Source organism: Providencia sp. wls1914 (assembly GCF_009706645.1).
Lineage (GTDB): Bacteria > Pseudomonadota > Gammaproteobacteria > Enterobacterales > Enterobacteriaceae > Providencia > Providencia zhijiangensis.
Genome location: NZ_WLUN01000005.1, coordinates 1 through 115,343 on the forward strand (window position 1 = coordinate 1; position 115,343 = coordinate 115,343).

Here is a 115,343-nt window from a genome sequence, read left to right on the forward strand (position 1 = left end):
CCGTTGGTTTTGATCTCCAGCGTACTTGGGTTGATGTCGTTGTCTAAGTCGGTGTCGTTCGCCAACACATCGATGGTTACTGCCACCGATTCTTTGGTAGTCGCTTTATCATCGATAGCCACTGGCGCCGCGTCAATGTCGATGGTCACAGTGGCGACATTGGAGACGTTGCCCTTGCTGTCTTTGACTTGGTACGTGATGGTATCCGTGCCCACTTCACCTTTGTTTGGCGTGTACACCAACTTACCGTTAACAAATTCTGCCGTCCCTTTGCTGCCGTTGGTTTTGATCACCAGCGTGCTTGGGTTGATGTCGTTGTCTAAGTCGGTGTCGTTCGCCAACACATCGATGGTTACTGCCACCGATTCTTTGGTGGTCGCTTTATCATCGATAGCCACTGGCGGTGCATCAATGGTGACCGTGACGGTCGCTTCTTCCGACACATTGCCGTTCTTATCTTTAATGGTGTAGGTGATGGTATCGGTGCCGTGCTCACCCTGATTCGGGGTGTAGATCAACTTGCCATCTTCACCGATAGTGACCGTGCCTTTAGTGCCCGGCTTGGTGATCACCACGCTGTTTTTATCTAAATCGCCATCTTTGTCGGTGTCGTTGGCCGTGACGTCGATTTCCACCGGTTTGTTATGACGTGTCTCGGCTACGTCATTCCCCGCCACTGGCGGTGCATCGATGGTGACGGTCACCGTCGCTTCATTCGACACGTTGCCGTTCTTGTCTTTAATGGTGTAGGTGATGGTATCGGTGCCATGCTCACCCTGATTCGGGGTGTAGATCAGCTTACCATCTTCGCCGATGGTCACGGTGCCTTTTGTACCTGACTGAGTGATCACTACGCTGTTTTTATCTAAATCACCGTCGAGATCGGTATCGTTCGCGGTGATATCGATTTCAACTGGCGTATTATGGCGAGTATCGGCTTTATCTTCGTTCGCGACTGGCGGCTCTGTGATATCAATGGTCACGGTCGCTTTGTTGGACACGTTGCCATTTTTATCTTTAACCAGATACGTAATGGTGTCTTGGCCTGTTGCATCAGGATTTGCAGTGTACACCAGCTTACCATCGACAACTTTTACGGTGCCTTTGGTTGGTTCACTCACAACTTCTAATGTCGTTGGGTCAATATCACCGTCAAGATCGGTATCATTGCCTAAAACATCTAATTCAACTGGCGTGGCTTTGTTGGCTTTTGCTGAGTCATCATTTGCCACTGGCGGCGCATCGATGTTGATGGTGATCGTCGCATCTTCAGAGACGTTACCGTTTTTATCTGTCACGGTATAAGTAATGGTGTCAGTACCCACTTCGCCTTTATTCGGCTGGTACACTAGTTTGCCATTAACAAACTTCGCGAAACCTTTGCCACCATTGGTTTTAATCGCTAAGGAGCCGTGGTCAACATCGCCGTCTTTATCGGAGTAGTTATTTTCCATATCGATGGTGACAGGCTTAGATTCTTTGGTTGCCGCAGAGTCGTCTTTCGCTTCTGGTGCTGCATCAATTTTTACAGTGATGGTAGCAACATTCGACTCGTGGCCTGCGCGGTCTTTTACCACATAAGTGATGGTATCAACACCGTATTCACCTTTGTTTGGTGTATAGATAATCTTTCCATCTTTACCGATTGTCACCGTTCCTTTAGAACCTTCTTTGACGATGCGGATAGAGTTCGGATTTAAATCGCCATCAACGTCACTGTCGTTCGCGGTAACATGGATAGTGACAGGGGTATTATGTTTTGCATGTGCAGAATCATCACCCGCGATAGGTGCATGATCGACAACTTTAGAATGACCGCCGCCACCGCCGCCGCCACTGATTGCCACAGCAGGAATACCAATAAGAGGGACCAGTGCAGCTAACCACCATGGGTTAAATGCCCACAATGGTGGTAATGCATCGCCACCAATGGCTTGACCAGCCGCTTGGCCGTCTGCTAATTGGCTGATGGCGTCAGCTTTTACCGCACTTTCAGGAACGTATGGGAAATATTGGCCATTTTCATATTGACCAATAATGAGGTTTGCATCGCCTTCTTGATAACCAATGGCACCATTCTCAGCAAAGTAATTTTCAATAATTAAATCAGGGCTTTCTACATCACCGCCTTCAAATGCGATGACAAGGTTTTTATCAACGCGCTTAACCGCGATGTTTTCTGGTGCGAATTGTGTACTTTCGTCAATTAATAAATAGTTTACATCTTTTTGTGCATTAATATGCAGTGGTTGTTTTAATTTACCTGCTCCGTTTTCCCCACCGGTAACAGAATATTGCTCAATCGTCTCTTTGCTATTATTAACTTTAATTGATATTTTTTTAATAGACATAGTTATCCATTGCCTCGTATCGGACAATTATTTATTGAATTAAATTTAGTTTAAAAACGTGTTAATTATTGGCAGCTTTGAGCTACATCCACACGCGGTAAAGTATGAACCTGGGTGCTAACTTTTCCTTTAAATTCATTAACTTCTTTTTCTGTCATTGGTTTTAATGATACTGTTCCATTGGTTTCAGTGACCAAGAACGCATAGGATTTGCCAGGCTCTAGTGGCTTATTATCGATTTCGTTTAATTTAGTGTTATAGCGCTCGCTAACATCTGTTTTATATGCAGTAAAATTGTTATTTCCAGAGCATAATTTAATTTGTTTAGTCGCATTAGGCTCTAATGAAGTGAGGTACTGTTTATTCACAAATATATTAATTGTTTTCCCTTCAACTTGATTATCTATTCTATAGAAAGAAACTAATGCTTTATTACTTTCGACTTCTTTGTTTTCTTTAAGAATATTCTTATTCTTCCATGTTTCACTATTATACCCGTGCAGTCCTTCATTACGCACACAACCCGTCAATGCTGCAATACATAATAGCATTACAACGCCAGTGATCTTTTTCATATTAATCCTTTCAACGCTATGGTGTTTAATTTATGCAAAGCAAAATCCCTCTATGTAATATTAGAGAGAATAAATATCGCAGTGATTTGAATAAATACTAAAGCTGGAAATCATTTAGTTCCCAGCTTAAAAATAAAATACTTATAGTTATTTTCGCTTCAATTTAACCCATTAAGTGAGTGCGTGAAGCATTTTGTTACATGATGAAAACTTCAGCATTATATCGTTCAAAGTTGATATGCGTCAATTTTACCCCCCTTGATTTTACCAATCCGAAGAAATGCTATCAATTTTAGTCGCTATTCTATCAATTGATTCATAATCAATTGTTTTAATTGATATAATTAACATGTTAAAAGATTATTTATTTTTCTAACTCATATAGTGTGTGAGCATAAAAACCATAAAATTGATAAAAATAAAATTTTTATTCTATATATATATAAATAGCAAGTATTTACACCTAAGTAAAAACCTCTCTAAAAGAGGGGTTTATAGGTCGTGTTAATGCCTATTAACATTCTAGTAAAAATACCTTAATACGAGTAAAAAACTTATTATCACGAAATACTCTCACTGCGTGTATAATATAGGTTTATAACATTCGAATTAAATACCCTTATCATTTAATCCCCTTCAAAATAGCCAGAGCGCATAGTTAGTAATATATATCATCTATTAATTTTCATAATTTTACTTAAATCCTACGTTTAAATAAAAATTAAGAGTATTCCCTTATAATTCCTATTTCATCTAGGAATTATTCTTAGTTCATAAAATGAAATATTAATTTAAATACATTGATAGATCCTATTTCAATAATCGGAAATAACAATATTTCGGTAATAAGATTAATTCTCGTTTCTATCATTATCTGAAAATAAATATGATCCCAGAGTACAGAAAACAGAATTGGCTGTAATAAGCCTTCTAGCTTTCCCCTGAAGAGTGAGGGTGAGAATGAGTGCGAGTTGAGGCATGTAGATCCAAAGGCAGGAAACACCATGTAACGGGTGATTTTAAAGCAAAAAAAAAGCCCCGAGTCGTAAGACTCAGGGCTTAATAAATTGGCGGAACGGACGGGACTCGAACCCGCGACCCCCTGCGTGACAGGCAGGTATTCTAACCAACTGAACTACCGCTCCGAAGTTCCCTACTGGGAACGCCAAGCATATTACGAATACTTGATATGACAGTCAACTCTTTTTCTTGAAAAATCGTACGGTTGAGCAGTTTTTAGCCTTATCAGATCACAAAACTGTCGACCTTAATGAAGAGTTTCGTCATCTTGCTCAGTTTGCCGCCATAAACAGGGTTTTCCCCCTTTTTTATCCACGATATCTAAGCGGGCTTCATGCTCTGCAATTTCTTCATCAGAAGCATAAATAATTTTTAATCCACTGACTGGACGCTCAATACGTTGAATTTCATTGGCTTGCTCTGTATTGCTGGATTCAGACTCCATTGAAAATGCAAGAGAGGTCTGCCCCCCTGTCATCGCTAAGTAGACGTCAGAGAGGATCTCAGCATCGAGTAAAGCGCCGTGCAATGTTCGCTTGGAGTTATCGATAAGATATCTATCACATAAGGCGTCTAAGTTATTACGTTTACCGGGGAAAATCTTGCGAGCTAATACTAAGCTATCGGTAATGGTGCAGAATTCGGAGGTTGGAGGAATGCCTCTGTTGAGCTTACGAAACTCGTAGTCCATAAAACCGATATCGAAGGGCGCATTGTGAATGACGAGTTCTGCACCGCGAATAAATTCGATAAATTCATCGGCTATATCGGCAAATACCGGTTTGTCTTGCAAAAATTCATCACTGATTCCGTGGACTTCAAAAGCTTCTGGGTCAACGAGACGGTCTGGTTTGATGTACACATGGAAATTGCGTCCTGTTAAGCGGCGATTAATCACCTCTACAGCACCAATTTCAATGATATTGTGCCCTTCATAATGAACACCAAGCTTGTTCATACCTGTGGTTTCAGTATCGAGGACAATTTGTCGGGTTATCGCCGTGCTCATAATGTTTTTTTGTGTCAAACTAGAAGTTGATGAATAAGGAAGAGTGTAACAGAAATGACAAAGCAGGTAGAAATTTTCACTGATGGGTCTTGTTTAGGTAACCCAGGACCCGGCGGATACGGTATCGTACTTCGTTATCAGCAACATGAGAAAACACTCAGTGATGGTTTTTTCCTCACCACCAATAATCGCATGGAATTACTCGCGGCAATCGTTGCTTTAGAGTCACTTACTCGACCTTGCGATATTATCCTGACCACCGATAGCCAATATGTACGTCAAGGGATCACTCAATGGATCCATAACTGGAAGCGTCGCCAATGGAAAAAAGCGGATAAATCGCCAGTGGTCAATGTGGATCTTTGGAAGCGTCTCGACCAAGCAATTACGCGCCATACTATCGATTGGCGCTGGGTAAAAGGTCATGCGGGTCATGCGGAGAATGAAAAGTGTGATGAATTAGCTCGCGCCGCGGCCAATGCGCCAACAAAAGAAGATACAGGCTACCAGCCTACTCAAGAATAGCCAGGTTCAGACTTAACGAAGTTGCTTCGATTTACTGATTTCTTTCGTTGCACCCAACGCTGTTGAAATTTTCACCTTAGGCTGCTTAAATTTCAGGGGCGTTGGCGTTAATGGATATGTCCGTTTTCTTGCAACAATCACGCTGATCACGCCAATTCCACCACAACGTTTATTGACCCGTTTTTCCGATGAAACCCAAGGAAGCACTTGGCAGTTTCGGTGATATAGCACCTCATAATTGAGCAACCCTAGCCAATCAAATACCCGGAGAGAAGGGAAAAAACGGCTACAGTAAGGCTGCTGCTTACGCAAAATAGGCACTAATTTAGCCATTCCTGCTAGGCTAAATGGGTTAAACCCCGATAAAATCAGCCAACCATCATCGATCAATACCCGATCAACTTCCCGCAAGATCCAATGCGGATCATGACTATAGGCAAGTAAATGGGGCATTAAACAGGCATCAATAGTCTTATCCGCAAAAGGCAGAGCTTCGGGATTTGCTGCGACATCAAATACGTGAGGATCTTCACCTAGCGTGAATTGATGAGGGATCATGCACTCTTTAGTGTGGATTTCTGTACTCAAATGACCTAATTTAAGCAGGTGAAAACCAAACATTTTTTGCCACCAAGGCGCTAACTGGGCTTCCAAGGCTTGGCGATAGTGTTCACCAAAAGGAATATCAGACCAACTGGCGGGCATTTGAATCTTTTCTTCAATACGCGCAGGTTTCATAACATTCCCCTTAAAAATCGGATCGAGGTTGATTATGGAGTTAATTCGAGTACCAGCGTTAAATGATAATTACATTTGGCTACTAGCAAACAACCAGCAGTGTATCATCGTTGACCCTGCTGAGTCAGAGCCGGTTCTCTCAATATTAACGGCTAACCAATTGACCCCTGTTGCAATTTTACTCACCCATCATCATAACGACCATACACAGGGTGTGAAAGAAATTATTGCCCAATATCCAAAAATCCCTGTATTTGGCCCCCAAGAAACCTTAGTTAAAGGGGCTACAGAGTTGGTGTGCGATGGAGATTCCGTCACCATTGGTGACTTCAATTTTCAAGTCATCGGTCTCCCAGGTCACACGCTTGGACATATTGGTTTTTACCAAGCTCCTTACCTATTTTGTGGCGATACATTATTTTCAGCCGGTTGTGGGCGGATCTTTGAGGGTACTCCCGCTCAAATGTATCAATCGATTCAAAAAATTGCAGCACTTCCTGATGATACTCTCATCTGCTGTGCGCATGAATATACACAGTCTAATTTACAATTCGCTCATCATATTTGGCCTGAAAATGAGACAATTACGAATTATTCCGAAAAAGTAAGAACTTTGCGCAATAATCAGCAAGCAACAGTACCTAGCACATTGAAAACTGAGAAAAATATCAACATTTTTTTACAGTGCGAAAACCCTGAATTGCAACAAAAACTGAACATTAATATGACAAATCCATCATTACGAGCAGTTTTTACATTATTACGCCAATTAAAAGATGAATATTGATGTATAATTATTGTCAATAACATCTAAAGCCAGTATTATCTGGTCAACTTTTAAACATTAAAAACAAAGAAAAACAGAGCTAATGAAGATAATCGCGACCCTCATCGCCATTGTTTTGCTTGCGGGCTGTCAAGGCACTTCCAAAGTCACCGTTAAGCAACCAAAATCTTCAGCCAACCACTCAATTGACACTGTTGCATCCCATAACCAAGCAGCAAGTAGACAGGTTTCCAAAGTCGATCATGACCTTTGGGGTTATATTAGTGGTGAACTGAAGATGGATATCCCCGAAAACGCAACAATTCGGGAAATGGCAAATAGTTACTCCAATAAACAAAGTTTTATCTATGATGTGGCAGTAAGAGCAGAGCCTTACATGTACTTAATTGTAGATGAAATCAATGATCGCAACTTACCAATGGAATTAGCCTTAATTCCTGTCATTGAAAGTTCATATAACCCTAAAGCCACTTCCCCTGCACAAGCAGCGGGTCTTTGGCAAATCGTTCCCATCACGGCACGTTCATATGGGTTAAAACAGACGCAGTGGGTTGATGAGCGACGCGATGTTGTGACATCCACAAAAGCAGCGTTAGATCTCCTTGAAAATCTGAACATTATGTTTGGTCACGATTGGGAGCTCACACTTGCTGCTTATAACTGCGGTGAAGGTTGCGTACAAAACGCGATTAAAAAGAATGAAGCTGCTGGCTTACCAACAGATTTTTGGTCTCTTCAATTACCTAAAGAAACCAAACAATATGTTCCGAAGATCCTTGCGCTTAGCCAAGTGCTAAGACAACCAGAACGCTATCAAGTCAGATTACCAAAAAGCAATAAGAATAGAGGGTTAACGCAAGTTGATGTGGGACAACAAATCACATTGACTCAAGCTGCTGAATTAACAGGTTTAACGGAAGAATCCATTAAAACCTATAATTCGGGTTATACCCGAGGCGTTACGTCACCAAATGGCCCGCATTATATTATGTTGCCAACCGCAAAAGCTGAGCAGCTAAAAGTTTCACTGACGGATCAAGACGTATTAAATGATATTCGCAACGCGGTAGCACAAAATCGTTATGCGCAAACCGCAGCCAGTAACATCCAGACAGCAAAAGCGAGCTCAAAGCAAGCTAAAACCTTTAGTTATAAAGTTCGCAAAGGCGAATCTATCGCAAGTATTGCTAAGAAATTCAATACAACTGCAAAGAACATCCAACAGTTAAATGGGTTAAAAACAGCTAAAGCTAACATCGTTCCAGGACAAACATTAAAAATTTCAGGTACGACACCGACCAGCAATAACCGTAAAGGTGGAACCTACAAAGTTAGAAAAGGCGATACTTATTACAGCATTGCTAAACGTCATGGAATTAAACTTAACGACCTGATGAATTGGAACTCAGGTGTTAAAATGGCAGATTTAAAGCCAGGTGTTACATTGAATTTATATCTTTAAATTAAATATTTCAAAAATCCCCATAAAGGTTAAACCTTAGGGGATTTTATATTAAATAAATTTCAATGATTAGAAATAAACTATTTAATTAGGCTTAATCTCGATATCAATCTCGATCACAATTTTAGTTGTAACATATCGTCTAAATACACTTAATTGTCTAAACCGCACAATATCATTTACATTCTTCATTAGAGTGTGATAGAAAAATAATTAGCCCGATTTTTCCTAGTCCTCTTACGGCTCCCTCCATAAAAAAGTCATTATTGGGTGGTGACTTATGAAATAAAAGTGCTATTATTATTGATGTGGCGAAAGCAATCTGAGCAATCAGTTTATATTTGAATATTACTTTTATATTAGTGACAATCTAAAAACTCTCTCAATTAGTGATAATCTTATATTTATCAATATACTAACTATGTTTGCTTATATTGAAAACAGATGCTTATATTTAGTTGATATGACATTATTTTTGATACAAAAATACGCAAAGTAAAAGTCAGATTCGCCCATGGAGGTGATTATGGATGAATACTCACCCAAGAAACATGATATAGCCGAATTAAAATATCTGTGTAACAGTTTGAATAGAGACGCAATATCAAGTTTACAAAAAACAAACACCCATTGGGTAAATGATCTTAGTTCGCCACAAAGCATCAGTCTCAATGAGCTCGTTGAGCATATTGCAGCTTTTGTCTGGCGATTCAAAATCAAGTATCCAAAAGAAAATCTCGTTATTTCTCTTGTTGAAGAGTATCTTGACGAGACATATAATTTATTTGGCAGCCCAGTAATTACTTTCAGCGAAATCATTGACTGGGAAAGTATGAATCAAAATCTTGTCGCCGTGCTCGATGATGATCTAAAATGCCTGACAAGTAAGACATAGAATCACCATTTACCTTTAATTTCACTATCCCATAGTATATTTTAGGTTATCGACACATAAAGAAAGGGCGTTATGACCAAATCCGATTATCTGATGCGTTTAAGAAAATGCACCACTATTGAAACACTTGAGCGCGTCATTGAGAAAAATAAGTATGAGTTATCTGATGATGAATTAGAGTTATTTTACTCTGCAGCAGATCATCGTCTTGCCGAACTCACTATGAATAAACTTTACGATAAAATCCCAGCATCTGTTTGGAAGTTTGTTAGATAAATACTTATTTACGCGCATAGATAGTGAATGGTTATAGCCGGTAATACTTTATCGGCTCAATGAAAATTCCTTATTTATCTTAGTTAGTATTCACCGAATACTGACAGCCTCTTTATATCCTTTTATTTTTGCCTTTCCCTAATCCCAATTAATTTAACATTTCATGCGATAATAGCTATTTCGATATCAATTTAACCATTGTAAATATCAATTAAGAATAGTAATCAATTTCTTATTATTAAAATATATTAAACCAAGCGTGATAATAACAAGAAAGCATAGCCAAAAGACAATAGCTGTTGTTACTGAAAATGTGATTGATAAAAACGAGAATATGAAGACTAAGAGAGGATTTAATATTGGGTGGGAGCCCTGCCAGCGACATCCCGGCACACACGACCCCTGCTATGGCTGCTTCCTTCCGGACCTGACCTAGTTAACAAGTTAGCGTTGCGGGAGAACCAACAGAGCCCCCATTGATTGCTTCTTTCAAAGCACGGGCATTATGCTTGATAGATAGTTAAATAGCAAGAAAGTGGCGGTCAAGTGCTGTTTTATTACACAAAAATCTGAATGGCTATTTAATACAGTTTGGTATGAACAATAAATATTGGCAGGAATTAACACTTACTAATAAGAATCAACCACTAGTTAGCAGGAACCAGTAGTAAATCAATATTTTCAACCATGCCATTGTTGATCACTTCGGTCGACGATTCTGTAATATAGACTAATTTTCCATCAACGTGTAACGTCGCACTAACCGTGATTTTAGCTTGGTTTCTTATTTCATTTTTGTGGTATGTCAGCTGATACGGAAGCGTCACTTGATTGTTCAAGTTAGTATAGTGCTTTTGAGATAATATCAGCGCTGGTAACTCAACAAATGAGTTATCTACCATGGTAACCGTAATATCCACGTTTTCAGATAATCCTTTATTTTTAGCAATAAGGATATTTCCACTGATCGTACCAATGTCTACCTGCTGATTTTCGCGATTACTTTTCCCTTTCACCCTTTTTTCAGGGGGATTGGCGTTGTTCCCTTCGCAGCCTACTAAGAAAATAAGTATCAACGAACTAATCATGTAGCGATAGAATGTCATTATAATTACCTGTAATATTTTGATTTAATTAGACATTTCAATATGATTATTCTTGATATATTAGAGTTTATCTAAACTTAGAAAATTATATCTAATACAAATTAAATAATGAAATTATATTTCAAATTGTAACCAAAAACGATTGTCAATTAATCCGTACACAAACTGCCTACCTATTTCTGTAGATTAATGGGAAAATAGCTGCATCTGATATTTTTTAACCATCTTCAAGGTAACTATGAGCACAGAATTACAAAACTTAATTAGCCTAATTAAACTCGAAAAAATTGAAGAAGGTATTTTTCGGGGGCAAAGCGAAGATCTTGGTTTGCCGCAAGTTTTTGGTGGACAAGTTGTTGGACAAGCCATGTATGCAGCGAAACAAACCACACCCGAAGGTCGCATCATAACCTCATTTCATAGCTATTTTCTGCGCCCAGGAGATAGCCAAAAACCGATTGTCTACGATGTAGAAATTTTGCGTGATGGTGGCAGCTTTAGTACACGTCGTATTAGCGCCATTCAAAATGGTAAACCGATCTTCTTTATGACCGCCTCATTTCAAGAACAAGAAGACGGGTTTAACCATCAAAATTTAATGCCCGATGTCCCCGCGCCAGAGCAATTGATTTCACAGGATGAAATCATTCAACGCTTCGCAGACCAGCTTCCCGATGCTGTCAAAAAATATGCACTGCGCCCTAATCCTTTCGAGTTTCGCCCGATTCAATTCTATAGCCCGTTTGATAGCGCACCTCAAGAACCATTTCGCTATATTTGGTTTAAAGCGAAAGGAGAGCTTCCCAATACACCAGAGTTACATGACTACTTGCTAGGCTACGCATCGGATTACAATTTCCTTCCCGCTGCATTACAGCCTCATGGCCGCGGCTTTATGGAACGCGATTTACAAGTGGCTACGATTGACCACTCAATGTGGTTCCATCGCCCTTATCGTATTGATGAATGGTTACTGTATGCTATTGAGAGCCCTTCTGCTTCTGGTGGGCGTGGCTTTGTTAAAGGGCAAATTTATAATCAACAAGGGGATTTAGTGGCAACTACGGTACAAGAAGGGGTCATTCGTAAGAGAAAACCTCGATAATTTCCCGATTTATATCAGCCCGAAAAAAGTAAGTCATTACTTACTTTAAAACAAGAAAAGCCTCAACTAGATAGGAACTCCTAATTGTGAGGCTTTTCTTATTTGGTAACCTTATCAATTCCATACAAACCAGTCAGTGAGTACTAACTAAACTAATAATGCTTCCGCAGCCGCTTCATCACGAGAGTTCAGCGACTCGCCCACTTGTTGTAATTGATACATTTGGTAATAGCGGCCTTCCTGCAGGAGAAGCTCAGCATGATTTCCTTGCTCAACGATCATTCCTCGATGAAGAACAACAACTTGGTCAGCATCCACAATCGTCGATAAGCGATGAGCTATCACCACCAGCGTAGTGTTTCGACGAATAACACGTAACGCCTTTTGAATTGCCTGCTCAGTACCAGAGTCTATATTCGCGGTCGCTTCATCCAATATCAGAATTTTCGGTGTTACGACGAGTACTCGTGCCATCGCTAATAACTGTCGTTGCCCAACGGATAAAGTGTTTCCTTGCTCACCTAACAACGAATCTAATCCATCAGGCAATTCACGGACATGCTGAGCTAATTGTACAGTTTCAAGGACTTCCCACACTTTTTCTTGGGAAACATCGCGCCCTAGAGCCACGTTATCAAAAAATGAAGCCGCGAGTACTACTGGGTCCTGCTGCACCATAGCAATACCATTTCGTAATACTTGATGGGAAAGTGAATTTAAATCTCGTCCATCCAGTAAAATCTCCCCTTCCTGCCATGGGTAATACCCCATGATTAAGTTTGCAATGGTACTTTTTCCACTTCCCGTGTGCCCAACGAGTGCCACAAAATGGTGTTCTGGGACGGATAAATTAATATCATCAAGGACTTTTTTATCATCCCGATAAGCAAAAGAGAGGTGTCTTATCTCAATTGCCCCGCCCTGTAATGACGCAATATTTTCGCCATAACCTTGCTGTGGGCTATCCATCAATTCAAAAACACGTTCACCGGATACAACCGCTTGTTGCAACATGGATTGCTGAGATGTCAGCTCAATTAATGGTTCGTTTAAACGACCTAAATAATTAATGAAAACATACAAAACCCCGACACCCACAGTGCTAGTACCGTCAAATCCAAATAGTAACAATAGCCCACATAGCACACAGGCAGAGAACAAACTCAGCAGTGGTCTGAGTAATAGTCCATCTAATTTCAATGCTTTCATTCGGGAATGATAGTGATCTTCACTTGCTTCCAGCATTTTTTTGCCAAATCTGGCTTGCTGTAAAAATTGCTGGATAACCGTCATACCATTAATGACTTCATTGAAACCATTATTAATATCTGCAAGGTATGCCCTAACACGGCGCACAATTGGCGTACTAAGTCGCTGATAAACCAACATTACAACCAGAACCGCAGGGAAAATGAGTACCGCAATGGATGCCATTCGCCACTCTAAAGAAAACATGGCGACTAACATGGCACAAATTAATGCCAAACTGCGAAAGATCGTTGGTACAACCATAACAAACAGATCTTTGATCACCTCAGTATCGTTGGTAACACGAGAAATAATCTGCCCCACGGGTTGCTTATCAAAAGCACTTAATGGCTGGCGCAGAGCCGCATTCATCACATCGGTCCGTAGATTTTGCACCACGCCAACTGAAGCTTGATTAAACAGAATTTTTTGATGGTAATGAAGAAGTGCAGCAATGATTTGCAACGCAATAAATCCAATCACCATATACAGCGTTAGCGGCATAATGATCTGTTTTTTCGCCACCATATTGTCAATAAAGTAGCTAATCAGTAAGGGCCCACTAACTTCTGCGGCAGCAGCCAACCATAGCATGGCAATCGCTACCCCCATGGTACCGCGGTAAGGTTTACCGTAAGATAATAAGCGTTTTAATGCTGGCCAAAGCGGCTTTCTCTGGCTCATAGATCACCGTCCAAAGCAGCTTCGATTTGCTGATAATGATACATATCGCTGTACCAACCAGATTTCTGGGAAAGTACTTTATGAGTACCTTTGGCAACTATGCCACCATGGCATAGTACAAGAATATTATCAGCATCCACCAAAGCCGATAGTCGATGTGCGCTAATGATCAACGTTCTCCCCTGCCTCCAACGACTCAAATTCTGCAAAATGGTGTGCTCTGTCTGCCCGTCAACCGCAGATAGCGCATCATCTAAAATAAGAATTTCTGCATTTTGTAAAATTGCACGGGCTATGGAAATCCGCTGTTTTTGCCCCCCTGAAAGCATAACGCCACGCTCTCCCACCTGGGTTTGATACCCTTCTGGTAGACGTAAAATATCTTCATGCACACAAGCCACTCGAGCCGCTTCTTCTATTTGCTCCATTGTTGCATTAGGCTGCCCAAGAGCGATGTTGTTTGCGACCGAATCAGAAAATAGGAATGGAGATTGATTCACTATTGATAACCTTGCCCGCCACTCATCGAGCCGAATATCTGTCAGTAATTTATTCTGATAAATAATCTCACCGTCATTCACATCAAAATGACGTTGTAATACAGTAAGTAATGTCGATTTTCCCGACCCCGTTGGCCCACATAATCCAAGGAATCCCCCTGGTTGTACGTTGAACTGGATATCATGCAAAGCATGGCGCTGGGTTTCAGGATACGAAAATGTTCTGATATTGACGTTTAACTCGCCTTTTTCTGCAAGCAAGCTTTGACTACCATCTTTAATCACTAATGGCTCGTCTAATAAGCTTAAAATCCGGCTATACGCTGCACTTCCTCGTTCAACAATGTTAAACATCCATGCAAGAGCAAGCATCGGCCAGATCATCAGCCCTAAATACATCACAAAGCTGGTAAGCTCACCGAGGGTTAATGTGTCATTCAACACCATCCAGCTTCCACCCGCGATGGCTAATAAGTTTGCCATTCCAATCGCCATAAAAATGGTTGGGTCGAAACGAGCATCAATCTTCGCGACATGCATATTTCTTCGCCCAGCTTCAGTGGCAACTTGCTCAAATTGATTGGATTGATGGGTTTCAAGACCAAATGCTTTGATCATTCGGATGCTGGTTAAGCTCTCTTGCGCATGGTTATTTAACGATGAAAAAGCACCTTGAGCATGTTTAAAACGATGATGAAGCTGGTCCCCATAACGCTTAATGACCAGCGCCATAATGGGCATCGGGATCAATGCAAGGAGTGTGAGCTGCCAACTTATTTCTATGCTCATCATGATAAGGACCGCACATCCCATCACCAAGGAGTCAACAAGAGTTAAGACGCCTTCACCTGCAGCAAATACCACACGATCCACATCATTTGTGGTTCGTGCGATGAGATCTCCCGTGCGATATTTCAAATAAAATGGCTGATTTTGTAAGCTAAGCTGCTGATAAATTTGCTGTCTTAATCGGACAGCCAATTTGTAGGAAGCGCCAAATAGCCATAAACGCCAAACGTAACGCAACCCATAAACGGTTAAAGCAATTCCGAGCATGGATAATACGTATGTCAAAAGCTGTTGATTCGTCATCGACCCTTTGCTAATACCATCCACTATCACACCAACAAAGCGCGGTGGGATCATTTGTAGAATAGCAATGACCACAAGAAAACAAATCGCGCCAACATAGCGACGCCATTCGCTTATAAAATACCAACGTAATTGTGAAAATAATCGCACGTATTACTGCCTTGAATGATGTTAGTGACTGCTTGCTTTATTATTAGGAACTTTATGCTCTTCCGCTAATGTGTGACTTGCTGATTAGTCAGGGATTGGCAACACGGTTGTGTATTTTATTTTTTCCATTGCAAAACTGGAAGTTACATCAATTAATCCATGAACGCCATTGACCAGTTTCTTATAAAATAGATCATAGGATTTCATATCATGAACTTCGACTTGCATCAGATAGTCATACTCACCGGCCATGCGATAAAACACTAAAACTTCTGGTAATTTTTCTACAAATGAAACAAATTGCGCATACCATTCGCTATTATGTTGTTGGGTTTTAATCATGACAATCACCGTCAGCCCCAACCCCAGCTTTTCACCGTCTAATAGCGTGACACGTCCTCGAATATATCCTTCGTCTTCTAACCGCTTAAGTCGCTTCCAGCACGGTGTCGAGGTTAAGTTGACGGCTTCGGCTAATGAGTTTAATGATAGGCTGCTGTCATTTTGTAATAAGCAAAGTAGTTTTTTATCTATTTTATCCAGCATGTTTAGCCCCTGAGCGAATCTTATTATCAGCAAAATTTTATCATGATGAAATAATAAAGCTGTTACGAATTGCTAGTATTGTAGAATAACTTTGCATAAATAACCGAAACATAGCATAAATTGCTTAAGTTAGAGGTTGAAGGTACAAAAACAGACTGTTCATTCTCCTCTTGGCTCGTTAACATAGGGCTAAATTAATATCCTCATTATTTAATCTTAGGAGAGACTCATGAAACGTGCTGTTGTTGTCTTCAGCGGAGGGCAAGACTCAACAACCTGCCTAATTCAAGCACTCAAATATTATGATGAGGTTCATTGTGTCACCTTTGATTATGGTCAACGCCACCGCTTAGAAATCGATATTGCACAAAAGCTCAGCCTACAATTAGGCGCAAAAGCGCATAAAGTTCTCGATGTCACTCTGCTTAATGAGCTAGCGGTTAGTAGCTTAACCCGTGATAATATTCCGGTTCCTGACTATGAAGAGAGTGAAGCCAGCGGGTTACCAAGCACATTTGTACCCGGACGTAACATTCTATTCCTAACACTCGCCGCTATCTATGCCTACCAGGTTAAAGCGGAAGCAGTGATCACTGGTGTCTGTGAAACTGACTTTTCAGGTTATCCCGACTGCCGTGACGAGTTTGTCAAAGCGCTCAATCATGCCGTTAGTCTAGGCCTAGCAAAAGACATTCGTTTCGAAACACCACTTATGTGGTTAGACAAAGCGCAAACTTGGGCTCTTGCTGACTATTATGGTCATCTGGAGACTATCCGCACTCAAACTCTCACTTGCTACAATGGCATTCCTGGTGATGGCTGTTCCGAATGTGCAGCCTGCCATTTACGCAGCAAAGGCTTGAATTATTATCTTAATAATAAACAAGCCGTTATGGATTCATTACTCAAGCAACTCAACGCAACGAAGTAATTCTAAAGGCCAACCATGGTTCGTGTTTCCTGGTTGGCTATACTGCTAATTTGCCTATACTTCGATAAAAGCATCTGTTTTATTTTTCAGTGACTCAATTTTTTCTCGGAGTTCATCCTCGATCACCATGGCTTTATTAACTTTACCATCAATGAAGACAAACGTGACGTACGCATCGGATACCACTTCATCAACCCCATTACGATGGCGAATAATTTGTTGGTAGCAAACAGCACTCTTCACTCCGATTTTATCCATTCGTGAAATGACGGTTAGCTCATCGCCCAACCCAACGGCTTGGAAATAGTTAACATTAATATTCACGGCCGCCATAACTATTCTATGCTGGATAGCCCATTCAATAAGATTAGCTTTGCCCATCCAATCCCATCTATCCGCTTCATAGAACTCTAAGTACCGAGCATTATTGACATGCTGAAAGACATCAATGTGATAACCGAGCACTTTTATGTGTATTGCCATAACTACTCCGACCAGTTGAATTATTTGATAACATAAAAGTAACAAATATTTGAAAGGGCTGCTGAAAAAATATCACTAATCAGACTTAGCTCTCATATTCGCGCTTTAAATTAAATTTAATAGTATAAAGATTACCCATAATTTATTTTTAATCTCATAACACGACTTTCTATTTCCTAAAAAATAGCCCACGTTAAAAGTGGGCTATTTTGCTTATAGAACAAGTTTATTACGATTTTTCTCTAAAAATGCAGGTCCAATTCCCTGCACTTCAAGGATATTTTCAACCGTATTAAAAGCGCCGTATTTTTCTCGGTATTCCACTATAGCCTGAGCTTTCTGCTTACCAATTCCATTGAGTTTCCTCGCTAATTCTTCTGCAGTGGCTTGATTAATGTTCACTTGGTCTGGGGATGCTAAACTCGCCACGTTTTTTACTTCATCACTATTTTGAGGCTGTACTATCGCTGCTACCGGTTTTTCAGTTTCTGCTTTCTTGATTGCTGCAAATACAGATAAAGGGCATAACATTGCCACCATTAACACTGTCCCTAATCCTTGTTTAATGCTTTTATTCCATTTCATCATTGTTCTCCTATGTGTGTTGAGACATCACAATGCCAGAGAACTTTTCCAAAAACTTTTCTTCGGTTTATACAATGCGAAAGGCCACCCAATGGGTGGCCTTCTATTACAGAGATTACAATTTTAGTTGCGAAGCGCTTCGCAATTATTCCATGCAAATAACTTATTCTAAGCTTTGCACTTCAATTTTTGCATTCGCGCGTAAATTCAGCATCAAGGCTTCATTCACCGCTGAACTCATTGCGCCACGATATTCGTTCGATAACTGGCTCAGTTCATCAGCGGTTGGCTGACCTAAAGTCACTTTATCTAATTGAACAATTAGCAGATTATCTTTTTGATCATAAGCGATTGCATAAGTTGGCTTACCGTCAGTTGGCGGTGTCATTTTCATCGCAACGTCAGTCACATCCGTTGCAGGTGCAAGGAATGAAACTGTTTGAACAGCGCCAAATTGGGTGTCTGCAGCTTTCAATGCTTCATCACCTTTACCCGCTTGTAACTCTGCCAGTAATTTCTCACCATTCGCTTTTAATTGAGCAGATGCTTTCTGACGCTTAACTAATGCTTCGATATCCGCTTTTACTGTTTCGAATGGCTCTGTTGATTCCGCTTTATAGTCAGTCACACGCAGGACAAACGCACGGTCCCCTTCAACGTTGATCACGTCAGAGTTGATACCTGTTGTGCCTTTTTTATCGACTAAACGGTCGCTGAAAACTTCATTAATGACTTTCGGGAAATTCAGTTGTGCCGGTGGGTTTTGACGATCAAACCAGCCAGTAGTCGCCACTTTCAAGCCAGAAATGCTTTCAACTGATGCTAATGATTCATTGTCATTAGTCGCAGCTTCACTCACTTTCTGTTGTAAATCGTAAAATTGTTTGACGCTTTTATCTTGGACTAAGCTAGTTTCAATACTTGATTTAACGTCATCAAAAGGCTTAATCGCTTCTGGCTTAACATCATCCAAACGGAATAAGACATAATTATCTTGGACTTTTATCGGTGCAGAAACTTGACCTTTCTCGGTTAAATTCGCACTGATGATTTCGCTTGGTGTCGATGTTGCTTCCATCCAGCCAATCACACCTTTGTTACCTGCACTGAATTTATCTGTGGATTTTTCGGTAGCTAACGTTGCGAAATCAGCACCGCCTTTCAGCTCGGCTTGTAAAGCTTGCGCATCTTTTTCTGATGCGACTTGAATCATGCTATATAGCTTTTGTTCCGCTTTAGTGAAGTTCTTCAGATTTTCATCATAGTAAGCTTTCACTTCTTCAGCCGTCACAGATGCTTTTGGCATAGATGCCGCATCCATTTCTACATAGCTTACTTGAACTTGTTCAGGAGAAATGAAACTGTTTTGATTTGCCGCGTAATATGCTTTTAATTCATCTTCAGAAACAGTTTGTTTAGCTTCTAGCGCAGCTAACGACAAGCTTGCTGTACGAACTTCACGCTCTTGCATAAACAATTCTGCATACGCCTTTACTTCTGAAGGCAGAGCAAATTCTGTTCCGGTGAACGATTTACCTAATTGTGCGCGAACTAAATCTTGGCGAATTTGTGCCGCAAAATCATCTGCATTAATATTGTAACGTTTTAAAATTTCGCGGTATTTCTCACTATCAAAATTCCCGTTCGTTTGGAAAACTTGCATAGCAAAAATAGCTTGCTCAATTTGTTGGTCGCTAGCAGAGAGTTGTAATTCATTAGCGTATTGGTTAATCAATTGATTATTGATTAAGTTATTCAAAGCTTGGGTACGCAGCTCTTTCATGTAGTTGTCATTACTTGCAACTTCAGAGAATTTATCTCCTAAGTATTCTTGTAATGACTGGCGCTCTTGCTGGAAAGCTTGCTGTAATTGTTCCTTGCTTATTGGCTGTCCATTGACTTCAGCAGCATTATTACTTGAGCCACCAATCACATAGCCAGCAACACCTGTCAGCACGAATGACAAGATAATAATAGCTAACAACACTTTAATAAAAGGACTGTTCGCCTTCGTGCGTAGATCTTCCATCATAAAAAGGCTTAACTCCGCTTTGCTTTGTTGAATTTCTTAATATTACGCTAATTTTAACTCAGATAGAAAAAAAAGCGCTCCATTTCCATGGCGCGCTTATATATTAGCTGATTAAAGACATTACGTCAGTTTGAGTTTTCGCAAAAATGCGTGAAAGACGAAACTAAACTCAATTAACCGTTAACAGCGTCTTTAAGACCTTTGCCTGCACGGAATGCAGGAACTTTTGCCGCAGCGATTTTAATTTCTTTACCTGTCTGCGGGTTACGACCTGTACGTGCTGCGCGTTGACGTACATTAAAAGTACCAAAACCAACTAAAGTAACATCATCACCTTTGCTCAGAGATTTCGTTACAGAAGCAACGAAAGCGTCGACTACGCGACCTGCTGCGGCTTTAGAAATATTCGCTTCTGCAGCGATTTTTTCAATCAGTTGAGACTTATTCACTATTATCATCCCCATATTAGTTTTGACTTTATCGGTTAATTAACCAACTACAGTATAGTTAACATTACTAAGTATAGTTAATTAATGATGCAGCCGTTATATCAATCCTGAATATTAATGGCAAGAAAACAGATAGCACGCTAACCATTATCAGAATCTTCGCTAAAGTAGCGACGAAAAAAAAGACTGACAAGCCCTAAATTAGCTGTCAGCCTTAATTTTATACAAACTTCTTGATTCAGCTCACTCTTTTAGCTTTCTTTTGGACCACTTCAGCCCCAAAAGGAGGATTGACTAATGCTAATGAGAGGACTTCTTCAATTGTCTTAACAGGATGGATTTGCAAATCAGCAATCACATTCTGAGGGATTTCTTCTAAATCACGTTTGTTATCATCAGGGATAAGAACTGTTTTAATACCACCACGATGTGCTGCCAGTAACTTTTCTTTCAACCCGCCAATTGGTAATACTAACCCGCGTAACGTAATTTCACCGGTCATCGCCACATCCGCTTTTACAGGGTTACCTGTTAAGCAAGAAACCAGTGCCGTTGACATTGCGATACCCGCACTTGGGCCATCTTTCGGTGTTGCACCTTCTGGTACGTGAACGTGAATATCACGTTTTTCATAGAAGTCACCATTGATACCCAGTTTTTCTGCACGAGCGCGTACCACTGTCAGTGCAGTTTGGATTGACTCTTGCATCACTTCACCCAGAGAACCGGTGTAAGTTAATTTACCTTTACCCGGTACACAGGCAGTTTCGATGGTCAGTAGATCACCGCCCACTTCTGTCCATGCTAAGCCAGTCACTTGCCCTACACGGTTTTCGGTATCAGCATGACCGTAGTCAAAGCGACGAACACCTAAGTAATCTTTCAGATTATCTGCCGTGATCTCAATATGCTTCAGTTTTTTATCCATCAGCAGCGCTTTCACTGCTTTACGGCACAGTTTAGAAATTTCACGTTCTAATCCACGCACACCAGCTTCACGAGTGTAGTAACGAATGATGCTCATAATTGCGCCATCATCGATAGATAATTCACCTTTTTTCAAGGCATTACGCTCGATTTGCTTAGATAGTAAATGTCTCTTAGCAATATTCAGTTTTTCGTCTTCGGTATAACCAGACAGACGGATCACTTCCATACGGTCTAATAATGGTGCAGGGATATTCATCGAGTTCGATGTCGCCACGAACATCACGTCAGACAGGTCATAATCAACTTCCAGATAATGGTCGTTGAATGCAACGTTTTGCTCTGGATCTAACACTTCTAACAGTGCTGATGCAGGATCCCCACGCATGTCTGAAGACATTTTGTCGATTTCATCCAGTAAAAATAGTGGGTTTTTAACCCCAACTTTCGCCATTTTCTGGATAAGTTTACCCGGCATTGAACCAATATAAGTGCGGCGGTGACCACGGATTTCTGCTTCGTCACGAACCCCACCCAGAGCCATACGGGTATATTCACGCCCTGTAGCTTTCGCGATAGATTGTCCCAGAGACGTTTTACCAACCCCTGGAGGCCCGACTAAGCATAAGATTGGCCCTTTGATTTTACTAACACGGCTTTGAACCGCGAGGTATTCAAGGATACGATCTTTAACGCGCTCTAAGCCATAGTGGTCTGTGTCGAGCACTTCTTGCGCTTTCACTAAATCTTTTTTGACTTTGCTGCGCTTATGCCACGGAACCTGAACCATCCAGTCAATGTAGCTACGAACCACAGTCGCTTCAGCTGACATTGGAGACATCATTTTCAGCTTCTGCAATTCAGCTTCGGCTTTTTCTTGTGCCTCTTTTGGCATTTTCGCTTCTTCGATTTTACGTTTCAGCGATTCGTTTTCATCTGGAGCATCATCCATTTCGCCAAGTTCTTTTTGAATCGCTTTCATTTGCTCATTCAAATAGTACTCGCGCTGGCTTTTTTCCATCTGTTTTTTCACGCGGTTACGAATGCGTTTTTCAACTTGCAGTAACTCAGTTTCTGATTCCATCATTGCCATCAGGAACTCAACACGCTCAGCAATGTTTGCCATTTCTAAAACGCGCTGTTTGTCTGCCAGCTTTAACGGCATATGTGAAGCAATCGTATCAGCCAGTTTATCTAGCTGGTCTTGCTCAATCGCATGCAGTGAAGTCAGAACTTCAGGTGGAATTTTTTTGTTCAGTTTGATGTAGCTTTCGAACTGGCTGACGATAGTGCGATATAAAACTTCTTGCTCTTTTTCATCAACCAATTCTGCAGTGCTAGGTACTTTTGATGCGTCATCGTAGATAGCCGCTTTCGCACCATCATTCGCTAGGTATTCAGCTTGTGCTAAGAAATACTCGCCGTTATCAGTCAGGCTAGTAATACGAGCACGACGTAGTCCTTCAACTAACACTTTAACGGTACCATCAGGTAGTTTCAGCATCTGAATCACAGACGCAATTGTCCCAACAGTAAATAGATCATTCACCCCAGGTTCATCGGTTGAGGCTTCTTTTTGCGCAACCAGCATCACTTGCTTATCATGATCCATTGCTGCTTCCAGACTGTGAATGGATTTTTCACGTCCAACAAACAGTGGGATCACCATATGTGGGTACACCACTACATCACGCAGAGGCAATACTGGTATTTCAATGCGTTCGGAACGCTCTGGATTCATAAAGCTCTCTCTTCGTTTAGCACACGCCAGTTAAGGGTTTCTGCTTATAACAGAAAAAATTCTTGTAAAACACTGCGATATAAACAGCGTTCTTTCAAAATAAGGAAACCACAACTAAGAATATAAACTATATGGGGACAAGATTTTAGCATTCAATGGTTAGTTAAGCATAAAAAACAAAATGAGGGTTACCCCTCATTTTATTTGATTACTTATTGAACACAGACAAGAAATTAATTATCGCCAGAGGCTTGAGCATCTGGTTTGCTGTAGATTAACAGCGGTTCTGACTGTTCATTAATCACATTTTCATCTACAACCACTTTTTCAACATCACTCATTGAAGGTAGATCGTACATGGTATTAAGTAGAGCAGCTTCGACGATCGAACGTAAGCCACGAGCACCGGTTTTACGCGCCATCGCTTTTTTCGCTATCGCCGTTAATGCTTCTTCACGAAACTCTAATTCAGTGCCTTCAAGGTTAAACAGAGCTTGATACTGTTTAGTCAATGCGTTTTTCGGCTCTTTTAAGATTTGAATCAGTGCTTCTTCACTCAGTTCAGTCAATGTGGCAACCACAGGTAGACGACCGATAAACTCTGGGATCAAGCCAAATTTGATGAGATCTTCAGGCTCCGCTTGAGTGAGTAATTCACCTTCAGTTGCCTTCTCAGATTCGCCTTTCACTTGCGCCGCAAAACCAATACCTGAACGTGTATTCAGACGCTGGCCAATAACTTTATCCAACCCTGCAAATGCACCACCACAGATAAACAGAATTTTCGAGGTATCAACCTGTAAAAACTCTTGCTGTGGATGCTTACGACCACCTTGTGGCGGAACCGCAGCTACGGTGCCTTCAATCAGTTTCAGTAATGCTTGCTGCACCCCTTCACCTGATACGTCACGCGTGATGGATGGGTTATCGGATTTACGAGAAATTTTATCAATTTCATCGATATAGACGATACCGCGCTGAGCTTTCTCAACATCATAATCGCATTTTTGTAGCAGCTTCTGGATGATATTTTCAACGTCTTCACCCACGTAACCCGCTTCAGTTAATGTGGTCGCATCCGCCATAGTGAATGGCACATCTAAATAGCGAGCTAACGTTTCTGCTAGTAACGTTTTACCACTACCCGTCGGGCCAATGAGCAGAATGTTACTTTTACCTAATTCAACACCATCGCTGGTTTTATCGCCATTACGTAGACGTTTGTAGTGGTTATAAACAGCAACCGCTAACACTTTTTTCGCTTTTTCTTGACCAATAACGTAGTCGTCAAGATGTTGTCTGATTTCGTGGGGAGTTGGCAATTCACTACGCTCGCGATGCGGAGCCAGTTCTTTGATCTCTTCACGGATGATGTCGAGGCATAAATCCACGCATTCATCACAAATATAGACTGACGGACCGGCAATCAGCTTACGCACTTCATGCTGACTTTTTCCGCAGAAAGAACAGTACAGCAATTTACCTGCCCCCTCTTTGCGTTTATCTGTCATCAGTAGACCTCACTTATATTTATAATGCCTTGTTTTATCAGGCTTACGCAGTAAAACAAGGCAAGAAATTTTCAAAACCTTTAAGATATAAATTAATTATATCAAAATATTCGCAAATTAACGGCTGGTATAAATATGATCAACTAGACCATATTCTTTAGCTTCATTTGCTGATAAGAAACGGTCACGCTCTGTGTCGCGACTAATTTCTTCGATGGATTTCCCAGTATGTTGGGCCATCAATTCATTCATACGCGATTTCACTTTCAAGATTTCTTGAGCGTGAATTTCAATGTCTGTCGCTTGTCCTTGATAGCCACCTAATGGTTGGTGGATCATGACGCGAGAGTTTGGTAAGCAGAAACGTTTACCTTTTGTACCTGCGGTTAATAAAAACGCACCCATTGAGCACGCTTGTCCCATACAGATAGTGCTCACATCAGGTTTGATAAACTGCATGGTGTCGTAGATTGACATCCCAGCAGTGATCACACCGCCCGGTGAGTTGATATAAAGTTGAATATCTTTTTCTGGGTTTTCTGCTTCAAGAAATAGCATTTGAGCGACAATTAAGTTCGCCATATGATCTTCAACCTGACCGGTTAGGAAGATAATACGTTCTTTTAAGAGACGTGAATAAATATCATATGAGCGCTCACCTCGAGAGGTTTGCTCGATAACCATTGGCACAAGTGCCATTTGGGATGCTAACTGCTCCTGACCGCCAAAATGTGACATCGAAATCTCCTATTAAAAACTTTCTGGTGCTTGCGCCTAATTTGCTGTCTGTCCGCCATTTTGGGCAGGGATCGTGCTACAAACAATATTTCTCAAAAACAATATTTCTAAAAAACACTCTTTCGAAGTTAGTTGTGTCTGCCTGCTTATGCTCTTCGCTTACTTCATTATTTTAGTCACTTTTTAAAATATTGGTTAAAAAGTCGCTAAAGAATTAAGCCAGAATACAGTTGAAAACACTGCGGTAGGCAAGATGCTCTGTTAAAGAGTTTAACACAAGTCTATCTAGTTACACGGTTTTATACTGTCGAAAAATGTGTTCCACACAAAAATCCCAACATCATCTAGCGAACGATATCTTGATGACTCTTATTATAATTAGGGTTTAAATGTAATTTTCAAGATGATTTGCACAAAGTCTAAATATTACGACGCTAATTGACAAAAAACCCGCAGTGAAACACCACGGGTTTTGCTTTGTACTGCTAAAAAGAAAAATTAACCAGCTTGAACTTGGTTCATCAGCTCAGTGAAATTAGTTTCTTTTTCAGTTACTTTCGCCGCTGCCAGAATAGTTTCTACAGCTTGCTCTTCTAATGCTAAGTTACGAACACTGTTCATCAGCTCTTCATTTTTGCTGTAGTATTCGATAACTTCTGATGGATCTTCGTAAGCAGAAGCCATGTCTTCGATCAGCGCTTTAACGCGATCTTCGTCAGCTTTCAGCTCGTTAGTACGGATAACTTCGCCTAACAGCAGACCAACAATTACGCGACGTTTAGCTTGTTCTTCGAACAGTTCACGTGGTAATTCCATCGCTTGTTTTTCGTTGCCACCAAAACGCTGCGCAGCTTGACGACGCAGAACATCGATTTCACCATCAACAACTGCTGCTGGGACTTCGATTTCGTTAGCGTTAACCAGACCGTCCAGAACTTGCGCTTTAACACGGTTACGAACTGCATTTTTCAGCTCACGTTCCATGTTTTTACGAACTTCTGCACGCAGACCGTCTACTGAACCGTCAGCGATACCGAAACGCTTAACGAATTCTTCAGTAAATTCTGGCAGTTCACGTTGTTCAACTTTCTTCAGAACGATAGCAAACTTAGCCGCTTTACCTTTCAGGTTTTCTGCATGGTAATCTTCTGGGAAGTTAACTTCGATATCGAATTCTTCACCCGCTTTATGACCAACAACGCCTTCTTCGAAGCCTGGGATCATACGACCTTCGCCCATAACCAGTGCGAAGTCTTCAGCTTTACCACCTTCGAATTCTTCACCGTCGATAGAACCTGTGAAGTTAATAGTGATACGTGAATCAGCAGCCGCTGCATCTTCAACTTCTTTCCACTGTGCTTGTTGCTTGCGCAGAGTTTCCAGCATGTCGTTGAGGTCTTCGTCTTTCACGGTTACTGCTGGTTTTTCAACTTCGATAGTTTCAAAACCTTTTAATTCGATTTCTGGGTACACTTCGAACTCAACCGCGTAAACGAAGTCTTTACCGTCTTCGAACATTTCTGGCTTGTAGCTTGGCGCGCCAGCTGGGTTGATTTTTTGTTCAATGATTGCATTGATAAAGTTACGTTGCATAACATCGCCCAGAACGTCTTGCATTACAGACGCACCGTAACGTTGTTTAACGATATGCATTGGTACTTTCCCTTTACGGAAGCCATCAACACGGACTTTCTTAGCAACGTTAACCAGCTCGCTATTCAGCGCTTTTTCAATATCAGTGGCAGGAACGGTGATTGTTACACGACGCCCAAGGCCTTGAGTCGTTTCAACAGAAACTTGCATCTTCTTACCTCAAAATAAATCTTAGTGATCGGTCTACTCCAGAGTTATGCCATTAAATCATAATGGCAATCTCCCTTCCAGAACCGGGGGCGTTACTTTCATAACGGTCATCCCTGATATCAGAAGCGTCCCGAAACCTTACTGAAAATTAGACGCAGCATTATACCGATGCATGCGCCCTGAGTCGAGAAAAGCCGATAAAAGAAGCGATCATTCCTCTTTATTTGTGACTTTTCTGACTAAAAATTCATTTTTCTCTCTCAAATTGAGGAAAAAACGCTCACTTACAGCAACTCGATAAACACACTATTGATATTCATGTGTCATCAAGACATTTGATTAGCGATTCACACCACCAACACCACGACAAGCAGGCGATTTTAGCGCTGTACTCGCTAATTCATCCCACTCTTTCGGAGTATAAGTGTGTAAAGCTAAAGCATGGATCCCACCTGCAAGCTCGTCAGCCAAAATAGCATAAATTTCACGGTGACGACCAATCATACGTTTGTTTTCAAATTTATCACTGACTAAAACCACTTTGAAATGGCTCTCTGAACCAGGTAACACATTATGTTGATGACTTTCATTAATCACCTCCATATGTTCAGGTTCAAATGCAAACTGTAGCTTTTCACTCACGCGAGACTGCATAGTTTGTGGCATATTGGCCTCCATAGAGACTCCTAAATTAATTAAAAAATGCGGCGGCACATTTGAAAAAAAATCACCCAATCACGCTGCTGGCAACTATCTTCTTATTATAGAAATAGCGGATAATAGCATCTACATTATTGAAACTATGGTCTGGGAATACAAAATGTTCATCAACTGCACATTTATGCGAATTTTTTCTCAAACTGTTGTCTAATAGTGTGAGTTGTTGCACCCCGAACCATAACGGAACATTTTCAATTAGGAAAGATGAACTGGGAAGAATTATGTTAAGAAAACTGTGTTTTCCACTTTTTGCGTTATTTCTATTAGCGGGCTGTACTGCACCGTCTAATACGCTGTCCCTCGAACCTAAGATTGCATTACCTGCCAAGAACCCGACACTCAATGCGACTTCAATTAGCGTGAGTAGCGTTGATAACCGTACAAATCGCTCATTGGCTGAAATTAATCGAAATGGCACTTTAGAGGTACTTAATCCCTCTCGCGATCCGCGTTACCTAATGCAAGAAGCGGTAGAAAAGCAGATGGCCGCTCGTGGTTTCATGGTGACTTCTCCCGCCAATATCAACTTAGTGGTTCAATTAAACAAATTGAACACGCAAGTGAGCGAAGGAAGTTTACGTCATAATATTACGGTTAATTCCAGCGTTGTCGTTAATGCTACCGCGCCAAATGGTTCAACCAAAAGCCGGACTTATAGCCGTAATTACAATACCCAAGGAGCATTAGGCGCAACTAATGAGAAAATTGCTGCGGCGATTAACCTTGCTTTAAGTGATTTAATTTCAGATATGGCGAAAGACCAAGAACTGGCCGATTTTATCAGACAAAATTCACGATATTAATCGCGTATCAAGAATGATTTCATACTAATATCATTCTGGTTCATCAGAGATTAGCCAAAAGCTGTCTGCTTTCTCCTACGAACCCAAGTTATTTCTTTAATACTAATAGCTTGGGTTGTTTTATCTTTCTACTGCGCCATTCTTCGCGCAACGTAATACACCAGCATCAGGCGATGAGGGAATAATGCCACGTTTTACACTGCCCAGATTTACACTGCCCAATAATGTTACCTTAATTTTACTGGGATTCGTCTCAGGGTTGCCCTTGGCATTAACCGCTGGAACATTACAAGCTTGGTTAACCGTTGAAAAAATTGACATTAAAACCATCGGTTTCTTTTCTCTCGTCGGTCAGGCCTACGTTTTAAAATTTCTATGGTCCCCCATGATGGATCGCTATACGCCTCCATTTTTAGGGCGTCGCAGAGGATGGTTGTTAACAACACAAATTTTGCTTGTTATTAGCATTGCAGGCATGAGTTTTATGAACCCGTCGGAACATCTTTGGTGGTTAGCTGCACTAGCAGTCACTGTAGCCTTCTGTTCCGCATCCCAAGATATTGTCTTTGATGCCTATAAAACAGATTTATTAAGCGCAGAAGAGCGAGGTATTGGTGCAGCAACATCTGTCATGGGCTATCGCATCAGTATGCTGGTTTCTGGGGGATTAGCTCTTTGGCTTGCTGATAAATTCTTAACGTGGCAACAGCTTTACTTAGTCATGGCTGCTCTGATGTTTATAGGGATATTCGCAACACTTTTTGCGAAAGAGCCTCAAGAAAATACCGCCCCACCAACTTCGTTAAAAGATGCTATTTATGAACCGCTTGCCGAGTTTTTTAGCCGAAATAACGCATGGCTGATTTTGTTGCTTCTCATCTTTTATAAGATGGGAGATGCTTTCGTTATGGCGCTAAATACTAACTTTTTACTCAATGCTCTTGGCTTTAGTTTAAGCGAGGTGGGTACAGTAAATAAAACCGTTGGTATGGCGGCGACAATCATCGGAGCCCTATTTGGGGGGTATCTGATGAAAAATATGAGCCTATTTAAAGCATTATTCGTCTTCGGTGTTCTCCAAGGTGGTTCGAATATTGGCTACTGGTTCCTTGCAGTAACACCGCCAAATATTATCAGCATGGGATCCATTATCTTCCTCGAAAATATCTTTTCAGGAATGGGAACTGCGGCATTTGTCGCCTTGTTAATGACCTTATGTAATAAGTCTTTATCGGCCACCCAATTTGCCTTGCTTTCAGCATTATCCGCTGTAGGCCGTGTCTATATCGGTCCCGTCGCAAGTATTTTTGTCAGTACCTATGGCTGGCCAATGTTCTACTTAATTTCCATTGGTGTTGCAGTACCGGGGGTTTTATTGTTACTCGCTTGCCGAACTTCGTTGTTATACACCCAAGATACGGGAGAGTTTCAACGCAGAGAGTTTTTCCCTCGAGAATATAAAATCGCGGTTTATGCGCTAATGGCAGCAGCATCTATCCTGGCAGTTTGGTTAATTAGTTTACTAATCACATCATTTGCAGGGGTGAAAGTTTACTTGTTTACTTCCCATATATCCCTGTGGTTAGCGCTCCCGACTTATCAGAATCTCATATTTAACATAGGCATAGCCATTGGCGCTATCAGCCTTATTGTTGGTGGAACCCTCGACTTCCTCGCTGTCCGCAAAGCCATAAAACATAAGCCCATCTGATACTTCAGGTTGATTTCCATTCTATCAAATTCACAACCTCCCCAAGTTAAACTAATTAATTTGGGGAATCTCTCCTTTTTTATCAAATTAGATCTCTCTAGCAAATATCGCTTAAAGATTGATAAAAACGTGATTTTGATCACCCATTCTCTGAAATGGATTTTTTAATTACAAATTGAAAGCTTAATATCTCACATGTTTGAGGATGGTTAGTTGACAAGCTAAAAATTTGCGTAACAACTAATTTTTATTAATACATAAACGAAAATAATGTCTTATGAAAAAAACACTACTCTGTGCTGCTGCTCTAGCATCATTGACAGGAACCGCGAATGCTGAAAATTTTCTTGGGTATCAGAATGGTTTCGCAGATATCAACGTGAACTATCTCGACTGGTCCCGTCATACAGAAAATAAATCTAAAAATACAACCCATAAGGAAGATTTCGCTTACTTCGAGTTAGAAGGTGGCGCTAATTTCAATTGGGGTGAATTATATGGTTTCTTTGATGTTGAAAACCCATTTAATAAACAGCATGAAGATCCGGGCAAAAACCAGCGTTATACACTGAAAACAACAGCTCGAGTCTATATCGCAGATACTGGATTCAACTTATACGGCCACGTTTATGGCACTTGGTCTTTACCGGGTGACAAACACGGTGGCAACTTCCACGAAGTCAACACACTGTATGGTATTGGTTATAACACCTCGATTGGTGATCTGTGGTTCAAGCCTTTCGTGGCTTTACACTATGTTGACCAAACCTATTATTCTGGTAATAACGGCTATGTAGTTGGTTGGGTTGCTGGTTATAACTTCAAAATGTTCCAAGAAGATTTCATGATCACTAACTGGCATGAAATGGAATTTGCACGTCATGAGCGTTATGGCAACGGTGGGCGTGATGGCGTGAATGGCGCATTAGCTTTCTGGTGGAACGCCACGCCAAATTTAGCTGCGGGTGTTCAATATCGTTATGCTGACAATAAGTTAGGTGATGATTTCTACCAAGATGCAATCATTTATACATTAAAGTATAACTTCTAGTGACTAAGGAAATATTGTTTATTTTTTTAACATATTTCCTTTAGTTTCAAAAATGTAACAATTTTTCTTTATTATTTTGCCGGTAAAGTAGCCAATTTAACTTTATCGGCAATATAATCAGTAATTTCCCCTACTCAAATTCTTAACAATCCAAGCAGTTTCCACATTTTTTTGTCAATTTTGTATATATTTTTCTTTGAAAAATTACCAAGATAATTTAGTATTCATACTGTTTTATCAAAACATACCTATAATTAGCAGCAATTTTAACTTTTTAGAAGCAAAAGCTTTACATGTGATCATATTAACATAAAGAGCTAACATTTCCGTTTCTTTACCTTACAATCATTTACACTCGCACAACCTTACCGTAAAATGCCCGCACTGATGAAACGACAATTAGATTCTTGTCATTTGGGGTCGTGGATGAGACTTATGAACTACAAAAAAAGCATTGGAGCAATCTCACTTGTTGCAGCAGCCTTATTATTAGGCGGTTGTGATATGGTGTTGATGGATCCGAAAGGCGCCGTTGGCGTAAAACAAAAAGAACTGATTCTTATTGCAATTGGTTTGATGCTCCTTGTTGTGATTCCTGTTATTTTCATGGCGATTATCTTCGCTGTAAAATATCGTGAGTCCAATAAGTCAGCTACCTACCGTCCTAACTGGGCTCACTCTAACAAAATTGAGTTAGTCTGCTGGACAGTTCCTATCATTATTATCATTATTCTGGGTGCTATCACTTGGAAAACGACTCATGAGCTGGACCCGTATCAGCCATTAGTTAGTGATCAGGAACCTGTCACCATTCAAGTTATTTCAGCTGACTGGAAATGGATTTTTATCTATCCAGATCAAGGCATTGCTACAGTCAATGAAATCGCATTCCCTACTGGTGTTCCTGTAAACTTCAAAATCACGTCTGATTCTGTGATGAACTCATTCTTCATCCCATCTTTAGGTGGACAGATCTACGCGATGGCGGGTATGCAGACAAAACTTCACTTAATCGCTAACGAACCAGGTACCTATAAAGGCTTCTCAGCAAGCTATAGCGGTCACGGGTTCTCAGATATGAAGTTCAATGCTATTGCAACAGCAGATCGCCAAGGCTTCGATGAGTGGGTACAGAAAGTAAAAGCATCACCAAAAACTATGGATACGATGCAGGCATTCGACGAAGTTGCTAAACCTAGCATGAACGTTCCTGTTACCTACTTCTCTAGCGTGAAACCTAAACTTTATGAAGACATCATTATGAAGTTTGGTCATGAGCACCATAAAGGTCACGCTCCTGTAGATGCTAATAATGAAGCAAATCATTCTATGCACATGGGCAACACTGCTCAAGCGCAAGAATCTACAGGTCATTCAATGCATATGAGCCATAATGCTCATGCAGGCGCTGAGGAATAAGGGCATGTTTGGAAAATTAACACTGGACGCAGTTCCACTTCATGAACCGATTATCGTTATTACGCTGATTGCCATTGTCCTCGGTGGACTTGGCTTAGTCGGTGCAATCACCTATTTCGGAAAGTGGAAATGGCTGTGGAAAGAGTGGTTAACCTCTGTTGACCACAAAAAAATTGGTATTATGTACATCATCGTTGCGATGGTGATGTTATTCCGTGGATTCGCGGATGCTATCATGATGCGTGGTCAGCAAGTGCTGGCTTCAGCGGGTCAAGAAGGTTTCTTAAACCCTCACCACTATGATCAAATCTTTACAGCGCACGGCGTTATCATGATTTTCTTCATGGCAACTCCATTTGTTGTTGGTTTGATGAACTTAGTTGTTCCTCTGCAAATTGGTGCCCGTGACGTTGCATTCCCATTCCTTAACTCCCTGAGCTTCTGGTTCTTCGTAGTGGGTGTTGTGTTAATCAACATCTCATTAGGGGTAGGTGAATTCGCACAAACTGGTTGGTTAGCATACCCTCCTCTGTCCGGCTTGGAGTACAACCCGGGGGTCGGGGTCGATTATTGGATATGGAGTCTCCAGATATCCGGTATCGGTACGCTATTAACAGGTGTTAACTTCTTCGCGACCATTATCCGTATGCGTGCACCGGGTATGTCGATGATGAAAATGCCAGTATTTAGCTGGGCAGCATTCTGTACCAACATCCTGATTATTGCAGCATTCCCAATTCTGACAGTGACCATCACGTTACTGACATTAGACCGTTATCTGGGCACCCATTTCTTCACTAACGATATGGGCGGCAACATGATGATGTACATCAACCTGATTTGGGCATGGGGTCACCCTGAGGTGTATATCCTTGTTCTACCAGTGTTCGGTGTGTTCTCAGAAATTGCAGCAACCTTCTCGAAAAAGCGTCTGTTTGGTTATACCTCACTAGTGTGGGCAACCATCGTTATCACCGTTATGTCCTTCATCGTTTGGTTACACCACTTCTTTACGATGGGTTCAGGTGCGAACGTTAACGCCTTCTTTGGTATCGCTACGATGATTATCGCAATCCCTACAGGGGTTAAGATTTTCAACTGGCTGTTCACCATGTACCAAGGTCGTATCGAGTTCAAATCACCAATGTTATGGACTATCGGTTTTATCATCACCTTCTCTGTGGGTGGTATGACTGGTGTTCTGTTAGCGGTTCCAGGTGCGAACTTCGTTCTGCACAACAGCCTGTTCCTGATTGCTCACTTCCATAACGTTATTATCGGTGGTGTGGTATTCGGATGCTTCGCTGGTATGACTTACTGGTTCCCGAAAGCTTACGGTTTCACGCTGAATGAGAAATGGGGTGTTCGTGCCTTCTGGTTCTGGATCACTGGTTTCTTCTTAGCATTCATGCCGTTATATATCCTTGGCTTTATGGGTATGACCCGTCGTCTGAGCCAAAATATTGACCCAACCTATCACGGTATGCTGGTTGCAGCTGCGTGTGGTGCTGGTCTGATTGCTCTGGGTATTGCTTGCCAAGTTATCCAAATTATCGTGAGTATCCGTGACCGCCATGAAAACCGTGATTTAACCGGTGACCCATGGGGTGGACGTACTCTGGAGTGGGCAACTTCTTCTCCGGCACCATTCTACAACTTCGCTGTTGAACCACAGATTCAAACTCGCGATGCTTGGTGGGATATGAAAGAGAAAGGTATCGCTCATAAGAAACCTACTTCATATGAAGAAATTCATATGCCGAAAAATACAGGCGCTGGCGTAATCATCGCTGCATTTAGCTTGATTTTTGGTTTCGCAATGATCTGGCACATCTGGTGGCTGGCAATCGTTGGTTTCGGTGGCATGATTGTTACTTGGATTGCAAAAAGCTTCGACGAAGATGTTGATTACTACGTACCTGTGGCTGAAATCGAACAAATCGAGAATAAGCACTTTGAAGAATTACGTAAGGCAGGTGTGAACGATGTCAACTAATACAATGACTAATCATAATGTAGCCCATGCAGAGCATGGGCACCACGATGCGGGTGCAACCAAAGTATTCGGATTCTGGATCTACTTAATGAGTGACCTGATCCTGTTTGCTAGCTTGTTTGCAACTTACGTGGTTTTATCTGATGGCACTGCTGGCGGTCCTGCTGGTAAAGACATCTTTAGTTTGCAGTTCGTATTAGGTGAAACATTCTTACTGTTATTCAGTAGTATCACCTACGGTTTTGCAATGATTGCAATGCACAAAGAGAAAGTCGCTGCCGTTAACTTATGGCTGTTCATTACTTTCTTATTTGGTCTTGGCTTCGTTGTTATGGAAGTTTATGAGTTCCACGAACTGATCGCTGAAGGCTACGGCCCAGATCGCAGTGGTTTCTTATCTGCTTTCTTCGCATTAGTTGCGACTCACGGTATCCACGTAACTTGTGGTCTGGTTTGGATCATTCTGATGATTATCCAAAACTGTCGTCGTGGTCTGACTGCGGTTAACAAAACCCGTCTGAACTGCCTGAGCCTGTTCTGGCACTTCTTAGATGTTGTTTGGATCTGTGTATTTACCGTTGTTTATCTTCTGGGGGCTATTTAAATGAGTCATGCAAAAGATGCTCATACTGGAGCAAGCCACGGTAGCGTTAAGACATACCTGATTGGCTTTATTCTGTCAGTTATCCTGACTGTAATTCCTTTCTGGATGGTGATGAATGGAACAGCTTCACAAGGCGTTATTCTAGCAACTGTTGTTGGAATGGCTGTTGTGCAAATCCTTGTACACCTTGTTTGTTTCTTACACATGAATACATCATCAGATGAGCGCTGGAACCTGATTGCATTCCTGTTCACTATGCTAATCATCGGTATCGTTGTTATTGGCTCTCTGTGGATTATGTACAACCTGAACATCAATATGATGCTCGACTAAAGAGTTGCCGATATGTTTAAGCAATACCTGCAAGTGACCAAACCAGGAATTATATTCGGAAATCTGATTTCTGTGATCGGCGGTTTTCTGCTGGCCTCTAAAGGGTCAATTGACTACCCGCTGTTTATTGCGACTTTGCTGGGTGTATCATTGGTCGTGGCTTCTGGTTGTGTATTTAACAACTACATCGACCGTGATATTGACCGTATCATGGAAAGAACTAAGAATCGCCCTTTAGTTAAAGGGCTGATTGACCCGAAAGTTAGCCTGATTTACGCTGCTGCATTAGGTATTGCTGGCATGGTGCTGCTACTCGTAGCAGCCAATGCTCTGGCAATGCTCCTTGCACTCATTGGTTTCATTGTGTACGTGGGCGTGTATAGCCTGTACATGAAGCGTAAGTCTGTTTATGGCACGTTGATTGGCAGCCTATCTGGCGCAGCACCACCGGTTATCGGCTACTGCGCTGTCACAAATGAATTTGACGCTGGAGCCTTAATCCTGCTGTTAATCTTCAGCTTGTGGCAGATGCCGCACTCATATGCCATCGCAATTTTCCGCTTTAAGGATTACAAAGCCGCAAACATTCCCGTGTTACCGGTGATCAAGGGTATATCTGTCGCTAAGACTCATATCTTCTTGTATATCCTTGCGTTTATGGTCGCAACATTAATGTTAGCGATTAGCGGATACGCAGGCTATAAATATCTGGTTGTCGGCGCTGCGGTTAGCTTATGGTGGCTTGGTATGGCAATTTCTGGTTTCAAAACCGAAAATGACGACCGAGTTTGGGCGCGTAAGCTGTTCATCTTCTCTATCGTAGCGATTACCTCGCTAAGTGTGATGATGTCAGTTGACCCAACCGTTACAAGCGATACTGTTATAGCGTTAGTCCGATAATTTATTGCATCATTGACAATAAATGCGTTCAAACGGCGGGGAGTGCAAACTTCCCGCCGTTTTTCTTTGTCTGCGAATATTTTTGTGATGATTTTTATGGTTAAATAGCCGCCTGCTATCAATAAACCAATGCTTTTATATAAAAAACATAACTCACTGATTTATCTTTAAATTAACACCAAAACAGCTACAACCCGAAATAAAAAGAATAATTTAAACTCATTAAGATTTAATACTCTAAATAGTTTGGGTTGTAGCAAGGCGGCAAGTGAAGCTAATCCCTAGGAACGTAGATAACTACGTGACTAGGGTTAGCGAGCGTAGCCAACAACGCTACAGCTCAAAATATAACGAGTATTTTTATGAATGATAATAAAATGACCCACCTAGAACTCCGTGCCACTTGGGGACTAGGATCCGTATTCTCCCTTCGCATGCTCGGCATGTTTATGGTGCTCCCGATCCTCACCAGTTATGGGATGCACTTACAGGGCGCTAACGAGTTTTTGATTGGGTTGGCGATTGGTATTTATGGGCTTAGCCAAGCTATTTTTCAAATTCCTTTTGGCTTGATGTCTGACCGTATTGGTCGTAAACCTCTCATTGTTTTTGGCCTACTTATTTTTATTGCAGGTAGTGTTATTGCCGCGCTAAGCGATTCTATTTGGGGCATTATTATTGGTCGAGCTTTACAGGGCGCTGGTGCTATCTCTGCTGCCGTTATGGCTTTGTTATCGGATTTGACCCGCGAACAAAATCGTACAAAAGCAATGGCATTTTTAGGTATTAGCTTTGGTGTAACGTTTGCTATCGCCTTAGTTTTAGGGCCTATTGTGACCCACGCTGTTGGCCTAAGCGGCTTATTTTGGGGGATCACCTTATTAGCCGTTGGTGCTATTTTCGTTACTCTCTTTGTGGTACCCAATAACACTCACCATGTTGTAAACCGTGAATCTGCTTTTGTTAAAAGCAATTTAAAAGCGGTTTTACTTAATCCCCAACTTCTCAAACTGAATGTCGGAATTTTAAGTCTGCATACTCTGCTAATGTCCAGCTTTGTCGCCCTACCCTTGATCATGACCGATGCCGGTTACTTGGCACAAGATCACTGGAAAGCGTATTTAGTCACCATGTTAGTCGCCTTTGTTTGCGTACTTCCTTTTATTATTTACGCGGAAAAACAGCGCAAAATGAAGCAAGTTTTCCTGTTCTGCATTTTGCTCTTAGCGGCTGCGGAAATTGTTTTATGGCAATCAGGTCACCAGCTTTGGATTATCTTCTTAGGGATCCAACTGTTCTTTATTGCATTTAACGTGATGGAAGCCATTTTACCGTCCCTGATCAGTAAAGAAGCTCCAGCCGGATACAAAGGAACGGCCATGGGTGTCTACTCCACCAGCCAATTTCTAGGGGTAGCCTTAGGCGGAATTCTGGGAGGCTGGTTGTATAAATTTGAAGGAGCCAGTACCGTATTTATCGGCGGACTACTGCTTTGTGTTATCTGGTTTGCTATCAGCTTAACCATGAAACAACCGCCTTACGTCAGCAGTATTCGCATGGTTCTTCCACATCGTTTTAAAAATATCAACAAACTTCAGGAACAGTTAAAAGCCATGAACGGTGTGCTTGATGTGGTTGTGATTGCTGAAGAGATGAGTATTTATATCAAGATTGATAAGAAAGTGGTTAACCGAGCAGAGCTTGAAGCCATTATCCACGCTTAATCATATGTAATCTTATAATTAACAAATAGCCCGCAATATTGCGGGCTATTATCAATAACTAAAACACGCTTATCAATTAGTCGCGGAAGTTATTAAACTGGAATGGTTGACCTAAGTTACCGCCACGGACTAACGCCATAACAGCTTGTAAATCATCTCGTGCCTTACCTGTTACACGCACTTGTTCGCCTTGAATTTGCGCCTGCACTTTCAACTTGCTGTCTTTAATCAGCTTAACAACTTTCTTCGCCATACTCGCTTCAATGCCTTGTTTTAAAGTCACTTCCACGCTGTAAGTTTTACCGCTATGTACAATATCTTCAGGGACATTCAGCACTGCGCCATCAATTCCCCGTTTTGCCATTTTCTCTCTTAAGATATCAAGCAGTTGTAAAACTTGGAAATCGGATTCACTGGTCACTTTGATAGACTCATTCTTATCATTCAGTTCAAAGCTTGCCGTGATATTTTTAAAATCCCAGCGGCTAGTCAGTTCGCGCTGAGCATTTTCTACCGCATTGCGGACTTCACTCATTTCAACTTCAGATACAATATCAAATGATGGCATTTTAACGCTCTCCTATAATCAATCGGCTTATAATAGCTTATTTGCCCATGACACTCCATGTTGTCAGATTGGCTCACTTGTATAACGCAACTAATTATTTGGATATCATATTAAAATCGCTATGATGGCGGTTATTAATCCAAATCAACCGCTCTCAGATAGTAGGGAAAATCGATGAAAATAACCCTGATTGGCTGTGGTGCTATTGGTAAACTTTGGCTAGCCGCCCTCTCCTCACAAGGACACAATGTTCAAGGATGGCTACGAGTTGCTCAATCCGACTTATTTGTTGATGTTAATGGACCTGACGATAAAATTTTCCGTGAATTAATTCCTTGCAATAACCATCAGCATCTACACACAAGCGAATTAGTGATTGTCTGTTTGAAAGCATGGCAAGTTTCTGATGCTTTATTGCCCCTGCTGCCCATCATTCCTGAAACTAGCCCTATTCTCCTACTGCATAACGGATTAGGCACCTTGGAAGAGTTAGGCACATTGCGCCATCCATTTTTGAGCGGAGTTACAACTCATGCGGCGTGGCAAGATAACAACCAAGTTTTTCATACTGCCAGCGGTATCACTCATATAGGTGCAGTCAACTCTCAAGCAGAAGCTTATTACCCTATCGCCAATATCCTGCATGAAGCTCTACCGGATGTGGCATGGCATAATCAGATCCTCAATACCATTTGGCGAAAACTGGTCGTTAATTGCGTGATAAACCCGCTTTCCACGGAACACAATTGTACCAATGGGCAAATCATTCACTATCCTGAACAAATTTCACGGGTCATAGATGAATGCTGCCAAGTAATGGTTGCCGAGGGGTTGCATACTGATAAAGAAGAGATGACCGAACGCGTCTATGACATTATTCATCAAACATCGGAAAACTATTCATCCATGCGGCAAGATGTTCGCCATCATCGCAGAACTGAAATTGATTACATCACGGGCTTCTTAATCAAAAAAGCTCGAGCTCATGGCTTAGCCACCCCTGAGAATGACCGTTTGTATCACTTAATTAAAAATAGAGAACAAAGTTATGACAACCTCCGTGCTGATATGCATCGCCAATGGTAGTGAAGAAATTGAAACCGTCACGACCGCTGATTTACTGGTTCGTGCCGGAATACAGGTGACATTAGCCAGTGTGACGGAAGACGGAACGTTAGAGATAACCGCATCTAGAGGTATTAAACTCGTTGCCGACCTTCCCATCATCCGCGTTGCAGACGAACCTTTTGACGCCATCGTGTTACCCGGCGGTCTGGCAGGAGCAGAAGCTTTCCGTGATAGCCCACTGGTGGTTGAGAAAATCAGGCGCATGCATTTAGATGGAAAAATTGTGGCAGCCATTTGTGCCGCTCCAGCTCTTGTTTTGGAGCACCACCAACTATTCCCTCTTGGGAATATGACTGCTTTTCCAAGCATGCGAGATAAAATTCCAGCTCATAAATGGGTCGATAAGCGCGTCTATTTTGATGAGCGAGTAAATTTACTGACTAGCCAAGGCCCTGCGACAGCCTTTGACTTTGCACTGAAATTGATTGAATTATTACAAGGACGAAAAACCGCAGCCAATGTCGCCTCACAACTCGTTTTACCACCCGGTATTAATGATTATCTGGAAGACTAGAAACAAAAAAGCGAGCTAATCAGCTCGCTTTTTCATTCAACATCGCCTGACAACTTACGGGCGGTAAACCTTAATATTCTCAAAGCCTTGCTCTTTCAAGTACAACGCTTGCAGACGGCTCATTACGCCACGGTCGCAATACAACAGGTACGTTTTCTCTTTTGGTAAATCACCAAATTGCGTGCCCAGTTTGTAGAATGGAATATGTTTAATTTCAATTCCTTCAACCTTCAATGGCTTATCTTCAAACTCATCAATTGAGCGAATATCTAAGATAACTTCATTATCTGCCGAAAGTTGGCTAACCATCTCAACTTCAGGTACTTTCTCAAGACTTTCTTGTGCAATCTGACGAATATCAATGTTTTGCGCCTGCTCAACGACAGACTCTAAGATACCAAAATCGAAATTCTCTTCTTCCGCTTCAATACGCGCTTTCACCGCTTTCACCGTTGGGCTTTTCGAGATCACACCGCAATATTCCGGCATGGTTTTCGCGAAATCTTCCGTACCAATTTGACGAGCTAACTTGATAATGTGCTCTTTATCATGAGAGATCAGCGGACGTAAAACTAATGTGTCGGAAGCATTATCGATCAAACGCAAGTTCGTCAATGTTTGGCTAGAAACCTGTCCAAGTGCTTCACCGGTGACGATAGCTTGAACACCGTAACGCTCTGCCACTTTAGAAGCCGCACGTACCATCATACGTTTTAATACGACGCCCATTTGACCGTCATCGACTTTCTCTAGAATCTCAGCCACAACAGGTTCAAAGTTAACTGCAATAAAACGCACTTTATGGGAGCTGCCAAAACGGTTCCATAAATAGTGAGCAATTTGCTTCACACCAATTTCATGGGCAGCACCGCCAAGGTTAAAGAAGCAGTAATGCACTCGGCAGCCACGGCGCATTAACATATAGCTGGAAACCCCTGAGTCAAAACCACCCGAAATCAGTGACAGTACATCTTCTTGAGTACCAATTGGGAAACCGCCGATCCCTTCGATGCGCGCTTTCACAAGGATCAAATTGTCATCTTCAATTTCCAGATGTACGGTGGTATCAGGGTCTTTCAGTTTCACTTTCGCGGAGGCGATATGCTGGTTCAAGCCGCCGCCGATATAACGCTCTGCATCAATGGATGAAAACTCGTGTTTACCACGACGCTTCACACGCACACAGAACGTTTTGTTCTCCACAGATGCCCCGTAGGCTTCCAGTGTCATTTCAAAAATATGGTGTAAACTGGTGAAAGGCTTCTCTTCCACTTCTAAGATGTGGTGGATGCCGGGAATACGGCTCAGCATGTCACAAATTTCGTCGTGCTTTGATTCCCCTTTAACACGCACTTCAATGTTATCCCAATTACGGACAACCGAGATCTCTTCGCCAAGACTCTTCAATACATTGCGGATATTACTGGTTAGAATTTTAATAAAACGGAGTCTAACTGTTTGGCTTTTGATAGTGATTTCTGGGAATAACTTAATAATAAACTTCATAGTCGTGGCATGTTCTTGGTTAGTGGGGCAAACGGACGTTGCGAAAAAGTGACTTTTGTGCACTTTACCAGTTGTCAATAAAGAGGCGTATTATAGCACTATCTTGCGTACTGAATCTAAAAACACCAATAATAAATTGTAACCATTGCGAGACTAAGTTAGTCTGCACAATAATTAAAGTTCCCCCACTTTTAAGTGATTTAACATTAGTGATTAACGATTATGGCTAAAGAAAAATCTCAGCAAGTTCCTACCGTTAGTTTTGAAAACTCCCTTCAAGAGCTGGAGCAAATTGTCGCTCGCTTAGAATCCGGAGAGCTACCTTTGGAAGATGCTTTAAACGAATTTGAACGAGGTGTCCAAATTGCTAAACAAGGTCAAAAAGTCCTCCAGCAAGCAGAACAACGTGTCCAAATTTTGCTGAGCGATGACGAAAATAAAGCCCTCGACGATTTCTCACCTGATACAGAATAAATTATGTCCGAACAACACCCAGACGCCTTTGTGCGCCAGCAACGCCAAGCTCACGATAGAGTTAACCAATACCTATTGACCTCATTAGACGCGCTCCCTTTTGCTGATTTGCCTTTAGCGCAAGCCATGAAATACGGCACTTTACTCGGTGGTAAGCGCTTACGCCCTTTCTTAACCTATGCCGTCGGTGAAATGCTGGGAGTTAGCCTGGATAACTTAGATGCGCCAGCTGCCGCTGTAGAATGCATTCATGCTTATTCGCTGATCCATGATGATTTACCTGCTATGGATGACGACGACCTGCGCCGCGGGCAACCTACTTGCCACATTAAGTTTGGTGAAGGTAATGCCGTACTCGCCGGCGATGCCTTACAAACATTCGCTTTCCAATTACTTTCCAGTGCGTCCATGCCTAATGTTTCCGACAAAGACCGCATTGCGATGATTGCTGAATTGGCTTATGCCAGCGGTTTAGCGGGTATGTGTGGTGGGCAAGCCTTAGATCTTGATGCTGAAGGCAAACGGGTTGACCTGATTTCACTCGAGCGTATCCACCAGCATAAAACTGGCGCGTTAATTCGAGCCGCTATTCGCCTCGGCGCCTATGCAGCAGGTAATAAAGGTCACCAAGCATTAGTAAGTTTAGATAAATACGCTGAATCTATTGGGCTTGCCTTTCAAGTTCAAGACGATATTCTAGATGTCATCGGAGACAGCACAGTGACAGGCAAACGCCAAGGTGCTGATGAACAACATGAAAAAAGCACTTATCCATCACTGTTAGGTCTTGACGCTGCCCAACAAAAAGCCAAAGAGCTCTATCAAGATGCGATCACGGCTTTAGAATCATTGCAATCCCAAGGTTACAATACGGAGCTGTTGAGAGCTTTAGCCAATTTTGTTATTGAGCGCAAAAGCTGACAATATGCTTTGCCTTTTGGTATAGATAAGACCGATAATTATAACATTGATTACCTGAGTAACTTAGAGCCGTTGTGACGACTTATAAAATACGATGAACGCAAAAAAATCACGGTCAGCAACCGCTCGACGTTAACAGGCATCGCCCTAATTAATTTAAGTAGTGAGCACCTAATGAGTATAGATACCGCGAAATATCCAACGCTGGCACTGGCAGAGACGCCTGATGAACTGCGCCTTCTGCCAAAAGAAAGCTTGCCAAAGCTTTGTGATGAACTGAGACAATTTCTACTAAATAGCGTCAGTCGCTCGAGCGGTCACTTTGCATCAGGATTGGGCGCCATTGAATTAACGGTTGCTCTGCATTACGTCTATAAAACTCCATTTGATAATCTTGTCTGGGATGTCGGTCACCAAGCGTATCCGCACAAAATTTTGACTGGGCGCCGCGACAGAATCGACACCATACGTCAAAAAAATGGGTTACATCCATTCCCATGGCGTGCCGAAAGCGAGTACGACATTCTTAGTGTTGGTCATTCCTCAACCTCCATTAGTGCCGGTTTAGGTATGGCTATCGCCGCAGAAAAAGAAGATAAAAACCGTAAAACAGTTTGTGTCATCGGTGATGGTGCCATTACGGCGGGTATGGCTTTTGAAGCCATGAACCATGCTGGGGATGCTGCCCCCGATATGCTGGTTATCCTCAACGACAATGAAATGTCGATTTCAGAAAACGTTGGCGCGCTGAATAACCATTTAGCCCATTTACTTTCCGGCAAGCTGTATACCACACTGCGTGAAGGTGGAAAGAAAGTTTTCTCGAATATCCCGCCAATCAAAGAGTTACTCAAGAAAACGGAAGAACATATCAAAGGCATGGTTGTTCCTGGCACAATGTTTGAAGAGCTAGGCTTTAACTACATAGGCCCTGTTGACGGGCACGATGTGATTGCGCTGATCCAAACGTTAAAAAATATGCGCGAGTTAAAAGGCCCTCAATTCCTGCACATTATGACCAAAAAAGGTCGTGGCTATGAGCCGGCAGAGAAAGACCCAATTAGCTGGCACGCCGTACCTAAGTTTGACCCTGCTACTTTTACATTACCAAAAAGCAAAGACACCAGACCGACATTCTCCAAAATTTTTGGGGATTGGCTGTGTGAAGAGGCTAAAGGTGACGATAAACTGATGGCCGTTACCCCGGCGATGCGTGAAGGCTCTGGTATGGTTCGTTTCTCGAAAGAGTACCCAGACCAATACTTTGATGTCGCGATTGCCGAGCAACACGCGGTCACCTTCGCAGCAGGACTTGCCATTGGTGGCTATAACCCAATCGTGGCAATTTACTCGACTTTCTTACAACGTGGTTACGACCAAGTGATCCACGATGTCGCTATCCAAAAACTCCCTGTGATGTTTGCTATTGACCGTGCGGGTATCGTCGGTGCTGATGGCCAAACTCACCAAGGATCATTCGATATTTCATTCTTACGTTGCATCCCAACTATGGTGATCATGACGCCAAGTGATGAAAATGAATGCCGTCAAATGCTGCACACTGGCTACCACTATCAAGAAGGCCCTACCGCGGTTCGCTATCCTCGTGGCGCAGGTACAGGGGCGGAATTAATGCCATTAGCACCGCTTGAAATTGGTAAAGGAATTGTTCGTCGCCAAGGCGAAAAAGTGGCGATCCTCAGTTTCGGTACATTACTGAGCAACGCTTTAGAAGCCGCAGAACAAATCAATGCTACCGTCGTCGATATGCGTTTTGTGAAACCATTAGATGAAGCGCTGATCTTAGAAATGGCCAATACCCATGACCTGATCGTGACGTTGGAAGAAAATGCGATTATGGGCGGCGCAGGCAGCGGTGTGAATGAATTCCTGATGAGCGAGAAGAAAATTCTCCCTGTTCTGAACCTGGGTCTACCGGATTTCTTTATTCCTCAAGGCACCCAAGATGAGTTATTAGCGGATCTCGGTTTAGACGCGACAGGGATCGTGAGCGCCATCAATACTTACCAGAATAAGTAACTTATAAAAATTAGGGCGTTACCACAAAAGTAACGCCCTAATTCACTAACTGATTAGCCTCACTCTTAGCGCATAATTATCGACAATTCCGCACTGCCACTCACCTTACCCGCCACATTATTACCACGAGAATAAAGCTCATACACGAGTTCATTATTAAAACTGACATTGGTTTGCTGAGCGGTGATTTTAGCTAAATCAATTGGGTTCTGATCTAAAGTAATTGGTGTTTTATTACCGTTGACCATGACGTACATTTTGACATACGCGCCTGCCTTCTGCTGGGCATTTAATAAGTTCACTTCCAGATTATTACCTGCGTAATATTGCGGCTTCACATTGCCTGATAACGAAATCGTCGCTGCGATCTTATTCGCAATTTGATCGCACTGTACTGACATGTTGTTTCGCATGGTAGAAAGCAACTCATTACTTTTGCTACTCGCACTATGGGAACCAAAATTCACATAAGATGGCGTGTTGAGAGTACAAGTTAATCCTGACACCGTAACGACAATATTCTCCGCTTTCGACACTAATCGGCTGGTTCTTGTTCCATTTCGAGGGTTTTGAATCACTATTCCAATATCATCTGCTAATCGGTAAGTTCCACTTCGTTGATTACCCGTTCCATAGATTAACATACGACCTGTTGCAGTGACATTATGACGCATTGTGGGTGTGGGAGTGCTTTGATTAGGAGCCCAAAGGCAATCTCCAGTTCCTAATTGCTCATTGGTTCCTGAGCCCCACCCATTAAAGTGCCCAGTAATCGTGTCGATATAACTATTATTAGCACCTTGGTCTCGTCTATCCGTAAACACAAATTCCGGTACTAGTATCATTGCACCGTTTGCGATGGGCATGCCTTTTACCCCATCAATTGCACTCACGATGCCAGCCGCATCGACACAATAGTTGATATATCCATTAAAGTTATTATAGAGCTGAACATAATAAAATTTTTCTGTATCGCCCCATGAAGGGGCGTCTGTATATGAAGACACTGTCGTACTGTATTCACCGTAAACCCCAATCAAGCCCCTGCCATTAAGCACCGTAACATTACCTGCAAAACTCTGAGCAATGCTAATTAGCATCAGTAATGTGCTCATTACTAGATTTTTTAAACTTGATAATGTCATCTTATTTATTGTATTCATTTTCATAAAATATCCAGACCACTTAACGGCATGACAGAGTTAAATTGCGTAATGACGAATAGGCGTTTTCTGTGGATTTATCCATATTGAAAGGCGCTTCACAGCGCTCGGAACCACTTTTTCCCCACTTGATGACTATCTGCCCTGACTCCGGCAACCCACTTAAATAAACGCGTCCGTTATCACTCACAATGCCCGAAATAACGTCTTCTTCTGCGCTATCATCTTGATGCAATGTCGCAATGGCGCCCATTGGAACCTGATTTGGCTGCTGCAAGGTGACCATCGCTTGATACCCTTTTAAGGTTTTAAAGTTCGCTCTCACAATAGCCCCTTTGGTTGGGTAGAGATTCAACGCATTCTCTTTGCTTTCGACGTTTTCAGGTAATGTATTCACATCCAAGTTGGCGATATTTTGCGTATAGTCTGATAAATGCGGAATAATACCGTAGCCATTGGCATCGATAACCGTTGAGCCATTATTCACCTTAGTTCCCGCTGCATCCGGTGCATAAACGATAGCTGCCGAATTGCCTAAATATTGGCTTAGAGAAACACCGCCTGAATGGACAACCATTCCACCGGAGGCATTGACATACATCATTTGGCTATCACGGCCATAACTATATCCACCACCGTAATACCCTTTACTGCCTTGATAGCCCACATTCACTGAGCTTGTCATTTTTTGGTCGAGATTATCGCCACTTTCAGTCAGCTGATAACTCAGTTTGTTATCTAATAACTGACCATTAATACCAACCTGCTGGTAAGTGCGCCCAGAATTATCATGGCTTACTTGGAACGTACTATTAATACTCTCAATATTCTTGTGGTCACTGAAAATGCTGAACGGAATGCTCATATTGAGGCTAACTTGCTTATTTTCAGGCCAATTTCCATTACCTTCGGTACGACTAATGCTGTAATCGATGCCATAGTTGATACCACGATAAAAGCCGTTATAGCCAATACCCAACGTCGTCACAGTGTCAGACTTACCCCAATAATCACTGCGCATTCCGCGTAAATAGATAGAGCCCCATTTGCCCAAAGATTGGTTAATGTAGGTTTGGAAACTGCTACGCTGGCGACCATTAAGCCACGGTGCGACGTTCTCTTTTAACTGGTAACCCGCTTGGTTGAAATCTGCAAAACTGTAATATTCTTTCGTTGAGTAGCGCAGTGCGGTTAAGTCAACGGATGTGCCACTTTCCGATAAGTTTTTGGAATAGCGAACACGAAAAGATTGCCCTTGTTTGCTTTCATGATTAATCGAGGCTTGTGCATGCGTAACATCCATGGAAAGCGCCCCAAAGCTACCGAGTGAAATCCCTGTTCCAACCATGCCACTCCAATAATGATTTGCCCCAAGCAACCCTGTATACAGAGTGATTGCCTTCGGTAAACCATAGATCAACGTTCCCATAATAAACTGCTGCTCTTTGGAGCCATCTGTGATCCCACCATCATATTTACCGGCAGCAACTTCATATTTAACACCGCCAGCACGTTGCATGACAGGCAATGAAGAGAATGCTTGGGTGAATACACGGGTGGTACCATCTTCCTCTTGTACAGAAACTTCTAAGTCCCCTGCCGTTCCCGTTGGATAAATATCATTGATGACAAAAGGCCCTGGTGCCACATAGGTTTGATAAATAATGTTGCCATTTTGTCTGATGATGATCCGCGAGTTAGACATTGCAACACCACGAATTTCTGGCGCAAATCCGCGCTCTCCTTTGGATAACATTTGTTCATTTGATAACAAACGGATCCCTTTAAATGGAACGCTATCAAAGACATCACTGAGTGTGCTGGTTTCACCAATCACTAACTCGGAATCTAAGCGTTGAATGTCCCGTGAAACCGTTGTGCGTGAAAATTCACTTTCCCGATGGCTGGTACTGTAGCCATTGCTCTTGGATTTGTTTTCCATATACAGAAAGTTTGAACGCAAGCGCCACGCTGCCAAGTTAAAACCACCGCTAATATTGGCATACAGCGAATCATTGGTATTTTTGCCACTTGCACTAGAGCCACTGTGCTTTTGTTTACTACCATTAACTTGATAGTTAAACAAAAACGCAGTGATCCCTTGATCCAATAAACTCGGGTCTATCGCACCACGGGATTTTTGACGCATAGCGACTTGAGGAATATTGATGTTTAAATCCAACTTGGATACATCAAACTGCACTTGAGAGTCTGGCAGAGCAGCCTCTAAAGACGTGATCGGTTCATCTTTTGGTAAGGATCTTAATGTTGGAATACCCTCAACATTTACCCCATATTCATCCAATAATACAGGGGTAATTTCCGGCACGATATTCCCCGCCGCATCTGCAGAAAAATAGATCTCTTTTTGCCCTTGGTCTTCTTTATTGATCCTCAGCGTAACCATATAACGCCCCGCCGTTACCGATTCAGAACGCGTAAATGCAGATAAATCAATGCTATCTATGCTAGTTCCTTCAGGTAGATTTAATAGTGTTGGATCAAAATAAGGTTCTGCCACCGCATTCCCCATGGATAAACAGCACGCCAGAGCCAAAGCAATCGGGGAAATGGCAAAAACGCCATCACGCATTTTAGCTTTCATGCTCGCCCCTCACTTCCACCTTTGTCGGTATGCTGTATTCATTCAATACACGCCACGTAATCGTGCCTGATACGTTTTTTTCGAGAGAAATGACCTGTTGCCCAAAAGGCGCAATTCCATGGGTGAATTTCTCTACTGGCACGTCATAATCCCCCACAGATAAGCTAGCTAATGTCATAGAGAGTGGCGTTGGATTGTTAATCGTGATTTTGCTGCCTTGTGCTGTGATATCTAATTTTGCGGTTTGTGCGTCTAAACGTAATTCTTCAATTTGTTTAGGGCGATACAGCATTTTTAAATAGATAGTTGGCGCCAAAATAAATTGTGATGCGGCTTTATCATTAGCATCAGATACAGGGATCACTTTCAGCGCAACGTAGAAAACGGTTTCTCTATCGGTAGCGAGTTTTCCATCATTAACACGCTGAATACGCCAGTTAAAACGTTCATTGATATTTAATTTATGTAATGGTGGCGTAATCAAAAAAGCCTCATGGCTTTCCCCTTGATGTTCCGTCAAAGGTAAACCCGTTTGAAGATCCGTCGGTACAATTTGTGCTTGAATCAATGCCGCTTTTGAGGTGCCATTTTGTAGACCCGCAGAGATCCCTTTGGTATTACTTTCCAAATAGACCAAACGTTCAGGTGAAAAATGAAAACCTTCATTTATCTCTGAAGCAAACGCATGGCTTAGCGTCATCATCAAAACCCATCCACACAGCGATTTCATTACTGACATAACGACCCCTTATTCTCCTTCACTGAACCCGAGTAAGGTGCAGTATCACCACCGTAATCATTGATGGCTTGCCAACGCATCGGCGTTTGTACAGAAATGGAATCTGAAATCGCCAATGTCTGATGACTAAACGGCGCCACCATCGTGCCAGCTAACTGAGCAAACACTTGATTACCCACTTTGACTTCGCTGAGCGTAATAAAATAAGGGGAGTGATTCGCAACACATAAACCTTTCGGCAATGTGTGAAATTGCAGGTTAGCAACGGCAGCATCTGGCGACTGTGCAAATTTTACGGGACGATAAAATAGCTTAATGACTAAGCGAGTGCCGATTGATAATTGCGCCGCTGAATTTTCCGTTAATTCAGGAGAAACACCTGGAATAGCAATCGCGCTAAAATAGAAAATTGATTCTCTATCTTGAGGCAATGATTCTGGAGAGCTTTGTAATAAGACTTTCATAGTTTGCTGTTTATTCGCATCTAAACGATATAAAGGTGGAATAACAGAAAACAGTGGCGATTCTTGGGTGCCCGTTGGTGTATTAAATACACCGGATTGAATTAAATAAATGTCATCACTGTCATTGGTTAATGTCACTGATTGCTGAGTGTCGGTATCGCTCCAAATAATACGACTTTTTTCTAGAAGCAATCCCGCTTGTGCTGAATTAACGTTAATGCTAATTAACAACACAAATAAATGAGAGATAAAAAGTAATGTACCTGTTTTCTTAAACATAGTTGAAAGTATTCCGTTATTTTTATTATTAATAGATTCATCACTCAATAAACGGCTCAATAAGCTAAAACGGTAAACATCATGGTGGCTTTAAATGTGCCTAATTGAATTTTCTGAACGTTTTGGCAATTTCCACATGAAAGCGCCGTGACCACTGTAATTTGGCTTCCTTGATTGCTGGTCGCAGATAAATCCCAAACCGAATCCCCGCTAACCTTATTTTTCCCATCGGCTTTTAATCGAATACCCACACCGCCTGAAGAACCACTTTCCTTAAACAAGGTTTCTTTATTCATGACTTGGCTAGGGCCGGTCACAATGACTTTGCTACCACTTAATGTACCCAGACCGGAGCAGTTGGCTAAGGTTAAAATCACATTGCGATTTAGAGCGGTACTAACACCAGAGTCATTATCAACAATGGTTTGGGGCTTCACTTTTCCATAAGCCACCACACTTTCGGAGAGGTTTACATCGCACGTTCTACGATATAAATGTGCATCAAAGTTAATACTCACCGTGTTTGAAGCAGCAAACAGTTCCCCTGTAAAAACGAACAATGAAGCCATGAGAAAATATGAATATTTGTTCATATCGCCTCCATTTATGGCATCACAACAGTGAATAAGATTGCAGCTTTCACTGCACCTGCGGTGACGGTGTTATTACCGACTTGGCGAATAAAACCTACCGTAAAAGGCTTTTCGCCATCAGTAGCGCCTGCGGATAGAAGTACCGAATCACCATTGACCACTGTTTTACCTGCATTGTAATAACCAGAAAGATCCTTCACCGCGCCATCTTTCAGCATAAAACCAACGCCTTTGGCGCCTTTTGGATCTGCTGTTAAAAACAAATTGGTATCGGTAGCTGTATTCCCTGTTACTTTTATTTCAGGGCGAGCATTGGTTTCATAACCCGTACATTTATACGACAAACTTAATAGTTGGATATCTACCGCATCATTCGCCACAAACTCACCGACGGAAGGACGTCGTTTGAATTCAATCAATGAAGGGCTAACCGCAATATCGCACTCTCCTGCATTGTCGATTTCTGCTGTCAACTCTAAGGTATTTGCTGCATTCACTTCGGGTATCGCCACAATGGAAAATATCCCAGCAAAAAGCGCCCATCGATACTGTCCCAGTTTAAGGTTGTGAATACTCACTTCGTCCCCCAAGATCATTGATGGCAGCCCATACTTTTTTGCCTTTTTTCACCGGGGTTGGATAATCCATGCTGGCAAAAGGCGCTATCATAGTGTTGTTCATTTCAGGGTTTAACGTCACCGCTTTCCCCCCTACACTCAATGATGACAATGTGATGTAATATGGCGATGGATTAATCACTTTGATTCCGTTCGCTGTCTCTTCAAATGTCAGGCTACCTTGAGCTTGCTCTACCGTTAATGTCAGGTTTTTAGGGCGATAGAAAACTTTAATCACACTCTCTAATGCAATTTTCACTTCACCTTTCATCGCCGCATTTTGCTGCCCAGCGTTCTTTTCACTTGCCGCAATGGCTCTAGCATGAAAATAAAAAACAGATTCCCTATCTTTTGGTAATGCGGATGCTCCAGCACCTTCTACTAAGCGAACATCGCGCTGCTGGCTTGATGCGAGATAGAACATAGGAGGAAGCACATCTAAAGTTTGGTCTTGCGCCGTACCTTTGGCGGTTTTTGTCAGATAAACCTGAACCAAATATTCTTCCTTCTCTGTACTATTGCGCAGAGTGACAGGGACTGACTGATTTCCTTGGTTGAAAATAACCCGAGTGGTATTGATACCGACTCCAGCCGCAGACGTCATTCCTATTTGAATAAAAAACAGAGTTGCAAAAACAGGAAGCGTACGGAGTAAAGTTAATAATTTCATTTTTTATCTTCTCGTGATGAGTTAAAAAGTGAAATGGCAGAAACCTGCCATTTCACGGCAAACTTACTCGTAGCTTACAGAGAAAGTAATCGGCGCTTCGATACGCTGTGAATTTGGAGTTGCCACTGTTGAGTTCAACGCAACACTCATAGGGATCACTGCAGAGCCTTCTTTGGTCAGTGAATCAATGCTGCTTAACTTAATGGTTGAATTTGGCTTAACAGGTTGCTCATCCGCTTTAACTTCCACGCCCACAGTACCTTTCTCGATATTGTTGAATAACGACGTGTTTGCTGCTAAAGCAGTACCTTTCGCATACATTTGAACGAATTTAGTACCGCCTTCTGCATCAAAATCTTTACTACAGTTAGATAAGCTCATATCAAAATTATGAGTACTACCCGCTACAGTTCCAACCGTTTGAATATCTGAAGAGATAAATGTTCCTAAATCGATATTGGTATTTGTGACGCTTAAATCACATGTTGCAGCAGCAATATTCCCAGTTACTGTTACTTGTGCGTTCGTTGCAGACATTGCTGCACCTGAAAAACCTAAGCCAGCAGCGATAGATAATACGATCAGATTTTTTTTATTAATTAACATAGTAAACCCTTATTAATAGACAATATAAAATTGAGATAAATATATTTTTATCAAAACAAAACCGAGATGACTTTATTAAAAAATAACAAGCCAAATAGAAAAATTTAATTTTTCTAAAAAATAAATTAAGGCGTGTTTTATAAAAATTAATTCTTGCTTGTTATTTTCTAAGCATACTACTTGAATATTCTTACTCGGTATACGCACCTCAAGAGTCATATCAGTAACAATCTGTAAATTGCCATTTCATAATAAGACCCTAAAAATACACCTATGATTAGTAAATTTAATTGGGAACTTTAACTTTACTCTATTTTTTGTTGCATTTATTTAACAAAAACACCCCAAATAAATCATATCTACAAATTTCACATTTAAATAAATGAAAACCATTCCCATTTAAATAATCAGAGAAATATACCAAACATCACGCATACGTGAATTTGACTAAATCATTTTTTCTCAGAACAGAAAAACAAAAAATAAAATAACCACCCAAATTTCGAGTTAATATTAATTCTTTATTTTTTACAATTTTTAATAAATAAGAAATAGTGATGAAAGGATAATTACAGTGAAATTAATTTTTACAAATAAGGAAATTTTTATTTTTCAAAATGAAAATAAATTTAACTTTAATCATAAAAAATAAAAGTAAAAATAAAAAATAGTTTAGGATAAGAATAAAGACCTAGTATTTAACTAGGACTTTATTTGTTGAAAAAAGATATTTTTATCTTTAAAGGAGGGAGTTAACTCAAATCAAAAGGCATCACCTGATAGTGCACTAATAGCCAAATCGTCACATAGGCAAATATGGCAGCAATAATGTCATCAATCATAATGCCAAACCCGCCACTGACTCGGCGATCAAAAATACGGATTGGCCAAGGTTTCCACATGTCGTAAACACGGAAAATTAAAAAGCCAGTGAGAACCCACTGGATACTCACCACAGGGATGGCCATTAGTGTAATCCACATGCCAATAAACTCATCCCAAACAATACTGCCATGGTCATGGATCCTCATATCATCGGAAGTGCGTTGGCAGATCCAACATCCAAACCAGAATCCAACGACGATAATAACCCATAGGCTCCAAACAGGGAGTTTGTCCATTAGCAACCAAAATGGAATGGCGGCTAATGAGCCCATTGTGCCGGGAACAATTGGCGATAAACCACTTCCGAACCCCGTCGCTAGAAGGTGCCACGGATTACGCATATTTAATCGTTTCTTTGCTGCTGCTTTTTCTTGAGCGGTCGCCATGGACATCTTCCTAAACAAAATGATCGAAGCCCTTGAGGTCAACCTCAACAGCTTGGTTATCACAAAAATAACGGATCCCTTCGGATTGGGGCTTAATTTGACCAATACAGGTAAAACCTGAACCCGTATGAGCAAGCGCAACTTCTAAGGCTCCCCGATTCATTTCAGGTACCGTAAAGCATAACTCATAGTCTTCCCCACCACTTAGTGACCAAATCCTTGCTTGCTCAATAGAACAATTCTGCTTCAACGCATCAGACTGTGGTAAGGCATCGAGATTGATCCGCGCTCCGCAACCGCTCGCTTTTAATATATGGTTGAGATCGGAAACTAACCCATCTGAGATATCAATCGCAGATGAAGCTAAATTGCGTAAAGCCTGCCCCTGTAAAATGCGTGGTTGTGGGCGTAAATGGCGCTCAATCAGCCACTGTTTATGCTCAAGGTTTTCAGCATGTAATCTGTCTTGCAGTATCGCAAGCCCTGCCGCGCTATCTCCCAACGTGCCCGTTACATAAATCCAATCACCATTACGTGCACCAGAGCGAGATAACGCTTTGCCAGCCGGTACAAGACCATGAACGGTATAAGTTAAACTCATTGGCCCACGAGTCGTGTCTCCCCCAATCAGCTGCATTCCATAGTAATTCAATTGATCAAACAACATATCGCTAAAAGATTGTAGCCATTCACTATTTACACTTGGCAAAGTAATGGCGAGAGAAACCCAGGCGGGATCAGCTCCCATCGCAGCAAGATCACTTAAATTTGAAGCTAGGGATTTATAGGCAAGGTCAGCGGGAGAGATATCGGGTAAAAAATGAATACCGGAAACTAGGGTGTCGGTACTCACAGCAAGTTGCTGTTTTTCAGGGATAGTCATTAGCGCACAATCATCGCCAATACCGATATTAACATCACGTCGGTTTACAGCTTGGCGATTAAAAAAACGTGCGATGAGGTCAAATTCGCCATATGACATGGTAGATTTTCCATTTTCGCTATGTCTCACTTGTCATAAACTGAAAAGCCAGACATAAGTACTAGAGTAGACTGGAACCCAGCCTACCCATTATGACTTACGTATTACAGGAGGGAACCTGATTATGTTTATTTCTTACGACGTACCGCAGGTGCTGCTTTATCTAACACACCGTTGACAAACTTATGGCTATCTTCAGCACCAAAAACTTTCGCTAATTCAATACCTTCATTGATAGCAACTTTGAAAGGTACATCTTCTCTATAGCTTAGTTCATACATTGCTACACGTAAAATCGCTTTCTCAACTTGACCTAACTCTTCTAACTGACGAGATAAGTAAGGTGACATTAATTGATCCAGCTTCGTAGCATTGTTTGCAATACCAGAAATCAGCTCACGGAAATAGGTTACGTCAACGTCAGACATGTCCTGTTCAGCAATAAACTCATATTCTACGTCGGCAATAGGATTACCGGATAATTGCCATGAATAAATGGCCTGTACAGCACACTCACGAGCGCGACGACGAGCAGCAGGTTTCACAAGATTCCCCTTAAATAAAAAAAACTACACAGCATATCTCGAACTCATAGAACCGAGATATGACGCGCATTATTTGCCTTTTACAGCTTTAATCACATTAATCATTTCGAGAGCGGTCAGTGCAGCTTCTGCACCTTTGTTACCTGCTTTAGTACCAGCACGCTCAATGGCTTGCTCGATATTTTCAGTGGTTAATACACCGAAAGTCACAGGAACTTCGCTATTTAATGCAACATGAGACAGACCTGAGCTGCACTCACCTGCAACAAATTCAAAGTGGGCAGTACCGCCACGAATAACAGTACCTAATGCGATAACTGCATCATATTTTTTGGTTTCAACCAGTGCTTTCACTGTCAGTGGTAATTCATAAGCACCTGGTACCCAAACAACGGTGATGTTATCTTGAGCAACTTGGCCAATACGCTCTAACGCGTCAACAGCACCGTCCAGCAGGCTATCATTAATAAAGTTGTTAAAACGAGCGATAGCGATAGCAACACGCGCTTTTGGCGCAGCAACAACACCTTTGATTACGTTCATAATCTTCCTCAAATATTAATTACAACCCGCGGGGCGCGGATTTTATCACATTCTTTAGGTAACCGTACGAGTGAATTTCAGCAAACCGCTAAAAAAACACATTTACCATACAGGGCGTAACCTGACGCGAAGGTCATTTCCGACTTTTTCAACATCAGTAAATTCAAATTGAGGCGCATCTGATAATGCGCTTAATTCAGGGAGACTCACTAACCCACGTGCAGTATCCCCAAGTAATTTAGGTGCGATATAGACGATCAGTTCGTCGACTAAACCTAGTTTTAATAACGAGCCTGCAAGCTTAGCGCCCGCCTCTACCCAAATACTATTCACATTACGTTTCGCTAATTGCATCATCAAAATCACTAAATCGATGCCATTATCATCTGCAGGGATAGCAAGTTGTTCGACATTGCCCTGCCATGTTTCTGTGGTATCCGGCGTTGGGCGGATTAGCCAGCATTCACCTTCTAACTGTGTCACTTTATGTTCGGGCTTCACGCGATTGTGTCTATCTAACACAATACGAATAGGTTGGCGCAGCTTTTCTTCTGGGTATTGTGCTTGAACATCCGCAGGTAATTCGTTCCAACGCACCGTCAAAGCAGGATCATCAGCAAGCACCGTATTACTGGTACTCAAAATAGCACTAGCTTGAGCGCGCAGCACTTGAACATCTTTACGCGCCGCTGGGCTCGTGATCCACTTACTTTCCCCATTCGCTAATGCGGTCTTGCCATCTAATGATGCGGCGAGTTTTAATTGAATGTAAGGAAATGCGGTACGCATGCGTTTTAAAAAGCCACGGTTTAGTGCCTCGGCTTCTTCCAACAGAATATTGCTGGCAGTTTCTATTCCCGCTTGAGATAACATAAATAAACCGCGGCCAGCCACTTGAGGGTTAGGGTCTTGCATTGCCGCGACAACGCGGGTGATCCCCGCATTAATTAACGCTTCTGCACAAGGTGGGGTACGGCCGTGATGGCTACAAGGCTCAAGGGTCACATAAGCTGTGGCGCCTTTCGCTTTATCACCCGCCATTCGAAGTGCATGGACTTCCGCGTGCGGCTCTCCCGCTTTTTGATGGTAGCCCTCGCCGACAATTTCACCGTCGCGCACAATCACGCAACCCACATTTGGGTTCGGTGATGTCGTAAAACGTCCTTTTTTTGCCAACTCAAAGGCTCGGGCCATGTAGATATGGTCTTGTTCAAGCATCGGTATTAGTCCTGTAACTTGGCAATTTCTTCGCCAAATTCACGTACATCTTCAAAACTACGATAGACAGAGGCAAAGCGAATATAAGCCACTTTATCGAGTTTTTTGAGTTCATCCATCACCAAATTACCAATCAACTTAGAGGGAACTTCACGCTCGCCAGTCGCTCGTAGGTGGGATTTAATAGAAATTATGGCTTGATCAATAGCATCGGAACTGACAGGACGTTTTTCTAAGGCTTTCAACATGCCTCGGTTGAGCTTTTCTTCATCGAAAGGTTCGCGAATGTCGTCACTTTTAATTACCCGAGGCATAACAAGTTCCGCCACTTCAAATGTGGTGAAGCGTTCATGGCAAACCAAACACTGGCGGCGCCTGCGCACTTGTGAGCCTTCACCAACCAGACGCGAGTCAATCACTTTCGTATCTACAGCTGAGCAAAATGGGCAATGCATAGGAATTCCTGATTCTATTTTATAGGGTAGATAGTGTAACTCAGACCTGAAATGAAAAACACCCTGAGGATTATTTATCCTCAGGGTGTTTATGAGACACGAATGCCTGTATTCGTTATGGTAATAAAGACTCTTGGTCTGCGCCTTCTTTCTCGACTTTCGCCTGAATTAAGTGCTCACGCTTCATACCCATCTTCAGTGCTAATGCAGAAGCCACGTAGATAGATGAAATCGTACCAATTGTCACACCGATTAACATAACCAGTGAGAAGCCTTCTAACATCGCGCCACCAAACAGGTACAGCATCAGAACCACTAATAATGTCGTTGCTGATGTCATGATGGTACGGCTCAATGTTTGGGTCAAAGAGACGTTCATGATTTCGTACGGTGTACCGCGACGGATCTTACGGAAGTTTTCACGGATACGGTCAGATACCACGATACTATCGTTAAGGGAGTAACCGATAACTGACATCAATGACGCCACGATGGTCATATCAATCTCAATGTGGAATAGAGACAGAATACCTAAGGTGATCACCACGTCGTGAGCCAGTGACAGTACGGCACCCGCCGCTAAACGCCATTCGAAACGGAAACCAACGTAGATCAGGATACAGATAAGCGCTGTTAATAACGCTAATGCCCCTGTTTGTGCTAACTCAGCACCTACGCTTGGTCCTACGAATTCAATACGCTTAACCGTCGCTTGCTCATCAACGTTTTTATTGATGATAGTAATGATCTCTTTACCGACTTCTTGACCCGCTACGCCTTCAACTGGCGGTAAACGGATCATGATGTCTCGGCTGCTACCAAAGTTTTGGATTAATGGATCTTTATGATTCGAGTTAGACAGGCTATCACGAATTTTATCCAAATCAGCAGGCTGACTCAGGTTGATTTCAATGACGGTACCGCCCGTAAAATCAAGTCCCCAGTTAAAGCCTTTCACACCGATAATCACGCAAGAAGCGATCAGTAAAACGATAGAAATGCTAAAGGCAACGTTGTCCCAGCGCATGAAGTCATAGACTTTACGGCCATAGTTCAATTGTTCAACAGTATAATCCTGTGCCACAACGTGCTCCTTAAATTGACAGCTTGTTAATACGTTTACCGCCGTATAGCAGGTTCACGATTGCACGTGTACCAACAATAGCTGTAAACATAGAGGTTGCGACACCAATCGCTGTCGTGATCGCAAAGCCTTTAATCGAACCAGTACCCACTGCATACAGAATAATTGCGGTGATTAAGGTCGTTAAGTTTGCGTCGGTAATACTTGAGAAGGCGCCTTTATACCCTTCGTGGATCGCTTGTTGCACTGAGCGTCCATTGCGAAGTTCTTCTTTGATACGTTCGTTTATTAGAACGTTGGCATCGACGGCAACCGCAAGGGTTAGGACGATACCGGCAATACCTGGCATGGTTAGCGTCGCCCCTGGTAACAGAGACATCACACCCACGATTAAGACCAGGTTAGCCATCAGAGCACTACTCGCAATCAGACCAAATTTACGATAGTAAATAATCATAAACAGGATAGAGGCTAACAGACCCGCGATACACGCTTTCAGACCTTGCTCGATGTTTTGCATACCCAATGTTGGACCGATAGTACGCTCTTCAACAATTTGGATTGGCGCAATCAATGCACCCGCACGCAGCAGTAAAGATAATTGACGCGCTTCGTTCGCGTTATCAATTCCCGTAATACGGAATTTGCTACCGAAACGAGCTTGGATACGCGCGGCGTTAATCACTTTTTCATCTTTAACTAAAATCGCTCGACCTGCAGCATCTTTTTTACCACTGTCTTTGTATTCAACAAACAGGGTTGCCATCAGCTTGTCTTGGTTGTCACGAGTAAAGTCAGACATGATTGAGCCACCGGCACTATCAAGGCTAATACTCACTTGCGGATAACCATTTTCATCGGTTTCAGATGTAGAATCGGTGATATGGTCACCCGTTAAGACAACACGCTTATACAGAACATAAGGCACGCCATTACGATCAGATTTAAGCTCTGAGTCACCCGGAATTCGTCCACTTTCTGCCGCTGCGCTATCTACGCCAGTATTCACTAAGCGGAATTCTAAGGTTGCAGTTGCACCTAAGATTTCTTTTGCACGCGCAGTATCTTGGATACCCGGTAATTCAACAACAATGCGATCCGCACCTTGGCGTTGAACCAGTGGTTCAGCAACACCTAATTGGTTAACACGGTTACGAATGATCGTGATGTTTTGAGAGACAGCATAGTTACGCGCTTCACGTAAGCGCTCATCTGTCATAACAGCAATCATGGTGTTATCGCTGCCGTCAGAAAACACTAAGTCTGGGTATTTACGCGCCAGTGTTTTCTCAGCAAGACTGCGATCATCAGCGTTACGGAAGCGAACTTCGACGCTGTAATCACTGCCTTTACGAATAGAAGAGTACGCAATACCTGCTTGGCGCAAGTCATTACGCAAACCATCCATGTTTTGTTCCTGCAATTTACCTAATGCAGTGTCCATATCTACTTCCATCAGGAAGTGAACCCCACCACGTAAGTCCAGACCCAGCTTCATCGGTTCACCACCGAGAGCTTCAAGCCATTTTGGTGTAGCAGGTGCAAGGTTTAATGCAACAACATACTGGTCACCCAGTGCATTCATGATGACTTCACGAGCACGTAACTGAACGTCAGAGTTGTTGAAACGGGCTAAAATTGCCCCATTTTCGAGAGCAACAGATTTGCTCTGAATTTTGTCTGTTTCTAAAGCTTTTTGGACTTGGATCAGCGTTTGTTCATTGGCGGCGGTTCCCCGCACGCCAGTGATCTGAACAGCCGGATCCTCACCATATAGGTTTGGAAGTGCATACAGCAAACCGATGAGGATCGCAGTGATCAACATCAGATACTTCCATAAAGGATAACGGTTTAGCACGGCAGTTCCCTTCGGGAAAATTCAGAATTAGATTGCTTTCATTGTGCCTTTAGGTAGAACAGCAGCAACGAAATCACGTTTGATAGTTACTTCAGTGTTCTCACTCAGCTCAAGAACAACATAACCTGTTTCAGACACTTTAGTCACACGACCGATCAAACCACCAGTGGTTAAAACTTCATCACCTTTAGCGATTGATTCCATCAGTTTACGGTGATCTTTAGCACGTTTTTGCTGTGGACGTAGGATCATGAAATAGAAAATCAGCGCGAAAACAACCAGCATAATAATCAGAGAGTACGGGCTACCTTGAGCGGGTGCGCCTGCTGATGCCGCTGCTTCAGAAATAAAAAAACTCATTCAACTTTCCTCATTGTTATTGAAAGCAATTTCAAACTTACACTTTAACTAGTTCAAGTTACATAAAATACATCAAACCTTCATATAACTAGAACTAAAAACCATAATTTGCACTAAATAATTCTTTTGGCTGATGCCAATAACCACAATCAGCTGCAAGAACGAAGGGTACAGCCCGATATGCTACACAGTTCGGGCTAACTTCGCACTTTAAATTCACTCTCTATTTAATGAAGGCTGGGCTTTGCCAATCTTCTGATAGAAATCCGCAGCAAACTGCTCAAAATTACCCGCTTCAATTGCTTGGCGAATACCCGCCATTAAGCGTTGATAGTAACGTAAATTATGGATGGTATTGAGTCGCGCACCCAAAATTTCATTACAACGGTCAAGATGATGCAAATACGCACGGCTGTAATGACGACAAGTATAGCAGTCACACTCTGCATCAAGAGGTGATGTGTCTGACTTATACTTCGCATTACGGATTTTTACCACGCCGTTAGTAACAAATAAATGTCCGTTACGCGCATTTCGTGTCGGCATCACACAGTCAAACATATCGATACCACGACGTACGCCTTCCACTAAATCTTCCGGCTTACCAACGCCCATCAGGTAACGTGGTTTTTCTGCTGGAATTTGCGGACATACGTGCTCTAAAATACGGTGCATATCTTCTTTTGGTTCGCCGACTGCTAAGCCGCCTACAGCGTACCCATCAAAGCCAATTTCCACCAGCCCTTTCACGGAGATATCGCGTAAATCTTCGTAAACACTGCCTTGGATAATCCCGAACAGCGCATTTTTATTGTTCAATTCATCAAAGCGCTGACGGCTACGTGCTGCCCAACGTAATGACATTTCCATTGATGTTTTTGCGTAATCCCAATCAGCTGGATACGGCGTACATTCGTCGAAAATCATCACGATATCAGAACCGAGGTCGTACTGAATTTCCATCGATTTTTCGGGGCTTAAGAAGACTTTTTCACCATTAATTGGATTACGGAAATGAACACCTTCTTCTTTAATTTTACGCATTGCACCAAGACTAAAGACTTGGAAGCCGCCTGAATCCGTTAAGATCGGGCCTTGCCATTGCATAAAGTCGTGCAGGTCACCATGTAATTTCATGATTTCTTGACCCGGACGTAGCCATAAGTGGAAGGTGTTACCCAGTAAAATTTGAGCACCGGTTTCTTTCACTTCTTCAGGAGTCATTCCCTTAACCGTACCGTAAGTTCCTACTGGCATGAACGCCGGAGTTTCTACCACACCGCGTTCAAAAATCAGGCGACCACGACGCGCATTACCGTCGGTTGTCTGTAATTCATATTTCACGTTTTATCTCCTAGCATCAGAAAAACAGTCTGGTGCTATTGGTTACTGAATCTAAGCGAGCAGCTACGCCGCCACTTATTCTTGTTCTGCCGAGCCGACTTGCTCAAAACGAGCATTAGCATTTGGCGTAATAAACATGGCATCACCATAACTAAAGAAACGGTATTTTTGCTCAACGGCTTCTTTATAGGCTTGCATGGTGTTTTGATATCCCGCAAACGCAGAGACCAACATAATTAATGTGGATTCTGGTAAGTGGAAGTTAGTGATCAGGGCATCAATCACTTGATATTCATAACCCGGATAAATAAATATCTGGGTATCGTCAAAGAATGGAGCAATTAAAGCATCTTGGCTGGCTTTCGCGGCACTTTCCAGTGAACGAACAGACGTTGTTCCCACGGCAATCACACGATTTCCACGCGCTTTACACGCTAACACTGCATCGACCACCTCTTGCGGAACCTCTGCATATTCAGAGTGCATAATATGGTCTTCGATGGAATCAACACGCACCGGTTGGAACGTTCCCGCCCCGACATGCAATGTCACGAATGCCATTTCAACGCCTTTTTGGCGTAATGCTTCTAATAAAGGCTCATCAAAGTGTAAACCCGCTGTTGGTGCAGCAACCGCGCCCGGACGCTGGCTATACACGGTTTGATATAGCTCTTTATCAGACTCTTCATCTGGACGGTCGATATAAGGTGGTAATGGCATGTGCCCAATTTGGTTCAGAATGCTTAACACATCGCGCGCATCATCAAAGCGCAGCTCAAACAGTGCACCGTGACGAGCGACCATCGTCGCATTCACACTTTCATCTTCACCCAGTAGCAGCGCAGCACCCTCTTTTGGTGCTTTAGAGGCTCTAACATGAGCCAAAACACGATGTTCATCGAGCATACGCTCAATCAAAACCTCAATTTTACCGCCGCTCGCTTTACGACCGAACAATCTAGCAGGGATCACGCGAGTGTTGTTGAACACTAGCAAATCCCCCGGCTCCAATTTTTCAAGAATATCGGTAAACACACCATGCGTGAGCTGTCCCGTAGCACCATCAAGACCAAGTAAGCGACATGAACTACGCTCAGCTTGAGGATAGTGGGCAATAAGTTCTTCTGGTAATTCAAAAGTAAAATCGGATACACGCATTGTATTGACATCAATCTAAAAAAATAAGGCGACTAGTCTAGTGCTGCACTGCCTTTGGCGCAAGAAATAAGCGCCATTTTGTATAAAAAAGAACCAATATTATGCAAATATTTTCTGAAACAGCACGGAATGTGTCTGCACTCTTTTTTCTTTCATTTTTTCGTTTCTGATATTTTTCGTTTATAGTACCGCCATGAACTATCTTGCTCATCTTCACCTAGCCTATCTTGCCAAAAGCTCCCTATTGGGAAACATGATGGCGGACTACGTACGCGGTAACCCTGCGGGAGATTACTCACCGGATGTGGTTGCAGGGATCCGTATGCACAGAGCCGTAGATAGAATTACAGATACCCATCCGCTCGTGAAGCAAGCGCGCCAGCTATTTCGCGAAGAATACCGCCGAGTCGCGCCTATCACCTTAGATTTAGTCTGGGATCATTTTCTTTCTCTGCATTGGGAACGTCTCGTTCCCTCACATTCACTCTCTGATTTTGTGCTTTTTTCCAGGCAAACCATTGAACCGGATTTGTGTCATACCCCTGAAAAATTTCAGGAGTTAAATGAGTATCTCTGGCCTCAGCAATGGCTGACGCGATACGCAGAAAAAGCGTACATAGGTAAGTCACTTAATGGCATGGCAAGGCGCCGTCCAAAACTCGCGGCCCTTAGTGGCTCATTTGATGATTTTTTGCTTAATTATCTAGAACTTGAACATATTTTCTTTCAGTTTTATCCTCAAATGATTGAGACGGCAAAACAGCAACTTTTTGCCCAAGAGTTCACATTACGTGCATCCGAATAAATTAAAACTTGCACTTTAATGGAATAAAACTATCTTATTGATATTAATCTGCCAAATTGATACCATTGATAGGTAAAAGCTATCATATTGATTGGTTTTAATGTCTTTATTCTCCAAGGATAAAACCTTATCCTTAGGTTATATTTATCCGCATGCCCCATTTCGATTGCGGAGATAGAAACCCTTAAAACTCATAGGAGTACATTATGGTTCTGGTTACACGTCAAGCCCCTGACTTTACTGCTGCAGCTGTTCTTGGTAATGGTGAAATCGTTGAAAACTTCAACCTGAAAAAACACCTGAACGGTCGCCCAGCTGTGATCTTCTTCTGGCCAATGGACTTCACTTTTGTATGTCCTTCAGAACTGATTGCATTCGACCACCGCTATGAAGAGTTCAAAAAACGCGGCGTAGAAATCGTTGGTGTTTCTTTCGACTCAGAATTCGTTCATAACGCATGGCGTAAAACTCCTGTTGATAACGGCGGTATCGGTGAAGTTAAATACCCGATGGTTGCTGATATCAAACGCGACATCATGAAAGCTTACGGCATCGAGCACCCAGAAGCGGGCGTTGCTCTGCGTGGTTCTTTCTTAGTTGACAAAAACGGTGTTGTTCGTCACCAAGTGGTTAACGACCTGCCATTAGGCCGTAACATCGACGAAATGCTGCGTATGGTTGACGCGCTGCAATTCCACGAAGAGCACGGTGATGTTTGCCCAGCTCAGTGGGAAAAAGGTAAAGAAGGCATGAACGCATCTCCAAAAGGCGTTGCTGCTTACCTGACTAAGAACGCAACTGGTCTGTAATTTGACCTGTTAAGTTTCCAAGTGCCGGCTTAATGCCGGCATTTCTATATCTATGCCTATCTAAAATTTTTCCTACCGCGTTAACACTTTTTCACTTTTGTTATTCAGCCCTTCAAATCATTCATGCTATATCTTGGTGATACAAATATTTAACAAATTATTTATTTGTATTACATCTACGCGTTACTTCCTTCACTAAATCGGGAGATACCAATGATAAAAAATGCATGGCGCCCCTCTTTACTACTGATTTCGTTGCTAACTTCAAGTCAACTTTATGCCGCTTCCGAACCTGCCGTTGAAGCAACAAAAGGCATGGTTGTCTCCTCTCAACACCTCGCGTCACAAATTGGTGCTGACATTTTAAAAGCCGGAGGAAATGCGGTGGATGCAGCGGTAGCAGTCGGTTATGCCCAAGCCGTTGTTAACCCTTGCTGTGGCAATATTGGTGGCGGTGGTTTTATGACGCTGCACCTCGCGGATGGCAAAGATATCTTTATTAACTTCCGAGAAACAGCGCCGAAAGCTGCCAGCGCCGATATGTATTTAGATAAAGATGGCAAACTTATCAAAGATGCCAGCTTATATGGCTACCTCGCATCAGGTGTGCCGGGTACAGTGAAAGGCTTAGATTATGCCCTTGAAAAATACGGCACCATGAGCCGCCAGCAAGTCATGGCACCCGCCATTAAACTCGCTCGAGAAGGCTTTGTCCTAACCCGTGGCGATACTGACGTGCTTGACACCACGAATGAACGCTTCAAACAAGACCCCGAAGTTGCTCGGATTTTCTTAAAACCGGATGGAAGTGCTTACCAACCGGGAGACTTACTGGTACAAACCGATTTGGCAAACACACTGGAAAAAATCGCCAATAAAGGCCCTGTTGCATTCTATGAAGGAGATATCCCTAAAATCGTAGAAGCCGCATCGAAGAAAAATGGCGGGATCCTAACAGCTCAAGACTTTGCTGATTACTCCATTTCAGATACCACTCCTGTTAGCTGTACCTACCGTGGTTACAAATTTATCTCTGCGCCACCACCAAGTTCGGGTGGCGTAACTATCTGCGAAACCCTCAATATTTTAGAAGGTTATGATCTCAAAGAGATGGGCTTCAACTCCGCTGAATACATTCATACGCTAACAGAGGCGATGCGCCACGCTTATATGGATCGCAATACATTCTTAGGCGACCCTGCATTTGTGGATAATCCGACGGGTAAACTGCTCAGCAAACAGTACGCCGCTGATCTGCGCAAAGAGATTGTGCCAAATAAAGCGACACCATCCACTGAAGTCCAACCAGGAATAGGGCCTCACGAAAAACCGGAAACCACCCATTATTCTGTTGTGGATGACAAAGGTAATGCTGTTTCAACCACTTATACGATTAATGGTCGATTTGGCTCTGTCGTGATCCCACCGGGTACAGGTTTCTTCCTGAATGATGAAATGGATGATTTCACCACCAAAGTTGGCGAGAAAAATCTGTATGGATTAGTGCAAGGGGAAAGAAACTCTATCGCCCCCGGTAAGCGCCCACTATCATCAATGAGCCCGACAATTGTCACTAAAGACGGCAAAGTATTCTTAGTACTCGGTTCACCGGGAGGCTCAAGGATCATTTCGATTACCTTGCAAACCGCATTAAACATTATTGACCATGGCATGCCGCCACAAGAAGCAGTGAATGCCCCTCGCATTCACCATCAATGGCTGCCTGACGAGGTTTACTATGAGCAACGCGGTGTCTCTAAAGACAGTTTAGCGCTACTCGATAAGATGGGCTATAAGATGGTAGAGCAGACCCCATGGGGCGCTGCTGAGCTAATTATGATCGGTATTCCTGACGGTGCGGGTGTGAGTGCGAAATCTTCCGGCAACGACTCTGCTGTTTCTGGCAAAGTCCGTGAAGGCTTTATTTACGGCTCCAACGATGTTCGCCGCCCTGCAGGCAGTGCAGTGGGTGTGAATTAAAATTTATAATAAACAGACCCCGTCCATTGACGGGGTTTAATTAATCAACTAGATATGAATTGTTCGTAAAAAATTAATAATACCGGGCTGTTTTTCTAATAAAAACAACATCTTTAGTGCGATACCTGAAGGTATTCTACGTTTTTGTTCCCAGCTTCGAACTAAATCTACGCTAAGTCCAATTGCCTCAGCAAATTCCTGCTGTTTCATTCCTGCTTGTTTGCGAATCGCTTTTACATCCGGTAATTCATGCCGGTGAATATTTTCAGAAGAAGGAATTTTTTCGCCTTTTTCAATAGCGATCATTTCCTCCATACTACTGACCAGGTCATCAAATAGTGTTTTTTCCATCATCTTTCCTCATTTGTAGAGGTTTAACTCATCAGTTTTAATATTAGCTGAACTGTTTACTCAAGGTTCTTAGTATTAGTTTTTGCTGCTCACTCAAATCATCTTGTTCATTTTTAGGATAAATTAAGAGTAGGTATATCCGACCATTCATCGCCCGAACATAGTAGATAATCCTTAAACCACCACTCTTCCCCATACCTGTCCGGTTCCAGCGAATTTTTTTGCAACCACCTGTATGGCTTATCGATCGCCTAGTGCGTAGTTTTCTAGCAAAAAAGTTTGGAATGACTGAAATTCAGTATCATCCATCAGTAGTCTACGTCTTTTACTAAAAACCGTAGTTTCAACAAACTCTAAGTAATTCATAAGAGCCTCCATTCTCAAAGTCACATTGATTATATTGGTACAGTGTACTAATTAAAAGAAAAACTAGTACACAGTACCAATGGAGTCTTTCTGAATTTTAGATAGAAAAAAGGCCACAACAAATTGATGTGGCCTTTTCATTTACGTTAATTTGTAAAGATCAAGCGTGCTTATGATGCTCACTTGATGGCGCGATCAATCTGTCACACAGCGCAGCAACTACTAACACAACCAGCGATGGTAATAACCACGCTAAATCTTGCTGATATAGTGGAATAGACGTCATCCAGTCAGGGATATAAGTCTTCAAGTTATCAGAGGCTTTCACGGCACCAATCAAACCGACCACAAAGCTTGTTAACATCGTCGGAGCAATCACGATGGTTGGGTTACGCCACCACTTCAACGTAAAGCTCATCAAAATCAAAACGATACAAGGTGGATAAATCGAAACCAATACTGGTAATGAGAACGCAATCAGCTTACTCAGTCCGAGGTTTGAAATCACCATAGAGAACAAGCCTAAAATCAATACCAATTTACGGTAAGAGATTGGTACATAGCGACTGAAGAACTCAGCACATGCGCAGGTTAGCCCTACAGCAGTCACCATACAGGCAACAAAAATCAACACCGCTAAGAAGAAGCTACCGTAGTTACCGAACGTGTATTGAACATATTCGTGAAGAATATCAGCGCCATCAGCTGGATTTGGAATCAATGATCCACTATTTTCGCCCAGTTTAAACAGCGATAAATAGACCAGAGTTAATAACACCCCAGCAATTAATCCTGCCCACATGGTATAGCGAGTTAATAATGATGAGTTTTCAATACCGCGGGAACGCGCCGCATTCACAATGACAATACCAAAAACCATGGCACCTAATGTGTCCATCGTTAAATAGCCATTAATAAAACCATTGGAAAATGCCATATCTTGATATTCAGGGGTTGCCAGAATCGGTTGTCCAGCAGGCCACATAACCGCAGCAACACCTAAAATTGCCAGTGCCAACATTTTGACTGGCGCCAAAATGTGCCCAACGCTATCTAGCAATTTACCTGGGTATAACGAAATACCGATCACCAGTACAAAATAGATGGCGCTATAAACCAGCAGCGAGATTTCAGATTCGCCGCCCAGTAGTGGTGCGATACCCACTTTATAAGAAACGGTTGCCGTTCTTGGGGTTGCAAAAAGAGGCCCCACCGATAAATACGCAACGATAGCGAGTAACAGACCAGCAGTTTTACCAATTGGCGTGCTGAGCGCTTCAATACCGCCCCCTACTTTCGCCAATGCAACAACGGTAAGAACAGGAAGACCGACACCGGTGACTAAGAAGCCAAGTGCCGCAGTCCAAACTTGTTCACCGGCTTGTAAACCGACCATTGGCGGGAAAATGATATTTCCAGCCCCAACAAACAGCGCAAAGGTCATAAAACCTAAGGCGAGGATATCTCTGGATGATAAACGATGAGCCATATTATGTTAATTTTTAGTAAATTATGAAATAAAAACAGGTCACTTCATCGGTAACCTATTGGAACATATATGACGAAATAGAGTTCTGATTAACATTACATTAACAATACAAAATGCATGTCTTGGTTAGCTTTGCAATACTAAACATCAAAAAACAGTAAAAATCGCCAATAACTGGCGACAAGTAAAACTTTTATAGGGAAAAAAGGCAAGAGCAAACCCGAAAACAAGAACAATGCACCAAACTAAATTTAAGAACCAGTGATTACTGTCAGTAAAATTGCAATATCCCGTATATATTCAGGCTAAAAAATCATCAATAAAACATTTTTTAACCATACCGAAGAAATATTCACAGAATAAGATGAAGAAAATTGCAGGATAAAATTGAAAATATAGCGTAGTCGTTAGAAATAGTACCAATATAGGGTAAAGTACAAAACAAAAAACCTTGCTAATATGATGATTTCATTAGCAAGGTTTCGTTTTTTAGGTTATTTTGCGCTTAATGTATTCACTTTCTTGTCTGACACAATAAACACTGGTGGTAATGTGAATGAAAACTCACTGCCCTTGCCAACCTGACTGGTTACTGAGAGCTGGCTACTATGGTGTTGAACAGCATGCTTAACAATCGCTAAGCCCAACCCTGTTCCCCCACCACCTTGCCTTGAACGCGCTTTATCCACACGATAAAAACGCTCTGTTAAGCGAGGAAGGTGCTCGGCTGGAATTCCAGGACCATTGTCACTCACACTAAACTGCGCGCCATTACTGGTTCGCTGCCATTTCACCTTAATTTTCGTGCCGTCTGGCGTGTGGTTTATGGCGTTATACACTAAGTTAGCAACCGCACTTCGTAGCTGCTCTTCATTACCATGAACTCGAAGTTTTTCATCAATACTGAATTCAAACTCGTGCCGCCCTTGGCTTAAGCTAATCGCTTCTTGTTCAATCATCTTAAGAATGACCGGCATATTAATCTGTTCATCAAGATTAATTTGAGGGGCAACCTCAATACGGGATAATTGCAGTAATTGCTTCACCAGGTTATCCATTCGATGAGTTTGCTCTTGCATCACCGATAACGCTTTTTTATTCATCGGTGAAGTGCCCTCTTGATCATCCATGACTTCAAGATAACCTTGTATAACGGTTAATGGCGTTCGTAACTCATGGCTAACGTTAGCAAAAAAGTCTCTACGCGCTTTTTCTAGACGGCGTTTTTCAGTCACATCTCTAGCCACCATCAAGAGTTGATCACTCGCATATGGCAAGATACGAAACTCAACAATTTCGCCACTGTTAAGCTCAATCGTCAGCGCTTGGTCATAGTTTTTCACGGTGAAATAGCGGCTAAAATCAGGATAACGTAATAAGTTAAAAATATGCTGTCCGTTATCCTCAGGCCAGCGAAAACCAAGAAGCTGTTGAGCATGGCGGTTACACCAGAAAATATTGCCTTCGGTGGTCATGATTACTACGGCATCAGGCAAGGATTCAGCCCCGCTGCGAAAACGCTTAATCAGCTGCCCGAGCTCACGGCGACGCTTACGGTTACGCTGCTGCATCTGATAGATACCATAAAATATTGGCTCCCATCCCCCTTTGCCATCCGGCGGTAGCATACTTCTATCCAACCAGAGCCAGTCAGAGAGTTTTAACAGGTTATATCCGTGCCAAATGAGTGCTGCGAGTAGCGAGATCACTAGCAGCCACGAAAGATGTCCAATAAAAACAGACAGTATCAATGCGGGTAAAATAAATAAAAACAGCCCCCAAATCAGCTGTTTTAAGGATAAGCGTTCAAGCACCCATGTTTCTCCCTAATGGTTTCTCAATAGCGAACAGAGAAGCGGTAGCCAGTACCACGAACCGTTTGCACCATCTTATCATGTCCATCTAACTCTAACGCTTTTCTTAAACGACGAATATGGACATCCACCGTTCTGTCTTCCACATACACGTTGGCACCCCAAACATAGTTGAGTAACTGCTCACGGCTATAAACTCGCTCTGGATGGGTCATAAAGAAGTGGAGTAATTTATATTCGGTAGGCCCCATATCAATGGGAATTTCCTTGCTGGTAACGCGATGAGAAGTAGGGTCAAGCACTAACCCGTTCATCTCGATAATATCTTCTGTCGCCATTGGAGAAATACGTCGTAAAATAGCTTTAACACGGGCTATCAATTCTTTTGGTGAAAACGGTTTGATGAGATAGTCATCCGCTCCCACTTCTAATCCTTTCACGCGATCTTCTTCTTCGCCCCTTGCCGTTAGCATCATGACGGGGACATCGCGCGTAGCACTATCACGCTTCATATGTTTAATGACTTGGATACCGGAACCTCCGGGTATCATCCAATCCAATAACACTAAATCAGGAAGGGGATCAACCAATTGCGCTATCGCAGAATCATAATCATCAGCCTCTGTCGGCTGAAAACCATTCTGTTCCAATACAAAACAAACCATTTCTCGGATGGGCGCTTCATCTTCAACGACTAGAATGCGTCTTGCCATGATTGTTCCTGTAAATAAGAAGAGATTTTTAATGTGACCGCATTATGCGTCAGTTTTGTGACAGAATTATGAATATCTTAACGCGCATTCAAGATCTATCATTAGATTAACAGCTTAATGTCATGTAAGTGAAATATTAACACCACATCTGGCTATCATTGCGAAGCGCTTCGCAACTCTCTTATTTTTACTATTTAATTTTCCATACCTTTGCTTTCACTGAACCTATATACAGTATACTGTGACACAGCAAACCAAATGGTTTGAATATGAGTATAAAGCATCAGAATATTAATATAGTAAAAGCGTCATAATTATAGGAACCGCTAGCTCATGCGCATCATCCACACTTCAGACTGGCATTTAGGTCAGTATTTTTTCACTAAAAATCGATCTGCTGAACACCAACACTTTTTGCGTTGGTTAATAGAGCAAGTCAAACAGTACCAAGTGGATGCCCTGATTGTGGCTGGCGATGTCTTTGATACTGGTGCACCGCCAAGTTATGCGCGCGAACTCTACAACCAGTTTATTGTTGATTTGCAAAAAACAGGCTGCCAATTAGTTATCTTGAGTGGAAACCATGATTCTGTCTCTGTTTTGAATGAATCCAGCGCGTTATTACGTTATTTAAATACTCACGTCATCACATCAAACAGCGAATCCCCTGTCATCACATTGAAAGATAAGCAAGGGAACCCAAATGGGTTAGTGTGCGCAATCCCCTTTTTACGGCCACGAGATATCCAAGTCAGTATTGCGGGGCAAAGCAGTGAAGAAAAACAACTTTCATTACAAAATGCCATTCGTGAACACTACCAAAGCTGTTACCAAAAAGCCGTTGAGCAACGTACTGAGCAGGGCTTAGATATCCCGATTATTGCCACGGGGCATTTGACCGTCGTCGGTGCAGAACTGACAGATTCCGTGCGTGAAATTTATATCGGCACATTGGATGCCTTTCCTTCTGGTGCGTTCCCACCTGCTGATTATATTGCGCTCGGACATATCCATCGGCCTCAACTGATTGGTGGACAAGCACATATTCGCTACAGCGGCTCTCCGATTGCACTCAGTTTTGACGAATCACAACAACAAAAAAGTGTCTGCTTAGTGGAGTTTAATCAGCACCAATTTACCAATGTCACTTTGCTGCCAATTCCCGTTTTCCAGCCGCTATTGAGTTTAAAAGGCTCGTTGAAAGAACTGCAAAAACAATTAATGGACTTACCTGTCCAAGAAAATGAGCGCCCTATTTGGTTAGATATTGAAGTCGCCACCCAAGACTACCTTGGTGATATCCAGCAACGTATTGAGGCTCTCACCCAAGAACTCCCTGTCGAAGTTGTTCGCCTACGCCGAGCTCGACGGGCACAAACAGGTCAAAACCTCACTCCGCAGAATGAAACATTAAGTGAACTGACTGCCGAAGAAGTTTTTACCCGACGACTTACCGAAGAGTCACTGGAAGACAAAGCGTTAGAGCAGCGTTTATTGCAGCTGTTCAAGCAATCCTACGCCAACTTGCGCAATGAGCAGGGAGAATAACTTTGAAAATTTTAAGCTTACGCCTGAAAAACATTAACTCCCTAAAAGGTGAATGGAAGATTGATTTCACAGAAGAGCCTTTTGCCAGTAATGGATTATTTGCTATCACAGGCGCAACTGGCGCGGGGAAAACCACCTTATTGGATGCTATCTGCCTTGCGCTTTACCACCAGACTCCACGGTTAGGGGCAATATCAAAAAGCAAAAATGAGTTGATGACCCGCCATACTGGCGAATGTTTAGCTGAAGTGGAGTTTGAAGTTAAAGGCATCGCTTATCGCGCATTTTGGAGTCAACGCCGGGCAAACAATAAACCCGATGGTAACCTGCAAGATGCAAAAGCAGAGCTGGCAACCGTCGCTGATGGGCAGATCATTGCAGAAAAAATCAGTGAAGTGCGTGAAAAAATTGTGCAAATCACCGGGCTAGATTTTGGGCGTTTCACAAAATCCATTTTGCTCTCTCAAGGGGATTTTGCAGCCTTTTTAAATGCCACCGAAAAAGAGCGTGCCGATTTACTAGAAGAAATCACTGGCACCGAAATTTACAGCCAGATTTCGGTGTATATTTTTAACCAACATAAACAAGCTAAAACCGATCTCGATATTCTTCGAGCGCAAGCGGGCAGCATTAACTTACTTACTGAATCAGAGCATCAAGAACTCGTTGAAAAGCAGCAACAATATTTAGCGCAAGAACAGCAACTGAGCCAGAATAAAAACCGCCATCAACAAGCGCTAACATGGCACCAGCAACATCAACAATTAGTGCAAAATACCCAGCGATTACAGATTGCACAGCAGCAAGCTTTACAGCAATATCAAGCCTCAGAAGCCAGCTTACATAAGCTGGAACAAAGCGCCCCAGCAGAAGCGCTACGTCCTGATTGGCTGGCCGTGCAAAACTTGCAAACTCAACTCGATGAACAGACCCAAAAGCAGCAGCGCACCACATTACTTTTAGAAGACGCTCAAAAGCAGCGCTTGCCATTGGTCGCCCAATACACTCAAGCTCAGTCGGAACAAAATCAATATAAAGAGTGGGTACAAAAAACCACGGCAATGATCGATAACGAAGTGCGACCACTCGACAATTTACTCGCACAACTTAACCAGCAAAAAAACCAATTAGCCGAGCAAATAAATCAGCTAAATGGCGAATACTTGCAGAAAAAATCCAGTGTAGAAAGTACCCAGCAGAAAATTCTTCATGCCAATAATGAGTTGAATACAACCCAGTTATTTCTACAAAAACATCAAAATGATGCTCAGATTGTCGCGCAGCTCGGAAGCTGGCAACAGCAAGGGAAATTTATTTATGAACTTACAGAACGCCTAAACCAAAGCCAGAAAAAACAGCAAGTTATCAACCTTGAATGGCAAACCCTACAACAGGTTCAGCAGCAAAAATCCAAAGAATCTCAACAGGCTCAAAGCCATTTAGAAAGGCAGCATTCTCGCTTTAATCTGCTCGAAAAGCAGTTTCAGGAATATAAACAAAAGTACAATATCGAAGAAATTAAGGCTGCAATTTCACAGCGACAAGAGCATTTGCAGCATGTGAAAATATTACCTGTTTTACTGACTCAACATGAAGAAAAACAGCTGCAATTACAGTCACAAACACAGTTACAAAACCAACTCGGCGAATCTATCAACCGATTAGAGCAACAGGTTGCCATTACGCAAGATAGAGTGACTCAGCTCCTGCCTCAACGACAAATTTTAGAGCAAAAACTTCAGCTAGAACAAAAAATTGTCAGCTTAGAACATGAGCGCCAACTGCTCATTGAAGGAGATCCATGCCCGCTTTGTGGCTCGTTGGAGCACCCTGCTTTAGCATCATATCAAGCCGTTATGCCCAATGAGACTCAGCAACAACTGGCTACGCTGATGACTCAAATGGAGACCGAAAAACAAAAGCTCACTGAGCAGCAAGCCTTATTGCAAGCAGACAAACGCCGCCAGGAAGATAACGAATTGGCTCAAAAACAACTACAAGAGCAGTTCAATAACCTGAACAATCAATGGCTAAAGGCATGTGAGCAAGCACATATCCCTGAACTAGCCAAAACCGCGTCAGCGGTAGAGCAATCCCTCGTTGAATTACAAGAAGAGCTTACCGCTCAGCAAGCCATCATCAACGAATTTGCACAGTTAGAGCGTCAGTACCAAGAGGCTAAAAACCAATATTATGAACAGCAAACTCAAGCCAAACAGCTGTTTTCTGAGTTATCTCTCCTTGATGAGAAACTAAAGCATCACTCCCAACAATTAGAAGAAAACCAAGCTGAACAGCAATCTTTGCAGCAACGCTTTGAGCAACAAGCACAGCAGCTTACAGACTCGCTGGCTCCATTTAATCTCACCCTGCCAAGCCAAGCGCAATTTACCACTTGGCTACAAGAGATTGAACAACGCGGGCAATATTATGAAGCGCAAAAAGCAACCTTCCTGCAAATCACGAAAAATATTGAAGTTGATACGGCAACGCTCGCAGCTGAAACAGCGAATGCTCAGCAATTAGCTCAGCAGCTTTCTGCTCAGCATCAGCAATTAGAGCAATTAAATCAGCAAATTGAACAAAAAAATACGCAACGCCAGAATCTGTTAGAAGGCCAAACTGTTGCTATTTATGTTCAAAAAATGCAAGAAAAACAAGCTCAATACACACATCAAGTTGATACGCTTTCAGAGCAAATTAGCGCAATAGATAAAAATATTGCCGCACTCAATGGGAGTGCTCAAGAACTTGATCACCAATTGAAGCAACTAAGCCAACGACAGTTAGCCGCTCACGCTCAGTTTGTTGCTGCACTCAGTAGCAGCCCATTCTCGACTCAAGAGCAATTCCTTAATGCCTTACTACCTACCGAAGAGAAAATTGAGCTGGAGCAGCTTAAACAGCGAGTAACTCAACAGCGGCTGGAAGCGGAAACTCGCTACCAAGAAAGCCTGTCAGCAATGGCAAATCATGAGCAACAGCGTTTAGTGGAGTTTGCTGAGTTTTCAGTGGAACAAATTCAGCAAACCCTCGAACAATTAGAGAGCCAAATCAAGATATTGAACCAGCAACAAGGTCAAATCATTAACCAGCTTGAGCGAGATCAGCAACAGCGTCACCAACAGCGCGAGTTATTGAATAAAATTGAACAGAGCCAATTAAGCTACGATGATTGGAGTTATCTCAATACCTTAATTGGATCCGCTGAAGGGGATAAATTCCGTCGCTATGCTCAAGGGCTAACCCTAGACTGTTTAGTCTCGCTCGCGAACCAACAACTCGATAAATTGCATGGTCGCTACTTACTGCAACGCAGTCATTTAGCCAACCTCGAATTGCAGGTTATTGATGGTTGGCAAGGGGATAGCATTCGCGATACGAAAACCCTTTCAGGAGGGGAAAGTTTCTTAGTCAGTCTCGCGCTAGCCCTTGCACTCTCTGACATGGTGAGCCATCGCACGCAATTGGAATCACTCTTTTTAGATGAAGGTTTTGGTACGCTAGACGCTGAAACTTTAGACATCGCCCTAGATGCATTAGAAAGCCTAAATGCATCAGGAAAAACCATTGGTGTGATTAGCCATGTGGAAGCGATGAAAGAACGAATTCCTGTACAAATTGCGGTGAAAAAAACTAACGGACTCGGCTTTAGTGAACTTCCAAGTCACTATCGTGTTAGTTAACTGAATAGGGTTAAAAATTAAAATAACACAATGAATTTATTATACTTTTATAACAACATGCAAAAATTTGAACATTAAGGTTAAATTTTTTTTCTATGATTTGGTTGGGATACCTTTATAGTTATTCACATCGAAACAATTTACTTCGAAACAAGTTACGGCTTCTGAGGTTGTTCAATAAATTGCCGTGCTCTAAACAAAAGCAAGGGGACAAACATGTCTAACGCATTTATCGAAATGATTAAAAATCGTCGCACTATTTATAACTTAGGCGATTCATTACCAATCTCGGAAGAGAAAGTGGCTGGGCTTATCAAAGAAGCGGTTAAGCACTCCCCATCAGCATTTAACTCACAAACTTCACGTATTGTGGTGTTATTTGGTGCAGAACATAAAAAACTGTGGAATATCACCAAAGAAGCGTTACGCGCTATCGTTCCTGAAGCTGCTTTTGCTGGAACAGAACAAAAAATTAATAGCTTTGCAGCAGGTGCTGGTACCGTTCTTTTCTTTGAAGATAAAAATGTCGTCACTGGTTTACAAGAACAATTCCCACTCTATGCGGATAACTTCCCTATCTGGTCAGAACAAGCGAGCGGTATGGCGCAGCTGGCAGTATGGACAACATTATCTCAGGAAAATGTAGGTGCATCATTACAGCACTACAACCCATTAATTGATAATCAAGTTCAACAAGAGTGGGATATCCCAGCAAATTGGATTTTACGCGCTCAAATGGTATTTGGTTCAATTGAGCAACCTGCTGGTGATAAAGACTTTATGGACGACGACGTTCGTTTCAAAGTATTTAAATAATTCATCACTGAACGTTATTATCTTTATAGCCTCTGCAAATGTTTGCAGGGGCTTTATTTTATTTATTCACTCAAATCATTATATATTTAAATATATAACAAATCTGAATTTCATTAAATTCTTAACAATACAAAAATCTCTCCTATCACAAATTATCCCAGCATAAAACAGTCTCTTAATTATCATTCAAAATCGCCGACCACTTATTCAAAAATAATATTTCATTTTTATATATTGGTCGCAATTTTATAAAAAACAGCTTTTTTTAATCACTTATATAAAACTGAAAAATAACCTTAATTTGATTGACATCAATATGTTATATCCTCAGGGTAATAGTATTTACTTATAGACTAAACTTTTATTTTTGCATTATCGGTATTTGAACTACACTAAAAATAAGAGCACAGAAGCAGTATTGGATGGTGGTCAGTGTTATTAAGGGGGTGGACTATGAAACGTTTATCTTTATTAACTACTGTAGTGGCAATCTTCATTTCGAGTTGTTCTTTTGCAAGTAATATCAACCCATCTTCAGGAGGTACAGTTTCATTTGGTGGTTATATCTATGAGCCTCAGTGTGAAGTGGATATTTCACAAAAAACTCACGTAAATATTGATTGTTATCGTAATGGTAAAACAGTCACCGCTTCCGGTTCATTGCAAAATGGTAAAAAAGTGGAATCCGAGTATGTCAAAGTTGAATATGACAAATACAGTAAATTACCTATGTTAAACGTGACTTATGAATAAGTTAATTGAAGATGTAATAAGCATAATATTTCGGGGAGCTGCCATTTACTCTTAAGTTTAAACTCCCCGAATTTTATTTCTGTATTAATCCGCTTTTGCTGGCACATTGCCAATCAGCTATTTTCGATACCTCGGTACCTCGTTCCTTTATGACACTCTCCCTAATTATTTTTTCACATAAATGTCATCACACATACATTTCTTTCTATGAAAAAAAAGCCTGACACAAGTGGCAGGCTTTCGGTTATCAATATTTTATGACTGCTATTACTTAGCGGTTAAATCAACTTGGTAAATAGCAAAACCGATATCGTCAGTACCCACTTTTTTCATTGGATATTGAGCATGTTGCTGAATAAACTCGGCGGCTTTTTCACTTGGTGAAGTTTCAAACCGTACATCGAGTTTTTTATCGGTTTTAATTGGCGTGAAGGACCAGTTATTATCAGCCTTCGAAACCACTTCGCCTTTTTCTTTAGACACTTTAGCGATATACGCCGCTAAAATTGCACGGTTTTCATCTGGCGAAGCAAACGCAATATGTGCATCACCAGTACCTGCAAATTTACCGCCGTAACCACGATAGTTATTAGTCGCGATTAAGAATGCCGCTTTAGGATCGATTGGTTTGCCTTGGTAAGTCACATTTTTGATACGATTAGCATCTTTATTGACCACTTGGCAATCGGTGTCATATTTAGCTGGCTGAGTCAGGTCAATCTGGTAATTCACACCGCTAATGGTGTCAAAGTTATAGGTTCTGAAACCATCCCAGTTGATCAGGCTTTGTGGTTTAGTTGATTGTGCATCGATCTGGTTGAACATGCCCGCAGAGCACTCTAACCATTCAACCACATCCGCACCTGTTGCTTTTACTACCACTAAGGTATTTGGATAGAGATATAAGTCAGCCGCATTACGGAAAGTTAAATCTCCTTTTTCCACTTCAACAAACTCAGAAGGCGCATTTTTACGTCCACCGGCTTTGAATGGTGCCGCTGCCGCTAATACTGGTAGGTCAGCTAAGTCTGGGTCACCTTGGATAAAGTTACGGGTGTAATCCATCTGAGCATCATTCACAATCTGAACCGTTGGATCACTTTGAACTAATGCCAAGTAGCTATACATGTTTTCAGAAGCTTTACCAATCAGTTTACCCACGAAATCACGGGTACCTTGATGCTGCTCTTGGATGATTTTCACAAGCGATTCATCGCGCTCAACCAGTGCTTTCTTGTTGGCTTTATCATAAACAGGGCGGGCATGGGCTTGAGCTTCAACCACTTTCCAATCGCCGCTGTCATTGTTAACCACCAAATCAACCACGCCTAAATGGTCGCCCCATTGCCCAGGCATAACTGCTGGAATACCGTTGACGGTACCTTTTGCCACATCGACGCCTTTAATATCGGCAAATTCTTTGCTTGGGAACACACCGTGTGAGTGACCAAACATAATGGCGTTGATGCCCGGCACTTCGCTGAGATAGTAAACCGAGTTTTCTGCCATCGCTTTGTATGGCTCTTGTGAGAATCCTGAGTGAGGAATTGCCACAATCAGGTCAGCGCCCTCTTTTTTCATTTGTGGCACAAACTTTTTAGCAGTTTCAGTGATGTCATTCACCTTCACTTTGCCTTCTAAGTTTGGTTTATCCCAAATCATGATTTGTGGCGGAACAAAGCCGATATAACCGACTTTAATGGTGTGCGTTTTGCCATCACGGTCTTTTACCGGAGTATCAACGATGATGTACGGTTTGAAATAGTTTTCACCCGTTTTAGCATCAACGATATTGGCGTTGACGTAAGGGAATTTCGCGCCTGCAATGGCTTGTTTCAGGTAATCTAAACCAAAGTTGAACTCGTGGTTACCAAAGTTACCGACGGTGTAGCCCATGGTGTTCATTAAGCTGTGAGCAGGGTGAGATTCCCCTTCTTTCAAGCCTTTGTTGGCCATATAGTCAGCCAGTGGACTACCTTGGATTAAGTCACCGTTATCCACCAGGATAGCGTTGGTGGCTTCATTTTTCGCAGCTTTGATTAATGTCGCAGTACGTACCAGTCCAAATTGTTCAGTAGATTTGTCTTTGTAGTAGTCGAAGTCAATGAGGTTGCTGTGTACATCGGATGTTTCCATAACACGCAAGTCAACTGTGGCAGCGTTGGCATTAAATGCCACCAGCAGTGCCAAAGATGAAAGTTTTAGAGCCTTTTTCACGTTAAATCCCCTTTGTTGCCTTTTGAGAGAATGCCTCTCATAAAGTCCAGATTCATTTCATGGTTATTGGTCAAAAACCCAACCATACCCGAAATTGAGTCTGTCACTGTGTGTTGGATATCAAGTTTTAATGATAATGCCTGCAAACAGTAACCATTTTTTGTGACTAAATCACGGTTTTAGTCCATTTATGAATCCCGACTTTTATATAGCTCACAAAAATAGATTTATCCGATAAAAATCACCGCTATTATTTGAGTTATCGATAAAACCCGCTATTCCCCATATAACTCACCAACACTCACTTTATAAGTAGACAAATCCACCAGCTCACTTTCCTCTTTTGCTTTTTGTCTTTTGCCTTTTATTCTTTTATCTTTTTCACCCGTCCCCTCACCCATTGCTCTAAATAATTCGCGTTGTAGCAAGGCGGCAAGGGAGGCTAAGCCCTAGGAGCATACACGAGTATGTGACGAGGGTTAGCGAACGTAGCCAACGCAGCTACAGCGTGAAGTATGACGAGCATTAACCCTCAGAGCAGAGCCAGGCGGCCCCTCGCACCCCACTCGAATCCCCATGCTCCGCCTTCCGAATTGGCGTATCAAACTCTCTACCAAACACCCATTGGCGAATCTTTTCTGGCAGATTTTCATAGAGTTCATCGACATTGCTCATTCCACCCCCTAACACTATGACGTCTGGGTCTAGCATGTTGACGGCTTGTGCTAATGCTTTTGCTAGGCGATTTTGGTAATGTTCAAAGGCTTTTATCGCGTGTTTATTGCCATTTTTTGCTAATTGAATAATTTCGGTGCCTGTTTTAGATTCTCCAGCCAGTTTTTTATAATCCGCCATAAAACCGGTACCGGAAACAAATTGCTCAGTACAGCCAGTCAGTCCGCAATAACACTTTTCGTCTGCCAGAAATAGCCGGTCTTGGTCATCTTGCCATGGTAAAGGGTTATGTCCCCACTCACCTGCTACGCCATTTCCACCAGAATGAACTTGCCCATTGATGGCTATTCCCGCACCGCAACCCGTTCCGATGATCACGGCAAACACCACTTTGGCGCCTGCCCCTGCGCCATCGACGGCTTCTGAAACGGCAAGGCAATTGGCATCATTCGCCATTTTGATAGGGCGACCTAAACATTCAGCGAGATCTTTATCGAATGGTTGTCCGTTTAACCATGTGGAATTGGCATTTTTCACTTTTCCCGTCACTGGAGAAAGTGTTCCGGGTATCCCTAACCCCACACTCCCGACTTGCCCTGTTGCGGTTTCTGCCTCATCAACTAAATGCTTAATTGCATCAAGAGTGCCTTGATAATCGCCTCTCGGCGTTGGCATACGCTGACGAAATAGAATATTGCCGCCATCATCCAGCGCGACCACTTCAATTTTTGTACCGCCTAAATCAATCCCTATTCTCATAATGGCACTCGCTTATTATCGATTTTTCATTTAATTGCCTGCTTACATTATTAGACGACCTTTATAGAAAGTAAAACCCGCAAAATGGCGGGCATTTTTTTTCGCTTAATAACGGACAATTCGCTATCATGTCCGCCTTGCTAAACATGTTTTTAATGACAAAGGTAGGTTTTTCATGTGGTTCAAGAATATATTGGTCTATCGCCTGAATCGGGATTTGGCACTCTCCGCGGATGATCTGGAAAGACAACTTGCGCCGCTAGCTTATACCCCTTGTGGAAGCCAAGACATGATGAAAACTGGCTGGGTTCCGCCAATGCGTGGGGCAGATGCACTTACCCATGCTGCAAATAATCAAATTCTTATTTGTGCCAAGAAAGAAGATAAGATGCTGCCATCCCCCGTGATCAAGCAAGCATTACAAGAGAAAATTGAAAAATTAGAAGCAGACCAAGGTCGCCAACTGAAAAAAACGGAAAAAGCCTCGCTAAAAGATGAAGTGGTTCATGACTTACTTCCGCGCGCATTCAGTAAATTCAGTAAAACCTACATTTGGATTGATACCGTTAATCAACTGATTATAGTCGATGCTGCTAGTGCTAAACGCGCTGAAGATAATTTAGCGTTATTACGCAAAAGCTTAGGCTCGCTTCCTGTTGTTCCCTTGACCTTTAAAGACCCGATTGAATTAACGCTGACTGAATGGGTACGTTCTGGCGCATTACCTCAAGGTTTTGCTGCTATGGATGAAGCGGAGCTAAAAGCGATTTTAGAAGAAGGCGGGATCATCCGTTGTAAGAAACAAGACTTAATTTCTGATGAAATTGCCACCCATATTGAAGCTGGAAAATTAGTGACGAAATTATCGTTAGATTGGGAAGAGCGCGTTCAGTTTATGCTGTCAGATGACGGCTCCCTGAAGAAACTAAAATTCAGTGAAAAACTAAAAGAGCAAAATGACGATATCCCTAAAGAAGATTTCGCTCAGAAATTTGATGCTGATTATATTCTGATGACAGGCGAACTCAGCGCCTTAATCGCCCGCCTAATTGATGTTCTGGGCGGTGAAGCCGAACATTAATATTATTTAGCTTTTTATCCTGACTTCATGATGGCAACAGGCATTTACGCAAGTTGCCATTTTCTTTTTAGACCCCGCTTGCATAGCCACAATTAAGTCATTGACTGCCTACCCGATCTCTGGTTGATTAAATTACATCCATGTAACAAATCAGTAGCAATTTTGATTATTCAATAATAACAACTCAAGCAGCTTCCTCGTGAAGCTTTGGTCAATATTCGAGCGAAGGAATGGTTATGATAGAGTTCATCGAGCCAGAAGTGGATGAAAATTCCGTTGTCTCCTTGCAGAAGGTAACAGCTGAAAACTTTTCGGAAATCTGTTTGCTGAGCCATACACTCAGTGAAGCACAACGTAGCATGGTGGCAGATAATGCCTATTCCATGGTTGAGGCACAATTCTCTGACTGTGCTTGGTACCGAGGCATTTATGCGGATGATATCCCTGTAGGATTCATTATGCTGCATTCCGGGCTAGATGATGATGAGCTTGAATACGATGGCATTATGCTATGGCGATTTATGATAGCCGAGCCCTACCAAAAATTAGGATTTGGGCGTGAAGCATTAATTCAAGTGATCCGTTACTTGAAAAAGAAAGGTTACCCACGGCTGTATAATAGTTGTGGTGAAGGGGAAGAGAGCCCATTTGAGTTTTACCAAAAACTCGGCTTTATTCCAACTGGCGGTTATATCGATGACGAGTGTGAATTAGTGCTGGATCTTGCTAACTGGCAGGATGAGTAACCGAACTATCACCTATAACAATCAGTTGTAATTTCACGACTGATTGGTAGCTTTAATACGCTAAATAGTTTGTGCTGTCGCAAGGCGGCAAATGCGTTAGACCCTAGGAGCATACACAAGTATGTGACTAGGGCTAAACGCATGAAGCCAACACCGCGACAGTGCAAAATATGACGCGTATTTGTTATTTCTGAATTAAATAACGAATAGTCGGCCCATCCTGCTGAATATCCAACACTTTATAACCATAATTTTTTGCATCTAAAGGGATATTATTGATGGATTGAGGGCAATCGCTCACCACTTCTAATATCTCTCCAGGTTTTAACGATGGCATAGCTTCTAACGTCGCAACCGCTGGGTACGGGCAAGGTTCGCCCACCATATCTAATCGATAATCTGGTACTATTTCTTTATGGCTCATGCGGCCTCCATGGATGTATTCGCCAGTTTTTGGGCACGTTTACGGAAGAAATATTTTTCCCATACCAGCATCAAAATAAATGCAATAGCTAATAAAACATATGTGACGAGCAAGCCACCTTGCGGACCAAATGTCTCGAGCAAGTTCACTTTGTCAAAGTCTGTAGCTAACCATGGGCCTAAATCATCCCAGTAATACGCAAGGATAGTCGCACCGATAATATTACCGAAACCAACCCACCAGTAATGAACTTGACCTTCAACGGCACGGTACATCCAACCAGTTTCACAGCCACCAGCTAAGACAATACCAAATCCGAACAGTAACCCACCAATCACAGCATTTGGGCCTGCCCACATAATCTTAGGTGTCGCGCCCAATTGCACATAACTGAAAATACCAATCGCACTGACCGCCATACCAATGATAATCGCTTTCGCCATATGAGTACGACCCGTGATCCATAAATCACGAAACGCTGAAGTAAAACAAATTTGGGCGCGTTCAATCAGTAAACCAAAACCAATCCCACATAAGATAGCAAAGCCCATTACTGGTGCATCCAGTAATGTATAAAAGCCCCACGCAAGCGCGACAGCAAAGATAGCCATGCCTAACTTAAAGCGTTTTTTAGCTGTATTCGGATTTTGAGTTAATGGCGATGCTGTTGAGACTTTTTTCAATTTTACCGCGATACGGAACATCGGCAGCAGGGTGAATTTGGCACCAAAGTAGGAGCCGACGGCAGTCGCTACAGCAAAGAACCAAGCGTGTAACGAGAATTGAGGGATACCCGTAAAGAATGCGGCTAAGTTACATCCCATGGCGAGACGAGCGCCAAATCCAGCTATAATCCCGCCGAGGATGGCTTGAAAAATTCGAACCCGATGCTGCGGCATACGAATTTTCACATTATTTGCCCAAAGTGCTGCGGCAAAACAGCCAGCAAACATACCGATAATCATCACACCATCAATTCTATCTAATGGTGATCCTTGAAAACCAATAACTTTGAAATAGCCCCACTCTTCTGGATGCGCACCAAATAGCTGCATAATATGCCCACCCCAGCGGGTAAACTCACCGGTTACAGCCCAAAAAGTGCCCGTTAAACCAAAATAATAAGTCGATAAGATACCTGCCGCAATCACCGCAGGTAACGGTTTCCAAAAACCGATGAGATAGTGAGATTTAAACTCAGACCAAGTCATTTTTACTTCCAGAATGATTCAAGCCAGCACCTGGCAAAGAATTTCGCCGTTGTATGATGTGTTGCTACATGATGTATTGCTACATGATATATAGCTAAATGCCCCACAGCGAAGAGGTGCACATCATACTCTGATACTTTTTATCATTAAATAATAAATTATGAATATTCTCAGAAAGATTGATTTAACCACAGGCTTCATCACACAGCATGTGGCCTATTCTTTACATAAATTCTGATGGTACAGTTGATGATTAAAAGATAAATAAACATACAAAAAAAACGCCATCGTAATGATGGCGCATGGAAGTATAGTCTTATCTTATTTATAGAGGAGTATAATATGAAATATTTTTATTACATCATTTTGCTGTGTGTCGTCTAAAGTCAGCCCATTTGACTTCAGTAATAACATCCGAACTTACATCTAACAACTAAACATCGTACACTCGAGTATGATTGATTATATTTATTTTTAATATAAAGCCTAATCAAGTATCAACTAGTACTTTATTTATTCCCTAGCATTAGTAAATTGAAAAATAAAAAACTCGAGATGAAAAGTTATTAAAAAGTATTTCTAAATGTTATTGGCTGCATTATAGCGCTCATGAAATGTTGCGCAAGTGTTTTTTTATTTTATTTAAGGATTATTGATGAATGGTAAAAAATGCATTAAATAACAATAAATTAGACTTGAAATTACCAATAAAAGCATCAGTTTGGTATTTATAACAGTAATTACATATTTATATTTCATTATTCAAGTACATTTAAAATAATTTTATTAATAACACTTATATTAATAAAATTACCTAGCTTATTTACTCGCTTTTTTTATCATTTCAATTAGAGTTAAATGTATTAATAATTTTTATTATTCTCTCTTTTTGTCTGAACTTCATCTAACAGCTTAACTCTGCTGTTATTTTGAACGATGATATCACCTTTATTCATGATTATTCTAATAATCAGCAAGTTCCATAGTAACCCACACCAAATACTCCAAAAAGGATACCCTCAATTGGAGTATTCAATGAAATTACTCTGTATGTGAATAATCCCGTACAATATGGATGGTTTATTTTCAATTAACCTTATCAAGCCTTTTTTAAAAGTGATTTTATGTGAGCAGAATTTAAAATTACTCTAACTTAAATAAAATCAGAAGAAATTCCGAATAAAATTAAACCTTTTGTTTGTGAAACTATAAAGAGAGAGCATTTTTTTAGCAAAAATGTTGCAAGAATATGCAAAAGATATGATGGATGAAAATTGATAGGCATAAAAAAATGCGTTTTATCTCAAAGCATCAACGTGAAAATATCACCCGCGATACAGAGATAAAACGCATTATTACGTAAAACAACTTAGCTATTTAGCGTTAGCTGCTGTTGCTTCCATACCGACTAAACCAATCTTGAGATACCCCGATTGACGCAACGCATTCATTACATCCATCATCGTTTCATAATCCACACTTTTGTCCGCTTGGAAGAAAATTGTGGTTTCTTTATTGGTGTTTGTCGCTTGATCAAGAGTTGAACCTAATTGTTCTTTACTGACCGCTTGCTCGCCGATGAATAGCTGACTATCTGATTTCACAGTTAAGAATACTGGCTTTTCTGGTCGAGGCTGAGGCTTCGCAGTGGAAGCAGGTAAGTCGACTTTAATATCAACGGTAGCCAATGGCGCTGCAACCATAAAGATAATCAGCAGAACCAACATAACATCGATAAACGGTGTTACGTTGATCTCATGCATTTCACCGCTATCGTCTTGTTCGTCACCTAAACGCATTGCCATAATAATTACCTTGCTTTGCTGTTTGCCAGATCGAGGTCACGCCCCAGTAACAACGCTGCTTGTGCAGCAACATCACCCACTTGACCACGATAGTTGTTGATCATACGAGCAAAAATATTATAGATAACCACCGCAGGAATCGCGGCGATAAGACCGATTGCTGTTGCCAGCAACGCTTCGGCGATCCCTGGAGCAACAACCGCTAAGTTTGTGGTTTGTGAGTGAGCAATACCAATGAAGCTGTTCATGATCCCCCACACGGTACCGAATAGACCGACAAATGGAGAAATCGCACCAATTGTTGCTAAATAACCATTTCCACGTCCCATATAACGGCTGATTGCTGCAACCGCTCTTTCTAAGCGGAAACCTGTGCGGTCTTTAATACCAGCAAGATCTTGGCTGTTTGCCGAAAGCGCCCTTTCTGTTGTCGCTTCAGCTAATAACATGCGCGTAATACTACCCGCTTTAAACCCTTCCGCGATGGATACCGCTTCATCAAGAGATTTTACTTCTGCAATTGCTTTTGCTTCATCTTTTAAACGACGACGTGCAATTAAAATCTCACTTCCTTTGGATAAGAATAGCGCCCATGTAATCACAGATGCGAGTAACAGACCAATCATCACCGTTTTTACAACAACATCTGCGTTTTGGTACATACCCCAAACCGATAAATCCTGATCAAAACCGCCACCGTGAGCTTCAGTCGCAATCTCAACATTTTCAGTCACTACCGTATTTGTCACGACAGATTCCGGTGTTGCTGCTGGAGTTGTCGTTGCAGGAGTCGCAGTCACTTCCGTTGTGGAAGGTGTATTTGCAGGAGCTGCTGTTGAACCTTGGTTAGCTACTGGTGTAGTAGGTGTGACAGCGGGTGTTGTTTCTGCGGATGCCGTGCCCATTAAGCCGATCGCCAATAGAATAGAAGCTGTTAATTTACGCATCAGTTGGCCTTTACTCTCTTATTTTGTGTTGTATAAAAAAATTTATATCGATGATTGTGCCATTCATCGACTAACCATTAAAAGCGAAATTTGATTCACGCATTCATCTCTTTTCGTCAAGATGTCAGATAATATCAAACACACCACGAATTGATAGTAATTATCATTAGTATTCGCAATTTTTTGTCGCTCATCAATATTACCCTCATAATGTGATTGCAAGACAACACGATTTACGACTTGATAATGAAGAAAATTCAGCTAACCACTTTTGTTCTTGCTCTGGTAGACCAAAATCATTTAACGTCAGGTGATAACTTAGCCAATCATTTGATTTTCTATCGGTAAATAAGGGATAGCTCAATGGCAAACATAAAACCAGAAACCCAGCTCGTGCATCTTGGTAGAAACCCTAAATTCACTCAAAAAGGGGTAAACCCTGTCATTCAGCGCACCTCTTCCGTGATTTTTGATTCGGTAGAAGATAAAAAGCACGCGGTACGCAATCGTGCGAATGGCGTATTAATGTATGGTCGCCGAGGCACACAGACCCATTTTGCTTTCCAAGAAGCGATGACCGAATTGGAGTGTGGGGCTGGTTGTGTTCTTTATCCTTCAGGTGCCGCTGCAATCACTAATGCCATTATGTCGTTTATTAGCGCGGGGGATCATATTCTGGTCACAGGGTCTGCCTATGATCCGACACAAAACTTCTGCGACAAAATTCTCACTAATTTGAATGTTGAAACGAATTATTTCGACCCATTGATTGGTGCCAAAATTGCCGATTTAATTCGTCCAAATACGAAAATTGTCTTTTTGGAATCACCCGGTTCTATCACCATGGAAGTGCACGACCTGCCCACTATCGTAAAAGCCATTCGCCAAAAATCCCCAGAAATCATTATCATGATCGATAATACATGGGCTGCGGGAGTCTTACTTAAACCTCTTTTATTTGATGTGGATGTCTCTATTCAATCCGCGACAAAATACATTAATGGCCATTCGGATGGCATGTTAGGGGTCGCTGTTGCCAACCAACGCTGCATCGAAACCCTGCGAGAAAACTCCTATTTATTGGGGCAAACCGCCGATCCTGATACCGTTTACATGGCAGGTAGAGGACTTCACACCCTACCAACCCGCCTCAAACAGCATGAAGCAAACAGTTTAACCGTCGCAAACTGGTTAGCGGAGCACCCCGCTGTGGCACGTGTTTTTCACCCTGCACTTCCAAGCCACCCTGGGCATGAATTTTTTAAACGCGACTTTAGTGGCTGCAACGGTTTGTTTTCATTTCAATTAAATTCGCGGTTATCCCCTAAACAGTTCAGTGATTTTCTTGACCACTTTAGCCATTTTAAAATGGGGTATTCATGGGGCGGGTTTGAATCGCTGATTCTTGGTTATCAAACCGAAGATTTACTCAGTATGCGCCAATACGATTATCAACCTGATAATGGGTCATTTTTCCGTCTACATGTCGGTTTAGAGCATCCGCAAGATCTCATTGATGATTTACAACGCGCCTTCACTCGTATTTAAGCGCCAACATTTCTTCCTTACTATTAGGCAGTTAATCACTGCCTTTTAGATAATTACCCAAACAAATCAAACTAGGCTGAAATTTTTCCTGTAATATAGAGCCCAATAATTCGCTTTATGCAGATACAGGAACGATTATGGAAGTCATACGCGAAATCGTACTGGCACTTTGGCACCACGATTTTATGAAGCTCGCCAACCCAGAAGTTCTCTGGGTCATTTACACCGTACTCTTTGTGGTGATTGTATTAGAAAATGGCGTGCTCCCTGCCGCATTTTTACCCGGTGATACCCTTTTACTACTTTCTGGCGCACTGATTGCCAAGGGTGTTTTGCACTTTGTCCCCACAATCTTGCTGCTGGCGACGGCTGCGAGTTTAGGCTGCTGGCTTGGATTTGTTCAAGGGCGTTGGTTAAGCGAAACGAAGATAGTTAAACGCTGGCTTTCTCAACTCCCTGAGGAATATCATAAAAAAGCCAATGATATGTTTAACCGCCAAGGTTTATATGCATTATTAATCGGACGCTTTCTGGCATTCGTAAGAACACTACTGCCATTGTTAGCGGGATTATCCGATTTAAGCCATCGCCGTTTCCAGTTATTCAACTGGCTTAGCGGGTTATTGTGGGTCGGTATTATTGTGACTTTGGGCTATGCCGTTAACCAAATTCCTTTCGTTAAAGAGCATGAACAAGTCGTGATCACCGCACTGATGATCATCCCTGTTGTACTGTTGGTCAGTGGTTTGATTGGTTCCATTATTGTTTACTGGAAACACCGTAAAGCCTTAAAAGGCAGTAAAGAAAGCTAATTTTCTCTCAAAGCTAACGCGACCAATACACATTTACGTGCTTGGTCGCTGCGGCAAAATCGACATCTAACCTCTCAATATGCGCCCATTTCATCCCCATAAATAATAAAAAAAGCGCTTAATTACCTTGGAGTCACCATGCATAACACAGCTATGCCTATAGATGAGCGTACGCTCAATGTTCACCTTGTAAACTCATTTACTCGAAATAACACAGGCGGAAACCCTGCCGGAGTCGTACTCAATCCCCCGAAACTCAGTGATGCACAAAAAATTGCGATTGCTCGCCAAGTGGGATTTTCCGAAACGGCATTTGTCTATACCGGAGAAAGTGCGGGTGAAGAAACAGATTTTAAAGTGGATTTTTTCACCCCTGAAAGTGAAGTCGACTTTTGTGGGCACGCGACATTGGCTGTCTTTTTTACCCTATTTTCACTGAACCAGTTGAGCGCTGGTACCTACTCCCAAAAAACCAAAGCAGGTATTTTAAATGTTACGGTCAGTGCTGATGGGGTAATTATGCAACAAACTCTTCCCGTTAGCCGCCAAGGGCCTGATGTAAATGTCGTCGCCGCAGCATTAGGTATCCCAACTGAGACAATCACGGAAACAGGCTTACCCATTGAAATTATCTCCACTGGATTACCTGATATTTTAGTCCCCGTGCAACCCAATCAATTAGATAATTTAAAACCTAATTATGATGCTATCGCACAGCTGAGCCGTGAATTTGATTCGATTGGTTTCCATGTTTTTGAGTTAAGCCAGTCATCTTCTTTTACTGCTCATTGCCGAAATTTTGCTCCGCTCTACGGAATTAATGAAGAGTCTGCAACTGGTAGCTCGAGCGGTGCTCTTGGTTGTTATCTGGTGAAACATGTCTTCCCCACAGAGAACCATTTTCTGTTAGAGCAAGGGCAGGCAATGGGATGCTCCTCGCAAATTCAAGTAGAAATTTCTCATCAAGATCAGGCTATCAGCCGAGTTTGTGTGGGTGGACAAGCCGCAACAATGGGTATCCAAAACGTCCATTTTTAGCCTACTAGCGGCTAAAACAAAAAAGTCGCGGCATATTCTGTCGCGACTTTGATATCAGGAATGCTTAGCCAATAAGTAACTAATGGCAGAAAATAGATACTGCCCAATTTCTGGCGTCATCCAAGTTCCTTGAGAAATCACCGGATCTTCACGATAAATCGTGCGAATTTTTTCCTGTAATACGAGGTCGCCCCCAGTAAACTGGTTAAACATGGTTAACCACATCCCCGCCAACTTCTGCACATTCGGCGAATCTGGAGTATCTCCCGCTTTCAATGCATTATAAATTCCTGAAATAAATTCAGGCCACACTTTGCCAGATTCAAAATAATGTTGGCTAACAAAAGTAAATTGCTCTGCGGTTAAATGGGGTTTAAAACGCGATAATTGATACTCACTAAAGCCCCGAGCTACAAAGTCAATCATCGCTTCAGTGATCCCCGTCGAGAACATTAGCTCATTGTCGGTTAAGTGAATTTGATTTAAACGTGCAAAGAAATCAGGGTTTCCGCCCGTATCTCTTTCCAAGGCCGTCATCCACTCAACAGCGACAGCTTGTACTGTGGCCGATTTCGGTGATTTACCTTTTTCCATTAACGATTTTACTGTGGCGACCCGCTGCTGCCACTCTTGATTTTTCAATGTATTCGCCGTGTATAACGGCAATTGCTCAAGCTCTTGAGGGGTAAAATATTTATCAAACATCGACATCATCTCCAATAAGGAAAACCAATCAGCCTGAGTGGGGTTATCTCCCTGTTGCATTTGCTGCTGTAACCGCTCGAGACGTGAACGCAGTTTTTCAATCTGCTTCATCTGCTCGGTTAACAGACTAATACGCTCTTGCAGCAAAAGAGAGATATCGCCACTGTGACCATTAAGTAACTCACCGATGTCTTTCAGTTTGACTCCCACCTGACGCAGCATCTGAATTTGCGTCAAACGTTCAATACATTGCATATTATAGAGTCGATAACCTGCATCGGTTCTGGCAGTCGGCAGTAATAAACCAATCTCTTCATAATGGTGAAGGGTACGAATAGTTAATCCTGTTTTCTCTGCGATCTCACCCACTTGAAATAGCATCTGCGCCTCCTGTCCTGAAATGCAGGTTAGTGCCTCACGTTACGTGAGGGTCAATCACTATTGTGCACTATTTTTCATTTATTTTAATTTATTCCATTTTTCGCTAACCATAAAAAAACCCCAGAGGCGATAACACCACTGGGGTTAATAATCATCGAATCAATGATTATTTAATTAATGCGTGCATCTCTTGTACAGAAATCACTTTATCCGTTGGGTCTGCACTCAGAGATAACGCCGTCGCAAAGCCACCGTTGAGGGTTGTATCATAGTGAACTTTGTAACGCAGTGCGCTGCCGCGAATGAGTTTTGAATCTTCAATTGCTTGGCGACCGGCCGTGGTATTCACGATGTAGTTATACTCACCATTCTTAATACGGTCTTGAATGTGTGGACGACCTTCATGCACTTTGTTAACTAAGCGAGGGTTGATGCCCGCTTCACCCAGTACAATCGCCGTTCCATGAGTCGCGTCTAACTCAAAACCGTGTTTCAGCAGTTTCGCCGCTAAATCAACAACTTTGGTTTTATCCCCTTCACGAACAGACAGCAGTGCACGACCGGATTTCTTCATGGTTGAGTTGCTGCCTAACATCGCTTTAGCAAATGCTTCAGCAAATGTGCGGCCAACACCCATCACTTCACCCGTTGAGCGCATTTCTGGCCCGAGGATTGGGTCAACACCTTGGAACTTGTTGAATGGCAGAACCACTTCTTTGACTGAGTAGTAAGGTGGAATGACTTCTTCAGTCACGCCTTGCTGAGTCAGTGTTTGACCCGCCATAACGCGCGCGGCCACTTTCGCTAAAGGCACACCCGTTGCTTTAGAAACGAATGGGACAGTTCGTGCTGCACGCGGGTTTACTTCAATCAGGTAAACTTCGTTGTTCTTCACCGCAAACTGGACGTTCATCAGACCGCGAACACGCAATTCGAATGCGAGGCTACGCACTTGTTCACGCATCACATCCTGAATTTCTTGGCTTAATGTATAAGCTGGCAGTGAACATGCTGAGTCACCGGAGTGAACACCCGCCTGTTCGATGTGCTCCATAATTCCGCCAATCAGCACCATTTCGCCGTCGCAGATAGCATCCACGTCCACTTCAATCGCATCATCAAGGAAGCGGTCTAACAGCACTGGCGCATCGTTAGAGACGCTCACCGCCGTTTGGAAGTAGCGGCGCAGGTCAACTTCGTCATAGACGATTTCCATCGCACGACCGCCCAGTACATAAGATGGACGAACCACCAGCGGATAGCCGATACCCGCTGCTTTTTCAACAGCTTGTTCGATAGTTGCAACAGTAGCGTTTTGTGGCTGTTTCAGGTTTAAGCGGTTAACCGCTTGTTGGAAACGCTCACGGTCTTCTGCACGGTCAATCGCATCTGGGCTAGTACCAATAACCGGCACACCCGCAGCTTCTAATGCACGCGCTAATTTCAGTGGTGTTTGACCACCGTACTGAACAATCACCCCTTTCGGCTGTTCGATGCGGACGATTTCTAACACATCTTCCAGTGTCACTGGTTCGAAATAGAGGCGGTCAGACGTGTCGTAGTCTGTTGAAACCGTTTCTGGGTTACAGTTGACCATGATGGTTTCATAACCATCTTCACGCAGTGCTAATGAAGCGTGTACGCAGCAGTAGTCGAATTCGATACCTTGTCCGATACGGTTTGGACCGCCACCTAATACCATGATTTTTGGCTTGTCGTTGTTCGGATTAGATTCGCATTCGTCTTCATAAGTGGAGTACATATATGCGGTATCGGTAGCAAACTCTGCCGCACAGGTATCTACACGCTTATAAACTGGATGTAAATCATAGCCTTGACGTAACTTACGTAATTCAGCTTCAGACACACCCACTAAACTTGCCAGACGTGCATCCGCAAAACCTTTGCGCTTCAGTTGGCGTAAGAAATCTTTAGTCAGACCGTTGATACCTAACTCTGCCACTTCGTTTTCTAAGCGCACCAGCTCTTCAATTTGCACTAAGAACCAGCGGTCGATATTGGTCAGGTTGAAGATACCATCGATAGATAAGCCTGCGCGGAATGCATCAGCGATGTACCAAATACGGTCAGAGCCAGCATCTTTCAGCTCACGGCGAATGCGAGTTAACGATTCTGGGTCGTCCTGGCTCACTTTCGGGTCGAAGCCAGTTGCGCCCACCTCCAGTCCACGCAGCGCTTTTTGCATAGATTCTTGGAATGTGCGACCGATAGCCATCACTTCACCCACGGATTTCATTTGGGTGGTCAGACGGTCATTGCTGCCTGCGAATTTTTCGAAGTTAAAGCGAGGAATTTTGGTTACAACGTAGTCGATAGACGGTTCAAATGACGCAGGAGTACGACCGCCTGTGATGTCATTCATCAGCTCATCGAGAGTGTAACCGACCGCTAATTTTGCAGCGATTTTAGCAATTGGGAAGCCTGTTGCTTTTGACGCGAGTGCGGATGAACGAGAAACACGCGGGTTCATCTCGATAACAATTAAGCGACCATCTTTCGGGTTAACGGCGAACTGAACGTTAGAACCACCAGTTTCAACACCGATTTCACGCAGTACTGCCATCGAGGCATCGCGCATGATTTGGTATTCTTTATCTGTCAGTGTTTGCGCAGGCGCGACGGTGATGGAGTCACCAGTGTGAATGCCCATTGCGTCGAAGTTTTCAATGGAGCAGACGATGATGCAGTTATCTTTCTTATCGCGTACCACTTCCATTTCGTACTCTTTCCAACCAATTAACGACTCATCGATTAACAGTTCGTTAGTTGGGGATAAATCTAAACCGCGAGTACAGATTTCTTCAAATTCTTCACGGTTATACGCGATACCACCACCGGAACCACCCATGGTGAAAGATGGACGAATGATACACGGGAAACCAACATCATCAGCGACGGCGTTAGCTTCTTCCATTGTGTGTGCAATACCTGAACGCGCTGTGCCTAAACCGATTTTTTTCATCGCTTTATCAAAGCGCTGGCGGTCTTCTGCTTTATCAATCGCGTCCGCAGTCGCACCAATCATGGTCACACCAAATTCAGCCAGTACACCTTGGCGTTCAAGCTCAAGAGCACAGTTCAGCGCAGTTTGTCCACCCATGGTTGGTAATACTGCATCTGGGCGCTCTTTTTCAATAATTTTACGTACCACTTCCCAGTGAATTGGCTCGATGTAAGTTGCATCCGCCATTTCTGGGTCAGTCATGATAGTCGCTGGGTTCGAGTTCACCAGAATAACGCGGTAGCCTTCTTCTCTCAGAGCTTTACACGCTTGCGCACCTGAATAGTCAAACTCACACGCTTGGCCGATAACAATCGGGCCCGCACCGAGGATCAGAATGCTTTTAATATCTGTACGTTTTGCCATTTTCTTGCTCCCGATTATTTTGCGTTTGAACGTGGTGTGTTTTGACGGTATTCGTTGATTAAATCAATGAAGTGGTCAAAAAGACCTGCGGCATCATGAGGACCAGAACTGGCTTCTGGGTGACCTTGGAAACTGAATGCCGGTTTATCTGTGCGATGGATGCCTTGTAAGGTGCAATCAAACAGCGATTTGTGTGTCACACGCAATGTGTCGGGTAGTGTGGATTCATCAACCGCAAAACCGTGGTTTTGAGCCGTGATCATCACCACGTCTTTGTCTAAATCTTTAACTGGGTGGTTAGCACCGTGGTGACCAAACTTCATCTTCACGGTATTCGCGCCGCTTGCTAATGCTAGCAATTGGTGACCTAAGCAGATGCCAAATACTGGGATTTCAGTTTTTAAGAATTCTTGGATAGCGTTGATAGCGTAGTCACAAGGGGCTGGGTCGCCAGGGCCGTTTGATAAGAAAATCCCATCTGGGTTCATCGCTAACACCGTTTCTGCTGGCGTTGTTGCTGGAACTACGGTTAAGCGGCATCCACGGTCAACTAACATACGCAGAATATTGCGCTTTGCACCAAAATCGTAAGCAACGACGTGTAATGGCAGCTCATCTTCTTTACTTGCAGCAGGTTGCCCTTCTTCTAAGTTCCAAGAGCGTTGAGTCCAGCTATAAATCTCTTTGGTGCAAACTTCTTTTGCTAAATCTAAACCATTTAAACCTGAGAAGCTGCGTGCTTTTTCTAAAGCCAGCGCCGCATCTGGGTTATCCCCTGCGATGATACAACCGTTTTGTGCGCCTTTTTCTCTTAACAGGCGGGTTAATTTGCGCGTGTCGATATCGGCGATAGCCACCACATTGTGGCGTTTCAGATATTCAGACAAGCCTTCCTGACCACGAAAGTTACTGTAGATTAATGGTAAGTCGCGAATGATAAGGCCTTGAGCGTGTACGTTAGGAGATTCTTCGTCATCAGCATTAGTGCCGACATTACCAATATGGGGATAAGTGAGAGTAACAATTTGGCGGGAATAGGAAGGGTCAGTAATTATTTCTTGATATCCGGTCATTGAAGTATTGAAAACGACTTCTCCAATAGCGGCCCCTTCAGCACCAATGGCACGCCCGTGGAATTGGGTTCCGTCTTCCAGAACCAATATAGCTGACTTTATCAAAACATCCTCCGGAGAATAATCAATCATATTTTTTGCATATTAATTCAGATTTTGCGATCTAAATCAATGCCAAAATGAGTTTTTAAGCAAATTTTTGGCAAATTGCGCGCATTCTAATGATGGGATAGAGTCTTGTCTAGAAAAAAATGCATTTTTTTCACTTTTAGCTTACTTTTTTGCATTCTTACCTATTTTTTCTATAGAAGGCTAATGAAATAACTATTCATGGGTAAAAAAGCAAACGGTTAATAGCGAAGAAAAGTGCAAAATGGATAATAGCGCAGACAAGGTAGGATCTAAAGTGCAATTTTTGAGTAAAAAAGAGATAAAACAACAGAAAGATAATGAAAAATAATAGTAATAATCATATTAAACAAACAAACAACAATAAATCAGAGGCTTCAAATGAAACCATCTGATTTTAAACAATAAATTATTTTATAAAAAACTACAAATTATCAAGATTAAGGACATCCTTCATATTGTATAGACCATATTTCTTAGCATTAACCCAAGATGACGCTCTTATCGCACCTTTAGCAAAGGTCATACGACTGGAAGCCTTGTGGCTTATTTCTACACGTTCGCCAATATCAGCAAACATCGCAGTGTGCTCACCAACAATATCGCCAGCACGTACCGTAGCAAAACCAATCGTGCCCGGTTCACGCTCTCCGGTATAGCCTTCACGTGCATACACCGCACACTCTTTCAGATCTTTTCCTAATGCATCCGCGATAGATTCCCCCATCGCCAGTGCAGTGCCAGAAGGGGCATCGACTTTATGACGATGATGCGCTTCGATAATTTCAATATCGGTGTAATCTCCCATCACTTTCGCTGCTTTTTCCAGTAATTTCAGCACCAAATTTACACCAACGCTAAAATTGGCAGCGAAGACAATTGGGATAGATTTTGCAGCTTCCGCAATCGCCAATTTTCCTTCTTCATCAAACCCTGTAGTTCCGATGACCATGCCTCTTTGGTGAGATTGACAGAATGCTAAGTACTGTAAGGTGCCTTCAGGGCGAGTGAAATCAATCAGTACATCAAAATCATTAACCACGGAATTTAGATCGCTAACGACTTTCACACCAATTAGCCCAATTCCCGCCAGTTCACCCGCATCTGTGCCAATAAGTGAAGAGCCTTCACGCTCAATGGCTGCGCCAAGTTGAATTCCGTTTTGTTCTTGTGCTGCTTGAATTAATTGGCGTCCCATGCGCCCACCCGCACCGACAATCGCAACGCGTACAGTTGAATCTGCCATTTTTGATCCTTTCGTAAATTTTTGAGGCGAAAACCAAAATAAAATCTTGGTTATACCTTAAAGAAACTTGAATCGGGACGCCAGCACTAATCTGGAGATATTAATAAAACCGTAGAGAGGGGGATGATTATCAGAAAAAATTGTATTGGGATGGAATAGAATGCTGAAAAACAGAAAAAAGCAGCGGCTACATCAGCCGCTACTATAATAATAAAATCAATGTATTAGTTAATCTCTTTAACGTCCACACGCAACTCTTTTGGCACTTCAAAAACGATATTCTCTTCTCGTCCTTGTAGCTCCACCACGGAGTCTGCACCCAGCTCTTTAAGTCTATCAATCACTTGGCGGACTAAAATATCCGGCGCGGATGCCCCCGCTGTCAATCCGATAATTTTCTTATCTTTTAACCACTCGGTTTGAATATCTTCTGCACCATCAATCAGAAATGCCGCTTTCCCCATTCGAGACGCTAATTCAGCTAAACGGTTTGAGTTGGACGAGTTTTTCGAACCGACGACTAACACAATATCGGCTTTCTCTGCTAACTCACGCGCGGCTTCTTGGCGATTCGTGGTTGCATAGCAAATATCGTCTTTACGAGGCCCCACAATATTTGGGAATCGACGGGTGAGCGCATCAATCACATCAGAGGTATCATCCACCGAAAGCGTCGTTTGCGTCATAAAACTCAGGTTGTTTTCATCTTTTACCTGTAGCTTCCAAACATCTTCTGGGCTTTCAACAAGATACATTCCCCCTTCAGGGTTATTGTATTGCCCCATTGTCCCTTCCACTTCAGGATGTCCTGCGTGACCGATTAAAATCGCCTCTTTGCCCTTACGGCTTGCACGAGCCACTTCCATATGCACTTTAGTCACTAATGGGCAGGTCGCATCAAATAACATGGTTAAATCGCGGGAACGGGCTTCTTGACGAATGGCTTGTGAAACGCCATGCGCTGAGAAAATCAGAATAGAGCCATCGGGAACTTCAGAGATTTCTTCAATGAAGATAGCGCCACGCTGACGTAAATCATCAACCACATAGCGGTTATGCACCACTTCATGGCGAACATAAATCGGTGCACCATAAATTTCTAAGGCGCGTTCAACAATACTGATTGCACGGTCAACACCCGCACAAAATCCACGAGGATTAGCCATTAATATTTGCATGGTGACTCTCCAATTGTGGGTCTATTTCTAGGACTTCAATTTCAAAGGTGATTTGCTGCTCAGCAAGAGGATGGTTAAAATCAACAGTAATTGATTCCCCTTCAATAGCTTTCACGACGCCCGGCATTTCGCTCCCATTCATGCCCGTAAACAGCATGATGGTACCAATTTCAGGGATCCCTGTTTCCATAAAATCACGCAATGAAAAGTATTGCACTAAGTCTGGATTATGTTTCCCGAATACCGTATCCCCTGCTAAGGAAAATGTTTTCTTTTCACCTTCAGATAGCCCAATCAGTTGCGCTTCTAATTCTGGCGACAGTGAATCATTTCCAAGAGCAAACAACGCAGGCTTTCCTTGTGCGTGAGAAGAATCCGCCGTGGAGCCATCCTCTAATTTCAGAGTGAAATGCAGTAAAACAGAACTCTGCGCCTGTATTTGAGTAGACATAATCTAAACCTGTTTTTTATCATAAAGTTCAGCCCGACTATCGTCGGGCTGAGATGATTAATATGCAATATTGGGTTTTATCAACCTATCGCGCTATCTGTTCTATTTAGCATCTTGCTGTTTGGGTTTATCCGGCAAAAAGCCTTCAAAAATCACCAACGCCGCACCGATACAAATGGCCATATCCGCCAAATTGAAGGTCGGCCAGTGCCAGTTGCCAACATAAAAATCAATGTAGTCAACCACAAAGCCATGCACTAAACGGTCAAATAAATTACCGATCGCACCACCAATTATTAACGCATAAGCAATATTGCTCAGGCGTTTTTTCACGCTTTGACGATACATCATCACCATTAACGTAATGGAGATGGCAATAGCTATTCCAGCAAAGAACCAGCGCTGCCAGCCGCCTTTATCCGCCAGAAAACTGAATGCCGCACCAAAGTTTTGAGCGTACATAAGGTTAAAGTACGGAATTAAAGGGTGTGGGTCGTACAGAGTTAGCTCTTTTAAGACCAATTGCTTAATTGCTAAATCTGCAACGATAATCACAACCGTCAGCCACAGCCAACGCAAACCAGTAGAACAAATAGGTGTCTTCATTAAGCAAACTTACGTAATTCACCGTTTCCGGCTACGTTAGTCACACAGCGACCACAGATTTCAGGTTGTTCTGCCGCTGCACCAATATCACTTGCATAATGCCAGCAACGAGGACATTTTTCCCCAGCCGCTTTACTGAAGGCAATTTTCAGGCCTTTCAGTTCACTGTCTTGTGCATCCGCAGGCGCCGTTGCAATATCAGCCACATTCGCTTGAGATGTTAACAGCGCAAAACGCAGTTCATCACCTAAGCTATTTAACTTAGCGGCTAATGTGCTATCTGCATATAACGTTACCGAGGCTTCTAACGAACCACCAATGTGCTTGTCTGTACGCGCTTGTTCCAGAACTTTGTTCACTTCACCACGTACGGCTAACAGTTCAGACCAGAAACCATCATTCATCGCTTCAGATTCGTCTAAACCAAATAAACCGTTATACCACTCTTCAGTGAGAACGAACTGAGCGCGTTTGCCCGGTAATTCGTTCCAGATTTCATCAGAGGTGAAGGACAGAACTGGTGCAATCCAACGAACCAATGCTTCCACGATATGGAACAGTGCAGTTTGGCAGCTACGGCGAGCAACACTATCACTTTTCGCGGTGTATTGACGGTCTTTGATAATATCCAGATAGAACGAGCCCATCTCGATAGAGCAGAAATGCATTAAGCGTTGGATAACACCTAAGAAATCATACTCATCGTACGCTTTCGTAATCTCTTTCTGTGCTTCTAATGCACGACCAACCGCCCAGCGATCTAACACCACCATATCTTCTGGTTTCACCATATCGGTTTCTGGATTGAAACCATTTAAGTTTGCCAGTAAGAAACGCGCGGTATTACGGATACGGCGATAAGAGTCTGCAGCACGTTTTAAAATTTCATCAGATACCGCGATTTCGCCTGTATAGTCGGTTGATGCCACCCACAGACGCAGGATATCTGCACCCAGTTTGTTCATCACATCTTGCGGACTAACCGTATTACCTAAAGATTTAGACATCTTACGGCCTTGACCATCAACGGTAAAACCGTGGGTCAGAACTTGACGGTAAGGGGCTTTGCCTTTCATCGCAGTAGACAGCATCAGAGAAGACATGAACCAACCACGGTGTTGGTCAGAACCTTCCAGATACATATCCGCAGAGTTGCCATGGAATTCAGGACGCGCGTCAACCACTGCAAAGTGGGTGGATCCTGAATCGAACCAAACGTCTAATGTGTCTGGCACTTTACGATAAGTTTCAGCATCAGCGCCGAGCAATTCAGCAGGGTCTAAATCCCACCATGCTTGGATACCATCAACTTCAACACGCTTAGCGACTTCTTCCATCAGCTCTAAAGTACGCGGATGCAGTTCTTCAGTCTCTTTGTGCACGAATAACGACATTGGGGTACCCCAAGTACGTTGACGTGAAATACACCAGTCAGGACGGTTTTCTACCATTGACTCGATACGTGCACGACCCCAACCTGGGATCCACTGAACAATATCGATCTCTTTCAGAGATTGTTCACGCAGACCGTTTTTATCCATGCCGATAAACCATTGTGGCGTCGCACGGAAAATAACTGGGGTTTTATGGCGCCAGCAGCATGGGTAGCTGTGAGAGATAGCTTTTTTATACATCAGTAAGCCTTTCTCATTCAGGATTTCCAGCACCACATCGTTAGCTTTGAAAATAAATAAACCGTCTAATGTTGGGTAGGTATTTGGTAAAAAGCAGCCATCTGGCCCTACTGGGTTCGCCGTTTCTAAACCATATTTTTGTCCAACAACGTAGTCTTCAGGACCATGGCCTGGGGCTGTATGTACCGCACCTGTACCCGCATCTAGCGTGACGTGGTCGCCTAAAATTGCAGGAACATCAAAGCCCATAAATGGATGAGCGAAACGCAGTAACTCTAATGCGCTACCTTCACACTCGCCTAATACTGTCCATGACTCAACACCGACAGTCTTCATGACTTCTTCAACTAAGTCAGTTGCCAGAATGACTAAATCGCCATTCGCATCCACCAGAGAGTATTTGAACTCTGGGTTTAGAGAGATTGCACGGTTAGCTGGTAACGTCCAAGGCGTTGTCGTCCAGATCACTAAAGATGGCGTTTTATCGCTAGAAACACCAAATTTTTCGCAAACGGCTTTGCTATCTACCGCAGGAAAGCGAACGTAGATAGATGGAGATGTTTTGTCGTAATATTCGACTTCCGCTTCAGCCAATGAAGAACCACATGCGGTACACCAGTGAACGGGTTTTGCCCCTTTCACTAAGTGGCCATTTGCAACGGTTTTCGCCAACGCACGGATGATGTTCGCTTCGGTTTTAAAATCCATGGTCAGGTAAGGTTTGTCCCACTCACCCAACACACCTAAGCGGATAAAATCAGCTTTTTGCCCTTCAATTTGCTCTTTAGCATATTCACGGCATTTTGCACGAAATTCAGCGGCGGAAACTTTTTCCCCAGGCTTACCTACGATTTGTTCAACTTTATGTTCAATAGGTAAGCCATGGCAATCCCAACCAGGGATGTATGGGGAATCAAAGCCCGCCAGCCCTTTGGATTTAATAATAATATCTTTGAGAATTTTGTTTACTGAGTGACCAATATGAATACTGCCGTTAGCATACGGAGGACCATCGTGCAGAATAAAGGTTTTCTTGCCCGATTTTGCTTTACGGATTGCCTGATACAAACCTTCTTTGTACCAGCGCTCTAACATCTGTGGTTCGCGTTTAGCGAGATCGCCACGCATTGGGAACCCTGTTTCTGGTAGATTCAGGGTATTTTTATAGTCACTCATCGATTCTCAGTTCCAATTTTCCGCTAAATTATCTGATTCCAATTGCTGCGAGATATTCTCTGGCTGCAACTACATCATTAGCAATTTGCTCCTTCAGCGCGTCCAACGAAGCAAACCGCTGTTCGTCACGTAATTTTTTACGTAACACAACATCAATATGACGCCCATATAAATCCATATGTGCATCAATCAGATGGACTTCTAACTGGGTACCTTTTCCAGATACCGTTGGACGTGTGCCAATGTTTGCCACGCCCGGTACAGGCTTATCGCCCAGACCATGAACTTCTACAGCATACACGCCAGTCACCGGTGTGACTAAACGTTTTAACGGTAGGTTTGCTGTCGGAAAACCTATCGTACGACCTAGCTGATTACCGTGAACCACACGCCCACTAATGCGGTATGTGTGACCTAATAAATTTTCAGCTAATGTCAGATCATTGTTTTGTATCGCTTTACGGATTGCAGTGCTGCTGACGCGCACACCTGAATCACAAAAGCTTTCGGTGTCTGCGACTTCAAAACCAAACTTTTGACCGGCTTGCTGTAAAAAAGAAAAATCACCCATCCGATTTTTTCCGAACCGGAAATCATCACCGATGGCAAGATATTTCACACCGAGTTTGTCAACTAACAAGTCAGACACAAAAGCATCGGGTGTTAATGAGGCAAAATGCTGGTTAAATTCCACACATAACAGATAATCGACCCCGCTATCAGCAAGGTACTTCACTTTATCTCTTAGGCGTGTCAAACGCGCAGGAGCCTTATCACCCGTAAAAAATTCAAGGGGTTGTGGTTCAAAGATCATCACAACAGTTGGTAAACCTAACTGTTTACCCTTGAGCTTCAAATTTTGAAGTAATACTTGGTGCCCACGATGAACACCATCAAAATTACCAATAGTCAGTACGCAACCATGATGGTACGACCGGATATTTTGTATACCGCGAATTAGCTCCATAACTGGCTCAATACCGAGGAAATTGCAGGATTATACCTTGTACGACGCATAAGGTTAACCTAAGTTCGTAAAAGCTTTCATTAAACCCTATTTTTTTGATCACTACACTATTTAATCAGATGATTTTACACTGCTAAGCATCTTTCTGCACGACACTGCGCTGCTGAATCTGATCATTGTCGATAGGTAAATCAAAAAAATTTGGATAACCAATAGATTATCAATACAACAAATTGACGCGGAGATCTCTAAAAATATTTAATTTTTATAGTTTACTTATCATCCATTTTGTATAACAAACCCAAGTGTATAAAAAACACTCTATTTATAATTCAATTTCATCTTGATGCACGTTTGATATCACTAAAAAAATTTTTTCTGAAAAATGATTTAAAATATCTTCTATCAATTATGCTTTTTTTCACGCGCAGATCTGTATTCTTCTGATATTTGCTGATAGAATCTTGCACCATTCACAACGCATTGACATCGAAGTACACGATGTTTATTTGCACAAATCCATTGACAAATGAAGGGCGAAAGGGCATATTCCTTGACCTTTAAATTGTCCTCAATAGAATACATTTGGGAGTTGGACCTTGGCTAATATCAAATCAGCTAAGAAACGTGCCGTTCAATCAGAGAAACGTCGCCAGCACAACGCTAGCCGTCGCTCTATGGTACGTACTTTTATTAAGAAAGTTTACCTTGCTATCGCTGCAGGCGATAAAGAAGCAGCTCAGAAAGCATTCAATGACATGCAACCTCTTGTTGATCGCCACGCTAGCAAAGGCCTGATCCACAAAAACAAAGCAGCACGTCATAAAGCTAACTTAGTTGCTCAAATCAAAGCAATGTAATTTCGCTTCTTGATTATAAAAAACCGGCTTAGGCCGGTTTTTTTGTCTGCTAATTTCTTGCCTTACACTTTCGTGCTCTAAACTTTCTGTTCTAAATTATCGAACGGCGCTGAAAATAACTCAGAAAAATCCTTGTTGCAGACACGTTGTACTGCTGGGTGCTGGATCATTCTTTCCGCAAAAATCACGTAATACTCTTCTTTAACGCTATCTAAGCGGCCAATTTCTTGCACTTCATTATCAGCAAAAATGTCTTTTGCATATAAAGATGGCGCCACAAAAATTGCATTGTGATACATCCCAAATGCTTTCATTAATGCTGCATCATCAAATTCACCAAGTACTTCAACTTGCAGGTTTTTATTGCGGATCCACGTTAATAAATGGCGGCCAAGCATCGAACGACGCCCCGGAATTAATAACCTGCGCTCTTCTAGACATTCAGGAAATGGTTTCTTCGGTACTGGCTGACGGCAGAAAAAACTGACGCTGCATTCGCCTAATTTAACGGAGAACAGGCCCTCTTGCTGTGAAGAGTCCACAGGGCAATCCGATAAAATCATATCCAGCTTGTGCTGGCTTAATTGCTCCAGTAACAGCTCATGAGTCGATTCAAAGCAACGTAAATGAATCTGCTCATGTTCGACAACTGCCGTTTCTAATACACGACTGACTAAACGTTTCGATAATGCATCAGCCACGCCTACATCAAACAGCAGGTTAGATTCTCGGCTGTAGTTGACGATATCCAGCATTTCTTGGCTGAGCATAAACATTTTGTCAGCATAACGAAAAATCAGTTGTCCCAGTTCAGAAGGCACTAGCCCTCGACCTTGGCGTTTAAATAATTTTCCACCTAACCGCTCTTCGAGTGCTTTAATTTGCCCAGTAATTGTCTGTGGAGTCAGGTAAAGAGCCTCAGCGGCACCGACAACAGAGCCTTCTTTGCAAACATGCCAGAAATAGTAAAGGTGGTTAAAATTAAGATGTGAAACCCGCATATCGATTCCTTTTGTATCGCCAATAATGACCGCAGTACTTAATGACCACAGTACATACTGACCATACGCTTTACCCGTACCCCGTAATCGGGAGTTATAAGTTAAAATACCCGCAGTATGCAACTCATACCGCGGGCATATCATAGAAGATTAACTCGAAAATTCTTACTAATAATTACGTCTATTATGTTTATTTTGCATCGCTGTGCGAAACTTTTGGTTTCGGTAACACTACCCTTAACATAAAGTACCCTAACAATGCTGCTGTTGTTGAACCGATTAAAATACCCAGTCTCGAGTAGGTACTATACACTTCATCAAGCCCTTCAAAAGCGAGGCCGGTGATAAAAATAGACATAGTAAAACCGATCCCACAAAGCACAGAAACAGCAAACACTTGCTTCAAGTTAATCGATGCTGGCAATTTAGCCAACCCTACTTTTACCGAAATCCAACTAAATAAGAAAATACCGACTGGTTTGCCCAGTATCAAACCCGCTGCAACACCAAGTGGTAATGGGCTCATTAAACCATCAAAGGTGACGCCATTGAGCTGTACGCCTGAATTTGCAAATGCAAAGATAGGCAATATGAGATAAACAACCCAAGGGTGCAGCACATGCTCTAATTCTTCCGACGGTTTAGTATTATTAGTCCCTCTTAATGGAATTAAGAAACCAACAATCACTCCAGCCAGAGTGGCATGAACACCTGATTTCAGAATACAGACCCACAAGATTAAGCCAATCACTAAGTAAGCTGCGGTGTTTTCAACTCGTCGCCAGTTCATTAGACACAGTATTGCCACACACAGTGCCGCTAAACTCAATGCAACGACAGAAACTGAGCTGGTATAGAAAAAGGCAATAATCACAATGACACCAAGGTCATCAATGATAGCTAATGCCAATAAAAATACTTTGAGCTCCGTAGGAACACGCTTACCTAATAACGCCATCACACCCAACGCGAACGCAATATCTGTTGCTGCAGGGATAGCCCACCCTTGACGAGTAATATCATCAGCACCATTAAACGCTAAGTAAACTAACGCCGGTGCAATCATTCCACCCACAGCTGCAATTGCCGGAAATATCGCTTTATCACGTCCTGCCAGGGATCCTTCCAATAACTCGCGCTTTACCTCTAAACCAACAACCAGGAAAAACACGGCCATTAAGAAATCATTAATCCATAGAATCAGAGGTTTATCTAATTCAAATGTTGAGATTTTAATAGCTACCGGAATATCTAAAAATTGCTGATAAGCTCCCTGTAATGGCGTATTAGCCATTATTAAAGCGACAATGGCAGCAATAATTAGGAGTAGCCCTCCTGCTGCTTCTAACTTTAAAAATTTACGAATAATTGCTGTCATATGAATAACCTCAAAAAATATTTTTGAATGTTAATATTATGATAATCATTAATTCGTAAAAAATCGTTTATTTATCCATTAATGATCGTAATTTCCGAACATTTAGCAATCGAGATCACGACGAATGATAATAAATCGTTAATTTAACTATAGGCAACTATTCTAAAAACCAACAATAAATTTACTCAGTAAAGCGCTTTAAAAATTCAACTTTTTTAGAGACTAATGAAAAATTATTTTTATGAAAAGTTCAAAAAATCATTTAATTTTTTATTTTCGAAGCCCTTCGCAAAAATAAAAGCCCTCTCCCTCTCTTTCTGTCGTGCCGCTTCATAAAAAAGACGCTTTATGTGATACTCGAGCCACCCTTAGGCAATCATTATCTCTCTATATTATGTCCCTATACGTTCTGCTTTCTGTGCTATTTGCCGCGTTTTGCCATGCCAGTTGGAATGCTCTGGTGAAATTTGGTAATGACCGCTTCTTTGGTTTGGTGATGATTGCCGTTTTTTCTGGGGTTTTAACTATTCCAGCCCTCTTTTGGTTTGGGCTACCGTCTCCTGATGCCGTCCCATGGTTAGCTTTGTCAGTACTATTTCACATCGGTTATATCTATTTTCTCAGCCAAGCATACAACCATGGTGATCTCAGCCAGATTTACCCTATTTCTCGCGGCTCAGCCCCTTTAATCACTGCGTTATTAAGTATTGTTTTATTTAATGAATCCTTACCATTTATGAGTTTTGTAGGGATTGTTTTTATTATTTCAGGGGTGGTAGCCATCGCGTTTGCAGGTCGAAAATTCTCTTTGAACATCAAAGGTAAAGCCCTTATCTTTGCACTGTGTACCGCCTTCTTTACCGCCTGTTATACCCTCTCGGATGGATATGGCGCGAGAGCCAGCCAAGATCCTGTTGTTTATACTCTATGGCTGTTTTTATTAAATGGCGCAGTACTCGCCATTCCCGGTGTGATGAAATACAAACGTTCGCTACTGCACGGATTTGGACAATATTGGCGCTCAGGTTTGCTTGGTGGGTTAATGCAGCTAATCAGTTACGGCATTGCAATCTGGGCAATGAGCCAAGCGCCAATCGTACTCGTTGCTGCTATTCGCGAAACTAGCGTCCTTTTCGCTATGTTTCTTTCCATTGTATTTCTTAAAGAGAAATTTAATGGAATGCGAGTCCTCGCCTGTATTGTCATCTTACTTGGGGTGTTACTGGCGAAACTATCCAGTTAAGATAGTGGTGCTTAGAATATGAGTTTTACATCCTATATTTGATATCCATAATATTTGATACCCATAATTTTTGATACTAATAACCTTTTAGCCCTATTTTTCATTGAGTCATGAGGTAAGAATGACATTACTCCGATCTCTCGTTGCTATATCTATGATGGCAGCACCTATCGCGGCACTTGCCACCACTCCAGCGGATTTAATGATTGTTGATGGTACCGTTTTGACGATGGATGCCAATAATCAAGTTATTGAGAATGGAACCGTTGTTATTGATAAAAATAAAATTATCGCAGTCGGTGGCCCTGAGCTTGCCACGCAATATACCGCAAAAAAACAGCTAAATGTTGATGGCGATATTGTCATGCCCGGGTTAATCAACACCCATACTCACGCATCCATGACCGTATTTCGTTCCCTCGCCGATGATGTTCCCGACCGTTTACACCGTTATATTTTTCCATTAGAGAGCAAGATGGTTTCCCGTGAAATGGTGCGAGTAGGCGCTAACTTAGCCAACGTCGAAATGGTCAAAGGTGGGGTCACGACTTACGTGGATATGTACTATTTCGAAGATGAGGTGGCAAAAACCGTCGATAAAATTGGTATGCGTGCGATCCTTGGGGAATCTGTGATCAAATTCCCTGTTGCTGATGCTAAAAATGCAGATGAAGGTATCGCTTATGCCGTGAATTTTATCAACCAATACAAAGACCACCCTCGCATTACGCCAGCTTTTGCTCCTCACGCACCTTATACCAACACCACTGAGCATCTACAAAAAATCGCTAAGCTATCTCAAGAACTTAATGTTCCAGTGATGATCCACTTAGCAGAAACCGACAGAGAACAAGAAGAAATTTCCAAACGTACTGGCGGCAAAAGCCCGGTTCAATATATGGCAGATATCGGCGCCCTGAATAATAAAGTGATTGCCGCTCATGCCATTATGGTTGATGAAACCGATATCGACCTGCTCAAACAGTATGATGTCGGTGTGGCTCATAATGTCAGTGCGAATACCAAATCAGCTAAAGGTGTTGCTCCAGTGACTGCGATGTTAGCGAAAGGGGTTCGTGTAGGCTTAGGAACCGATGGCCCGATGTCCAGCAATACCTTAACGACCATGAACGAACTAAATTTGGTGGGTAAAATTCATAAGCTCGAAAATAAAGATAGAGCTGCAATGCCGCCCATTACCGTGGTTGAATTAGCGACCAAAGGCTCCGCGAAAGCCATTCACATGGAAGATAAGTTAGGCTCTTTAGAGGCAGGGAAATTGGCGGATATCATCGTTGTCGATACAAAATCACCAAATATGGTACCGATGTATAGCCCTTATGCCGCACTGGTTTATGGGGCGAATGCTTCCAATGTACGCCATACCATTGTGGACGGAAATCTATTAATGGAAGACCGCAAAGTGCTCACCGTTGATGAGAATGCGATTGTGAAAGAAGCCCTGCAATTTGCTGATCAAGTTCGTAAAACCGTGGTTGCTAGCGGTGAAACAGTGAAATAAAAAAATGGCTGATTCAGTATTTCACTGGATCAGCCATGATTCTTAACTTAGCGATCAACCATTATTTATTGGTTAAATCATCAAAGAATTTTTTCACGCCATCTAAGAAGCGTTTTGAACGTGGGCTATTTTTCTCGCCACCCGTACCGCCTAACGACTCACCAAACTCTCTGAGTAACTCTTTTTGTTTCTCATTCAGTTTGACTGGGGTTTCGACAACAATGTGACACATTAAGTCACCTTGCATACCACCACGTACTGATTTCACGCCCTTACCTTTCATACGGAATGTTTTGCCCGTTTGGGTTTCCGCAGGAATTTTCAGTTTAACGCGACCATCCAGGGTTGGGACTTCAATTTCGCCGCCCAGCGCTGCTGCTGCGAAGTTGATTGGCACTTCGCAATGTAAGTTATTACCATCACGCTCAAAAATATCGTGAGGTAAAACATGCATTTGAACGAATAAATCCCCTGCTGGTGCACCATTCGCACCGGCTTCACCTTCACCGGATAAACGAACGCGGTCACCTGTATCAACCCCTGCAGGGATCTTAACGGATAAGGTTTTGTATTTCTCAACGCGACCTTGACCATGACATTTGTTGCATGGGTCTTTGATGACTTTTCCGCGACCGTGACAGGTTGGACAAGGTTGTTGTACCGAGAAGAAACCTTGGCGCATGTGTACTTGGCCCATACCGTGACAGGTTTGGCACGTATCTGCACTAGTACCTGGTTTTGCACCGCTACCGTGGCACACGTCGCAGCTTTCAAGCGTTGGAATACGGATCTCTTTGGTCACTCCACGGACTGCTTCTTCAAGAGTCAGTTCCATGTTGTATTGCAGATCAGAACCACGGCTTGGGCGCTGTTGACGACGACCGCCACCAAAAATGTCACCGAAGATGTCACCAAAAATATCACTGTTGAAATCGCCGCCACCAAAGCCGCCGAATCCACCGCCGCCACCCATACCACCTTGCTCAAACGCAGCATGACCATATTGGTCGTAAGCGGCGCGTTTTTGCTCATCGGACAGGACTTCGTAAGCTTCTTTTATCTCTTTAAATTTCTCTTCAGATTCATCTTTGTTTTCCTGATTACGGTCAGGATGGTATTTCATTGCTAAGCGCTTGTACGCTCGCTTGATATCTTTCTCTGAAGCATTTTTTTCGAGGCCTAAAACCTCATAAAAATCTCTTTTCGCCATTTATTTTTCCCTTAACATGCAGACACGGGCGCAGAGTTCCCTCAACGCCCGTGTCCGGTATCAGTCACTATTTAACATTATTGCGATAGTCACTGCGCCCGCTAAGGGCCTTATTTTTTGTCTTTGTCGTTAACTTCTTCAAATTCAGCGTCAACAACATCGTCATCTTTCTTCGCTTCTGCACCTGCACCCGCAGCGCCCGCTTGAGCTTGTTGCTGTGCAATTTCCAGAAGTTTCGCAGATGCCGTTACCAGCGCTTGGATTTTCGCTTCGATTTCAGCTTTATCTTCACCTTTAGAAGCGACTTCTAATTCTGAAGTTGCTTTTTCGATGTTCGCTTTATCTTCAGCTGGTAATTTGTCGCCTGCTTCTTCGATTTGTTTACGAGTACCGTGAATCAGCTGGTCTGCTTGGTTGCGAACCTGTACTAACTCTTCAAATTTACGGTCTGCTTCAGCGTTAGCTTCTGCATCACGTACCATTTTTTCGATTTCCTCGTCATTCAGACCAGAAGATGCCTTAATGGTGATGTTTTGCTCGCGACCGCTGTTTTTGTCTTTCGCAGAAACATGCAGGATACCGTCCGCATCGATGTCAAAAGTCACTTCGATTTGCGGCATACCGCGTGGCGCTGCTTGAATACCATCTAAGTTAAACTGACCCAGTGATTTGTTATCACTCGCACGTTTACGCTCACCTTGCAGTACGTGAATGGTCACGGCTGCTTGGTTATCTTCTGCAGTAGAGAACACTTGGCTGTGTTTAGTTGGGATTGTGGTGTTCTTCGAGATTAACGAAGTCATCACGCCACCCATGGTTTCAATACCTAAAGACAGTGGAGTTACGTCAAGTAACAGAACGTCTTTAACATCACCCGCTAATACACCACCTTGTACTGCTGCACCCATTGCAACGGCTTCGTCTGGGTTAACGTCTTTACGTGGCTCTTTACCAAAGAAATCAGCAACAACTTTCTGAACCATTGGCATACGAGTCTGACCACCAACTAAGATAACGTCGTTGATGTCACCTACGCTTAAACCAGCGTCTTGCAGAGCAACTTTAACTGGCTCCATAGAACGTTTAACTAAATCTTCTACCAGTGACTCCAGTTTTGCACGAGTCACTTTGATGTTCATGTGTTTTGGACCTGTCGCATCTGCAGTGATGTATGGCAGGTTAACGTCAGTTTGTTGAGCAGAAGACAGCTCAATTTTTGCTTTTTCAGCAGACTCTTTCAGACGTTGCATTGCCAGTGGATCGTTACGCAGATCAACACCTTGTTCTTTCTTAAACTCATCAACTAAGTAGTTGATTAAACGAGTATCGAAGTCTTCACCACCTAAGTGAGTGTCACCGTTGGTTGCCAGAACTTCATAAGTTTTTTCGCCATCAACTTCATCGATTTCGATGATTGATAAGTCGAATGTACCACCACCTAAGTCGTAAACCGCGATAGTACGGTTGCCAACTTCTCTATCTAAACCGTAAGCCAGCGCTGCTGCTGTTGGTTCGTTGATGATACGTTTTACTTCTAAACCAGCGATACGACCCGCATCTTTGGTTGCTTGACGCTGAGCATCGTTAAAGTAAGCTGGAACAGTGATAACCGCTTCAGTCACTGGCTCACCCAGATAGTCTTCCGCAGTTTTTTTCATTTTTTTCAGCACTTCAGCAGAAACTTGTGGCGGTGCCATTTTTTGGCCTTTCACATCTAACCACGCATCACCGTTATCAGCCGCTACAATTTTGTATGGCATGATAGATACGTCGCGCTGAACTTCTTCGTCTTGGAAACGACGACCGATCAAACGTTTGATCGCAAATAATGTATTTTCTGGGTTAGTAACAGCCTGACGTTTTGCTGGCTGACCAACTAAAATTTCACCATCTTGTGTATACGCAATGATGGAAGGAGTAGTTCTATCACCCTCGCTGTTCTCAAGAACACGCGCAGTAGTGCCATCCATAATTGCAACGCATGAGTTAGTTGTACCTAAATCGATACCAATAATTTTACCCATTTAAAACGCCTCCAAAGGAATTCTTTTCATTTAATTTCGATATCAATCTATATAAGGCTCAATATTTCATTTTCAAGGGAGTTTTTACTTCAACCTTGATTTTTTTTGCAACCTTACATCTTTTGCAATTCGCAATAATTTAGATTGATAACTGTTGATGTCTTAAAGATGGGGTCACAAATTCATTCATCAAGGGGGAAAACTAAAAAAGTTTTACATTTAATGCAAAAAAACCCGTCTCTTGATCATTGTTTCGACAATTAAAACTGCGTATTATGCGCCTCCCCGTCCTATGGGGCTACAAATATTCATTGTATCTATTTGATTTTTAAATACTTTACCAGAGGTTATATGCAATCTAGTTCGCTTGCCAATCCAGGCCCACTCGGTTTATTGGGCTTTGGTATGACAACAATCCTGCTGAATATTCACAATGCAGGCTTTTTCCCTCTCTCATCTGTGATTTTAAGTATGGGAATTTTCTATGGTGGTATCGCGCAAGTGATTGCTGGGCTTATTGAATATAAGAAAGGCAATACATTC

Annotated in this window: 88 protein-coding genes, 1 tRNA gene, 1 other RNA gene and 11 pseudogenes (1 of these 101 running past the window's edge); 37 read left to right on the forward strand and 64 right to left on the reverse strand. The window is 42.4% G+C overall.

Going from position 1 to position 115,343, the window contains the following annotated elements; genetic code table 11:
* From GKR74_RS04550 to dnaQ, 4 genes are all read right to left on the reverse strand, one after another.
* Window positions 1-2,351 (reverse strand): Ig-like domain-containing protein (locus GKR74_RS04550; protein ID WP_154602718.1); only part of this gene is annotated, 2,351 nt, incomplete at its 3' end.
* Window positions 2,352-2,416: 65 nt separating this feature from the next.
* Window positions 2,417-2,926 (reverse strand): cell envelope biogenesis protein OmpA, encoded by a 510-nt coding sequence (locus GKR74_RS04555; protein WP_154602719.1) that lies wholly within the window; start codon window positions 2,924-2,926, stop codon window positions 2,417-2,419.
* A gap of 1,068 nt (window positions 2,927-3,994) precedes the next feature.
* A tRNA-Asp gene (locus GKR74_RS04560) sits at window positions 3,995-4,071 on the reverse strand.
* Window positions 4,072-4,193: 122 nt separating this feature from the next.
* On the reverse strand, window positions 4,194-4,955 hold the full coding sequence (gene dnaQ / locus GKR74_RS04565) for a DNA polymerase III subunit epsilon (RefSeq protein ID WP_132496201.1): 762 nt from the start codon (window positions 4,953-4,955) through the stop codon (window positions 4,194-4,196).
* Window positions 4,956-5,009: 54 nt separating this feature from the next.
* Here dnaQ and rnhA point away from each other — a divergent pair, with 54 nt between their 5' ends.
* Window positions 5,010-5,480: a ribonuclease HI gene (rnhA, locus tag GKR74_RS04570; protein WP_036953952.1), complete on the forward strand. Its 471-nt coding sequence runs from the start codon at window positions 5,010-5,012 to the stop codon at window positions 5,478-5,480.
* Window positions 5,481-5,492: 12 nt separating this feature from the next.
* Here rnhA and GKR74_RS04575 read toward each other — a convergent pair whose 3' ends face one another.
* Window positions 5,493-6,218 carry a class I SAM-dependent methyltransferase gene (locus GKR74_RS04575; protein WP_154602720.1) on the reverse strand — a complete coding sequence of 242 codons (726 nt, stop codon included), beginning with the start codon at window positions 6,216-6,218 and terminating at the stop codon, window positions 5,493-5,495.
* Window positions 6,219-6,252: 34 nt separating this feature from the next.
* Here GKR74_RS04575 and gloB point away from each other — a divergent pair.
* The 4 genes and pseudogenes from gloB to GKR74_RS04595 all read left to right on the forward strand — a co-directional run bounded on the left by gloB (window position 6,253) and on the right by GKR74_RS04595 (window position 9,638).
* Window positions 6,253-7,032 (forward strand): annotated as a pseudogene (gene gloB / locus GKR74_RS04580) (hydroxyacylglutathione hydrolase).
* 55 nt (window positions 7,033-7,087) lie between these two features.
* Complete coding sequence (gene mltD, locus GKR74_RS04585; RefSeq protein WP_154602722.1) at window positions 7,088-8,467, forward strand: murein transglycosylase D; 1,380 nt, start codon at window positions 7,088-7,090, stop codon at window positions 8,465-8,467.
* 526 nt (window positions 8,468-8,993) lie between these two features.
* Window positions 8,994-9,362, forward strand: a complete 369-nt coding sequence (tomB, locus tag GKR74_RS04590; protein ID WP_154602723.1) for an Hha toxicity modulator TomB — start codon at window positions 8,994-8,996, stop codon at window positions 9,360-9,362.
* A gap of 72 nt (window positions 9,363-9,434) precedes the next feature.
* Window positions 9,435-9,638 (forward strand): HHA domain-containing protein, encoded by a 204-nt coding sequence (locus GKR74_RS04595; RefSeq protein ID WP_004905417.1) that lies wholly within the window; start codon window positions 9,435-9,437, stop codon window positions 9,636-9,638.
* A gap of 370 nt (window positions 9,639-10,008) precedes the next feature.
* On the opposite strand, the gene ffs is transcribed toward GKR74_RS04595, so the two are convergent.
* Together ffs and GKR74_RS04605 are read right to left on the reverse strand one after the other, a co-directional pair.
* An RNA gene (gene ffs / locus GKR74_RS04600) (signal recognition particle sRNA small type) lies at window positions 10,009-10,105 on the reverse strand.
* A gap of 180 nt (window positions 10,106-10,285) precedes the next feature.
* A complete protein-coding gene (locus tag GKR74_RS04605; RefSeq protein ID WP_154602724.1) occupies window positions 10,286-10,744 on the reverse strand; it encodes a YbaY family lipoprotein in 459 nt (152 codons plus the stop codon).
* A gap of 238 nt (window positions 10,745-10,982) precedes the next feature.
* Between GKR74_RS04605 and tesB the strand changes: the two genes are divergently transcribed.
* On the forward strand, window positions 10,983-11,849 hold the full coding sequence (tesB, locus tag GKR74_RS04610) for an acyl-CoA thioesterase II (RefSeq protein WP_154602725.1): 867 nt from the start codon (window positions 10,983-10,985) through the stop codon (window positions 11,847-11,849).
* Between the two features lie 147 nt (window positions 11,850-11,996).
* Here the strand turns inward: tesB and GKR74_RS04615 are convergent, their stop codons facing one another.
* The 3 genes and pseudogenes from GKR74_RS04615 to GKR74_RS04625 all read right to left on the reverse strand — a co-directional run bounded on the left by GKR74_RS04615 (window position 11,997) and on the right by GKR74_RS04625 (window position 16,069).
* Entirely contained in the window at window positions 11,997-13,781 is a 1,785-nt protein-coding gene (locus GKR74_RS04615; RefSeq protein WP_154602726.1) for a SmdB family multidrug efflux ABC transporter permease/ATP-binding protein, read from the reverse strand.
* A pseudogene (locus GKR74_RS04620) lies at window positions 13,748-15,523 on the reverse strand (SmdA family multidrug ABC transporter permease/ATP-binding protein). The gene GKR74_RS04615 and the pseudogene GKR74_RS04620 overlap by 34 nt, the downstream one beginning before the upstream one ends.
* A gap of 84 nt (window positions 15,524-15,607) precedes the next feature.
* Window positions 15,608-16,069 carry an Lrp/AsnC family transcriptional regulator gene (locus GKR74_RS04625; RefSeq protein WP_036953928.1) on the reverse strand — a complete coding sequence of 154 codons (462 nt, stop codon included), beginning with the start codon at window positions 16,067-16,069 and terminating at the stop codon, window positions 15,608-15,610.
* Window positions 16,070-16,298: 229 nt separating this feature from the next.
* Here GKR74_RS04625 and queC point away from each other — a divergent pair, with 229 nt between their 5' ends.
* Entirely contained in the window at window positions 16,299-17,000 is a 702-nt protein-coding gene (gene queC / locus GKR74_RS04630; RefSeq protein WP_154602727.1) for a 7-cyano-7-deazaguanine synthase QueC, read from the forward strand.
* Window positions 17,001-17,054: 54 nt separating this feature from the next.
* On the opposite strand, the gene GKR74_RS04635 is transcribed toward queC, so the two are convergent.
* The 9 genes and pseudogenes from GKR74_RS04635 to bolA form a co-directional block, all read right to left on the reverse strand.
* A complete protein-coding gene (locus GKR74_RS04635; protein WP_036953922.1) occupies window positions 17,055-17,483 on the reverse strand; it encodes an acyl-CoA thioesterase in 429 nt (142 codons plus the stop codon).
* 213 nt (window positions 17,484-17,696) lie between these two features.
* Complete coding sequence (locus GKR74_RS04640; RefSeq protein WP_154602821.1) at window positions 17,697-18,068, reverse strand: ComEA family DNA-binding protein; 372 nt, start codon at window positions 18,066-18,068, stop codon at window positions 17,697-17,699.
* A gap of 163 nt (window positions 18,069-18,231) precedes the next feature.
* Window positions 18,232-20,100: a peptidylprolyl isomerase gene (gene ppiD / locus GKR74_RS04645; protein ID WP_154602728.1), complete on the reverse strand. Its 1,869-nt coding sequence runs from the start codon at window positions 20,098-20,100 to the stop codon at window positions 18,232-18,234.
* 173 nt (window positions 20,101-20,273) lie between these two features.
* Window positions 20,274-20,549, reverse strand: coding sequence for a nucleoid-associated protein HU-beta (gene hupB, locus GKR74_RS04650; protein ID WP_181478026.1), 276 nt, complete (start codon window positions 20,547-20,549; stop codon window positions 20,274-20,276).
* 220 nt (window positions 20,550-20,769) lie between these two features.
* Window positions 20,770-23,217: pseudogene (gene lon, locus GKR74_RS04655) on the reverse strand (endopeptidase La).
* A gap of 233 nt (window positions 23,218-23,450) precedes the next feature.
* Entirely contained in the window at window positions 23,451-24,728 is a 1,278-nt protein-coding gene (clpX, locus tag GKR74_RS04660) for an ATP-dependent protease ATP-binding subunit ClpX (protein ID WP_006657220.1), read from the reverse strand.
* A gap of 117 nt (window positions 24,729-24,845) precedes the next feature.
* Entirely contained in the window at window positions 24,846-25,466 is a 621-nt protein-coding gene (gene clpP, locus GKR74_RS04665) for an ATP-dependent Clp endopeptidase proteolytic subunit ClpP (RefSeq protein ID WP_006657219.1), read from the reverse strand.
* Between the two features lie 498 nt (window positions 25,467-25,964).
* Window positions 25,965-27,269, reverse strand: a complete 1,305-nt coding sequence (tig, locus tag GKR74_RS04670) for a trigger factor (RefSeq protein ID WP_154602731.1) — start codon at window positions 27,267-27,269, stop codon at window positions 25,965-25,967.
* A 339-nt stretch (window positions 27,270-27,608) separates the two neighbouring features.
* Entirely contained in the window at window positions 27,609-27,947 is a 339-nt protein-coding gene (bolA, locus tag GKR74_RS04675) for a transcriptional regulator BolA (RefSeq protein WP_154602732.1), read from the reverse strand.
* Window positions 27,948-28,210: 263 nt separating this feature from the next.
* Between bolA and GKR74_RS04680 the strand changes: the two genes are divergently transcribed.
* From GKR74_RS04680 to GKR74_RS04720, 9 genes and pseudogenes are all read left to right on the forward strand, one after another.
* The gene (locus tag GKR74_RS04680) at window positions 28,211-28,792 is read left to right on the forward strand and encodes a YajG family lipoprotein (RefSeq protein ID WP_154602733.1); all 582 of its coding nucleotides are present in this window, start codon (window positions 28,211-28,213) and stop codon (window positions 28,790-28,792) included.
* Window positions 28,793-28,976: 184 nt separating this feature from the next.
* A pseudogene (gene ampG, locus GKR74_RS04685) lies at window positions 28,977-30,479 on the forward strand (muropeptide MFS transporter AmpG); the annotation flags it as partial.
* Between the two features lie 301 nt (window positions 30,480-30,780).
* A complete protein-coding gene (locus GKR74_RS04690) occupies window positions 30,781-31,554 on the forward strand; it encodes a nucleoside-specific channel-forming Tsx family protein (RefSeq protein WP_154602735.1) in 774 nt (257 codons plus the stop codon).
* 426 nt (window positions 31,555-31,980) lie between these two features.
* Window positions 31,981-32,973 (forward strand): cytochrome o ubiquinol oxidase subunit II, encoded by a 993-nt coding sequence (gene cyoA / locus GKR74_RS04695; RefSeq protein WP_036953895.1) that lies wholly within the window; start codon window positions 31,981-31,983, stop codon window positions 32,971-32,973.
* A gap of 4 nt (window positions 32,974-32,977) precedes the next feature.
* Window positions 32,978-34,969 (forward strand): cytochrome o ubiquinol oxidase subunit I, encoded by a 1,992-nt coding sequence (cyoB, locus tag GKR74_RS04700; protein ID WP_036953892.1) that lies wholly within the window; start codon window positions 32,978-32,980, stop codon window positions 34,967-34,969.
* Window positions 34,959-35,573: a cytochrome o ubiquinol oxidase subunit III gene (locus tag GKR74_RS04705; RefSeq protein ID WP_036953890.1), complete on the forward strand. Its 615-nt coding sequence runs from the start codon at window positions 34,959-34,961 to the stop codon at window positions 35,571-35,573. The genes cyoB and GKR74_RS04705 overlap by 11 nt, the downstream gene beginning before the upstream one ends.
* Window positions 35,574-35,906 carry a cytochrome o ubiquinol oxidase subunit IV gene (locus GKR74_RS04710; RefSeq protein WP_006657209.1) on the forward strand — a complete coding sequence of 111 codons (333 nt, stop codon included), beginning with the start codon at window positions 35,574-35,576 and terminating at the stop codon, window positions 35,904-35,906.
* 12 nt (window positions 35,907-35,918) lie between these two features.
* The gene (cyoE, locus tag GKR74_RS04715) at window positions 35,919-36,806 is read left to right on the forward strand and encodes a heme o synthase (protein WP_036953887.1); all 888 of its coding nucleotides are present in this window, start codon (window positions 35,919-35,921) and stop codon (window positions 36,804-36,806) included.
* 362 nt (window positions 36,807-37,168) lie between these two features.
* Entirely contained in the window at window positions 37,169-38,530 is a 1,362-nt protein-coding gene (locus GKR74_RS04720) for an MFS transporter (RefSeq protein ID WP_154602736.1), read from the forward strand.
* Between the two features lie 76 nt (window positions 38,531-38,606).
* On the opposite strand, the gene GKR74_RS04725 is transcribed toward GKR74_RS04720, so the two are convergent.
* Complete coding sequence (locus GKR74_RS04725; protein ID WP_036953882.1) at window positions 38,607-39,098, reverse strand: YajQ family cyclic di-GMP-binding protein; 492 nt, start codon at window positions 39,096-39,098, stop codon at window positions 38,607-38,609.
* A gap of 174 nt (window positions 39,099-39,272) precedes the next feature.
* On the opposite strand from GKR74_RS04725, the gene panE reads away from it, so the two are divergent.
* Together panE and yajL are read left to right on the forward strand one after the other, a co-directional pair.
* Window positions 39,273-40,184, forward strand: coding sequence for a 2-dehydropantoate 2-reductase (gene panE, locus GKR74_RS04730; protein ID WP_154602737.1), 912 nt, complete (start codon window positions 39,273-39,275; stop codon window positions 40,182-40,184).
* Complete coding sequence (gene yajL / locus GKR74_RS04735; protein WP_154602738.1) at window positions 40,147-40,740, forward strand: protein deglycase YajL; 594 nt, start codon at window positions 40,147-40,149, stop codon at window positions 40,738-40,740. The genes panE and yajL overlap by 38 nt, the downstream gene beginning before the upstream one ends.
* A gap of 54 nt (window positions 40,741-40,794) precedes the next feature.
* Here yajL and thiI read toward each other — a convergent pair whose 3' ends face one another.
* Window positions 40,795-42,246, reverse strand: a complete 1,452-nt coding sequence (thiI, locus tag GKR74_RS04740; RefSeq protein ID WP_036953873.1) for a tRNA uracil 4-sulfurtransferase ThiI — start codon at window positions 42,244-42,246, stop codon at window positions 40,795-40,797.
* A 222-nt stretch (window positions 42,247-42,468) separates the two neighbouring features.
* On the opposite strand from thiI, the gene xseB reads away from it, so the two are divergent.
* From xseB to dxs, 3 genes and pseudogenes are all read left to right on the forward strand, one after another.
* Window positions 42,469-42,720 (forward strand): exodeoxyribonuclease VII small subunit, encoded by a 252-nt coding sequence (xseB, locus tag GKR74_RS04745; protein ID WP_036953869.1) that lies wholly within the window; start codon window positions 42,469-42,471, stop codon window positions 42,718-42,720.
* A gap of 3 nt (window positions 42,721-42,723) precedes the next feature.
* Window positions 42,724-43,638 (forward strand): annotated as a pseudogene (gene ispA, locus GKR74_RS04750) ((2E,6E)-farnesyl diphosphate synthase); the annotation flags it as partial.
* 177 nt (window positions 43,639-43,815) lie between these two features.
* Complete coding sequence (gene dxs / locus GKR74_RS04755) at window positions 43,816-45,681, forward strand: 1-deoxy-D-xylulose-5-phosphate synthase (RefSeq protein ID WP_154602740.1); 1,866 nt, start codon at window positions 43,816-43,818, stop codon at window positions 45,679-45,681.
* A 65-nt stretch (window positions 45,682-45,746) separates the two neighbouring features.
* On the opposite strand, the gene GKR74_RS04760 is transcribed toward dxs, so the two are convergent.
* The 19 genes and pseudogenes from GKR74_RS04760 to queA all read right to left on the reverse strand — a co-directional run bounded on the left by GKR74_RS04760 (window position 45,747) and on the right by queA (window position 64,235).
* On the reverse strand, window positions 45,747-46,796 hold the full coding sequence (locus GKR74_RS04760; protein ID WP_230089121.1) for a hypothetical protein: 1,050 nt from the start codon (window positions 46,794-46,796) through the stop codon (window positions 45,747-45,749).
* 70 nt (window positions 46,797-46,866) lie between these two features.
* Window positions 46,867-49,449, reverse strand: a complete 2,583-nt coding sequence (locus GKR74_RS04765; protein WP_230089122.1) for a fimbria/pilus outer membrane usher protein — start codon at window positions 49,447-49,449, stop codon at window positions 46,867-46,869.
* Window positions 49,439-50,188 (reverse strand): fimbrial biogenesis chaperone, encoded by a 750-nt coding sequence (locus GKR74_RS04770; protein WP_154602742.1) that lies wholly within the window; start codon window positions 50,186-50,188, stop codon window positions 49,439-49,441. The genes GKR74_RS04765 and GKR74_RS04770 overlap by 11 nt, the downstream gene beginning before the upstream one ends.
* Window positions 50,179-50,931 (reverse strand): fimbrial biogenesis chaperone, encoded by a 753-nt coding sequence (locus tag GKR74_RS04775; protein ID WP_154602743.1) that lies wholly within the window; start codon window positions 50,929-50,931, stop codon window positions 50,179-50,181. The genes GKR74_RS04770 and GKR74_RS04775 overlap by 10 nt, the downstream gene beginning before the upstream one ends.
* Before the next feature lie 56 nt (window positions 50,932-50,987).
* A complete protein-coding gene (locus tag GKR74_RS04780; protein WP_230086589.1) occupies window positions 50,988-51,524 on the reverse strand; it encodes a fimbrial protein in 537 nt (178 codons plus the stop codon).
* Between the two features lie 11 nt (window positions 51,525-51,535).
* On the reverse strand, window positions 51,536-52,102 hold the full coding sequence (locus GKR74_RS04785; protein ID WP_232368825.1) for a fimbrial protein: 567 nt from the start codon (window positions 52,100-52,102) through the stop codon (window positions 51,536-51,538).
* Window positions 52,083-52,811: a fimbrial biogenesis chaperone gene (locus tag GKR74_RS04790; protein ID WP_154602745.1), complete on the reverse strand. Its 729-nt coding sequence runs from the start codon at window positions 52,809-52,811 to the stop codon at window positions 52,083-52,085. Before GKR74_RS04790 ends, GKR74_RS04785 begins: the two co-directional genes overlap by 20 nt.
* A 63-nt stretch (window positions 52,812-52,874) precedes the next feature.
* The gene (locus tag GKR74_RS04795; protein ID WP_154602746.1) at window positions 52,875-53,417 is read right to left on the reverse strand and encodes a fimbrial protein; all 543 of its coding nucleotides are present in this window, start codon (window positions 53,415-53,417) and stop codon (window positions 52,875-52,877) included.
* A 752-nt stretch (window positions 53,418-54,169) separates the two neighbouring features.
* Window positions 54,170-54,688: a phosphatidylglycerophosphatase A gene (gene pgpA, locus GKR74_RS04800; RefSeq protein ID WP_154602747.1), complete on the reverse strand. Its 519-nt coding sequence runs from the start codon at window positions 54,686-54,688 to the stop codon at window positions 54,170-54,172.
* A gap of 10 nt (window positions 54,689-54,698) precedes the next feature.
* Complete coding sequence (gene thiL, locus GKR74_RS04805) at window positions 54,699-55,670, reverse strand: thiamine-phosphate kinase (protein WP_154602748.1); 972 nt, start codon at window positions 55,668-55,670, stop codon at window positions 54,699-54,701.
* Window positions 55,671-55,798: 128 nt separating this feature from the next.
* Window positions 55,799-56,215 carry a transcription antitermination factor NusB gene (gene nusB / locus GKR74_RS04810; RefSeq protein ID WP_036953841.1) on the reverse strand — a complete coding sequence of 139 codons (417 nt, stop codon included), beginning with the start codon at window positions 56,213-56,215 and terminating at the stop codon, window positions 55,799-55,801.
* 69 nt (window positions 56,216-56,284) lie between these two features.
* A complete protein-coding gene (ribH, locus tag GKR74_RS04815) occupies window positions 56,285-56,758 on the reverse strand; it encodes a 6,7-dimethyl-8-ribityllumazine synthase (protein WP_036953837.1) in 474 nt (157 codons plus the stop codon).
* Window positions 56,759-56,860: 102 nt separating this feature from the next.
* Window positions 56,861-57,976, reverse strand: coding sequence for a bifunctional diaminohydroxyphosphoribosylaminopyrimidine deaminase/5-amino-6-(5-phosphoribosylamino)uracil reductase RibD (ribD, locus tag GKR74_RS04820; RefSeq protein ID WP_154602749.1), 1,116 nt, complete (start codon window positions 57,974-57,976; stop codon window positions 56,861-56,863).
* Between the two features lie 5 nt (window positions 57,977-57,981).
* On the reverse strand, window positions 57,982-58,431 hold the full coding sequence (gene nrdR / locus GKR74_RS04825) for a transcriptional regulator NrdR (protein ID WP_006662792.1): 450 nt from the start codon (window positions 58,429-58,431) through the stop codon (window positions 57,982-57,984).
* A 115-nt stretch (window positions 58,432-58,546) separates the two neighbouring features.
* Window positions 58,547-59,515 (reverse strand): protein translocase subunit SecF, encoded by a 969-nt coding sequence (gene secF / locus GKR74_RS04830; protein ID WP_181478017.1) that lies wholly within the window; start codon window positions 59,513-59,515, stop codon window positions 58,547-58,549.
* A gap of 10 nt (window positions 59,516-59,525) precedes the next feature.
* Window positions 59,526-61,373, reverse strand: a complete 1,848-nt coding sequence (secD, locus tag GKR74_RS04835; RefSeq protein ID WP_071992161.1) for a protein translocase subunit SecD — start codon at window positions 61,371-61,373, stop codon at window positions 59,526-59,528.
* A 27-nt stretch (window positions 61,374-61,400) separates the two neighbouring features.
* Window positions 61,401-61,733, reverse strand: coding sequence for a preprotein translocase subunit YajC (gene yajC / locus GKR74_RS04840; protein ID WP_006657183.1), 333 nt, complete (start codon window positions 61,731-61,733; stop codon window positions 61,401-61,403).
* A gap of 210 nt (window positions 61,734-61,943) precedes the next feature.
* A pseudogene (gene tgt, locus GKR74_RS04845) lies at window positions 61,944-63,077 on the reverse strand (tRNA guanosine(34) transglycosylase Tgt).
* A 75-nt stretch (window positions 63,078-63,152) separates the two neighbouring features.
* Entirely contained in the window at window positions 63,153-64,235 is a 1,083-nt protein-coding gene (queA, locus tag GKR74_RS04850) for a tRNA preQ1(34) S-adenosylmethionine ribosyltransferase-isomerase QueA (RefSeq protein ID WP_154602750.1), read from the reverse strand.
* A 193-nt stretch (window positions 64,236-64,428) separates the two neighbouring features.
* Between queA and GKR74_RS04855 the strand changes: the two genes are divergently transcribed.
* The 3 genes from GKR74_RS04855 (at window position 64,429) to ggt (ending at window position 67,829) form a co-directional block, all read left to right on the forward strand.
* The gene (locus GKR74_RS04855) at window positions 64,429-65,040 is read left to right on the forward strand and encodes an acyl carrier protein phosphodiesterase (protein WP_154602751.1); all 612 of its coding nucleotides are present in this window, start codon (window positions 64,429-64,431) and stop codon (window positions 65,038-65,040) included.
* 206 nt (window positions 65,041-65,246) lie between these two features.
* Window positions 65,247-65,849: a peroxiredoxin C gene (locus tag GKR74_RS04860; RefSeq protein ID WP_036953813.1), complete on the forward strand. Its 603-nt coding sequence runs from the start codon at window positions 65,247-65,249 to the stop codon at window positions 65,847-65,849.
* A gap of 213 nt (window positions 65,850-66,062) precedes the next feature.
* Entirely contained in the window at window positions 66,063-67,829 is a 1,767-nt protein-coding gene (gene ggt / locus GKR74_RS04865; RefSeq protein WP_154602752.1) for a gamma-glutamyltransferase, read from the forward strand.
* A 48-nt stretch (window positions 67,830-67,877) separates the two neighbouring features.
* On the opposite strand, the gene nadS is transcribed toward ggt, so the two are convergent.
* From nadS to phoB, 5 genes and pseudogenes are all read right to left on the reverse strand, one after another.
* Window positions 67,878-68,180, reverse strand: coding sequence for a NadS family protein (gene nadS, locus GKR74_RS04870; RefSeq protein WP_154602753.1), 303 nt, complete (start codon window positions 68,178-68,180; stop codon window positions 67,878-67,880).
* Between the two features lie 43 nt (window positions 68,181-68,223).
* Window positions 68,224-68,546 (reverse strand): annotated as a pseudogene (locus GKR74_RS04875) (type II toxin-antitoxin system RelE/ParE family toxin).
* A gap of 97 nt (window positions 68,547-68,643) precedes the next feature.
* Window positions 68,644-70,035: pseudogene (gene brnQ, locus GKR74_RS04880) on the reverse strand (branched-chain amino acid transport system II carrier protein).
* Window positions 70,036-70,529: 494 nt separating this feature from the next.
* Window positions 70,530-71,849: a phosphate regulon sensor histidine kinase PhoR gene (phoR, locus tag GKR74_RS04885; RefSeq protein ID WP_336431296.1), complete on the reverse strand. Its 1,320-nt coding sequence runs from the start codon at window positions 71,847-71,849 to the stop codon at window positions 70,530-70,532.
* A pseudogene (gene phoB / locus GKR74_RS04890) lies at window positions 71,828-72,562 on the reverse strand (phosphate regulon transcriptional regulator PhoB). Before phoB ends, phoR begins: the two are co-directional and overlap by 22 nt.
* Window positions 72,563-72,895: 333 nt before the next feature.
* Here phoB and sbcD point away from each other — a divergent pair.
* The 4 genes from sbcD (at window position 72,896) to GKR74_RS04910 (ending at window position 79,365) form a co-directional block, all read left to right on the forward strand.
* Window positions 72,896-74,110 (forward strand): exonuclease subunit SbcD, encoded by a 1,215-nt coding sequence (sbcD, locus tag GKR74_RS04895; RefSeq protein ID WP_154602755.1) that lies wholly within the window; start codon window positions 72,896-72,898, stop codon window positions 74,108-74,110.
* 2 nt (window positions 74,111-74,112) lie between these two features.
* On the forward strand, window positions 74,113-77,796 hold the full coding sequence (locus GKR74_RS04900) for an AAA family ATPase (RefSeq protein WP_154602756.1): 3,684 nt from the start codon (window positions 74,113-74,115) through the stop codon (window positions 77,794-77,796).
* A 216-nt stretch (window positions 77,797-78,012) separates the two neighbouring features.
* Window positions 78,013-78,612, forward strand: a complete 600-nt coding sequence (locus tag GKR74_RS04905) for a nitroreductase family protein (protein ID WP_036953792.1) — start codon at window positions 78,013-78,015, stop codon at window positions 78,610-78,612.
* Between the two features lie 453 nt (window positions 78,613-79,065).
* Entirely contained in the window at window positions 79,066-79,365 is a 300-nt protein-coding gene (locus GKR74_RS04910; protein ID WP_154602757.1) for a hypothetical protein, read from the forward strand.
* A 267-nt stretch (window positions 79,366-79,632) separates the two neighbouring features.
* Here the strand turns inward: GKR74_RS04910 and GKR74_RS04915 are convergent, their stop codons facing one another.
* Together GKR74_RS04915 and mak are read right to left on the reverse strand one after the other, a co-directional pair.
* The gene (locus GKR74_RS04915) at window positions 79,633-81,582 is read right to left on the reverse strand and encodes a bifunctional 2',3'-cyclic-nucleotide 2'-phosphodiesterase/3'-nucleotidase (protein WP_181478013.1); all 1,950 of its coding nucleotides are present in this window, start codon (window positions 81,580-81,582) and stop codon (window positions 79,633-79,635) included.
* A gap of 525 nt (window positions 81,583-82,107) precedes the next feature.
* Window positions 82,108-83,016: a fructokinase gene (gene mak / locus GKR74_RS04920; RefSeq protein WP_154602758.1), complete on the reverse strand. Its 909-nt coding sequence runs from the start codon at window positions 83,014-83,016 to the stop codon at window positions 82,108-82,110.
* A 175-nt stretch (window positions 83,017-83,191) separates the two neighbouring features.
* Between mak and rdgC the strand changes: the two genes are divergently transcribed.
* Entirely contained in the window at window positions 83,192-84,097 is a 906-nt protein-coding gene (gene rdgC, locus GKR74_RS04925; protein ID WP_132496167.1) for a recombination-associated protein RdgC, read from the forward strand.
* Between the two features lie 236 nt (window positions 84,098-84,333).
* Complete coding sequence (locus GKR74_RS04930) at window positions 84,334-84,843, forward strand: GNAT family N-acetyltransferase (protein WP_154602759.1); 510 nt, start codon at window positions 84,334-84,336, stop codon at window positions 84,841-84,843.
* Window positions 84,844-85,027: 184 nt separating this feature from the next.
* Here the strand turns inward: GKR74_RS04930 and yedF are convergent, their stop codons facing one another.
* From yedF to exbB, 4 genes and pseudogenes are all read right to left on the reverse strand, one after another.
* Complete coding sequence (gene yedF / locus GKR74_RS04935; protein WP_006657165.1) at window positions 85,028-85,267, reverse strand: sulfurtransferase-like selenium metabolism protein YedF; 240 nt, start codon at window positions 85,265-85,267, stop codon at window positions 85,028-85,030.
* Window positions 85,249-86,478 (reverse strand): annotated as a pseudogene (gene yedE, locus GKR74_RS04940) (selenium metabolism membrane protein YedE/FdhT). The gene yedF and the pseudogene yedE overlap by 19 nt, the downstream one beginning before the upstream one ends.
* A gap of 1,373 nt (window positions 86,479-87,851) precedes the next feature.
* Window positions 87,852-88,283, reverse strand: a complete 432-nt coding sequence (exbD, locus tag GKR74_RS04945; RefSeq protein WP_036950331.1) for a TonB system transport protein ExbD — start codon at window positions 88,281-88,283, stop codon at window positions 87,852-87,854.
* 5 nt (window positions 88,284-88,288) lie between these two features.
* Window positions 88,289-89,230 carry a tonB-system energizer ExbB gene (gene exbB / locus GKR74_RS04950; RefSeq protein ID WP_154602761.1) on the reverse strand — a complete coding sequence of 314 codons (942 nt, stop codon included), beginning with the start codon at window positions 89,228-89,230 and terminating at the stop codon, window positions 88,289-88,291.
* 363 nt (window positions 89,231-89,593) lie between these two features.
* Between exbB and metC the strand changes: the two genes are divergently transcribed.
* The 3 genes from metC (at window position 89,594) to GKR74_RS04965 (ending at window position 92,628) form a co-directional block, all read left to right on the forward strand.
* Window positions 89,594-90,778 (forward strand): cystathionine beta-lyase, encoded by a 1,185-nt coding sequence (gene metC, locus GKR74_RS04955; protein WP_154602762.1) that lies wholly within the window; start codon window positions 89,594-89,596, stop codon window positions 90,776-90,778.
* A 137-nt stretch (window positions 90,779-90,915) separates the two neighbouring features.
* Complete coding sequence (locus tag GKR74_RS04960) at window positions 90,916-91,590, forward strand: DedA family protein (RefSeq protein ID WP_154602763.1); 675 nt, start codon at window positions 90,916-90,918, stop codon at window positions 91,588-91,590.
* A gap of 138 nt (window positions 91,591-91,728) precedes the next feature.
* Window positions 91,729-92,628, forward strand: a complete 900-nt coding sequence (locus GKR74_RS04965) for a PhzF family phenazine biosynthesis protein (RefSeq protein ID WP_154602764.1) — start codon at window positions 91,729-91,731, stop codon at window positions 92,626-92,628.
* Window positions 92,629-93,087: 459 nt separating this feature from the next.
* On the opposite strand, the pseudogene GKR74_RS18150 reads toward GKR74_RS04965, so the two are convergent.
* From GKR74_RS18150 to ribF, 9 genes and pseudogenes are all read right to left on the reverse strand, one after another.
* Window positions 93,088-93,714, reverse strand: a pseudogene (locus tag GKR74_RS18150) (MerR family transcriptional regulator); the annotation flags it as partial.
* A 166-nt stretch (window positions 93,715-93,880) separates the two neighbouring features.
* Entirely contained in the window at window positions 93,881-97,102 is a 3,222-nt protein-coding gene (carB, locus tag GKR74_RS04975; protein WP_108479232.1) for a carbamoyl-phosphate synthase large subunit, read from the reverse strand.
* 14 nt (window positions 97,103-97,116) lie between these two features.
* Window positions 97,117-98,280, reverse strand: a complete 1,164-nt coding sequence (gene carA, locus GKR74_RS04980; protein WP_154602766.1) for a glutamine-hydrolyzing carbamoyl-phosphate synthase small subunit — start codon at window positions 98,278-98,280, stop codon at window positions 97,117-97,119.
* Window positions 98,281-98,728: 448 nt separating this feature from the next.
* Window positions 98,729-99,550 (reverse strand): 4-hydroxy-tetrahydrodipicolinate reductase, encoded by an 822-nt coding sequence (gene dapB / locus GKR74_RS04985; protein WP_154602767.1) that lies wholly within the window; start codon window positions 99,548-99,550, stop codon window positions 98,729-98,731.
* 224 nt (window positions 99,551-99,774) lie between these two features.
* Window positions 99,775-100,728, reverse strand: a complete 954-nt coding sequence (ispH, locus tag GKR74_RS04990; protein WP_132496157.1) for a 4-hydroxy-3-methylbut-2-enyl diphosphate reductase — start codon at window positions 100,726-100,728, stop codon at window positions 99,775-99,777.
* On the reverse strand, window positions 100,709-101,179 hold the full coding sequence (fkpB, locus tag GKR74_RS04995; RefSeq protein ID WP_036950308.1) for an FKBP-type peptidyl-prolyl cis-trans isomerase: 471 nt from the start codon (window positions 101,177-101,179) through the stop codon (window positions 100,709-100,711). Before fkpB ends, ispH begins: the two co-directional genes overlap by 20 nt.
* Before the next feature lie 102 nt (window positions 101,180-101,281).
* Window positions 101,282-101,785, reverse strand: a complete 504-nt coding sequence (gene lspA, locus GKR74_RS05000; RefSeq protein WP_036950306.1) for a signal peptidase II — start codon at window positions 101,783-101,785, stop codon at window positions 101,282-101,284.
* Window positions 101,785-104,595, reverse strand: coding sequence for an isoleucine--tRNA ligase (gene ileS, locus GKR74_RS05005; RefSeq protein ID WP_154602768.1), 2,811 nt, complete (start codon window positions 104,593-104,595; stop codon window positions 101,785-101,787). Before ileS ends, lspA begins: the two co-directional genes overlap by 1 nt.
* A gap of 28 nt (window positions 104,596-104,623) precedes the next feature.
* Complete coding sequence (gene ribF, locus GKR74_RS05010; protein WP_154602769.1) at window positions 104,624-105,562, reverse strand: bifunctional riboflavin kinase/FAD synthetase; 939 nt, start codon at window positions 105,560-105,562, stop codon at window positions 104,624-104,626.
* A gap of 599 nt (window positions 105,563-106,161) precedes the next feature.
* Between ribF and rpsT the strand changes: the two genes are divergently transcribed.
* On the forward strand, window positions 106,162-106,422 hold the full coding sequence (gene rpsT / locus GKR74_RS05015) for a 30S ribosomal protein S20 (protein ID WP_036950300.1): 261 nt from the start codon (window positions 106,162-106,164) through the stop codon (window positions 106,420-106,422).
* A 77-nt stretch (window positions 106,423-106,499) separates the two neighbouring features.
* On the opposite strand, the gene nhaR is transcribed toward rpsT, so the two are convergent.
* Window positions 106,500-107,423 (reverse strand): transcriptional activator NhaR, encoded by a 924-nt coding sequence (nhaR, locus tag GKR74_RS05020; protein ID WP_036950297.1) that lies wholly within the window; start codon window positions 107,421-107,423, stop codon window positions 106,500-106,502.
* 190 nt (window positions 107,424-107,613) lie between these two features.
* The gene (gene nhaA, locus GKR74_RS05025) at window positions 107,614-108,801 is read right to left on the reverse strand and encodes a Na+/H+ antiporter NhaA (RefSeq protein ID WP_036950295.1); all 1,188 of its coding nucleotides are present in this window, start codon (window positions 108,799-108,801) and stop codon (window positions 107,614-107,616) included.
* Between the two features lie 394 nt (window positions 108,802-109,195).
* Here nhaA and GKR74_RS05030 point away from each other — a divergent pair, with 394 nt between their 5' ends.
* Together GKR74_RS05030 and GKR74_RS05035 are read left to right on the forward strand one after the other, a co-directional pair.
* On the forward strand, window positions 109,196-110,044 hold the full coding sequence (locus tag GKR74_RS05030; RefSeq protein ID WP_154602770.1) for an EamA family transporter: 849 nt from the start codon (window positions 109,196-109,198) through the stop codon (window positions 110,042-110,044).
* Window positions 110,045-110,198: 154 nt separating this feature from the next.
* A complete protein-coding gene (locus GKR74_RS05035) occupies window positions 110,199-111,566 on the forward strand; it encodes an amidohydrolase (RefSeq protein WP_420720241.1) in 1,368 nt (455 codons plus the stop codon).
* Between the two features lie 61 nt (window positions 111,567-111,627).
* Here GKR74_RS05035 and dnaJ read toward each other — a convergent pair whose 3' ends face one another.
* The gene (dnaJ, locus tag GKR74_RS05040) at window positions 111,628-112,776 is read right to left on the reverse strand and encodes a molecular chaperone DnaJ (RefSeq protein WP_036950288.1); all 1,149 of its coding nucleotides are present in this window, start codon (window positions 112,774-112,776) and stop codon (window positions 111,628-111,630) included.
* A gap of 110 nt (window positions 112,777-112,886) precedes the next feature.
* On the reverse strand, window positions 112,887-114,800 hold the full coding sequence (gene dnaK / locus GKR74_RS05045; protein WP_036950286.1) for a molecular chaperone DnaK: 1,914 nt from the start codon (window positions 114,798-114,800) through the stop codon (window positions 112,887-112,889).
* 351 nt (window positions 114,801-115,151) lie between these two features.
* Here dnaK and satP point away from each other — a divergent pair, with 351 nt between their 5' ends.
* Window positions 115,152-115,343, forward strand: partial view of an acetate uptake transporter gene (gene satP / locus GKR74_RS05050; protein WP_132496150.1) — the start only. Its footprint extends 375 nt past the window's final position; only the first 192 of its 567 coding nucleotides appear in the window; the start codon lies at window positions 115,152-115,154; the stop codon falls past the right edge of the window.

What these genes read in the sequence shown, in the direction of transcription:
- GKR74_RS04555 (WP_154602719.1), bottom strand. Translation starts at nt 2,926, where the DNA reads ATGAAAAAGATCACTGGCGTTGTAATGCTATTATGTATTGCAGCATTG.
- dnaQ (WP_132496201.1), bottom strand. Translation starts at nt 4,955, where the DNA reads ATGAGCACGGCGATAACCCGACAAATTGTCCTCGATACTGAAACCACA.
- rnhA (WP_036953952.1), top strand. Translation starts at nt 5,010, where the DNA reads ATGACAAAGCAGGTAGAAATTTTCACTGATGGGTCTTGTTTAGGTAAC.
- GKR74_RS04575 (WP_154602720.1), bottom strand. Translation starts at nt 6,218, where the DNA reads ATGAAACCTGCGCGTATTGAAGAAAAGATTCAAATGCCCGCCAGTTGG.
- mltD (WP_154602722.1), top strand. Translation starts at nt 7,088, where the DNA reads ATGAAGATAATCGCGACCCTCATCGCCATTGTTTTGCTTGCGGGCTGT.
- tomB (WP_154602723.1), top strand. Translation starts at nt 8,994, where the DNA reads ATGGATGAATACTCACCCAAGAAACATGATATAGCCGAATTAAAATAT.
- GKR74_RS04595 (WP_004905417.1), top strand. Translation starts at nt 9,435, where the DNA reads ATGACCAAATCCGATTATCTGATGCGTTTAAGAAAATGCACCACTATT.
- GKR74_RS04605 (WP_154602724.1), bottom strand. Translation starts at nt 10,744, where the DNA reads ATGACATTCTATCGCTACATGATTAGTTCGTTGATACTTATTTTCTTA.
- tesB (WP_154602725.1), top strand. Translation starts at nt 10,983, where the DNA reads ATGAGCACAGAATTACAAAACTTAATTAGCCTAATTAAACTCGAAAAA.
- GKR74_RS04615 (WP_154602726.1), bottom strand. Translation starts at nt 13,781, where the DNA reads ATGAGCCAGAGAAAGCCGCTTTGGCCAGCATTAAAACGCTTATTATCT.
- GKR74_RS04625 (WP_036953928.1), bottom strand. Translation starts at nt 16,069, where the DNA reads ATGCTGGATAAAATAGATAAAAAACTACTTTGCTTATTACAAAATGAC.
- queC (WP_154602727.1), top strand. Translation starts at nt 16,299, where the DNA reads ATGAAACGTGCTGTTGTTGTCTTCAGCGGAGGGCAAGACTCAACAACC.
- GKR74_RS04635 (WP_036953922.1), bottom strand. Translation starts at nt 17,483, where the DNA reads ATGGCAATACACATAAAAGTGCTCGGTTATCACATTGATGTCTTTCAG.
- GKR74_RS04640 (WP_154602821.1), bottom strand. Translation starts at nt 18,068, where the DNA reads ATGAAATGGAATAAAAGCATTAAACAAGGATTAGGGACAGTGTTAATG.
- ppiD (WP_154602728.1), bottom strand. Translation starts at nt 20,100, where the DNA reads ATGATGGAAGATCTACGCACGAAGGCGAACAGTCCTTTTATTAAAGTG.
- clpX (WP_006657220.1), bottom strand. Translation starts at nt 24,728, where the DNA reads ATGACAGATAAACGCAAAGAGGGGGCAGGTAAATTGCTGTACTGTTCT.
- clpP (WP_006657219.1), bottom strand. Translation starts at nt 25,466, where the DNA reads ATGTCACATTTTGGCGGTCAGGAGCAGTTAGCATCCCAAATGGCACTT.
- tig (WP_154602731.1), bottom strand. Translation starts at nt 27,269, where the DNA reads ATGCAAGTTTCTGTTGAAACGACTCAAGGCCTTGGGCGTCGTGTAACA.
- bolA (WP_154602732.1), bottom strand. Translation starts at nt 27,947, where the DNA reads ATGGAGGCCAATATGCCACAAACTATGCAGTCTCGCGTGAGTGAAAAG.
- GKR74_RS04680 (WP_154602733.1), top strand. Translation starts at nt 28,211, where the DNA reads ATGTTAAGAAAACTGTGTTTTCCACTTTTTGCGTTATTTCTATTAGCG.
- GKR74_RS04690 (WP_154602735.1), top strand. Translation starts at nt 30,781, where the DNA reads ATGAAAAAAACACTACTCTGTGCTGCTGCTCTAGCATCATTGACAGGA.
- cyoA (WP_036953895.1), top strand. Translation starts at nt 31,981, where the DNA reads ATGAGACTTATGAACTACAAAAAAAGCATTGGAGCAATCTCACTTGTT.
- cyoB (WP_036953892.1), top strand. Translation starts at nt 32,978, where the DNA reads ATGTTTGGAAAATTAACACTGGACGCAGTTCCACTTCATGAACCGATT.
- GKR74_RS04705 (WP_036953890.1), top strand. Translation starts at nt 34,959, where the DNA reads ATGTCAACTAATACAATGACTAATCATAATGTAGCCCATGCAGAGCAT.
- GKR74_RS04710 (WP_006657209.1), top strand. Translation starts at nt 35,574, where the DNA reads ATGAGTCATGCAAAAGATGCTCATACTGGAGCAAGCCACGGTAGCGTT.
- cyoE (WP_036953887.1), top strand. Translation starts at nt 35,919, where the DNA reads ATGTTTAAGCAATACCTGCAAGTGACCAAACCAGGAATTATATTCGGA.
- GKR74_RS04720 (WP_154602736.1), top strand. Translation starts at nt 37,169, where the DNA reads ATGAATGATAATAAAATGACCCACCTAGAACTCCGTGCCACTTGGGGA.
- GKR74_RS04725 (WP_036953882.1), bottom strand. Translation starts at nt 39,098, where the DNA reads ATGCCATCATTTGATATTGTATCTGAAGTTGAAATGAGTGAAGTCCGC.
- panE (WP_154602737.1), top strand. Translation starts at nt 39,273, where the DNA reads ATGAAAATAACCCTGATTGGCTGTGGTGCTATTGGTAAACTTTGGCTA.
- yajL (WP_154602738.1), top strand. Translation starts at nt 40,147, where the DNA reads ATGACAACCTCCGTGCTGATATGCATCGCCAATGGTAGTGAAGAAATT.
- thiI (WP_036953873.1), bottom strand. Translation starts at nt 42,246, where the DNA reads ATGAAGTTTATTATTAAGTTATTCCCAGAAATCACTATCAAAAGCCAA.
- xseB (WP_036953869.1), top strand. Translation starts at nt 42,469, where the DNA reads ATGGCTAAAGAAAAATCTCAGCAAGTTCCTACCGTTAGTTTTGAAAAC.
- dxs (WP_154602740.1), top strand. Translation starts at nt 43,816, where the DNA reads ATGAGTATAGATACCGCGAAATATCCAACGCTGGCACTGGCAGAGACG.
- GKR74_RS04760 (WP_230089121.1), bottom strand. Translation starts at nt 46,796, where the DNA reads ATGAGCACATTACTGATGCTAATTAGCATTGCTCAGAGTTTTGCAGGT.
- GKR74_RS04765 (WP_230089122.1), bottom strand. Translation starts at nt 49,449, where the DNA reads ATGAAAGCTAAAATGCGTGATGGCGTTTTTGCCATTTCCCCGATTGCT.
- GKR74_RS04770 (WP_154602742.1), bottom strand. Translation starts at nt 50,188, where the DNA reads ATGTCAGTAATGAAATCGCTGTGTGGATGGGTTTTGATGATGACGCTA.
- GKR74_RS04775 (WP_154602743.1), bottom strand. Translation starts at nt 50,931, where the DNA reads ATGTTTAAGAAAACAGGTACATTACTTTTTATCTCTCATTTATTTGTG.
- GKR74_RS04780 (WP_230086589.1), bottom strand. Translation starts at nt 51,524, where the DNA reads ATGAACAAATATTCATATTTTCTCATGGCTTCATTGTTCGTTTTTACA.
- GKR74_RS04790 (WP_154602745.1), bottom strand. Translation starts at nt 52,811, where the DNA reads ATGAAATTATTAACTTTACTCCGTACGCTTCCTGTTTTTGCAACTCTG.
- GKR74_RS04795 (WP_154602746.1), bottom strand. Translation starts at nt 53,417, where the DNA reads ATGTTAATTAATAAAAAAAATCTGATCGTATTATCTATCGCTGCTGGC.
- pgpA (WP_154602747.1), bottom strand. Translation starts at nt 54,688, where the DNA reads ATGGCGACCGCTCAAGAAAAAGCAGCAGCAAAGAAACGATTAAATATG.
- thiL (WP_154602748.1), bottom strand. Translation starts at nt 55,670, where the DNA reads ATGTCATATGGCGAATTTGACCTCATCGCACGTTTTTTTAATCGCCAA.
- ribH (WP_036953837.1), bottom strand. Translation starts at nt 56,758, where the DNA reads ATGAACGTAATCAAAGGTGTTGTTGCTGCGCCAAAAGCGCGTGTTGCT.
- ribD (WP_154602749.1), bottom strand. Translation starts at nt 57,976, where the DNA reads ATGCTTGAACAAGACCATATCTACATGGCCCGAGCCTTTGAGTTGGCA.
- nrdR (WP_006662792.1), bottom strand. Translation starts at nt 58,431, where the DNA reads ATGCATTGCCCATTTTGCTCAGCTGTAGATACGAAAGTGATTGACTCG.
- yajC (WP_006657183.1), bottom strand. Translation starts at nt 61,733, where the DNA reads ATGAGTTTTTTTATTTCTGAAGCAGCGGCATCAGCAGGCGCACCCGCT.
- queA (WP_154602750.1), bottom strand. Translation starts at nt 64,235, where the DNA reads ATGCGTGTATCCGATTTTACTTTTGAATTACCAGAAGAACTTATTGCC.
- GKR74_RS04855 (WP_154602751.1), top strand. Translation starts at nt 64,429, where the DNA reads ATGAACTATCTTGCTCATCTTCACCTAGCCTATCTTGCCAAAAGCTCC.
- GKR74_RS04860 (WP_036953813.1), top strand. Translation starts at nt 65,247, where the DNA reads ATGGTTCTGGTTACACGTCAAGCCCCTGACTTTACTGCTGCAGCTGTT.
- ggt (WP_154602752.1), top strand. Translation starts at nt 66,063, where the DNA reads ATGATAAAAAATGCATGGCGCCCCTCTTTACTACTGATTTCGTTGCTA.
- nadS (WP_154602753.1), bottom strand. Translation starts at nt 68,180, where the DNA reads ATGGAAAAAACACTATTTGATGACCTGGTCAGTAGTATGGAGGAAATG.
- sbcD (WP_154602755.1), top strand. Translation starts at nt 72,896, where the DNA reads ATGCGCATCATCCACACTTCAGACTGGCATTTAGGTCAGTATTTTTTC.
- GKR74_RS04905 (WP_036953792.1), top strand. Translation starts at nt 78,013, where the DNA reads ATGTCTAACGCATTTATCGAAATGATTAAAAATCGTCGCACTATTTAT.
- GKR74_RS04910 (WP_154602757.1), top strand. Translation starts at nt 79,066, where the DNA reads ATGAAACGTTTATCTTTATTAACTACTGTAGTGGCAATCTTCATTTCG.
- mak (WP_154602758.1), bottom strand. Translation starts at nt 83,016, where the DNA reads ATGAGAATAGGGATTGATTTAGGCGGTACAAAAATTGAAGTGGTCGCG.
- rdgC (WP_132496167.1), top strand. Translation starts at nt 83,192, where the DNA reads ATGTGGTTCAAGAATATATTGGTCTATCGCCTGAATCGGGATTTGGCA.
- GKR74_RS04930 (WP_154602759.1), top strand. Translation starts at nt 84,334, where the DNA reads ATGATAGAGTTCATCGAGCCAGAAGTGGATGAAAATTCCGTTGTCTCC.
- yedF (WP_006657165.1), bottom strand. Translation starts at nt 85,267, where the DNA reads ATGAGCCATAAAGAAATAGTACCAGATTATCGATTAGATATGGTGGGC.
- exbD (WP_036950331.1), bottom strand. Translation starts at nt 88,283, where the DNA reads ATGGCAATGCGTTTAGGTGACGAACAAGACGATAGCGGTGAAATGCAT.
- exbB (WP_154602761.1), bottom strand. Translation starts at nt 89,230, where the DNA reads ATGCGTAAATTAACAGCTTCTATTCTATTGGCGATCGGCTTAATGGGC.
- metC (WP_154602762.1), top strand. Translation starts at nt 89,594, where the DNA reads ATGGCAAACATAAAACCAGAAACCCAGCTCGTGCATCTTGGTAGAAAC.
- GKR74_RS04960 (WP_154602763.1), top strand. Translation starts at nt 90,916, where the DNA reads ATGGAAGTCATACGCGAAATCGTACTGGCACTTTGGCACCACGATTTT.
- GKR74_RS04965 (WP_154602764.1), top strand. Translation starts at nt 91,729, where the DNA reads ATGCATAACACAGCTATGCCTATAGATGAGCGTACGCTCAATGTTCAC.
- carB (WP_108479232.1), bottom strand. Translation starts at nt 97,102, where the DNA reads ATGGCAAAACGTACAGATATTAAAAGCATTCTGATCCTCGGTGCGGGC.
- dapB (WP_154602767.1), bottom strand. Translation starts at nt 99,550, where the DNA reads ATGGCAGATTCAACTGTACGCGTTGCGATTGTCGGTGCGGGTGGGCGC.
- ispH (WP_132496157.1), bottom strand. Translation starts at nt 100,728, where the DNA reads ATGCAAATATTAATGGCTAATCCTCGTGGATTTTGTGCGGGTGTTGAC.
- fkpB (WP_036950308.1), bottom strand. Translation starts at nt 101,179, where the DNA reads ATGTCTACTCAAATACAGGCGCAGAGTTCTGTTTTACTGCATTTCACT.
- lspA (WP_036950306.1), bottom strand. Translation starts at nt 101,785, where the DNA reads ATGAAGACACCTATTTGTTCTACTGGTTTGCGTTGGCTGTGGCTGACG.
- ileS (WP_154602768.1), bottom strand. Translation starts at nt 104,595, where the DNA reads ATGAGTGACTATAAAAATACCCTGAATCTACCAGAAACAGGGTTCCCA.
- ribF (WP_154602769.1), bottom strand. Translation starts at nt 105,562, where the DNA reads ATGGAGCTAATTCGCGGTATACAAAATATCCGGTCGTACCATCATGGT.
- nhaR (WP_036950297.1), bottom strand. Translation starts at nt 107,423, where the DNA reads ATGCGGGTTTCACATCTTAATTTTAACCACCTTTACTATTTCTGGCAT.
- nhaA (WP_036950295.1), bottom strand. Translation starts at nt 108,801, where the DNA reads ATGACAGCAATTATTCGTAAATTTTTAAAGTTAGAAGCAGCAGGAGGG.
- GKR74_RS05030 (WP_154602770.1), top strand. Translation starts at nt 109,196, where the DNA reads ATGTCCCTATACGTTCTGCTTTCTGTGCTATTTGCCGCGTTTTGCCAT.
- GKR74_RS05035 (WP_420720241.1), top strand. Translation starts at nt 110,199, where the DNA reads ATGATGGCAGCACCTATCGCGGCACTTGCCACCACTCCAGCGGATTTA.
- dnaJ (WP_036950288.1), bottom strand. Translation starts at nt 112,776, where the DNA reads ATGGCGAAAAGAGATTTTTATGAGGTTTTAGGCCTCGAAAAAAATGCT.
- dnaK (WP_036950286.1), bottom strand. Translation starts at nt 114,800, where the DNA reads ATGGGTAAAATTATTGGTATCGATTTAGGTACAACTAACTCATGCGTT.